Source organism: Odoribacter sp. Z80, from assembly GCF_009935865.1.
GTDB lineage: Bacteria > Bacteroidota > Bacteroidia > Bacteroidales > Marinifilaceae > Odoribacter.
Window position 1 is genome coordinate 1 of the sequence record NZ_QWEL01000007.1, and the last position, 115,343, is coordinate 115,343.

General features: G+C 44.7%; 89 protein-coding genes, 1 other RNA gene and 1 pseudogene (1 of these 91 running past the window's edge). 39 read left to right on the plus strand and 52 right to left on the minus strand.

Annotation, left to right across the window (positions count from 1 at the left end; translation table 11 throughout):
• Positions 1 to 461: 461 nt before the first annotated feature.
• The 20 genes and pseudogenes from D1136_RS07395 to D1136_RS07490 all read right to left on the minus strand — a co-directional run bounded on the left by D1136_RS07395 (position 462) and on the right by D1136_RS07490 (position 30,495).
• Positions 462 to 1,759, minus strand: a pseudogene (locus D1136_RS07395) (arylsulfatase).
• 170 nt (positions 1,760 to 1,929) lie between these two features.
• Entirely contained in the window at positions 1,930 to 4,737 is a 2,808-nt protein-coding gene (locus tag D1136_RS07400) for a pitrilysin family protein (protein WP_237567017.1), read from the minus strand.
• A gap of 15 nt (positions 4,738 to 4,752) precedes the next feature.
• Positions 4,753 to 5,907, minus strand: coding sequence for a TlpA disulfide reductase family protein (locus D1136_RS07405; RefSeq protein WP_161877000.1), 1,155 nt, complete (start codon positions 5,905 to 5,907; stop codon positions 4,753 to 4,755).
• 6 nt (positions 5,908 to 5,913) lie between these two features.
• Positions 5,914 to 7,155, minus strand: a complete 1,242-nt coding sequence (locus D1136_RS07410) for a thioredoxin family protein (RefSeq protein ID WP_161877001.1) — start codon at positions 7,153 to 7,155, stop codon at positions 5,914 to 5,916.
• A 16-nt stretch (positions 7,156 to 7,171) separates the two neighbouring features.
• Positions 7,172 to 8,377 (minus strand): TlpA disulfide reductase family protein, encoded by a 1,206-nt coding sequence (locus tag D1136_RS07415; protein WP_161877002.1) that lies wholly within the window; start codon positions 8,375 to 8,377, stop codon positions 7,172 to 7,174.
• A gap of 21 nt (positions 8,378 to 8,398) precedes the next feature.
• Positions 8,399 to 9,112 (minus strand): fibrobacter succinogenes major paralogous domain-containing protein, encoded by a 714-nt coding sequence (locus D1136_RS07420; RefSeq protein ID WP_161877003.1) that lies wholly within the window; start codon positions 9,110 to 9,112, stop codon positions 8,399 to 8,401.
• A 2-nt stretch (positions 9,113 to 9,114) separates the two neighbouring features.
• Complete coding sequence (locus D1136_RS07425) at positions 9,115 to 10,020, minus strand: hypothetical protein (protein WP_161877004.1); 906 nt, start codon at positions 10,018 to 10,020, stop codon at positions 9,115 to 9,117.
• A 19-nt stretch (positions 10,021 to 10,039) separates the two neighbouring features.
• Positions 10,040 to 11,878, minus strand: a complete 1,839-nt coding sequence (locus D1136_RS07430; RefSeq protein WP_161877005.1) for a RagB/SusD family nutrient uptake outer membrane protein — start codon at positions 11,876 to 11,878, stop codon at positions 10,040 to 10,042.
• A 12-nt stretch (positions 11,879 to 11,890) separates the two neighbouring features.
• Positions 11,891 to 15,535 carry a SusC/RagA family TonB-linked outer membrane protein gene (locus D1136_RS07435; RefSeq protein ID WP_161877006.1) on the minus strand — a complete coding sequence of 1,215 codons (3,645 nt, stop codon included), beginning with the start codon at positions 15,533 to 15,535 and terminating at the stop codon, positions 11,891 to 11,893.
• A 101-nt stretch (positions 15,536 to 15,636) separates the two neighbouring features.
• Positions 15,637 to 16,791: a FecR family protein gene (locus D1136_RS07440; protein WP_161877007.1), complete on the minus strand. Its 1,155-nt coding sequence runs from the start codon at positions 16,789 to 16,791 to the stop codon at positions 15,637 to 15,639.
• 205 nt (positions 16,792 to 16,996) lie between these two features.
• Positions 16,997 to 17,560: an RNA polymerase sigma factor gene (locus tag D1136_RS07445; protein ID WP_161877008.1), complete on the minus strand. Its 564-nt coding sequence runs from the start codon at positions 17,558 to 17,560 to the stop codon at positions 16,997 to 16,999.
• A 10-nt stretch (positions 17,561 to 17,570) separates the two neighbouring features.
• Entirely contained in the window at positions 17,571 to 18,557 is a 987-nt protein-coding gene (fmt, locus tag D1136_RS07450) for a methionyl-tRNA formyltransferase (protein ID WP_161877009.1), read from the minus strand.
• On the minus strand, positions 18,544 to 20,007 hold the full coding sequence (locus tag D1136_RS07455; RefSeq protein WP_161877010.1) for an LptF/LptG family permease: 1,464 nt from the start codon (positions 20,005 to 20,007) through the stop codon (positions 18,544 to 18,546). Before D1136_RS07455 ends, fmt begins: the two co-directional genes overlap by 14 nt.
• Before the next feature lie 87 nt (positions 20,008 to 20,094).
• Positions 20,095 to 20,472, minus strand: coding sequence for an START-like domain-containing protein (locus D1136_RS07460; protein ID WP_161877011.1), 378 nt, complete (start codon positions 20,470 to 20,472; stop codon positions 20,095 to 20,097).
• Positions 20,473 to 20,533: 61 nt separating this feature from the next.
• Entirely contained in the window at positions 20,534 to 21,832 is a 1,299-nt protein-coding gene (locus D1136_RS07465) for a YihY/virulence factor BrkB family protein (RefSeq protein ID WP_161877012.1), read from the minus strand.
• A gap of 136 nt (positions 21,833 to 21,968) precedes the next feature.
• Complete coding sequence (gene nifJ, locus D1136_RS07470) at positions 21,969 to 25,505, minus strand: pyruvate:ferredoxin (flavodoxin) oxidoreductase (RefSeq protein ID WP_161877013.1); 3,537 nt, start codon at positions 25,503 to 25,505, stop codon at positions 21,969 to 21,971.
• Positions 25,506 to 25,607: 102 nt separating this feature from the next.
• Positions 25,608 to 26,786 carry an ATP-binding protein gene (locus D1136_RS07475; protein ID WP_161877014.1) on the minus strand — a complete coding sequence of 393 codons (1,179 nt, stop codon included), beginning with the start codon at positions 26,784 to 26,786 and terminating at the stop codon, positions 25,608 to 25,610.
• A gap of 215 nt (positions 26,787 to 27,001) precedes the next feature.
• Complete coding sequence (locus D1136_RS07480) at positions 27,002 to 27,160, minus strand: hypothetical protein (RefSeq protein ID WP_161877015.1); 159 nt, start codon at positions 27,158 to 27,160, stop codon at positions 27,002 to 27,004.
• A 103-nt stretch (positions 27,161 to 27,263) separates the two neighbouring features.
• On the minus strand, positions 27,264 to 29,156 hold the full coding sequence (rho, locus tag D1136_RS07485; RefSeq protein ID WP_161877016.1) for a transcription termination factor Rho: 1,893 nt from the start codon (positions 29,154 to 29,156) through the stop codon (positions 27,264 to 27,266).
• Between the two features lie 151 nt (positions 29,157 to 29,307).
• A complete protein-coding gene (locus D1136_RS07490; RefSeq protein ID WP_161877090.1) occupies positions 29,308 to 30,495 on the minus strand; it encodes an anaerobic sulfatase maturase in 1,188 nt (395 codons plus the stop codon).
• A gap of 273 nt (positions 30,496 to 30,768) precedes the next feature.
• Between D1136_RS07490 and D1136_RS07495 the strand changes: the two genes are divergently transcribed.
• Together D1136_RS07495 and tatC are read left to right on the plus strand one after the other, a co-directional pair.
• Positions 30,769 to 30,963 carry a twin-arginine translocase TatA/TatE family subunit gene (locus tag D1136_RS07495; RefSeq protein ID WP_202623096.1) on the plus strand — a complete coding sequence of 65 codons (195 nt, stop codon included), beginning with the start codon at positions 30,769 to 30,771 and terminating at the stop codon, positions 30,961 to 30,963.
• Positions 30,964 to 30,975: 12 nt separating this feature from the next.
• On the plus strand, positions 30,976 to 31,764 hold the full coding sequence (gene tatC, locus D1136_RS07500; RefSeq protein WP_161877017.1) for a twin-arginine translocase subunit TatC: 789 nt from the start codon (positions 30,976 to 30,978) through the stop codon (positions 31,762 to 31,764).
• A 24-nt stretch (positions 31,765 to 31,788) separates the two neighbouring features.
• Here the strand turns inward: tatC and D1136_RS07505 are convergent, their stop codons facing one another.
• Genes D1136_RS07505 through D1136_RS07520 form a run of 4 tightly spaced genes read right to left on the minus strand, consistent with a single transcriptional unit; the run spans position 31,789 to position 36,141 of the window.
• Positions 31,789 to 32,973: a sugar MFS transporter gene (locus D1136_RS07505; RefSeq protein WP_161877018.1), complete on the minus strand. Its 1,185-nt coding sequence runs from the start codon at positions 32,971 to 32,973 to the stop codon at positions 31,789 to 31,791.
• A 28-nt stretch (positions 32,974 to 33,001) separates the two neighbouring features.
• The gene (locus D1136_RS07510) at positions 33,002 to 34,453 is read right to left on the minus strand and encodes a glycoside hydrolase family 125 protein (RefSeq protein WP_161877019.1); all 1,452 of its coding nucleotides are present in this window, start codon (positions 34,451 to 34,453) and stop codon (positions 33,002 to 33,004) included.
• 49 nt (positions 34,454 to 34,502) lie between these two features.
• The gene (rsmG, locus tag D1136_RS07515; RefSeq protein WP_161877020.1) at positions 34,503 to 35,132 is read right to left on the minus strand and encodes a 16S rRNA (guanine(527)-N(7))-methyltransferase RsmG; all 630 of its coding nucleotides are present in this window, start codon (positions 35,130 to 35,132) and stop codon (positions 34,503 to 34,505) included.
• Complete coding sequence (locus D1136_RS07520) at positions 35,119 to 36,141, minus strand: lysylphosphatidylglycerol synthase transmembrane domain-containing protein (RefSeq protein ID WP_161877021.1); 1,023 nt, start codon at positions 36,139 to 36,141, stop codon at positions 35,119 to 35,121. Before D1136_RS07520 ends, rsmG begins: the two co-directional genes overlap by 14 nt.
• Before the next feature lie 83 nt (positions 36,142 to 36,224).
• Between D1136_RS07520 and rsmA the strand changes: the two genes are divergently transcribed.
• From rsmA to menA, 4 genes are all read left to right on the plus strand, one after another.
• On the plus strand, positions 36,225 to 37,013 hold the full coding sequence (rsmA, locus tag D1136_RS07525) for a 16S rRNA (adenine(1518)-N(6)/adenine(1519)-N(6))-dimethyltransferase RsmA (RefSeq protein ID WP_161877022.1): 789 nt from the start codon (positions 36,225 to 36,227) through the stop codon (positions 37,011 to 37,013).
• 22 nt (positions 37,014 to 37,035) lie between these two features.
• Positions 37,036 to 38,406: a magnesium transporter gene (mgtE, locus tag D1136_RS07530; protein WP_161877023.1), complete on the plus strand. Its 1,371-nt coding sequence runs from the start codon at positions 37,036 to 37,038 to the stop codon at positions 38,404 to 38,406.
• A gap of 121 nt (positions 38,407 to 38,527) precedes the next feature.
• Positions 38,528 to 39,811: an arginine deiminase family protein gene (locus tag D1136_RS07535; protein ID WP_161877024.1), complete on the plus strand. Its 1,284-nt coding sequence runs from the start codon at positions 38,528 to 38,530 to the stop codon at positions 39,809 to 39,811.
• 2 nt (positions 39,812 to 39,813) lie between these two features.
• Positions 39,814 to 40,713, plus strand: a complete 900-nt coding sequence (gene menA, locus D1136_RS07540; RefSeq protein ID WP_161877025.1) for a 1,4-dihydroxy-2-naphthoate octaprenyltransferase — start codon at positions 39,814 to 39,816, stop codon at positions 40,711 to 40,713.
• Between the two features lie 11 nt (positions 40,714 to 40,724).
• Here the strand turns inward: menA and ubiE are convergent, their stop codons facing one another.
• Entirely contained in the window at positions 40,725 to 41,417 is a 693-nt protein-coding gene (gene ubiE, locus D1136_RS07545) for a bifunctional demethylmenaquinone methyltransferase/2-methoxy-6-polyprenyl-1,4-benzoquinol methylase UbiE (RefSeq protein WP_161877026.1), read from the minus strand.
• A gap of 84 nt (positions 41,418 to 41,501) precedes the next feature.
• Positions 41,502 to 41,798: a DUF3276 family protein gene (locus tag D1136_RS07550; protein ID WP_161877027.1), complete on the minus strand. Its 297-nt coding sequence runs from the start codon at positions 41,796 to 41,798 to the stop codon at positions 41,502 to 41,504.
• Positions 41,799 to 42,020: 222 nt separating this feature from the next.
• On the opposite strand from D1136_RS07550, the gene D1136_RS07555 reads away from it, so the two are divergent.
• Positions 42,021 to 42,227: a hypothetical protein gene (locus D1136_RS07555; RefSeq protein ID WP_161877028.1), complete on the plus strand. Its 207-nt coding sequence runs from the start codon at positions 42,021 to 42,023 to the stop codon at positions 42,225 to 42,227.
• 7 nt (positions 42,228 to 42,234) lie between these two features.
• Here D1136_RS07555 and D1136_RS07560 read toward each other — a convergent pair whose 3' ends face one another.
• The 6 genes from D1136_RS07560 to ruvA all read right to left on the minus strand — a co-directional run bounded on the left by D1136_RS07560 (position 42,235) and on the right by ruvA (position 53,053).
• Entirely contained in the window at positions 42,235 to 42,954 is a 720-nt protein-coding gene (locus D1136_RS07560; protein WP_161877029.1) for a leucine-rich repeat domain-containing protein, read from the minus strand.
• Between the two features lie 287 nt (positions 42,955 to 43,241).
• Positions 43,242 to 43,724 (minus strand): S-ribosylhomocysteine lyase, encoded by a 483-nt coding sequence (locus tag D1136_RS07565; RefSeq protein WP_161877030.1) that lies wholly within the window; start codon positions 43,722 to 43,724, stop codon positions 43,242 to 43,244.
• Positions 43,721 to 44,410, minus strand: coding sequence for a 5'-methylthioadenosine/adenosylhomocysteine nucleosidase (locus tag D1136_RS07570; protein ID WP_161877031.1), 690 nt, complete (start codon positions 44,408 to 44,410; stop codon positions 43,721 to 43,723). The genes D1136_RS07565 and D1136_RS07570 overlap by 4 nt, the downstream gene beginning before the upstream one ends.
• Positions 44,411 to 44,424: 14 nt before the next feature.
• Positions 44,425 to 45,063: an MBL fold metallo-hydrolase gene (locus D1136_RS07575; protein WP_161877032.1), complete on the minus strand. Its 639-nt coding sequence runs from the start codon at positions 45,061 to 45,063 to the stop codon at positions 44,425 to 44,427.
• Positions 45,064 to 45,110: 47 nt separating this feature from the next.
• Positions 45,111 to 52,367, minus strand: a complete 7,257-nt coding sequence (sprA, locus tag D1136_RS07580; RefSeq protein ID WP_161877033.1) for a cell surface protein SprA — start codon at positions 52,365 to 52,367, stop codon at positions 45,111 to 45,113.
• 104 nt (positions 52,368 to 52,471) lie between these two features.
• Positions 52,472 to 53,053 (minus strand): Holliday junction branch migration protein RuvA, encoded by a 582-nt coding sequence (ruvA, locus tag D1136_RS07585; protein WP_161877034.1) that lies wholly within the window; start codon positions 53,051 to 53,053, stop codon positions 52,472 to 52,474.
• Positions 53,054 to 53,396: 343 nt separating this feature from the next.
• Between ruvA and D1136_RS07590 the strand changes: the two genes are divergently transcribed.
• On the plus strand, positions 53,397 to 53,726 hold the full coding sequence (locus tag D1136_RS07590; RefSeq protein WP_161877035.1) for a DUF3276 family protein: 330 nt from the start codon (positions 53,397 to 53,399) through the stop codon (positions 53,724 to 53,726).
• Positions 53,727 to 53,763: 37 nt separating this feature from the next.
• Here the strand turns inward: D1136_RS07590 and D1136_RS07595 are convergent, their stop codons facing one another.
• The 3 genes from D1136_RS07595 to D1136_RS07605 form a co-directional block, all read right to left on the minus strand.
• Entirely contained in the window at positions 53,764 to 54,480 is a 717-nt protein-coding gene (locus D1136_RS07595; RefSeq protein WP_161877036.1) for a ThiF family adenylyltransferase, read from the minus strand.
• Between the two features lie 40 nt (positions 54,481 to 54,520).
• The gene (locus D1136_RS07600) at positions 54,521 to 55,168 is read right to left on the minus strand and encodes a TatD family hydrolase (RefSeq protein WP_161877037.1); all 648 of its coding nucleotides are present in this window, start codon (positions 55,166 to 55,168) and stop codon (positions 54,521 to 54,523) included.
• A gap of 111 nt (positions 55,169 to 55,279) precedes the next feature.
• Positions 55,280 to 56,572 (minus strand): serine dehydratase subunit alpha family protein, encoded by a 1,293-nt coding sequence (locus tag D1136_RS07605; protein WP_161877038.1) that lies wholly within the window; start codon positions 56,570 to 56,572, stop codon positions 55,280 to 55,282.
• A gap of 190 nt (positions 56,573 to 56,762) precedes the next feature.
• On the opposite strand from D1136_RS07605, the gene D1136_RS07610 reads away from it, so the two are divergent.
• On the plus strand, positions 56,763 to 57,281 hold the full coding sequence (locus tag D1136_RS07610) for a hypothetical protein (RefSeq protein ID WP_161877039.1): 519 nt from the start codon (positions 56,763 to 56,765) through the stop codon (positions 57,279 to 57,281).
• Here the strand turns inward: D1136_RS07610 and D1136_RS07615 are convergent.
• Positions 57,278 to 58,225 (minus strand): GSCFA domain-containing protein, encoded by a 948-nt coding sequence (locus D1136_RS07615; protein WP_161877040.1) that lies wholly within the window; start codon positions 58,223 to 58,225, stop codon positions 57,278 to 57,280. The genes D1136_RS07610 and D1136_RS07615 overlap by 4 nt on opposite strands.
• 109 nt (positions 58,226 to 58,334) lie before the next feature.
• Here D1136_RS07615 and D1136_RS07620 point away from each other — a divergent pair, with 109 nt between their 5' ends.
• From D1136_RS07620 to ssrA, 5 genes are all read left to right on the plus strand, one after another.
• Complete coding sequence (locus D1136_RS07620) at positions 58,335 to 58,892, plus strand: manganese efflux pump MntP family protein (protein WP_161877041.1); 558 nt, start codon at positions 58,335 to 58,337, stop codon at positions 58,890 to 58,892.
• 92 nt (positions 58,893 to 58,984) lie between these two features.
• A complete protein-coding gene (locus D1136_RS07625) occupies positions 58,985 to 59,893 on the plus strand; it encodes a DnaJ C-terminal domain-containing protein (protein ID WP_161877042.1) in 909 nt (302 codons plus the stop codon).
• Between the two features lie 17 nt (positions 59,894 to 59,910).
• Positions 59,911 to 60,225: a chaperone modulator CbpM gene (locus D1136_RS07630; RefSeq protein ID WP_161877043.1), complete on the plus strand. Its 315-nt coding sequence runs from the start codon at positions 59,911 to 59,913 to the stop codon at positions 60,223 to 60,225.
• Positions 60,226 to 60,504: 279 nt separating this feature from the next.
• On the plus strand, positions 60,505 to 61,905 hold the full coding sequence (locus D1136_RS07635; RefSeq protein ID WP_161877044.1) for a Gfo/Idh/MocA family protein: 1,401 nt from the start codon (positions 60,505 to 60,507) through the stop codon (positions 61,903 to 61,905).
• A 148-nt stretch (positions 61,906 to 62,053) separates the two neighbouring features.
• Positions 62,054 to 62,451: a transfer-messenger RNA gene (gene ssrA / locus D1136_RS07640) on the plus strand.
• A 223-nt stretch (positions 62,452 to 62,674) separates the two neighbouring features.
• Here the strand turns inward: ssrA and D1136_RS07645 are convergent.
• From D1136_RS07645 to D1136_RS07660, 4 genes are read right to left on the minus strand one after another with little or no spacing between them, the layout of a single operon-like run.
• Positions 62,675 to 64,237 carry a lytic transglycosylase domain-containing protein gene (locus tag D1136_RS07645; protein ID WP_237567019.1) on the minus strand — a complete coding sequence of 521 codons (1,563 nt, stop codon included), beginning with the start codon at positions 64,235 to 64,237 and terminating at the stop codon, positions 62,675 to 62,677.
• Between the two features lie 33 nt (positions 64,238 to 64,270).
• Entirely contained in the window at positions 64,271 to 64,942 is a 672-nt protein-coding gene (locus D1136_RS07650) for a DUF5683 domain-containing protein (RefSeq protein ID WP_161877046.1), read from the minus strand.
• The gene (locus D1136_RS07655) at positions 64,939 to 65,847 is read right to left on the minus strand and encodes a ParB/RepB/Spo0J family partition protein (RefSeq protein WP_161877047.1); all 909 of its coding nucleotides are present in this window, start codon (positions 65,845 to 65,847) and stop codon (positions 64,939 to 64,941) included. The genes D1136_RS07650 and D1136_RS07655 overlap by 4 nt, the downstream gene beginning before the upstream one ends.
• Before the next feature lie 6 nt (positions 65,848 to 65,853).
• Positions 65,854 to 66,624, minus strand: coding sequence for a ParA family protein (locus tag D1136_RS07660; protein WP_161877048.1), 771 nt, complete (start codon positions 66,622 to 66,624; stop codon positions 65,854 to 65,856).
• Positions 66,625 to 66,867: 243 nt separating this feature from the next.
• Here D1136_RS07660 and D1136_RS07665 point away from each other — a divergent pair, with 243 nt between their 5' ends.
• From D1136_RS07665 to gap, 6 genes are all read left to right on the plus strand, one after another.
• Positions 66,868 to 68,904, plus strand: a complete 2,037-nt coding sequence (locus tag D1136_RS07665) for a BatA domain-containing protein (RefSeq protein ID WP_161877049.1) — start codon at positions 66,868 to 66,870, stop codon at positions 68,902 to 68,904.
• A 19-nt stretch (positions 68,905 to 68,923) separates the two neighbouring features.
• On the plus strand, positions 68,924 to 69,646 hold the full coding sequence (locus tag D1136_RS07670; protein WP_161877050.1) for a DNA alkylation repair protein: 723 nt from the start codon (positions 68,924 to 68,926) through the stop codon (positions 69,644 to 69,646).
• 25 nt (positions 69,647 to 69,671) lie between these two features.
• On the plus strand, positions 69,672 to 71,558 hold the full coding sequence (locus D1136_RS07675) for an ABC-F family ATP-binding cassette domain-containing protein (RefSeq protein ID WP_161877051.1): 1,887 nt from the start codon (positions 69,672 to 69,674) through the stop codon (positions 71,556 to 71,558).
• Between the two features lie 15 nt (positions 71,559 to 71,573).
• Entirely contained in the window at positions 71,574 to 72,914 is a 1,341-nt protein-coding gene (gene tilS, locus D1136_RS07680; protein WP_161877052.1) for a tRNA lysidine(34) synthetase TilS, read from the plus strand.
• Between the two features lie 288 nt (positions 72,915 to 73,202).
• Positions 73,203 to 73,334, plus strand: coding sequence for a hypothetical protein (locus D1136_RS10955; RefSeq protein ID WP_255491938.1), 132 nt, complete (start codon positions 73,203 to 73,205; stop codon positions 73,332 to 73,334).
• A gap of 116 nt (positions 73,335 to 73,450) precedes the next feature.
• Positions 73,451 to 74,455: a type I glyceraldehyde-3-phosphate dehydrogenase gene (gene gap, locus D1136_RS07685; RefSeq protein WP_161877053.1), complete on the plus strand. Its 1,005-nt coding sequence runs from the start codon at positions 73,451 to 73,453 to the stop codon at positions 74,453 to 74,455.
• 55 nt (positions 74,456 to 74,510) lie between these two features.
• Here the strand turns inward: gap and D1136_RS07690 are convergent, their stop codons facing one another.
• Complete coding sequence (locus D1136_RS07690) at positions 74,511 to 74,663, minus strand: hypothetical protein (protein WP_161877054.1); 153 nt, start codon at positions 74,661 to 74,663, stop codon at positions 74,511 to 74,513.
• Between the two features lie 166 nt (positions 74,664 to 74,829).
• Here D1136_RS07690 and D1136_RS07695 point away from each other — a divergent pair, with 166 nt between their 5' ends.
• Positions 74,830 to 76,473: an ABC-F family ATP-binding cassette domain-containing protein gene (locus tag D1136_RS07695; protein WP_161877055.1), complete on the plus strand. Its 1,644-nt coding sequence runs from the start codon at positions 74,830 to 74,832 to the stop codon at positions 76,471 to 76,473.
• Between the two features lie 13 nt (positions 76,474 to 76,486).
• Here the strand turns inward: D1136_RS07695 and D1136_RS07700 are convergent, their stop codons facing one another.
• Entirely contained in the window at positions 76,487 to 77,089 is a 603-nt protein-coding gene (locus D1136_RS07700; RefSeq protein WP_161877056.1) for a lysine exporter LysO family protein, read from the minus strand.
• A gap of 13 nt (positions 77,090 to 77,102) precedes the next feature.
• Entirely contained in the window at positions 77,103 to 77,375 is a 273-nt protein-coding gene (locus D1136_RS07705) for a LysO family transporter (protein WP_161877057.1), read from the minus strand.
• A gap of 667 nt (positions 77,376 to 78,042) precedes the next feature.
• Between D1136_RS07705 and D1136_RS11030 the strand changes: the two genes are divergently transcribed.
• Entirely contained in the window at positions 78,043 to 78,579 is a 537-nt protein-coding gene (locus tag D1136_RS11030; RefSeq protein WP_370461324.1) for an NUDIX domain-containing protein, read from the plus strand.
• Positions 78,580 to 78,650: 71 nt separating this feature from the next.
• On the opposite strand, the gene D1136_RS07715 is transcribed toward D1136_RS11030, so the two are convergent.
• Entirely contained in the window at positions 78,651 to 79,100 is a 450-nt protein-coding gene (locus D1136_RS07715) for a GatB/YqeY domain-containing protein (protein WP_161877059.1), read from the minus strand.
• Positions 79,101 to 79,275: 175 nt separating this feature from the next.
• Here D1136_RS07715 and D1136_RS07720 point away from each other — a divergent pair, with 175 nt between their 5' ends.
• Both D1136_RS07720 and D1136_RS07725 read left to right on the plus strand, forming a co-directional pair.
• Entirely contained in the window at positions 79,276 to 80,508 is a 1,233-nt protein-coding gene (locus D1136_RS07720) for a BamA/TamA family outer membrane protein (protein WP_161877060.1), read from the plus strand.
• A 2-nt stretch (positions 80,509 to 80,510) separates the two neighbouring features.
• Positions 80,511 to 81,851, plus strand: coding sequence for an MATE family efflux transporter (locus D1136_RS07725; protein ID WP_161877061.1), 1,341 nt, complete (start codon positions 80,511 to 80,513; stop codon positions 81,849 to 81,851).
• Positions 81,852 to 81,856: 5 nt separating this feature from the next.
• Here the strand turns inward: D1136_RS07725 and D1136_RS07730 are convergent, their stop codons facing one another.
• Positions 81,857 to 83,020 carry a MalY/PatB family protein gene (locus D1136_RS07730; RefSeq protein WP_161877062.1) on the minus strand — a complete coding sequence of 388 codons (1,164 nt, stop codon included), beginning with the start codon at positions 83,018 to 83,020 and terminating at the stop codon, positions 81,857 to 81,859.
• A gap of 71 nt (positions 83,021 to 83,091) precedes the next feature.
• Here D1136_RS07730 and D1136_RS07735 point away from each other — a divergent pair, with 71 nt between their 5' ends.
• Together D1136_RS07735 and D1136_RS07740 are read left to right on the plus strand one after the other, a co-directional pair.
• A complete protein-coding gene (locus D1136_RS07735; protein WP_161877063.1) occupies positions 83,092 to 84,018 on the plus strand; it encodes a lytic transglycosylase domain-containing protein in 927 nt (308 codons plus the stop codon).
• 79 nt (positions 84,019 to 84,097) lie between these two features.
• Positions 84,098 to 85,762: a nucleoside kinase gene (locus D1136_RS07740; RefSeq protein ID WP_161877064.1), complete on the plus strand. Its 1,665-nt coding sequence runs from the start codon at positions 84,098 to 84,100 to the stop codon at positions 85,760 to 85,762.
• 589 nt (positions 85,763 to 86,351) lie between these two features.
• Here D1136_RS07740 and D1136_RS07745 read toward each other — a convergent pair.
• Complete coding sequence (locus D1136_RS07745) at positions 86,352 to 87,893, minus strand: arylsulfatase (RefSeq protein ID WP_161877065.1); 1,542 nt, start codon at positions 87,891 to 87,893, stop codon at positions 86,352 to 86,354.
• Between the two features lie 210 nt (positions 87,894 to 88,103).
• Here D1136_RS07745 and D1136_RS07750 point away from each other — a divergent pair, with 210 nt between their 5' ends.
• Together D1136_RS07750 and mscL are read left to right on the plus strand one after the other, a co-directional pair.
• A complete protein-coding gene (locus D1136_RS07750; protein ID WP_161877066.1) occupies positions 88,104 to 89,141 on the plus strand; it encodes an efflux RND transporter periplasmic adaptor subunit in 1,038 nt (345 codons plus the stop codon).
• Between the two features lie 11 nt (positions 89,142 to 89,152).
• Positions 89,153 to 89,581: a large-conductance mechanosensitive channel protein MscL gene (gene mscL, locus D1136_RS07755; protein ID WP_161877067.1), complete on the plus strand. Its 429-nt coding sequence runs from the start codon at positions 89,153 to 89,155 to the stop codon at positions 89,579 to 89,581.
• A gap of 41 nt (positions 89,582 to 89,622) precedes the next feature.
• On the opposite strand, the gene D1136_RS07760 is transcribed toward mscL, so the two are convergent.
• Positions 89,623 to 90,210: a porin family protein gene (locus D1136_RS07760; protein ID WP_161877068.1), complete on the minus strand. Its 588-nt coding sequence runs from the start codon at positions 90,208 to 90,210 to the stop codon at positions 89,623 to 89,625.
• Between the two features lie 205 nt (positions 90,211 to 90,415).
• Here D1136_RS07760 and era point away from each other — a divergent pair, with 205 nt between their 5' ends.
• From era to D1136_RS07810, 10 genes are all read left to right on the plus strand, one after another.
• Entirely contained in the window at positions 90,416 to 91,297 is an 882-nt protein-coding gene (gene era, locus D1136_RS07765) for a GTPase Era (RefSeq protein WP_161877069.1), read from the plus strand.
• A gap of 2 nt (positions 91,298 to 91,299) precedes the next feature.
• A complete protein-coding gene (gene der / locus D1136_RS07770) occupies positions 91,300 to 92,607 on the plus strand; it encodes a ribosome biogenesis GTPase Der (protein ID WP_161877070.1) in 1,308 nt (435 codons plus the stop codon).
• A 56-nt stretch (positions 92,608 to 92,663) separates the two neighbouring features.
• On the plus strand, positions 92,664 to 93,086 hold the full coding sequence (locus D1136_RS07775) for a SoxR reducing system RseC family protein (RefSeq protein WP_237567020.1): 423 nt from the start codon (positions 92,664 to 92,666) through the stop codon (positions 93,084 to 93,086).
• Positions 93,087 to 93,096: 10 nt separating this feature from the next.
• Entirely contained in the window at positions 93,097 to 94,233 is a 1,137-nt protein-coding gene (locus D1136_RS07780; RefSeq protein ID WP_161877072.1) for a Fe-S cluster domain-containing protein, read from the plus strand.
• A 31-nt stretch (positions 94,234 to 94,264) separates the two neighbouring features.
• Positions 94,265 to 95,596, plus strand: a complete 1,332-nt coding sequence (gene rsxC, locus D1136_RS07785; RefSeq protein WP_161877073.1) for an electron transport complex subunit RsxC — start codon at positions 94,265 to 94,267, stop codon at positions 95,594 to 95,596.
• Positions 95,597 to 95,616: 20 nt separating this feature from the next.
• Positions 95,617 to 96,600, plus strand: coding sequence for an RnfABCDGE type electron transport complex subunit D (locus tag D1136_RS07790; RefSeq protein WP_161877074.1), 984 nt, complete (start codon positions 95,617 to 95,619; stop codon positions 96,598 to 96,600).
• 24 nt (positions 96,601 to 96,624) lie between these two features.
• Positions 96,625 to 97,242 (plus strand): RnfABCDGE type electron transport complex subunit G, encoded by a 618-nt coding sequence (locus D1136_RS07795; protein WP_161877075.1) that lies wholly within the window; start codon positions 96,625 to 96,627, stop codon positions 97,240 to 97,242.
• A gap of 10 nt (positions 97,243 to 97,252) precedes the next feature.
• Positions 97,253 to 97,834, plus strand: coding sequence for an RnfABCDGE type electron transport complex subunit E (locus D1136_RS07800; RefSeq protein ID WP_161877076.1), 582 nt, complete (start codon positions 97,253 to 97,255; stop codon positions 97,832 to 97,834).
• A 29-nt stretch (positions 97,835 to 97,863) separates the two neighbouring features.
• Complete coding sequence (gene rsxA / locus D1136_RS07805) at positions 97,864 to 98,436, plus strand: electron transport complex subunit RsxA (RefSeq protein ID WP_161877077.1); 573 nt, start codon at positions 97,864 to 97,866, stop codon at positions 98,434 to 98,436.
• 130 nt (positions 98,437 to 98,566) lie between these two features.
• A complete protein-coding gene (locus D1136_RS07810; RefSeq protein WP_161877092.1) occupies positions 98,567 to 99,970 on the plus strand; it encodes a CCA tRNA nucleotidyltransferase in 1,404 nt (467 codons plus the stop codon).
• A 108-nt stretch (positions 99,971 to 100,078) separates the two neighbouring features.
• Here the strand turns inward: D1136_RS07810 and D1136_RS07815 are convergent, their stop codons facing one another.
• Both D1136_RS07815 and D1136_RS07820 read right to left on the minus strand, forming a co-directional pair.
• Positions 100,079 to 100,960 carry a diacylglycerol kinase family protein gene (locus D1136_RS07815; protein WP_161877078.1) on the minus strand — a complete coding sequence of 294 codons (882 nt, stop codon included), beginning with the start codon at positions 100,958 to 100,960 and terminating at the stop codon, positions 100,079 to 100,081.
• 24 nt (positions 100,961 to 100,984) lie between these two features.
• Positions 100,985 to 102,298 (minus strand): UDP-glucose/GDP-mannose dehydrogenase family protein, encoded by a 1,314-nt coding sequence (locus D1136_RS07820; RefSeq protein WP_161877079.1) that lies wholly within the window; start codon positions 102,296 to 102,298, stop codon positions 100,985 to 100,987.
• A 118-nt stretch (positions 102,299 to 102,416) separates the two neighbouring features.
• Here D1136_RS07820 and D1136_RS07825 point away from each other — a divergent pair, with 118 nt between their 5' ends.
• Positions 102,417 to 107,846: an alpha-2-macroglobulin gene (locus D1136_RS07825; protein WP_161877080.1), complete on the plus strand. Its 5,430-nt coding sequence runs from the start codon at positions 102,417 to 102,419 to the stop codon at positions 107,844 to 107,846.
• An 87-nt stretch (positions 107,847 to 107,933) separates the two neighbouring features.
• Here the strand turns inward: D1136_RS07825 and D1136_RS07830 are convergent, their stop codons facing one another.
• The 3 genes in view from D1136_RS07830 to D1136_RS07840 are tightly spaced (at most 32 nt apart) and all read right to left on the minus strand, a layout consistent with a single transcriptional unit that may run on beyond the window.
• The gene (locus tag D1136_RS07830; protein WP_161877081.1) at positions 107,934 to 110,849 is read right to left on the minus strand and encodes a M16 family metallopeptidase; all 2,916 of its coding nucleotides are present in this window, start codon (positions 110,847 to 110,849) and stop codon (positions 107,934 to 107,936) included.
• A gap of 32 nt (positions 110,850 to 110,881) precedes the next feature.
• Entirely contained in the window at positions 110,882 to 111,454 is a 573-nt protein-coding gene (locus D1136_RS07835) for a flavin reductase family protein (RefSeq protein ID WP_161877082.1), read from the minus strand.
• Between the two features lie 10 nt (positions 111,455 to 111,464).
• On the minus strand, positions 111,465 to 115,343 hold the 3' portion of the coding sequence (locus D1136_RS07840; RefSeq protein ID WP_370461323.1) for a translocation/assembly module TamB domain-containing protein. The gene runs 696 nt beyond the window's last position; the window shows 3,879 of its 4,575 coding nt (coding positions 697-4,575); the start codon falls outside the window, past its right edge; it ends in the stop codon at positions 111,465 to 111,467.

A 115,343-nucleotide genomic window follows, 5' to 3' on the forward strand; every position in this document is an offset into this window, starting at 1 on the left:
CGGAAGCGAAAGCGGATGCAAAAATAATACTTCATATATATTATCTCCAAATTTTTTCAGAACTTTTTTCTAACTTTCTTTCAATGCAAAAACGTTAAAAGCTTATCCTGAGGTATTTCCAACACACATCAACAATATATGAACAGAACGAAATGCTATGGATAAACCCGCCACTCACACCAACATCACCAGGAGACTGCTTTATATTCCATTAGGAAAGCAACCACACACATCCAAAAGCGGATGCAAAAGTAAACAACTTATAGGTATATACAAATATTTGGGAAGATTTTTTTAGAAAAATATATACTATATCATCTATAAACATTTATTATCAATAGATTGCAAATCGGCAGCAACCCAATACAGGCTCTGGGGCATCGTATCGGGATATGTGGTTGTGTGTATTATGTGAACCGCTTTTTATGTGTGACCAGGAAATACTATGGATCATTTAGTAGTTATTTCCTCGGATAATTAGGTCCATACAACATAGTCTTCTCCCTCACTACTAACTTCCCGTCTTTTACAAAGTCTTCACCGCGTTCGCTTAAATGGCGAATCATTTCATTGCGCATTTCCTCCAATTGCTTTTTATATTTTTTATCATTGACGGCATTATGCAATTCCTGGGGATCTTTGGTTAAATCAAATAACTCTTCAGCGCCGGTGTGGATACGCCATACGTATTTTATTTTGCCATCGGTCAATGCGCACCAATAATTGTCATCACTATAACAGGTAGCATGTTCCAGGTCCAAATATTTGCGCCAGTTCGTTTCCGTACCTTTGGCCAGTGGTAACAAAGAACATCCGTCCATATCAGCAGGGATGGTCACATCAGCCGCATCCAGGAAAGTAGGAAGAATATCACGCAATCCTACAGGAGCATCTATTTTTCCCGGTGCTATATGATCAGCGGCAGGCCATTTCACGATATACGGCACATGAGTGGAACCTTCATACGGATAGGTTTTTCTCCAATGGTAATGATCGCCCATCATATCACCATGGTCGGAAACGAAAACAATCAATGCGTCATCATACATGCCCTTTTTTTTCAGTGTCTGGATGACTCTGCCTATCTGTTCATCAATGAAAGTGATGTTGGCATAATAATGTCGTTTGGAGTTACGTGCATATTCATTACCAAAATTACCGTATGGTGCATTTTTCGCCACTTTTTCAGAATCCAGTTTCTTAGCATATTTGTCACACCATTCACCGATAGCCGGATCTGGAATTTGGGCATCTTTATATATATCCAAATATTTTTGTGGCGGATCATACGGACTATGTGGACGGGCGAACGAAACTTTCAAGAACAAGGGCTTGCCAGCCGGATCGTAGTTGCTAATAAGTTCACAGGCCATTTCCCCTGTCCAATAGGTAGGATGAAGGTTTTCGGGCAATTTATAAATACTTGCCGCACGGTCGTTCCATCCGATACCGGTGACGTCAGGATCCTTTCCGGGGGCTTTTGTTTGAAACCATTGGCGGTAATCACTGGTAAAATTTTCGTCCTCCACGCGTCCGCTCTCATCCAGCAAAGTGCCTTCAAAGCCATGTTTCGCCCGTTGGGGACGCCAATGCATTTTTCCGATTCCAAAAGTATAATAACCGGCATCTTTCAGCATCTGCGGCATTTCGTATTTATATTTGGGAATATGATATGAGGATGTTTTTGCGTGTATGCAAAAGATGAGTATAATCCGGCCGTGACAGCCAATGTACATTTCAGGTTGCTTAGAATATTCATGTTTATAAGTTTTTCACAACATTATTGGTAAAGGTAGAAATTTTGAGTCATAAATGGTCATTAAGTTGAGATACATTAAACTGATGTCTTGTTTCGTACGTCACTGAAACAATAAAAAACGGGAGACCTGCAAACACAGGCCTCCCGCTGCCGGTATAATAAAACCAAAGCTACTTCTTCGGCCGGAAGGTCAAATCCACCACGTCTGCACCTTTAAACAGCGATTTGGCGAATTTTTGAATGTCCTTCGGAGTCAGTTTGTCGAGGATTTCCTCGAAGTTCTTCGGGTCGGCCGGATTGATACCCGTCAGATAATAATCATAGAGGGCATCCATCCAATAACTGTTGTGCGGCTTCGACTGCTCACGGCCTTTGCGCATAGCAGCAACCACTTTATTAAATTCTTCGGTTGTCGAAGCTTCCTGCATTATCTTTTCCGTCTCGGCATAAATCAGACTCTTCAGGTAGTCGGCCCGCTCCGGGTCGCAATCAAATGCCATCACCATAGTATAGCAGGTGTAGGGCTCCCGACTGGAACTGGCATCTATGTTCACCCCATACGTACCGCCTTCTTTCTCCCGGATATTCTCTGTGTAACGGAGATTCAGGATGCCTTTAAGGATAGCATTGCAGAGGTTGTTGCGGACACTGTATTTCATCTCTGTCAGGAAACTCGTGATAACCGTTGCTTTCGGCGTTTCAAAATCCAGTTCGATAACCTTCACCGTTTTGCCTTTCGGACAACGTACGCCATGATCGCGCCAAGTCTCTTTGCGATAGTCCGATTTCAGCGAACCGATGTATTTTTCCACCAACGGTTTCACAGTTTCGGCATTGATGTTGCCGACAATGAAGAAGACAAAGTCGCTGGCATCCTTGATACGTTCCCGGTAGATCCGCTCCATCTGGACAAAGTCCAGACGGTCTATGTAGGCTTCATTGTAAAGCAACGTACGCGGGTGATAGTTGCTCATGATAAGGCTCATCGAATCCTGCATAATCATCTGCGGGCTGTTTCCCATATTATGGAGGGCAGCCCGGCTGCGGTTTCGGATGGACTCGAACATCTCCCGGTCGAAACGGGGCTTTTCAAATCTCAGATAAAGCAGTTGCAGCATGGTTTCGAAATCTCCGGGAGAAGAAAAACCGCTCACAGTTTCCGCTAAGTTACCGATACCGACTTCACATGAGGCCATTTTACCGGTCAAGAGCTTCGCAAGAGCGATGGCATCGAAATCACCGACTCCCATAGCGGAAGCAAAATTGGAGACATTGGTAGCCGAAGGCAGCAGCTCCGTATCGTAAAGCGAGGTTCCGCCCTTGCTGTAGGCATACAACGCTACGTCTTCCTTTTCGTAATCCGCTTTACGGAACACCACTTTCGCACCATTGCCGAGCGTCCACTCCACGGCTTCGAAGTCAGGCAGCGCTTTTTCCGCTACGACCTCCGAACCCGGCAGGTCTTCGCTGATGAGGGAACCTTCAGCCACCTCGTCCTGATAAGGGGCGATGTCCGCCCTGGAAACCTTATCCATAATGGCCAACGCTTCCTCCCGCGTCAGGTGCGCAACGCCTTCCGACGGACCGTTGATGACAATCGTCCGGTTGCGTCCGGTGTTGCCTTCGGCAAATTTGGCGTTTACCTCCTCCACCGTAATGGTCGGAATGAGGCGGGTCACATAACGGTAATAATATTCAAAGTCCACCATCGGTTCCTGTTCCAGAAAATGGGCCTGCATGCTTTGGATAAAACTTTCATGGGGCACGCGGTCTTTCTCTTTGTAGGAAGCTTCCAGTCCTACCAGCATATTGGTTTTTACCCGTTCCAGTTCGGTGGAGGTGAAACCATAACGCCGCACCCGTTCGTTTTCCGTCAGGATGGCTTCCAGCGCCTCCGCTTCACCGTTGGGTTTGGCGCTCACGGAAATCCCGTACGAATCATAACCACGCACCAGGCCGCTGAAACCGATGTTACCGCCAAGGAAAGGAGGGTTCGCCTGCTGCATCAGTTCGCCGATGCGGGCATCTATCATACTGTTACAGAAAGAAACCAGCAGGTTATCTTTCAAATACCGGTGGGTATTTTTCTCCTCCGCTTTCGCGCCCGGCAGGATGGTGGTGATGCTGACGGAAGACTGCTGTACCTCTTTGTCAGTGGCTAAGCAATAGTACATTTCCTCGTGCTCCGGAATTTCGAAGAAAGGACGCGGTTTAGGGTTCTTGACAGCCGGGATGGAAGAGAAAATTTCCTTGATGCGGCGTTCCATCCAGGCCACGTCGAAGTCTCCCACCACGGCAATGGCCTCTAAGTCCGTGCGGTACCATTCGTGATAAAAATCGCGGATGGTCTGGTGCTTGAAATTCTTGATCACGTCCAGGCTCCCGATGACATCGCGCACGGCATATTTCGAGTCCTTGAACAACACCGGCATCGTCTGTGCCAGCAGGCGGAACTGCGGCGTACGACGGGTGCGCCACTCTTCGGATATCACGCCCCGTTCGGCGTCGATTTCGTCGCCGTCGAGTGTCAGGTAGTACGACCAGTCGTGCAGAATCAGCAGGCAGGTGTCCAGCAGCTTCACGTCCGTGGCAGGTACGGCGCTGATGTTATACACCGTTTCGTTCTGGGCGGTGTAGGCATTGATGTTGCCCCCGAAAGTAACCCCGTATTTTTCCAACGTGGTAATGATTCCCTTGCCCGGAAAATTTTTGGTGCCGTTAAAGGACATGTGTTCCAGAAAATGCGCCAGACCGTCCTGGTCGTCGTTTTCGAGCAGTGCGCCGGCATTGCGGATGATATAAAAATCGGCGCGGTTCTTCGGTTCTTCGTTGTGGCGAAGATAGTAAGTTATACCGTTGGGCAGCTTACCCACCACCATGTTCGGGTCCGCAGGCAGCGGAGCCGAGAGGTCCTGCGCATGACTCCCCGAAAAGAGAAAAACGCAGGTCAGAAATAAAAATATCCGTAAGTTCATCATCTTTATAGTATTGAATTATTGTATCGCATCCAATTGTATTTCCAATTCGCCGCTGCCGTGTCCGGAGAAGACAATCTTTCCTTCCGGATTGACAAGCAAGAAAGTAGGCACCCCCCGAAGGTCGTACAATTGCGGGAGGGCTTTATTCAGCGCCGGCGTACTGAGCAATTGCGTCCATGGCAGCTTTTCCTCCCCGACAGCCCGCTGCCAGTCCTCTTTTTTCTGGTCGATGGAGATACTCACGAATCGCACGTCTTTCCCGTAACGTTCGTACATCTCGCGCAGATGGGGAAAGCTGGCGCGGCACGGACCGCACCACGATGCCCAGAAATCGATAATCGTATATCCTTCCGAGCTCAATTGGGCAAGGAGCGACACGTTTTTTCCATTCATATCGGTCAGTTCGCCGTCTTGCAACGGAGCACCTTGAACAAAGCGGACGGCTTCATGCAGGTATTGGCGGAAATCCTTCAATCCGGCACAGGTGTCCTGATACGAGGCAAACAGCTGCTCCATTTCGTCGAGGTAAGCCCGGTTATAGGTAAAAGGGGATTTCTTCACAGTCTCCGCCACATAAAGATTTGCCGCCAGGTTGGAATTGTTCCGGATAAATGCCTTGCCGATTTCGTGGAGTTGTTCCATCATTGCATTGATTTGCCGGTTTTCATCCAACGTGAGATTCTCTTTTCCCCGGAGTTCATATAAGTCGTAACGCAACGGGATGGTCTGCTGCTGGTAGCGGTAATAGGCATCCTGGGCAGGCGACCCTTCCAGTCTGTAATTCTTTTCTTTCCGGATGTCATAACGCCAGAACGCCTGCGGCAGACTGTCGAAGTGAGGAGTGGTAAAGGTCAGTTCACCATTCTCCACAAACAAATCGATGTTGCAGGTACGGCTGGATTCCGGATCTCCCCCGATACTCTTGATATAGTCATAATTGTCCAGATTCAGCCGGCAATGGGTAGGGACATCCAATTTCCCGCGCAATTCGAATTTTTCATCGATAATATAACCGGTAAATTTCTGCATTCCCCGCCCATTCAATGTCTTTAACATGACTTGGGTGCTGTCCATGGCACCGGGCACAATGCCGCGCAGGACAAAGTGGTCGGCCGGTTGCCGCGAACAGGCAACCGCACCGAGCAATAATAAAAAGTAGATTTGTTTCATGGCCTATTATTTATTTTCTTGTTCGACAACCCGCCGTATCCCGTCCAATGTCCGCTTCACACCGGACAATTGTTCGTCGTCGGGCAACACCGGCAATATCTTGTCACCCAACGCAACAAGACGACGGCACCATTCAACGGGCAATTCCCGCCGGAAACAACTCAATGCCCCGAAGTAATTCTCCAAATCCTTTGAAGTGAGTTTCGTACCTTGCCGCTCCATTTTATCCACGGTAAGTCCCGCCAAGCGGTTCCCGCATGCATCGTAATTGTCCGGAACCTCAAAATCATGTCCCCAGGAAATACCTTGAAAAGCGTCCGCATAAAAACGAACGGCCTGTGAATTCACCTCCGGCATTTTTCCGGCAATCCAGTCGGTCAAAGCCTGCACCTCCTGTTCCACCACCCAACCGGCCAATACCCGCATCTCATCCAATTGCGGCAAATGCAAACCTTTTACCTGGGCGCATAAATCCCCAAAAGAGATGCTGTCACGGATTTCAAGCCCTTTTATCCATTTTTCCAGTATTTTACCGTAACGCACGGACAAAAAGCGGTCAACCTCTTCCCGTCCCGTATTGGCACGGATTTCATCAAGGTGGGAAAGCATAAACGCACACATCGGGGAGTTGAACGTGCAATAATTATCCGTGTACAACCGCCAGAATTCTTTCTGCACCCGCTCTTTGTCCGAAAGGCGTCCCCACAATTCCCGGTAAATTTCAGCAGCTTTATCGCTATCGACAGCATCCGCCAGCGCCGCCTGATAAGCCATCAATCTGACATTGCCCATGCCTCCCCGGGCATATTCCTGTTCCAATCCCCAAAGATTGGTGAGGTCATTCAATCCCTCTTCCACACAAGGGATGAGAAAATCCAAATCACCGCCTCCGGCCCGTTTGTGCAGGACTGTCCCATCGGGACGGATAAGGATAAACGTCGGATAGGCGCCAACCCTGAACCGTTTGGCAAGTCCTATATTTTCATCTTTGGTCATGTCATATTTCACGCAAACGAAACGGGGATTAAAATAGTCCCCCGCCTCTTTTTTAGGGAATACCTCTTTCATCATCTTATAACACGGACCACACCAGGGCGTGTAACAATCCATAAAGACCCATTTGTTTTCGGTTTTCGCCTGTTTCAAGGCTTCTTCTAAGGAAATATCCCGGAAAACGACACCCTCCTGGGCCACCGATATTCCTCGGAATAACAGGCCAACGACGAATAACAGCAATATTCTTTTCATTCCACAAGAATTAAAATCAAAAGCCTATTAATTTTTCCACGGCCATCCGCAACGCATCGGCACTATGCCCGCTGAATACGACTTTTCCGTCGGGACTGATAAGCAGCAAGCGGGGAATACCGGAAATGTGGTAAGCATAGCTGACAGCGATAAGCTGATCACGGCTGCCCGCCCACAATTGGGGCCACGGCATTTTTTCTTTTTCCACAGCCTTTTCCCAATCGGCCTTTTCCTGGTCAAGCGACACGCTGACTACCGCCAGACGGTTCCGACCATAACGTTTATAAAGCTGTTCCACCTTAGGAATCGCCCAACGGCAGGGGCCGCACCACGACGCCCAGAAATCGACCAGCGTATAACGGCCGGGCTGTACGTATTTCGACAATTTCACCGTATCGCCCGCAGGTTCAGTCAGTTCCACATCCTTGTAATCCGCTTCCTTGCAAAACGTACGTGCCACCTCCGCTACTTTCAAAAGGTAGGGACGACGTACCGTATCGTTGATTTGCCCGATGACACCGACCAATTCTTCCACTTCTTCCGGAGTCCGCACAAAAGTGGTTTTCAGCAATCCTTCCGCAATGTAAAGCGACAACAACGATTCCGGATGCCGACGGACAAATTCCATTTTAGCGGCATCCATGGCTGCTTCCGCACTCTGTTTCTGTGCATACCATTTATCAAACAGGCGATTGTACTCTTGCGGTGTATAGTAACTTTCCCGCAAACTCATCATCGCCAAAGAATCGTCAGCCTTACGGAGTTCCAAGCACACCGGCAACGAGGCTGTCCGATATTCATAAAAATCCCGTTGCAGGGCACCGCCTTCCACCGGTGTCCTCAGTTGGGAAGTCTCCGCTAAAAATGCAGAGGTAAACTGCATGCTGTCAAGATGGACAGCTCTTACCGTCAACCGGGAATTATCGAGAAACAAGTAGGTGTTGGCCAGTTTTATTTTCTCCGGCAAGGATTCGATGTCCTGATTATGGATTTGCAATTCGCAATACAACGGTGTCCGTACCTTCCCCTGCAATTCGAATCTGCCGTTTTTCACCACTCCGGCAGCTATCGTATCATACTTTTCATTTTCCGCATTACGGATGACAACGGTCATGCCATCCTGCAAACCGGGGAAATTTCCCTGTACTGTAAACCCGTCATGACGGGAACCGCAGGCGCTGCACAAGAGCAGCGCCGCGGCATAGAAGAAAACTTTATTCATAAAACCATTTTCAAATTGATATTACTTCCCGGCATCGCGGCAACAACGCACACGCATCAGGATGTCCAAAGTCTGAGTTCCCCGATAGATACTTTCATTATTTCCGAAAATCTTACGATACCAGACGGTCTGAATATCCAACGAGCTATCGGTGTTTTCCGTAGCTGTCCAGAAATAACCGAACTCTCCGACCTGCAACAAATACAAACCCCGACCATCTTTCCAGGCTCCACCGGACAATTGCATGTTGAATCCCAAACCGTCTTCGCCTTGAGTAAGCAAAGTAAGGAAGTAGTTGCCCCTCCAGCCTTTCTGATTTGCATCGGCCTGTGACATGCCCAATGCCCTTTCCAGATTTTTCCAATCCTCATCCGTCGGCAAACGCCAGCTGTCCGGACAAAGCGTATTGGCCTCTTCCCAGGTGTAAAAATTCCCGTGTTTGTTGTAATCCGCTTCCAAATCGTCATTCCCGTTCTTCGAGGTCACTGACTGAGGCCCATAATATCCAGCAAATGCTCCATCAAATAACCTTTCATAATACGGGTCACCATACTTCAGATTGGAAGTCATCCATTCCAAATCACCGATTCGAATCCATTTGTAAATGTTGCCATCACGCACGTCTGTAAATTCGCCTTGGGCAGACGGACGGACATCCGGTAATTTATCATCGTCGCTGCATGAACAGAAAACAGCCCAGCAGCACATAAACATTGCTATTAATCTATTCTTCATAATCATTTGAATTTTATTCCCAAATCCTCCGCTTCTTTCTCCACCAACGGTTTTATAATCTCATATTTCATCATAATTATCTCATATTGCCCGTATTTTGCCCTGAACTCTTCTTCTGTTTCCAACAACACCGCTTTGATATATGCGCTTACATCCTGCATAGCACTGGGCAAATACATTTCATCCGCATCCTCCAGAAACCCCTTTCTGTACAAATCTTCTAATGTTTCTACCCAAGACCATAATTTGGATTCACCATAATCCCACATATTGACCATCAGGAAATCATACGCTTTACTTCCCTCCCAATAATTCGCCTCATTGACACAGAGACGTGAAAAAATGATAGTACAACACAAATCCTGGACATATACTTCCGGTTTGACATCCTCGGCGAAAAGCCCTTCTATCGCCACCGCCATACATCTCGAATTAATCTCGCATACTTTAGATTCCCAAGTCACTTGTTCCGTCATCCAATCTTCCTTCCTCAATTCGATTTTATTGACAGCAAGGATGGAATAAGGCAGTTTGTTTAAAGAGGATTTCAAATTATTCACCAGAAAATCGTACGCCTTTTGTTGTTGGGCCATACCATCCAAATATTCATACCTCAGGATATAATCGCGTTTTACAGATCCCAAATCCCAATCCATGGCAAGCAATTCCGTGTCGTAATACGGATTCCCGAAAGCATCCACTCCCATGTATTCATGGCGTAAAGTATCGTTGAACAATAGGAAACACCCGGTTTTTTCATAAAATTCCCGTCTCAACTCAGATGTTGCGTCCGTTGCTTCCGGAGCGGGAGCAAACGGGTTACGGACTTTAGCGGGCGTCACATTTTCTTTCCCGCAAGAAAAAAGACTTCCGGCCAAGATTATCCAAATAAAAATATGTAGTCTCATACGTCTTTATTTTTTACTGTTATAACCATTCCAAAGAATCATTCCAACCGTCTTCCACCCCTTCGCACCAAAGGAACCAATCATCCGAATAACTTTCGTAAGGGGCCTGGTCGTACAGGTCGTACAAACTTCCTTCACCCTGTAATTCCCAGCACTGCTCCATTCCAAACTTATAGCCCGCTTTATAAATAGGACTATCTTTCGGATCAGGTTCCACCACCCCTCCCGGAGGCGTTACCCCGGGGAAGACAGGGGGAGTATAGGACATTCCGGGACGTTCCGGACGGAAGTTGTTTGCCAGCGTCGGTTGAAAATCCAGCACCTCTCTCGGCAATGCCAGTGTATAGGCCAAATCGTTTTCCTGCAATGTATACCCTTTCGACTCTACCGGTTTAGCAACACCGAGACCGCCCTGCATTTCATATTTTGTATAGGAATGGGTAATGGTTTTTGAATAGGGGTATTTTTCCCGCACGGAATAACGGCGCAGGTCGAACCAGCGATGCCCCTCGAGACAAAGTTCGCGTTGGCGCTCCAAACGGATCAGGTCCGCCAATTGCTGTCCGCTTTCCGTAATTGCTCCGCTCGCCCGAAGCCGTTTGTCCCGCAGTTTTTTCAATAATGTGCGTGCCGTAGCTTCATCACCGGCAAGGGTAGCAGCTTCCGCTCCGTTCAGGTAAGCTTCCGCCGTACGGAAAAGGAAATTGTCCGAAAAATTCCGGGTAGAAGCATTTTCCCATCCACGGACTTTTCTGAAAATCCAGGCTTCCACGTAAGGCACCTCCAACGTAGAACCGACATAACCGAGCGTGTCTTTACAAATGTAATGACGGGTTCTCAAATCGTTTTCCCCCTCTTCCTCAAAAGCTTGAAGCAAATCCTCGGAAATGATATAATTCGGAAGATTTTTCCATACCTTATCTTTCATACCCCGGATGGGATGAATGCTATACGCCATGACATACCCTCCCATGGAAAAAATCGTTTCAGGCGAAGACTCACCCAGCACTTCGTCTCCGTTGAAAGAGGTTAAATCCAAGAGTTCCTGTTTGTTCTTCAATGTTTTATCGGCGTATTCCAGTGCATTTTTCCAATCCTGCATATACAGAAGCACCCGGCTCTTCAACAGATAGACCGCCGTAATGTCTGCCCGATAAGGGAAGTTTTTTACGGATGTCCGTGCCAAAGAGGTTTCAGCCGTTTCCAAATCTTTAAGAATCTGTTCATACACTTCGCTTACCGTAGCACAGGTATAATCCCTGTCTTCCACCATGACGGACAGTTTAAGCGGAATGGCAGGAACAGCAAGGTTTGCGCTACAATAGGGTTTTCCATACAGATTAACCAACTCAAAATAATACAATGCCCTCAAAAAAGCCGCTTCCCCTTTAACGCGCTCGATTTCCAATGCTTCCCTTTCGTTGGCGGGCGTCAATTTGCCGGCCTCACTCAAGAGCGAATTACAGGCGTTGATAGACTGGTAAGCCTGTTCCCAGTCCTGATTTTCAGCTACATATTTATCTTTATCATACGTCAACCCGACCATCGACTGCCAGGTGTGCCAGCCGAACATGCTCGACTGCAAGCCGGCAACATCGTTTTCATTATGAGGAGTAAATTTGGACAACTCATCCGCCATATAATGGATACATTGGAAACGGGGGTTTTCAATGGCATATCCGTTGTAATTTCCCAAATCCGTCACGGCAGAAAATGGCAGATAAGCTTCGCCTAACAATATCTCATCCAAATCCTCCACGCCCTCTATTTTTGCCAAGTCTTGGGAATATTCCTCCAAAAAACTGGAACACCCCCCTAAAAGCAAGGCAAAGCTCAATATATTCAATATTTTTTTCATATATCAGTCGTTTTAAAATGAAACATTCAAACTCAAAGAGTAAGTAGGACGTTCGCTCAGTTGGATGGTAGCGAAACCACTCTGTGTAGGCGTCTGGCCTTTGAGTTCTTTCGCCGAAATCGTAAACAGATTGGCAGCTGAAAGTGTCAGCGACAAACGTGCAAGTCCCGACTTTTTCAAAATATTCTCCTCAAAATCATAAGTCAGGCTTAAATTGGAACATTTCAAGTAATTACCGCTCACTACCCGGTGGTTTCCGTAATCATACATTTCCCAGGGATTATCGGCAACCCGATTCCCCTTCCAATCTGCTTTTCCGGAACTCCAATGGTCATAGTATTTATAATAAGCATGATTAGAAGGCGTAATGATAGCCGGAATATTGCTCCTACGCTCGTCTCCGGGATGTTGCCAACGTTTCATTAAATCCCTGCTCACGTTGTTTTCCGGATAAATTTCCTGTACTGCCAAAGTCGGATCGGCAGAGTTATACATGCTGAACAAACGGATTTTGTTACCGACACTATAGGCAAATACTCCGCTAAAATGGATATTCCTCCAACGGATACTGGTATTCAAGTTTCCGGAAATCGTCGGCTCACGTCTTCCGGAAGCCTCCAATACCCGCGTGTAAAAATCACGTTTGTTCAAAGTGAGTAGCAAATCCCGCTCGTCCTCGCAATCGTCAAACACGGGACCGCCGTCTACCGGACTTAATCCTAAGAATTTATAAGAATAGAAAGTACCGACCGGCTTCCCTTTAATCAACACGGAGCCATCCAGAAAATTGTCCAGTTCGTATTGTTCCCCGTCGGGATTGGTGTTCAACTTATTAAACACTTGGGAAAAAGAAGTGGATAACGACCAACGGAAATCCCGGTTATTAATCGGAGAAACTGTCAATGAGACACTGTACCCCTGATTATCGATATATCCTCCGTTCATAACATAACTATTTTTACGTACACCGTTCATCGTAGCAATCGTTTTGGTCATAAAAGCGTCTTCCGTATGCTTCCAATACACGGAGGCATCTACCTGCAATTTGGACTGGAACAATGAAAAGTCCATTCCTAAGTTATAAGAGGTTGTCTTCTCCCATTTCAAATCGGGATTGGGATAACGCTCTATGGAAGAGGTATATTCATTGTAATGAGTATTCAAGGTTCCCTTTTTAATGACCATCACAGGCGACTGCCCCTCCAGCATATTCCCTTGATATCCGAAAGAAGCCTTGAGGGACAGAAAATCGAGCCAATCGTTTTTCAACCATTCGTGTTCCGTCAGATTCCAATTGGCAGAAGCCGACCATACAGGCAAAAGTTTGTCATTGCTTTGGTCACCGAATTTGTTTGAACCGTCTATTCGGGCATTCACATTAACCGTAAAATAACTGAAATAACTGTATGCCAATGAAATGTATGCCGATAATAAGTTCGATTTAGAATCCTTCAATACAGGTACATTGGAAGCCATCCACCTTTGATAATCGGGATAAAGCGACAAATCGATGTCGTCTACAAAAGACATGCCCCGGTCTTTATAATATCCCCGCATCTTGGTATCAAATGATTTTATACGCGAAGAATTCAATTCGAAACCTAAATTACCTGATATATTATGCTGCATGTCTATACCCAAATACTTGCTGGCATTTAATTGCAACCGTGCCGTATAGGTGCGGTTGTCCGATTCGGAACGACTTAACTCGCCGCCATAAGGTAGCGTACACATTGTACCTGAACCGGTTTCCGCCAGCACACCCCTTTCCGTTTTCCGGAGACTGGCGGCATACCAACTGTTTTCACCCCACCATCCTTCAATACCTGTATGATTCGTGGAATAGGAAACAATGGCATTCGCATTTAACCAGTCTGTAAACCGGAATTGCAAATTGGCATTTGCCGTTATTCCCGAACCTTCCTGTTCGTAAGAACTATTATCCAGTTCATTCAATATGTTGTAATTGAAAAAAGTATTCAACAACCCATCGTTGGCTTTTTTCTTGTAATAGAAATACTCACCGTTTTCATCAAAAGCGGGAATTGCCCGGCTGGTTTTGTAAGCGTACTGCATCGGAGCCAACTCTTGTTGATAATAGGTCCGACCGGTCGTATTTCCGATTAATCCTACCGAAGCAGTCAACCAAGGTGCCAGGTTGGCATCGAATTTTATGTTGGCCGTATAACGCCGGTTGTTATCGCCTCTAATCACGTCATTGTCCCGGGTATATCCGAACGACGCATAATAACGGACGGTTTCCGAACCTCCGGAGATACTTAACGTATGGTTATGAGAAAAGCTGTCCTTGGTCAGCAAATCGAACCAATCCGTGTTGGTGGTTTCAATTTTAGCAATCTCGGCATCGAATTGTTGCTGTGTAATTTCGCCGGAATATAACTTTGCCAACCAATATTCGTAACCGATCATATTCATATTTTGGGGATATTCGTAATGCAAAGCCGTCAGGTCGCGGGAAAACTGAATGCGCTCTTTGGAATTCATAACATCGACGGAGCGGTCGGTATAACGCGGACGCTGGCGCATGGTAACCGTTGTGTTGTAACTGATAATAGGTTTTCCTACATGTCCTTTTTTGGTGGTTACCACAATGACACCGTTAGCCGCTTTCGTTCCGTAAAGCGCTGTCGCCGCCGCATCTTTCAACACGTCGATACGCTCGATGTCCTGCGGGTTGATACCGGAAATAGCGTTTCCGATACGGTTGATGTAGTCCGGGTCATTCAACTCTTCCGGAGAAATATCCACCGGGTCCTGCATGATGATACCGTCGAGTATCCACAACGGTTCGCGGTTACCAATCAACGTCGAGGTTCCGCGGATACGCAGTTTGGGAACCACTCCAACCTCACCGGAATTCAACGTAAACATCATGTCCGGAATACGCCCCTGCAACATCTGGTCGATAGACGATACACCGGGAATCATAACATCTTCCGCCTTTACGGTGGTCACCGCGCTGGTATTCTTGCGCCGGTCGATGGTCTGGTAACCGGTAATCACCACCTCCTCCATCTGGGTGGATTCCTCCTCCATGACAATGTCGATTTCCTTTTGTCCGGTATACTTCACCTCCTGCGCTTTCATACCGATAAAGGAAAACAACAGCCGGATATCCTGCGAACCGGGCAATTCAATGCTGTAATTTCCCTTCTCGTCGGTCACCACCCCCATCATCGTCCCCTTAATCAACACCGTTACACCGGGAAGGGGATGGCCTTTTTTGTCTTTTACGACGCCCTTCACACGGGCGGGATTCTGAATCTGTTGCTGCGGCAGCTCCTTCACCACGATAATATCTTCTTTCAGCACCCAGGTCAGTCCGGTGGAAGCAAACACCTTGTCCAGCACTTCCGCTACGGTTTCGTTTACGGCATCCACAGACACCCGTCCTACACGTTCCCCCTGCTCTTTGCTCATCATAAACTGCAATTTGGTCTGCTCGCGGATTTGCTCCAGCACCTGCCGCAACGACACTTCCTGCAGTTTCATGTTCACCCGTTCCCGTTGCGCCAACGTGTTAGCGGACAAACTGAAAGAGAACAGGCAAACCAGAATAACACACAATTTCATCATTTTTCCGATTTTTTGCCAGCGATAGTGATAAATACCGAGGCATTCTTGTTTCTTTTTCATAAATTTGTAATGAAAGATTAAACATCACAACCAAACGGACACCAACCGTTTCGTTGCAAACCTATCTTAATACAAGGAAGTGCCCCCACACTTCTCTTATTTCATTCCACCATAATCGTACGCTCACTGATGTGAATAACAATACCCGTAGATTCCGTAATGGCTCCGAGTATTTTCCGGATATTCTCATACCGTTTCAAATGGCCCGAAAACTGGATGTCTTTTTTTCCTGCTGACCGGAAAACAACTTTCACGTCATACCAGCGTCCCAACTCTTCTAAAATCTCTTCGAGCGTATCATCGTTAAAACAAAATTCCCCGTTTTTCCAGGCCACATATTTCCGGACATCCACCTCTTGGAGACTGATTTCCCCGCTACGATGGTCGCAAGAAGCCAACTGCCCCGGACACATCCGCCACTCTCTGTCACTCCCCGCCCTGGAGATACCAATTTCACCCGATACCAACACCGTTTCCATAGCCCGCACACCATGGGTATTCACATTAAAAGCAGTGCCATATACCCGGATATTCACCTCGTCCGTTTCCACATAAAACGGCCGCTCTGCATCCTTTGCCACCTCAAACCAGGCCTCCCCTTTCAAAAAGACCCTTCTTTCGGTTACTGCAAAAGCCACCGGATAACGAAGTTCCGAACCCGCATTCAAGTGCACGGCAGTCCCGTCGGCCAGCAGCAAGCGGTATTCCCCGCCATAGGGCACGGATAATGTATTATAAACCTCCGTCTCCGGTTCAGGCACCGCAGGATTAGAATAAACCACTTTCCCCGAATCTATCCGGATGTTCCCGTTCGTCTCGTACAAATCCAACTGTCCCGCCTCTTCCAAAACAACCCGTTTGCCACTGCTCAATTGCAGGAATGCCCGGCAATTGCCCGGTTTCACCACAAATTGCGTCATTTTTCTTCCCTCCTCCAGTTCACCCTGCTCCGCCAACAACCATACAGTACCCAAAGCCATAAGCAAACTGGCAGCCACAGACAAGCGAACAAGGCTTCTCCTCATCCCCCGTTTCCGCATCTTCCCCCGGAACTTCCGGTACCCCCGTTCGGGCTCCCATCCGGCATACCGCCGGAATTCCGCTGCCAGATACTCATCATTTCCCATCTCCTCATACAACCGCCGCATCCTTTTATCCTCCAGCAAACGTCCTACCTCCACCTGCTCATCGGCCGTAAGACTTCCCCCATAAGATTTTCGCAACAAAGCCACCGTCCTTTCAACACTTTTATCCATTATTTTTCCATTTTTATATTTATTGTGCATAACAAAAGAAAAAGGGTGACAAGAAAAACACTTTTTTACAAAAGTGACAGTTAACAAGAGCTACCGTAGACACCCCACCCCGTCAAATCAGAATGACGAGGGCATAATAAGCATGAATATCCATAACTTTCTTATGGATGAGAAGAGCTTGATGATACAACCAAAAACTAATTTTTCAAGATAAGAAAAATGCCAACCAGAAAATATTGGCATCCCCTTTTATTTTTCCGCGCAACTGTTTAAAGCTGCGTTTTTTATGAGTCTTTACCGTATTGACGGATATGCCCAACTTTTCAGCAATTTCATTCACGGACAATCCTTCCACGCTCATCCGGATAACCTTGCGCTGTTCAGGCGGTAATTCCTCTATATAGAGATACATTTGCCGGAGCAATTCCTCGCGGACGGTTTCAATAAACATCTCATCGAATTCCGGACCATTTTCTTCCATCAACCGGCCCAGATGCTTGGACTTGCACTTCTCACGCCGCAGCCACATCATCGCCCGATTATAAGTTGCCCGGTAAAGATAATTGGTCAGTTCTTCCATCTGGACAAATTTCCGCTCGCTATTCCAGACATACAGGAGAATGTCCTGCACCAAATCCTCGGCAATGACGGATTCCTGCACCAAACGCCCGGCATAAGAACACAAAGCCGCATAATAATAGCCGAAAACTTCCTGCCAAAGCTCCTTATCCTTCTCGTTTACCGCTTTTAATATCCGACCTGCATCCATATTTCCGGCACTATGATTCACTTTGACACCTCAACCGGTAATCCTCCAACCGGAATCCCCTCAGAAAATCCTCCGTCCGCATCCTCTTTTTTCCTGACAACTGCAATTCCTTTACACGGATAAGGCCTCCTTTCACATATACATCAAAAACGGTCTTTCCATCAGTACCGATTTCCCCGGCAGAGCGGTTGTGACTCTGCCATATCTTGACTGCCTTAAATATTTTGAGTGTCAGGACTTCACCATCCGTCCCAACAGCCTGTAATTCCGTCCATGCCCCGGGAAAAGGAGACAATCCCCGGATATGATTATAGATAATTTCCAACTCCCCGTCCCAACGGATTTTCATGTCTTCCTTAAATATCTTCGGAGCATTTATCGCCTCACGTCCTTGAAGCAAACGGCTCTGGTCGGTCAATGGGTAATCGCCCGCCTCCATCGCCCGCACAGTCTTCAACAACAAATCAGCCCCCTTCTCCATCAACTCATCGTGCAATTCTCCGGCAGTCATTTCCTCTCCGATTTCCACCTTCTCTTGGAAAATAATGTTTCCGGTATCTATCTCATGCTTCAAAAGAAAAGTCGTCACCCCGGAACAGGTCTCCCCGTTCATCACAGCCCGGTTAATCGGCGCCGCTCCCCGGTAATCCGGCAATAAAGAAGCATGCAGATTCACCGTTCCCAACGGAGGCATGTTCCATACCACCTCCGGCAGCATCTTAAAAGCAACCACCAATTGCAGGTCCGCTTTTAACGCCGCCAACTCCTTCAGAAATTCCTCCTCCCGGAATCGCTCCGGCTGCAAAATCTTCAATCCGGCTTCCCGGGCATATTTCTTCACCGCCGACTCCTGCAACTGCTGTCCCCGGCCTGCCGGCTTATCGGGATTGGTAACCACACCGACAACCTGAAATCCAGCCTCTACAATTTTTTTCAGAGGCAGGACAGCAAAATCCGGGGTACCCATATAAATTATACGCAATTTATGTCCTGGCATCTTTTTTCTTTCTTATAAAGGCTATCAATTTCTTAAAAATTTTCGTATAAGCTTCCGTATTCATCATTTCGGAATCGGTTACCGACTTATAAGTCAATATAATTCCCAAGGGTAACAAAATAAAGGCAGAAATCCACATGCCGGCAGCCGGAGAAATGACAGCCTCCCGGGCCGACCTTTCTCCCATCATCGATATTATATAATAGATGATAAACAAAAACACGGAAACTACAACAGGCATTCCCAATCCTCCTTTCCGGATAATCGCACCCAACGGTGCACCGATAAAGAAGAAAATAAAACAGGCAAACGAAAGGGAAAACTTCCGGTGCCATTCCAACTGATTTTTAATGACTTTCTCCTGCTGACCTACATAGTACTGCAAATCATCCTGCATCCGTTGTTTTACTTCCCGGGCATACTGCAAAGCATAATCCACAGCCTGTTTCTGGTCGTCAGGCTCAAATGTCAGGAACAAACTGTCTGCATTATTGTATAATCCCCGACTTTCTTGCATCAAGACACTGTCTCTTCGGGGATTGGAATTTTTACTCTTCTGATAATTATTAGCCAAAAGCCGTTTGGTATCTCCCGCTTTCTTCTGACTTAAAAACGCCTGGAGAGAGTCTATCGTATAATTCAGTTGCTTCAGGTTCAACATCATAGAATAGGAACGCATAGTCCCCTCTTCTGACCGTTGCAAATCAGTACCGGGCAAATCAATCAAGACGGTTTGCTTATCAAATTTTAATCGTCTGAAAGGGAATGTCTTACGGGCATTTATATTTTTCAGTCCCTCGTCCGTATAGGTATGCCCATGATACAAAACAAGCTCCAGCGTATTCGTTTTCAGATCACTGAGCATCATACCGGAATCTGCTTTGGTTACCTCATAATTTCCCGTACCATCCTTATGATTGTATATCAGCATATTATACATCATACCGGTATTCTTATCTATTTTGTCTATTTTGATACTATACCCCTCTAAATCGTTGGTGAAAATACCTTCTTTAAAAGACATTTCCGGTTTTTGTCTCCGGATATCACCAATCAGGGTATACATTTTCAGATTAGCCACCGGCAGTATATTATTTGAAAATACAAAAGCCATCACCGTCAGAAAGACTATCAGGAAAATCAGTGGTTTCATGATCCGGTAAAGCGAAATCCCGGCAGACTTCAAAGCAATCAATTCATAGTTTTCCCCCAAACTGCCGAAAGTCATAATGGAAGACAACAAAACAGCCAAAGGCAAAGCCATAGGAACTAAAGTAATCGCCACATAAAACAACAATTCCGCAATAACGGCAAAATCCAATCCTTTCCCTACCAAATCATCAATCATACGCCAAAGGAATTGCATAATCAGAACAAACATGCTAATAAAAAAAGTAGCAACGAACGGCCCGATAAAGCTCTTCAGCATGAATACATATAATTTTTTCATCTTTTCCCATCCTGGTAAACAGGTACAAAAATATCATTAATTTTGATTCAGAGAGATAATAGCCAAGCGAAGAATAACAAAAACAAATCAAGCCCCCAGATTCCGGTGAAGAATATCCATTTGTTTATTCCACAATTCCACAGCATCCTCCACATCGTCTTCATCAGCAAAATCGGTAATATACAAAGAAACGTCACCAGTCAAAGGTTCTACCTGTATACGGAATTCAAAATATTCCTCCTCATTCTCCGCATCGTTCCAGCAAAAACGTACCAGACTATTATTTTTCAGTTCCAGAAGAGTGGCAACATGTTTAGCTCCATTCCAAATAAAATCAAATTGGTCGCCTTTTTGAAAAACATCATCCGCAAACCATTCAGAAAGACCAGCAGGCGTACTTAATCGAGAAAATAAAACTTTAACAGAAGATGAAAAAATATACTCTAACTCTATTTTTTTTCTCATAGCATACTAAAATTTAAGACTAATTTACTCAAAAAATAAATATGGACCAAATATTCCTTTTTTAAACAAAGGTATCCTTGGAAAACTCCCGGTTCATAGCCTCTGTAAAACGTACTTTCCACTCTTCTCCTCCGCCTTCATCCATATAAGCCAGGCGGGTAATGATATCCGCTAAAGAAAGGTGATGAAAATCCACTGCCGGAAAATACGAAACATCATTATCATCCCGCACTTCCACCAAAATTTTTTTATCCACCAATTCCTCCAAAACAATCCGCGCTTTACTGGAACTTAACCGCAATTTTTTACAAATCATGGCTAAAGTGGGTCCACCCTTTGAATGAGTATACTGCTCTGCAATAAATCTCAACATTTTGATCGTAATGTTCACATTGTCCACCCACCGGTTATCAGCCCGGAAAACTCCCGAGTATAAAAAATGCCGGTTACGCATAATATAACACAATTCCGTTCCCCACAGGACGATGCTCCAACTTAGTTGCAACCAGACCAACAACAAAGGCAAGGCAGCAAGTCCGCCATAAATGGCATTATAAGAACTCACCCCCACCTGAAAGCGAATATAAAACCATTGCACTACCTGAAAAATCGTTCCGGCTATTATTCCGGCCACCAAAGCATATTTAAATCTGACAGGAGTGGTCGGCATAAACATATACAAAAAAACAAACAAAAACCACACCAATACATAAGGCAGTATGGTTAATATAGCTTTCAACGCTGCACTGGCATAACTCAATATTCCTTCATCCATAGCATAAGCCTGCAGGCTGGACATCATAAAAACGTTCATACTGCTAATCAAAATCACCAATATAGGAGCAATGAATAAAATAGACATATAATCGGTAAACTTTTTCACCAGAGAACGTCCTTTCTTCACTCCCCAAATGCGGTTCATAGCCAATTCTGTACTGGAAAGCATCTTCACTACCGACCAAATAAGCAAGACAATACCTATTCCGGTAATCACACCGCTTTGAGTAGTGTTATCCAGAGCTTTTCCGGCCACCTGCATCACCCATTCCATCACTTCCGGATTAGTGTATGTCTGTTCTTTCAGCCAGTCTTCCAATGCCCTTGCAGCCCCGAATCCGCGGGCAATAGCCAAAATCAGTGCAACTACAGGAATAAAAGACAATGTAGAATAAAAAGTCAATGCAGATGCGGAAATCGCAGAAGCATCTTTAATAAAACGGTCTACCGACACTACGACAAAGGCCACTATTTTTAACAGAAAATCTGATAAAAAAGTAGATATGCGCCAATCTCTTCTTAATACAGAATAGTAAAAATCTATTACCAGGTATTTTTTTAAACTAAATCTACGCCTTCCCATGGTTATTATTTACTTAAACAAGTCAAAGGTAGAAATAAATTCGGAGGTAACTGAAATGGTTATAAAACGAATTGATAAAAAAAAGAGATCGTCCTGATAAGGACGACCTCTCCTATATGACAAATAAGCATAAAATTTACTTGCCGTATTCCATGGCAGCCAGACGTTTATATCCGCTCAGCTTCCACTTTGCATCGTTCTCAGTTTCCTGGAACAGACGTTCTGCATCCTCCGGAGTCGCTTTCATCAGAGAATTAAAACGAACCTCTCCCATCAGGAATTCACGGAATTTAGAATAATCCGGTTCTTTTGAATCCAATTGGAAAGGATTTTTACCCTCCGTTTCAAGCATGGGATTATAACGGTATAATTGCCAGTAACCGCATTCCACTGCTTTTTTCTCTTCCTGTTGTGATTTACCCATGCTGGCTTTCAAACCATGGTTGATACAGGGAGCATAAGCAATAATCAAAGACGGTCCGGGATAAGCTTCTGCTTCCTTAATGGCTTTCATGTATTGAGCTTGATTAGCACCCATAGCTACCTGAGCCACATAAACATATCCATAAGACATGGCCATCATACCTAAGTCTTTTTTGCGAATCCGCTTCCCACTGGCTGCAAATTTAGCCACAGCACCGGCAGGAGTAGATTTCGAAGACTGTCCCCCTGTATTGGAATATACTTCAGTATCTACTACCAAAATATTGACATCCTTACCGGTGGCAATTACATGGTCCAGACCGCCATAACCAATATCATAGGCCCAACCGTCACCACCGAATATCCATTGTGATTTCTTGGTAAAGTAATTCTTTAAACTCAGGATTTCTTTAGCTACAGGAGCAGTTTCCTTTTCCAGGGCCGCAACCAGAGCGGAACTGGTAGCCAAGGTATTGTCCCCGTCTTCATAAGCTTCAATCCATGCCTGGATAGCTGTCCGGGTCTCAGCAGAGAAAGTGTCCAGATTTTCTTCCGCCAAACGTCTTACCCGTTCACGCAAACGGGCAGCGCCGGCAGCCATACCGAATCCAAATTCAGCATTATCCTCAAACAAAGAGTTAGCCCAGGCCGGACCACGTCCGCTCTTATCATTTACACAGTAGGGAGTGGAAGGAGCCGAAGCACCATAAATGGAAGAACAACCTGTTGCATTGGCTATCATCATTCTTTCGCCGAATAATTGGGTCAATACTTTGATATAAGGCGTTTCCCCACAACCGGCACAAGCTCCGGAGAACTCAAACAGAGGCTGGGCAAACTGTGAATTTTTCACATTATTGGGAGCAACCACTTGTTTGTATCCAACTTTTTTATCCATATATTCCCAGCGTTCAATTTCAGCCGACTGGGTCTCCAAAGGTTTCATAACCAAAGCCTTATCCTTAGCAGGACAAACATCAGCACAGTTGCCGCAACCGGTACAGTCAAGCGGAGTCACCTGCATTTTGAATTTATAACCGGCCAGTTCTTTACCAATAGCAGGTTTAGCCTGAGTACCGGCAGGAGCAGCAGCCAATTCTTCGTCAGTCAACAGGAACGGACGGATAGCAGCATGAGGACAAACATATGCACACTGATTACACTGTATACAATTCTCCATCTGCCACTCCGGAACATTCACAGCAATTCCCCGTTTTTCAAACTTAGCAGTTCCATTGGGGAAAGTTCCGTCTTCATATCCATTGAAAGCACTTACAGGCAGATCATCCCCCTTCTGGGCATTCATCACATCCACAACTTTCCGGACAAATTCAGGACGTCCTTCATCATGACGAATCTCATCATCAGGGAGATTCTTCCATTCTGCCGGAACAGCCACCTTAACCAAGTTTCCTTCTTTCCCTCCTGCATCAACTGCCGCATAATTCATATTTACCACAGCCTCACCCTTCTTACCGTATGATTTTTCAATGGCATGTTTCATTTCGCTCACTGCCAATTCATAAGGGATAACGTTGGTAATCTTAAAGAAAGCACTTTGCATGATGGTATTGGTACGGTTGCCCAATCCCAGCTCCTGTCCAAGCTTCGTCGCATTAATGATGTAGAAGTTAATTTCATTCTCAGCCAGATAACGCTTCATCTGATTAGGCAAATGTTTTTTAGTTTCCTCTTCGTCCCAGATAGAATTCAAAAGGAAAGAACCGCCTTTCTGAAGCCCTTTCAACACGTCATACATATGAATGTATGCCGGAACATGACAAGCTACGAAATCAGGAGTAGTTATCAAATAAGTTGAACGAATCGGACAATCCCCGAAACGCAGGTGAGAAGCTGTAAAACCGCCTGATTTCTTAGAATCGTAAGCAAAATAAGCCTGACAATATTTATTGGTGGCACCTCCAATAATCTTGATAGAGTTCTTATTGGCACCAACCGTACCATCCGAACCCAAACCATAAAATTTAGCTTCATAAGTTCCTGCAGGAGTCATTTTCACATCCTCTTCAGCTGGCAGCGAACGGAAAGTCACATCATCCAGGATACCAATGGTAAACTGGTTTTTGGGTTCGCTCCGTTCCATATTTTTATAAACGGCAATAATCTGGGAAGGAGTAACATCCTTTGAACCCATACCATAGCGTCCGCCGACAATCAACGGAGCATTTTCCCTGCCGTAGAAAATATCTTTTACGTCCAGATACAAAGGATCACCGTTAGCTCCCGGTTCTTTTGTGCGATCCAATACAGTAATCCGTTTTACGGTAGAAGGAACCGCTTCCATGAAATACTTGGCAGAGAAGGGGCGATACAGATGAACAGCAATCATACCCACTTTTTTACCATTCGCATTTTCATAGTCAATAACCTCCCGGATAGTCTCCGTTACAGAGCCCATGGCTATAATGATATTCTCAGCATCGGCAGCTCCGTAATAGTCGAAAGGACGATATTTCCGGCCGGTTATGGCACTGATTTTTTCCATATAATCAGCTACCATATCAGGCACTGCATCGTAAAATTTATTTGAAGCCTCACGTCCCTGGAAATAGATATCCGGATTCTGGGCAGTTCCACGGGTAACCGGATTCTCCGAACTGAGAGCACGGTCACGAAAAGCCTGTAAGGCATCCATATCCACCAGGCCTTTCACATCTTCCATCTGTAACTCCTCGATTTTCTGAATCTCATGAGAAGTCCGGAAACCGTCAAAGAAATTCACAAACGGTATACGGGATTTTATGGCGGTCAGATGAGACACTGCAGAAAGGTCCATCACTTCCTGAACAGACCCAGAAGCCAACATAGCGAAACCGGTCTGACGGGCAGCATATACATCGGCATGGTCTCCGAAAATATTCAAAGCATGAGCAGCCAGGGCACGGGCACTAACATGAAATACACAAGGCAATAATTCTCCGGCAATTTTATACATATTCGGGATCATCAACAACAAACCCTGCGATGCGGTGTAAGTCGTAGTCAAAGCTCCCGCCTGCAAAGAACCGTGAACAGCACCGGCAGCACCGGCTTCAGACTGCATTTCAATTACGCGAACTGTCTCGCCAAACATATTTTTCCTTCCCTTAGCAGCCCATTCGTCAACGTTCTCAGCCATCGGTGAAGACGGAGTGATCGGATAAATACAAGACACCTCGCTGAACATATAAGCAATATGGGCAGCAGCTGCATTACCGTCACAAGTAATAAATTTTTTCTCTTTTGCCATCTCTATAAAATTAAATTTATTTCATTCTGAATTGGAAACAGCTTACCAAACAATTTAAGTCCGTTACTTTTCCTCTCCATTTTTTAATTACTATATTTTTCATCAATAAGTAAATCCCGCCAGCCAAAGCGGAATCACGTTTCCTTTGCCCCGTTCAATCATATCCTCCATAACAATAACGGAAGATTCCAATTTGCGGCCTTTCCCCTCCTGGCATACTGACACTTTGTATTTCTCATCCACCAAGAAATCAGCATGATCAGTGTAATGAATCTGTCCTACCGGACACAATTGGCTCAGGAAAAAAGATTTGCGTAAAACAGCAGGATCAACCTCATCCAAACATACGGCATTCAGTAAATTCGGATTATGAATATATAATTTTTTAGGTTTTTTTCCACTATCGTCATCATTATCCGTATCGTATAACAATGTCAATAAGCGGGCATCTTTCATGTAATTCAGGTAATTCAACACAGTAGCCCGGGAAACACCAATCGCCGAGCTCAATTTACTGATATTCACATTAGAATTCGTATCAATAGCAGCTATATAAAGCAATTGTTTCAGCTTAACCAGATACTTTAACTCTATCTGACGCACATAGGGAATATCAAACTCCAACGTAAGGTTTACATTCTTCAACAAATAATCTATATGCGACTTTTGCTCCAAATAAATAGGATAATACCCATACTCCAGGTAATTGCTGAAAAAAGCCAATGGTCTTACCTTACCCAATATATCTTCTACAATTTCTTCATGATGTCCTATGATGTCCTCGAAAGAATAAACCGAAAATTTTTCTCCTGTCTCTAACTCCAAAAATTCCCGGAAGGACAAACCACTCAGATTATACATATCCACCACTTCTTTCAAATAAGGATTGGATTTGATGCGAACAATGGAAGAAGATGTAAAAATAATCTGTAAATCAGGAAAAGCATCATAGCAGGCTTTTAATTCCTTATCCCATTCCGGGTATTTATGAACCTGGTCGAGCAACAACACTTTTCCACCCAGTTTATAAAAATAAGCTGCAAAATGAAACAGTCCGTCATGGGCTATAAATAAATTATTGATATTGACATACAGACAGGTCGGCTCACCGGAATGGTATTCTCTGTAATAATCCAATAAAAAATTCGTTTTCCCCACTCCCCGGCTTCCTTTTACGGCTATCAGACGGCTCTTTCGATTAATCCGATCCATTAATCCCCGCCGGATTGCAGAACTACGTTCTTTCAAAAGCGTGTGGTGTGTACTGACTAAACTGTTCATTTCTGTATTTTTGCAATACAAAAATAGTAGAAAATAATTAAAAGTGCAATCCAGAGATAGCAAATACAGGATTAAAGTGTAATTTAGACTTATTACAAATTAGGAAATCCTTAAAAAAAATGGAGTCTGTTTTCCACAACCCCATCTCTTTTTTCACCTGAAACTGTTGGGTTTCTTCTCCTCTCCCCAACTCCATAGGAGCCACCCAATATCCTTCATGCACCTTCGGAGGAATACAAATCTCCAAACCCCAAATCATCAGCCAGAATAATAACAATATTCGGTTGTTTAACAGGTTCTTCAGCTTGTAACGCCGGTATTGCGATACACCAACCGGCTATCGGCAACAAATCATTCGCCTTCATCTTATACATCTGCCTATTTTACAAACTTAGTTTTCTGATACAAACTGAAAGGCATAAAAAACAAATCGTCCGAAAGACTCTCTTTCGAACGATCCGTTCCGGTAATTTACCATTATTTATCATTCATGGAAATTAAAAACTCCTCATTGGATTTTGTTTTTTCCAGACGGTCCTTCACAAACTGCATGGCTTCAATAGAATTCATATCTGTCAGATAATTCCGTAAAATCCAAATCCGGTTTAAGGTATATTCTTCCATCAGCAAATCTTCCCGCCGGGTGCTGGAAGCTGTAATATCCACAGCAGGATAAATCCGTTTATTGGACAATTTACGGTCAAGTTGCAATTCCATATTACCCGTACCCTTGAACTCTTCAAAAATCACATCATCCATCTTCGATCCGGTCTCAGTCAAAGCCGTCGCCAAAATCGTCAGCGAACCGCCATCCTCGATATTCCGTGCCGCACCGAAAAAACGCTTAGGCTTATGCAAGGCATTGGCGTCCACACCACCGGACAGAACCTTTCCGGAAGCCGGAGATACGGTATTGTAAGCGCGGGCCAGACGCGTGATAGAATCCAACAAAATGACCACATCATGTCCGCACTCCACCATTCGTTTTGCTTTCTCCAATACAATATTAGCAACCTTCACATGACGTTCGGCCGGTTCGTCAAAAGTAGAAGAAATCACCTCCGCTTTTACACTCCTGGCCATATCCGTTACTTCCTCCGGACGTTCATCAATCAAAAGGATAATCAGATATACCTCCGGATGATTAGCCGCAATGGCATTGGCTATTTCCTTTAACAAAACAGTTTTACCGGTTTTCGGCTGCGCAACAATCAAACCACGCTGACCTTTCCCAATCGGAGCAAAAATATCCACTACCCGGGTAGAAAGAGTCGCTCTGCCATTTCCCGTCAAATTAAATTTCTCATTGGGAAAAAGAGGTGTCAAATGATCAAAAGGAATCCGGTCACGCACAGCATCCGGAGACTTGCCATTGATTTTCTCCACTTTAATTAAAGGAAAATACTTCTCCCCTTCTTTGGGCGGACGAACAGTTCCCTCTACCGTATCACCTGTCTGTAAACCGAAAAGTTTAATCTGACTCTGAGAAACATAAATATCATCCGGAGAATTCAGGTAATTATAATCGGAAGAACGCAGGAAACCATATCCGTCCGGCATAATTTCCAGTACCCCCGAATTCAGGATAATTCCTTCAAATTCATAATATTTATCGCGTTTATCAAAACGCATTTTATTGGTATTAAAGTTCCCGTTTCCATTTTCCCGCCTATTTTCCTCATAACGGTTATTCTCTTCCAGAGAAGTCCCCTCATAATGATGTTCCAACACCTCAGCCACCATGGATTGCTCCTGGGATTCCACCACATATTCATAGGGAGCCTTTTCAAACTCTTCATCTCCGCCCTTTAACTCCAAATCTTTTTCCAGAATATCATCGTGTACCACACGTTGTACCCGTTCTTTGCGATTCTCACCCTGTTGCTGTGCTCTCTCCCTCTTTACGAATTCCTTGCGCTTACCTTGCCATTTATCGTCCCGCTGGTTTTGCCCCTGCCGGAAATCCTCCCGGCGCCGCTCATCCTGACGAGGCTGATTATCCGCTTTATGCCCTTCTGCAACCACCTCTGGCATCGGTTTTACCTCCTCTGCACGCGCTTCTTCTTTTTTTCCCTCTTCACGCCGGGCAAATTTCTGCACCCCTCCTTTGGAATCACCAACCTTCTCCACACCCATACGCATGACCCGCACACGCGGTTTTTTCTCCCGCCTTTCACCTTCCCCTGCCGGCATCTCCGTAGCTGTTTCGGGAACAGATTCCGACTGCGCAGCGACCAAAGCCTGCTGGTCCAATATTTTATATATCAGCTCTTGTTTTTTATAAGACTCAACTCGTTTAATATTTAACTTTTTAGCAATTTGCCGCAAATCTGACAGCAATTTGTCATTTAGTTCCAAAATGTCATACATATAGTAATGGTTGGATTGTTTTGTAGAAAATCGCCTGTGTAGAAACAAGCGGAATTGAAATATGTCACAAAATTAAAAATAAAAAGTTTATAACCAAAATTTTTAAGGAAGATTTGTCCCGGGGAAACATACAGACTATACGTTATTCATGTCAGAATTTCATTTTCATGACATTTGCCGGCGGACGCTGATGTTTCAGTTCATTGGCCATAAATTCAAAGTACTTCCGGGTATGTTCAAAAAACATCCGGAATCCTTGACATAAACAGGAAATAGACTCTCCTTCTGCAGTTTCCGCAATACGATTTTTCGGACAATCCCCGCCGCATGCAGCCAGATAAGCGCAGGACCGGCACCGCGCCGATAAGAAATCTTTTTTATACTGCTCAAAAAATAACTGCCGGTCACTTTTAGCTAACTCACCAATATTATGTTCTGCAATATTCCCTAACTTATATTCCGGAAATACAAAATGATCACAACAATAAGCATCTCCGTTGTGCTCTACAGCCAATGAACACCCGCAATAAGGAGCCATCGAACAAAGGGAAGGAGTCTGACCGACATAAGCTGCCAGCGTATTATCAAACCAATTCACATAACAATACCCCACATCTGTCCTGACCCAACGGTCAAATATACGGCATAAAAAATTACCCCAGTCCACAGCACTGACATTCTCTTCCATCAATGCCGTTTCCTTGTCATAACGCCGGTCTACCACAGAAAGAGCCTCTTTTTCATCCAAAGCAATCCGCTCCACAATCGGAGAAAATTGCATAAACCGGCTTCCCAGTTCTTTCAGAAACTCATACACGGCAACCGGTTCCTTGCTGTTGCTGGCATTCACCACCGACATGGTGTTAAACTCCACTCCATGTTTCCGGAACAAACGAGCACCATTTACCGCTCTTTCCCATGACCCGCGACCATCCGTAAACCGCCGGTGGTTATCATGAAATTTCCGGGGACCATCGATAGACAATCCGCACAAAAACTGATGCCGGGCCAGAAACTCTGCCCATTCGTCCGTAATCAAGGTACCGTTAGTCTGTAAAACATTGGTAATCTGTTTGCCTTCACTGTATTTCTGCTGCAAAACGATAATCTTCCGGAAATAGTCCAATCCCGCCAATGTCGGCTCCCCTCCATGCCATATAAATTCAATCCTTTCCTGAGGTTGCGAACAAATATAATCCCGGATAAACTTTTCCAGCATTTCCTCTTTCATTCTGAATGAAGAAAGATTTAACTTCTTCTCCGGATATAAAGCACTCTTCTCTAAATAATAACAATAGTCACAATCCAAATTGCATACCGGTCCCACCACTTTTACCATCGTTGAAAAACTGCGTTGCAACTTCCCCCGTTCCCGCTCAAAAAGAAACGAAGCCGTCTGCCCGGATTTCTCTGCACTCATAATTCTTTACACTGTTATCTTTAACTTGTCAAAAATAACGGTTTTACCGTTTCTTTGCAACCTCTCCTGCAAAGAATGCCCCCATCTCTATATAAGATTATCATCTCACAGTATAATAACCTAAGCTTTTTATCTTTTGTAGCAAAAATATGGATAGAAATGATTAGATTTGTCTTTTCTAAAATCAAAAAAATGGACAAACTACTTATTTTCGGCCTGGGAGGTCAAGAAATTCTTTTTATTGCCTTGATTGTACTACTTCTTTTCGGAGGGAAAAAAATTCCCGAATTAATGAAAGGGCTTGGAAAAGGAGTAAAAAGCTTCAAAGACGGAATGAACGGTACAGAAGAAGACGCAAAAAACGAGGAAAACAAAGAAAAAGAGTAATTGCAAGACCGCATGGGAGATTCAAACGAAAAAGAAATGACGTTCTGGGAACATCTGGATGAACTCAGAAAAGTTTTTTTCCGCATGGCATTGGCTGTTCTCTCCCTGACTTGTATCGCTTTTATTTTCAAAGATTTTCTATTCAGCATTGTTTTAGCGCCCCAACGGCCGGATTTTATCCTTTACCGTTTTTTCAACAACCTGGCTCAAAAATATGCAATGCCCTCTCTGGAAACAGGCAACTTCCAGGTAGAACTGATTAGCACCCAGCTAACCTCTCAATTCATGACCCACATGAGTGTGGCTTTATATGCGGGTTTGCTATTAGCCTCTCCCTACATCATTTACCTGCTTTTCCAATTTGTCAGCCCTGCCCTGCATAAAGCAGAGCGCAAAATTTGCCTGAAAATCCTCTTCCCGGCTTTCTTTCTCTTCTTTGCGGGTATTACCCTGAACTATTTTATTATTTTCCCGCTGTCTTTCCGTTTTCTGGCAACCTACCAGGTAAGCGAAACGGTTACCAATCTGATTTCTCTGTCTTCCTACATCAGCAGTTTCATCATGTTATCACTGCTGCTGGGAGCTGCCTTTGAAATTCCGGTCATAGCCTGGTTTCTCGCCAAATTGCATCTGGTCAATGCCAATCTGCTTAAAAGATACAGAAAACATTCGTTTGTAGGAATCCTTATCCTTGCAGCTATCATCACTCCCACCTCCGACGTATTCACCCTTTTATTGGTCACCCTTCCCCTATACCTCCTCTACGAATTAAGCATTCAGGTGGTCCGAAGAAACAGTTAACTGTTTTCTGCATCCTTTATAATTTTAAAGGGATGTTTTAACTTTTATCCCGAAAGCGCAATAGGTCAGGTAAAATACACAGGCCATTATGACAAATACTCCTCCGACCATACTATTTTCTGTCGTTACCAATCCGATGACCGGAGTGACAGCCCCACCACCGGCAATTGCCGTAATCATCAGCCCGGAAATTTCATTCGCCTTTTCAGGCCGTGCCTGCATCGCCATAGAATAGATAATGGAAAAAATACAGGAACACAAGAAACCTATTCCGCCAATACAAACCAAATTCAAAACCGCATTGTGTTCTGCCAAAGCCAAAACAACCAGGATGCCTATACATCCTGCAATATTCCACCGGAAATATTTTATTTCAGATATCTTCGTCATAAGAAAAACCCCCAGAAAAGCCCCTACCGTACGACTTAGGAAGTAAACCTGGGGAGCAAATTTAGCCTGGTCGGCAACCCACTGAAAACGGGTAACCATCAACTTTGAACTAATGTAATTGGTAGCTACATCCACTCCAACAACAAAAAAGATACCAAGGAAAAGCAATAATATCGTTCTGTCTTTCAGCAAGGCAAAAGTAGCTCCGAAAGAAGCAACTGCCGTATGATTATCCATTTTCTCGCGGGGTATAGGCGTAACCATCATCCACAATGCGGATAAAAGGGTAATTCCTCCCAATATCGGAAAACAATAATACCACAATTGAGTGTCCCCATGGCCGAAATAATGCACTGCCAACAAAACAATCTCCGGTCCTGCCAGGGAAGACAAAGCCTTTACCACCTGTCCGGCAGTAAGACTGCTCGTAAGCAATTTTTTATCCGTCACCACGTTGGTTAATAAAGGATTCAGAGAAACCTGCAGAATAGCATTTCCGATCCCCAGAAAAGCGTAAGCAATCATACAGGTCACAGCCGTATAAGCAATCAAAGGAAGAACCATTCCAATAACCGTAACCCCCATACTGAGCAACACCGTATTCTTTCTTCCCCACTTGTTCATCCATACTCCCACCGGAATACCCAAAAACAGGAACCAAATAAACACCATAGAAGGAATAAAACCGGTCATGGCGGGAGACCATCCGAAAGCTTTCTGCGCATAGTCGGAAGAAATACCCACAATATCACAAAATCCCATGATAAAAAAACCGAACATCACGGGTAAGATGTACATCCATTTACTCTTTTTTTCCATTTTTATTTTGAATTTAAAGTTCTGTCATTCAAAGATTATTCAAGACCGACAATTTGCCGTTGTCAATCAGATGCACAATCAACTCTCCGAACAAAGTATTCGCCCAGGCAAACCACTTACGGGTATACTTGGACGGGTCGTCTTTATGAAAGGATTCATGCATAAAACCAGTGCCACCATCATTATCTCTCAACATCCGGAGGCACTGACGGATTTCCTCGTCATCCTGAGAAGTGAAAGCCCGCATAATCAGACTCATCGGCCATACCATATCGTAACCGATATGCGGACCGCCTATTCCTTCCCCTGCCTTTCCCCTGAAAAAGAAAGGATTATCCCCGCTCCATACAAAGCGGCGGGTACTCTGATATACCGGATCATCCGCCGGAACGGAATTCAGATAAGGCATAGCCAGTAAACTGGGTACATTAGCATCATCCATTAAGTAGGCACTTCCAAATCCATCCACCTCAAAAGCGTATATTTTCCCATATTTGGGATGCTCTACCGTTGCATATTTGCGGACAGCCTCCTGCACCTCATTTGCCAGACTCCGGCATTCGGACGCCAAAGCCATATTACCGGTCACCTGTTCAGCAATCTCCGCTATTTGCCTCAACGACTGGATGGCAAACAAATTGGATGGCACCAAAAATCCAAAAACAGTAGCATCATCGGACGGACGGAAGCAGGACACAATCATTCCCACCGGATTCACCGGATTATTCCAACCGTCTACATTTAAAGTATCTGAAGCACGGGGGGTATTTCTCTGAAAACGATAAGGTCCCTTACTTTCTTTCCGCTGCTGCTCCCTGAACGTTTGTACCACTAAATTCATCGACTTCTCCCATGCCCCATCAAAAACACTTGTATCGCCGGTGACTTTCCAGTATTTCCAGGCCAGCCGCACCGGATAACACAGGGAATCGATTTCCCATTTCCGTTCATGGATATAAGGCTTCATCTGAGTATAATCCGAAGCCCATTCACTGGAAACCTCCCCATTGGTAAAAGCATTGGCATAGGGGTCCAACTGAATGCACCGGGTTTGGCGGTTAATGACTCCCGCCACCAACAACCGCAACTGCTCATCGTGCTTGCACAAAGGAACGTAAGGCCATACCTGAGCTCCCGAATCTCTCAACCACATCGCATGGATGTCTCCGGTAATCACAAAAGTATCCGGACGCCCCTCTGTCATCTGAAAAGATACTGTAGTATCTAAAGTGTTGGGAAAACAATTTTCAAACATCCATGCTAATTTAGGATCTCTCAATTGTTTTTTGACTTTTGCGATTACTTCTTCAACCGCTTTGGAAGTAAAATGCCGTTCTTCCGGACGGGGACGCAAACACACATATTCCATTCCTCTTTTCACCTTAGGGGCAGCCAACACCGTTTTCAGAGACGACCCACCCAAAGCCAGTCCGGCAATTGCCAAACCGCCTTTTTTCAGAAAATCCCTTCTCGTTACCATTTTTAACTATTGAAATATAATAAACACACTTTAAAAATCATCAGCCTTGCTAAAAAGCCAGGTGTATCACTTTCTTTGTCTCGAAAAATTCTTCCCGGAAAAAATCTGAAACCGCATACAATCTCACCTTCTTTCCATACGGTCTCACTTCTTCCTCAAAATCCCCACCTTTTAAATAAAGTATCCCATTTGCAATTGGCTGATGCAAACCCGGCCGGATTTTATCTTTTACCCAATCCACAAAGGCTGGGAATGCTGTCACTCCCCGGCTGACAATAAAATCCTGTTTTTCTTTCACCTCTTCCACCCGCATCTGTCTGGTCCTTACATTTTTCAGACCCAGAGCATCCCGAACCCCCTCCACCACCTTTATCTTTTTTCCGATGGAATCCACTAAAAAAAAATCAGCTTCCGGAAACAAAATAGCCAGGGGGATTCCCGGAAAACCACCACCGGTTCCCACATCCATAATTTTTGTTCCGGGACAAAACCGGATAACCTGCGCAATAGCCAGGGAATGTAATACGTGGTGTACCCAAAAGGCATCCATATCTTTTCTGGAAATGACATTAATTTTCGCATTCCACTCCCGGTACAAATCTTCCAGACAGGCAAATTGTTCCTTCTGTACCTCTGTCAAATCAGGGAAATAAGAAAAAATCAATTCACTTTTTTCCATAATCACTTTTTTTAAAAAAATCCCGATTGTAAATGGGTAATGCAACCACACAAACAACTCCCACAACAATATACAACAAAGTCATCGAACCATGCGTCAACAAAGCAAAGGCTTTAGATAAGCTGCCTATATCAGGCTGATCGGGTAAATAAATCTTTAAAGCAGCAATCACCATAAAATGCCACGCACCAACCCCTCCCTGCACCGGAGCTACCATTCCGTAACTACTCAAAACAAAAATAGTCAAAGCCACCAGTATTCCCAAATGAGAAGTAAACTGAAAACAAAAAAAACAAACATAAAACATCAGGAAATACATGAACCAAATGAACAAAGAATGAGCCACAAACAACCACTTGTATTCCACCTCTCTCACAGCTAACAGACCGGTTTTCAGCCCACAGACAAAAGAATGTATACGCCCCCGGAATTTGGTTTTCAATCCAGATTTCCACATTAGTACGACAACCGCCCCGATGACAATCAGCACCCCCAGAATCCAGGACGACCGAAACAAGGCAAACAGATTTTCTTTAATTTCCTGATTGGCATTCAAAAAATCCACAATCACCTTAAATTGGGTCACAACAACAACAAAAGTCAGTACCAACAAGATCATCATATCAATCACCCGCTCGGTAACTACCGTCCCCAATAAATATGAAAAAGGCACTTTCTCATATTTACTGACAACCCCACAACGAGTCAATTCTCCCATGCGGGGAATGGCCAAATTGGCAAAATAACCGGTCATGACTCCCATAAAACTATTCCAAAACCGAATTTTATATCCCATAGAAGCCGTCAGCAATTGCCAGCGCATGGCACGGCTTATATGACTGGCCAACCCCAATACACAAGCTATCCCTATCCAGGTATAATCTACATCTTGCCTGAAAACGTCCAATAACACATTCCAGTCCTGGTCACGGTACACCAACCAAAACAGCAACACAGAAACCCCTGAAAACAAAAAAAATTTTATGGTGTTTTTTAACAAAAGACGCATAAGCCTATCACGATATTTGCGCAAATGTACAAAATATTGGTCAGCCCTACATCGTTTTCAGCGAATTTGTCTATTTTTGTATCATGAGTATAGTAAAAGCAAAAAAAAGTTTGGGACAACATTTTTTGCGCGACCAGAACATCGCGCACAAAATTACTGACAGTCTGTTACCCCTCACCCGGGACGTATTGGAAATAGGACCGGGAATGGGAGTATTAACCCGCCATCTTTTTCACAACGCCAATTTCTCAGTACGGGCTATTGACATTGACAAGGAATCCATCGCATACCTTCATCAGGAGTTCCCGGAACACCAGGACCGGATTTTATATGGTGATTTCCTGAAAACCCAACTTGTTGAACTTTATGACCATCCCTTTTCAATCATTGGAAATCTCCCTTACAATATCTCTTCCCAAATTTTTTTCCGGATTATTGAAAACCGGGATTTCATCCCGCAAGTGGTATGTATGATTCAAAAAGAAGTGGCAGAACGGATTTCTGCTAACCACGGCAATAAAACCTATGGTATTTTAAGTGTTTTTCTGCAAACATTTTATAACATCGAATATCTTTTCACGGTAGGTGAAAAAGTATTCGACCCGCCTCCAAAAGTAAAATCAGCAGTCATCCGCCTTACCCGCAATGAAAGACAAACTTTGGGATGTTCCGAAAAACTGTTTTTCAATGTGGTAAAAACCGGTTTCAACCAACGCCGAAAAACTCTGCGTAATGCATTGCGAGGACTTCTCCCGGCGGATTTTGAATCGGAATACCTGAACAAACGTCCGGAGCAGCTAAGCATAGAGGATTTTCTACTTCTTTGCCGGAGCATAGAACAATCCCGCCCCAGTCACACACCGGTAAATTAATATCTTATAGCATCTTGGCCCTATGCAACAATTTGAATTAACTCATGAATTTCTCAGTCAACTGGAAGAGTTGATTGATACCGGAAATAAAACCGAAGTCACCCATCTCGTTGCCGACTTACATCCCGCCGACATTGCAGAAATTCTGGAAGAACTGAACAACGAAAGGGCACAATTTGTCTTTTTGCTCCTGGAAAATGAAAAAGCCAGTGACGTACTGGCCGAAATTGATGAAGAGGAACGGGTACATTTCCTTGAATCTTTTCCGGCAGAAACCATTGCCCGAAGATTTATCGACAATATGGACTCGGACGATGCTGCCGACCTGGTTGCCAGCATGCCCAATGAACAGCAACACGAAATCCTGTCTCACATGGAAGACCTGGAGCAGGCAGGCGATATCGTCGATTTGCTGCATTACGACGAAGATACTGCCGGAGGTCTGATGGCCAAAGAGTTAGTCATGGTCAACGAAAACTGGACAGTCCTTACCTGCCTGCGGGAAGTCAGCCGCCAGGCTGAAAATCTGGATGAAATCTACAACATCTATGTAGTGGACGACGACAACAAGTTAAAAGGAAGGCTGTCTTTAAAGAAGATGATTACTGCTCCGACCTCTGCTAAAATCATAAACCTTTATTATCCGGATATCATCTCAGTAAAAACCGATGAACCGGCAGAATCGGTTGCCCATATCATGCAAAAATACGATTTGGTCGCCGTACCCGTTATCGACCAGGTAGGACGCCTGGCCGGACGTATTACCATCGACGATGTGGTCGATTTTATCAAAGACGAAGCAGACAAAGATTATCAGATGATGTCCGGTATTTCTCAGGACGTCGAATCTTCAGACAGCATCTGGGCACAAACCAAAGCCCGGCTTCCGTGGCTGATCATTGCCTTGTTCGGAGGTATGGTTTCCGCTTGGATGATTTCCCAATATGAAGCGGAAATAGCTCTTTTCCCTGTTACAGCCATGTTTATCCCCGTCATCACCGCTATGGGAGGAAACGTTGGAATACAGTCTTCAGCAATTGTGGTAAAGGGACTTGCCTCCAATTCCCTCAGTCTCAAAAACGGTTTTAGCAATATCATGAAAGATTTGGGGGGAGCCCTCATTAATGCAACCATTTGTTCTTCCATCATTTTTCTGCTGACCTTAGCTTTCGGCATGCCCACCATGGCAATGCCGGTCACCGTAACCATAGCTCTCTTTGTTGTGATTATTTTTGCCTCCATTTTCGGTACCGCTTTCCCGTTACTATTAAACAAAATGAACATCGACCCGGCTTTAGCCACCGGCCCCTTCATCACGTTAACCAACGACATCATCGGTTTAAACATTTATCTGTTTACCGGACGATTTGTACTGGGAAGTCTGGGCATGTAACCGATGTGCATAATTATTTCCCCCTTTTGCATAATTATAAGATGTAATTAAAAGGTTACTAATATTTTAAGTGTTATTTTTGTAACGGTAATCGAAACAAAAACAGAGCTAAATCTTATATATGAATCCAATTGTAGAAGTAAATGTCCAGTCGGAAATCGGAAAACTGAACGGAGTCATCATCCATACTCCCGGTGAAGAAGTAGAAAACATGACTCCCGAAAATGCAGAAAGAGCCCTATATAGTGATATTATCAATCTATCCATTGCACGGGAAGAATACAAGCAGATTTCAGGAGTCCTGTCGAAACTGACCCGAACCTATGAAGTGAAAGATTTACTATGCAATATTCTCCGGGATGAAAACACCAAAGCCGAAGTATTGAACCGGATTGAAAAAATAGAACCGTTCATCGGCGAGGAGTCTCCCAAAGGAAGTCTGAAGGAACAACTAAAGGGCGAAAGTGCAGAAAATCTTTCCCGCCTGCTCATAGAAGGAGTAGAAATGGTCAAAGACAATCTGACAAAATTTCTGAGTAAAGACTGGTATGCATTGCGCCCCATGCATAATTTCTTTTTTACCCGGGATGCTTCAATGAGTATGTACAATGAAGTATTAATCGGACGTATGGCTAACTCCATCCGGGACCGGGAATCAGTCATCATGCAATCTATTTTTGACTTCACTCCCGAATTCAAAACACATACCCTGACCATTCCTCCGATACCGGGATCCAACCAGCGCACCCGCACAATCGAAGGCGGTGATGTTTTAATTGCACGCGAAGACATATTGGTCATCGGCAACGGAGCACGCACCAGCACCCAGGCCATTGATATGCTGATTTCCGAGTTTATGCAACGCAAGAGCGATAAAACCCAACACCTCATTATCCAGCAATTGCCCACGACACCGGAATCCTTTATCCACCTGGATATGGTATTTACTCTCCTGGACCGGGATAAATGTATGGTGTTCGAACCACTAATCCTGAATCCGGGCAATTATCAAACAGTGCACATCAAAATCCAGAATGGCAAACTTCAGAGTATACGTTCAGAAAAGAATCTGCTCAGTGCCCTCAAAAAGCTGGGTATGGATCTGGAACCGGTACTTTGCGGAGGCAGCGACGACTGGAATCAGGAACGCGAACAATGGCATAGCGGAGCCAATTTCTTTGCCGTAGGTCCAGGGCAGGTTTTAGGGTACGCCCGCAACAACTACACCATCGAAGCAATGAACAACGCCGGATTTGAAATCATCCGCGCCAATGATTTCATCACCGGTAAAATAACACCGAACGACCATAGCAAATACGTGATTACTATTGACGGTTCCGAATTGCCCCGGGGCGGTGGCGGTGCCCGTTGTATGACCATGCCTGTCAATCGGAGCAACTTATAAATATGGATAAAATCAGACACTACATAGCGAGTTTCAGGCTACGTACTCTTCCTTTATCCTTATCCGGAATTTTGCTGGGATCTTTATTGGCCCTAAGCAACGGATATTTTCAGACACTGCCTTTTATTCTGGCCGTCACAACAACTCTCTGCCTGCAAATTCTTTCCAACCTGGCCAATGAATGGGGTGACCTGCAAAAAGGTACCGACAACAATGAAAGACTGGGCCCCATACGCAGTATACAATCAGGCGCATTACCCCTGAAAGAGTTTAAACGTACGATTATTGTATTTATCTGTTTATCTGCTATTTCGGGAACAGCCCTTGTATACACAGCATTCTCCGGCTTATTCACCAGGGACAGTCTGCTCATGCTCCTGTTGGGAGCAGCTTCTATCATAGCAGCCATTAAATATACGGTAGGAAAAGGAGCCTACGGTTATCACGGCTTGGGAGATTTGTTTGTATTTCTGTTTTTCGGACTGTTAAGTGTCACCGGTTCCTGGTTTTTAATGACCCGGCAAATCACGGCCGCCTTATTTCTCCCGGCAGCCGCCATAGGATTCCTTTCCATGGGAGTCTTAAACTTAAACAATATGCGGGACATAGAAAACGACACCAAATGCGGAAAACATACTATTCCAGTGCTTATCGGAATTACCAGGGCAAAGATTTATCATTACACACTCGTATGCAGTGCTTTTGTGTGCATGACTATTTATGCTTCACAATATAGCCGGACCTGTTACGGCTTTATCTTTTTGTTTACTTTACCCTTGTTTGTCATCCACCTGGGAAAAGTCTGCCGAAATCAAGGGCAAATGTTGGATTCCCAGTTAAAGACACTCTCCCTGTCTACCCTTGTATTTGCAATTCTTTCAGGCCTCGGTGCACAATTTTAAAACAACCGGGATTATTTTTCACCGACATAAATACTGGCTATTCCACCACTCAGTTTCCGGCGAAATGTATTCCTGAAACCGCATTTTTCCATAATATCCAGAAAAACCTGCCCCTGCGGAAATTTCATGACAGACTCCGGCAAATAAGAATAAGCCCCCCGGTTACCGGAAAGCCAACCTCCAATGACCGGTAATATGCGACGAAAATAAAATTGATACAATTGCTTCATCGGAAAATGTTCCGGCATAGAAAACTCCAGGATAATCACCTTACCTCCGGAACGAAGCACCCTTTGCATTTCTCTCAGCCCTGCCTCCAAATGTTCAAAATTCCGCACCCCGAAAGCCACTGTCACCACATCAAATTCCCCGGTTGCAAATTCCATTTGTTCACTATCCCCGATTCTCAAGTCGACATTCGCTTCCAGCCCCAGTTCTCTTACCTTTTTACGCCCAATTTCTACCATATTGGCAGAAATATCAATACCTGTCACCCGCCCGACTCCCATCCGACAAGCGGCAATTGAAAAATCACCAGTTCCGCATGCTACATCCAGCAAACAGTTTTTTTCCCTCTCCCCGATATATTTCATTGCCTGCCGCCTCCATCTTTTATCTATATTCATGGATAAAAGATGATTCAGCAAATCGTATTTTGGTGCTATATCATTAAAAATACCCCGAACAATTTCTTTTTTTGCCATAATAAGACGGTTACAAAGAAAAGACAAAAAAATAAGAACCAAGGGATTATCCCTCAGTTCTTCCTTTCCGGTTTCCGATTCTCCTTACTCCGGCAATTTTCCTTCCAGAGCATTCTTTACTACTTCCACAGCATCATCAAGTCCTTCAGCAAATTTTTCAAAATCTTCCTTGTACAAGAATATTTTATGCTTCTCATAACTTGAGTTGCCGTCCTTATCAAACTTTTTCTTACTTTCAGTAATCGTTAAATAATAATCATTATTCCGCGTAGCCTTTACATCAAAGAAATAAGTTCTTTTTCCGGCTTTTACTGCTTTTGAATAAACTTCTTCCCGGTCTTCACTCATTTCAAATCCCTCGTTTTTTCCGTATTCTTCCATCATCTTAGTTTTTTATATAAAATGTTTACTGATTCCTTACTTTACCACATCTCTCTTTTTAAAACAGGAACACCACCTGTTTCCTTTTCCGTTTGGAGTTTCAAATGTAGAAAAATCCTAAGAATATAAGCTATAATTTAAGTTTTTTTTTCATTACTCTCTCTCCAGATAAAAAATAATATATCTTATCTTTGCTTTAAACAAAGTTTTATACACAATATCATGCTACTGCCAGTATTTATTTTAGTCGTTATTTTTCTTGGTCTCTGCTTAATCGGTCTAAGCATCAGCATCCTTCTGAAAAAAAACGGAAAATTTCCCAACACCCATATCGGAAAAAGCAAAGCCATGAAAGACAGAGGAATCCATTGTGCCAATACAACAGACCAACTGGAACGCCAGAATTACAAGCCCATAGATCTCGACTGAATTTATTTCAGGATATCACCCACCCCCGGATGTGCAATATATCCAATTTACACTTTTGATCGCCGGGATTCCCTTCCAGCATGATTCCTGCCCTCAATGCACCACGCACCTGGTGCAAGCCGGCAAAACAAATGTTCAGTTCCTGAGCCTGCAACTCATTATACCCGATATCCAGACAATACAACTTTTTGCACATCGAGAAATTGAGTTCCTTTAAATGATTACAGGAACAATACAAATAAGCCAACTGACTTACGGGAGACAACTTCAAAGAGTACAAGGCATTCCGGCTGCAATCCAACCAATGTAAACAATTATTTTTTTCGAGATTCAACTCTTCCAGGTGATTCCCCGAACAATCCAATGTCACCAATTCCGGTAACTGATCCAGCGACAACTCGCGCAACTGGTTCTGACTACATCGTAAATGTTCCAACCAAATACAATTCTCAAAAACAATCTCTTTGAGGTGTATTTTCGACAAATCTAAAGCATGAATAGCAGCACCGACTATTTTTAACGTATAATAACCCGGTTGCTCATAATAATGTTCAAACTGCGTTCCCGATTCTCCATCCCCCCAATCTATAATGAAAGCATCAGCAAAAATACCCAGACATATTTCCGTTTCTTTCTTAATTTCCAACTTCAATCGGACGGCACTTAATAAATCACCGCTTTTTATCTTTACAGAACGACGTCCAAACATTATAGGGAAAGTATTCATAGGCATTAAATTATAGACCTCTCCCCCAAAAAATAAACGTGGGCCGGTCCAATCAGTAACCGGTACCGCCGAGCACCTATGAACATAAATTGAACGGCCAACGTATACCACGTGTGCATTTCAATTTTACTGTTCATATTCAAAATTCGGCGGTTTGGTTACTGTAAAATTAAAATCACGAAATCATATATTTAGAATGCAGCTCTCTGCTTTCCTTCTTCCGCAAAAATAAACATTATTCCCCAAATAAATGTTTATTCGAATTATTATTTACTTGTAAACAATAATTAATCTGTTGGATAAATTAAATTTTTTTCTTGTATCACTTCCAATACCTCTTTCAGATATTTATCTGCCTCATACTTTGCCATAGGCAAATTATGTAACAAATAATTTCCGCAATCCCTGGCCAAAGCTCCAGGCACGTCTCCTTCAAAATCCCGGATAAAACGGAAAGTTTCTTTCATCAATTCAACAATATCTTTCGCTTCCAGATCCCCTTTCATGAGAAAATAGTTTCCCGTGCAACACCCCATAGGCCCCCAGAAAACAATCTGTTCTCCGTAAACAGGATGATTTCTCAGATAAGTAGCAGCCAAATGTTCTATGGTATGCAACTCCCCGTACCCTAAAGCCGGTTCCCGGTTAGGCTCCTTCATCCGGATATCAAAAGTAGTAACTACCTGATCTCCGAGGTAATCTTTCCTCGAAACATAAATTCCACGCAATAAGCGTAAATGATTAATACTAAAACTCGGTATTTTTTTCATATTTTTTCTATCATTTGTTTCAATACTTCAAAAGATTTTTCCGGTGCAATGGTCCAGAAGTTCTGATACTGCAAGGCATGGTTTTTCACAATCCCCGGCGTATCACTGATAATACGGCAACTCAGGAAAGGCACCCCGTAAATGTGACACACCTGTGCAATAGCCCCACTTTCCATATCAACGGCCAATCCCTCCGGGAAATCCCTTTTAATGCCCTCCAGAGCGCTACGCTCGGTAATAAAACGATCGCCACTGCAAATCAGTCCCTCCCATAAAGCCACATCCGTTTTGACATTCCGGACCGCCTGCAACAAATTTTCCGCTCCCGGATAACGGGAAGGCATACCCTGTACCTGCCCTATTTCATTACCCTCCCCACACCACACATCATGATAGGTAACCTCCCGGCCAACTACGATGTCCATCACCCGTAACTTTTCATCTATCCCACCGGCAACTCCCGTATTCAGAATACATTCCGGCCTAAAGCGACCAATCATTTCCACAGCACCGACAGCAGCACAAACCTTCCCGATTCCCGCCTGCATCAATACCACTTCTTTAGAGCCGATTTTCCCTCTGACAAAACGACACGCTCCCGCTTTTTCTTCCTCTTCGGACTCAAACAGAGATTCCACCAACCGAAATTCAGAGCCCATAGCTACTATAATTCCTATCTTGTCCATAAAAATATCTTCAACTAATTAAAAAAAGGATTATGTTTTCTTTCCTCCCCAATAGAGGTCATCGGACCATGTCCCGGGATTACCCTCACCTCATCCGGCAATACAAACAACTTATTCCGGATTCCCTGCAACAGCTGTCGGGTATTGCCCCCCGGCAAATCAGTACGTCCGATACTTCCCGCAAATAACGAATCGCCGGTAAGCAATAAATGGTCTTTCTCACTATAAAAACACAAACCACCGGGAGAATGACCGGGAACAGCCAGTACCTGCAATTCAGAATTTCCAAAAACAATACGGTCACCCTCTTTCAGAAATTTCCCCGCAGCAGGCGGAGGGGTGATTCCTCTTACACCCAGCATAGCGGCATATTCCACCGCATGCTCTATATAAAAATTATCTTCCTCTGCCACCTGGGCCTCCAATCCATACGCTTCTTTCATAAAGTTATTTCCAAAAATATGGTCTATATGCAAATGCGTATTTATTAAAGCAACAGGCTTTAATTTGCTTTGTACAAAAAAATCCCCCAATCTTTTTTCTTCCGCCCGTCCGAAGCAACCGCAGTCAACCACAATAGCCTCCCCGGTATCATCAAACAAAACAACAGTATTCTCCTGCCAGGAATTATTTACAAAAATTTTATACTCCATATCTATCAACAATTAATTGAAGTACAAAAATAATAAAAATCCCTCTTCTATTGCATCAGCGTATAACGCACACTCAACCCAAAATTGGTATTGGTTGTCGGATAAGAAAGTGAAATATAAGGTGTATTCACCACCCGGTCATAAAACAGTCTCAGATTAAGCCTGTTATTAAAGGTATAATCAGCAGAAATTTTTAAGCTCATAACCTTCTGGCCCGCAGTCAACTGGTCCACACTTTCAGTGATGCGCCGGATGATGGTATTATTCCTGCGAACACTGAAATCACACTGAACATTAATATCATTATCCAATTTCTTATCTTTCATAAAAATAGGAATACTACCAAACCGGTATCCCAACCCTACAACCACCTCATTGCTTGAAGTTTCAGCCAGCTGTGCATTCACCAGGCTCAAACTAATGTCCCGTCGCCGATTCATATCGAAATGAGTAGTCAGATTATTTATCCACACCATATCTGCACTGATTAACGGGTTAAACTGCTCATTGATAGAAACCATATTCACATCAAACATCGCCATCCAATTATCCTGAGCATCCCTTACATCTTCCGCATACTTCAGATTAGAAGCATAAGAACCGATATTATATTTACAAGTATAAGTGTGGTTCAAAGAAAAAGACTTGAATACTTTTTTCATAAAAGCAATATCCGTCAAACCGGTATATGCCACCTTCCAATTGGGACGCATTGCCCAGACATTCGGTATCAGACTGGAATGCTTCCCGGCGCCATAGGCTCTGGTAAAAGCACCGATCAACACCTCTTGTGATAACGGTCCATACCCATCATAAAATCCTGTCAACTTTCCTTTAGCATCCCTAAGCGGAATATCTCCTTTATCAAATGCGTGCCCATATCGCTTTTGTGCCAACTCTGCCGCCACTTTTTTCCGGGTTTCCAGAAATTCCTGATAAACCGCAGCAGAAGCTCCCGTACTGTTCCCCACCTGACAAAAAGCAGTCTTCAGCCCGACGATAGACATACTGAAATTACCGGAAACCATCTTATTCATAGAGTTAAATTCCCCATCCTGATAAATCAGGTACTCGCTGCTATTCCGGGAACGACTCCAATTGGAAGTAAAATTAACCCTCAGTTTCTTCACCGGCTCAAACAAAGCACGCACATAAATCGTACGGGAAGCATTCATCAAATACGGATTATTCTGCGAAGAATCCGTAGTAATCCATCCCTTGCGGGCTGCCTCCAAACCAAAACTATCCTTCTGACCACCGAATAAGAATTTGAATCCCGGGGCCGAACCTCCGTTGTAATTTTGTTGTCCCAACCAACGGGCTTCCGGCAAAAATCCGGGTAAAGTCGTACCCTTGTCTTCTGAATAACCAATATTGATACTTTTAAAACCAGTAACTATCCCCACCAAAAAACGGACAATAGAATTTCCTACACCGCTTTGCGGCAATTGGGTTCCGGAAACCAGCAACTTCCCATTTTCCAGATTCTGGTCCGGAATAATCCGGATTTTATTTCGCCCGACAGATTCATACCCCAATTTAATACTTTTCCCATCAGCAGATGTCAGGCGGGCTTTTATATCCCCCGTCTTCAATTTATGCCGTATCACCACATCCCTGCCTTTTCTTAAATTCTTCAACCCAGTTTCAAATTTCACGTTTTTTCCTCTTTGACGGCGCGAAGGGTGATTCATATTCCGAATGAATTTTGATTTATTATACAAAGAGGTCAGGGAAAGGTCGCTGTTTACCTGCAAAGAATTCGCATTCCGTATGACATTTCCCTGATTCGTAGAATCAATCGTTATTGCTGCCGCCTGCCAATCATAACGGGTAGAATAAGCCATCTGAACAGAAGTCCAGTCCAAGAAAGGCAATTTATTGACCGGCAAGGTATATTGCACAGAAAAATCGTGATTATAATTAATCGGACGTCCGCCATCCAGAATATTATGCCAAACAGTATCTTTCCACTGCTGATAACGCTCCGGATCGCGCTGCTTATCCACAATCCCTTCCGGTTCATCAATACGCGCCTGGGCTGTAGCATGAAAGTCCACCACCAGATTACGGGTCAGATTAAACTTAAAAGCATAATCCCGGCTCCACGTAAAATCCTTATCATAAGTAGGAGTAATCAACAATCCCGGATTGTCTAAATTCCGGGATTTAATCTCCCTGTAATTCCGCGTAATATCCGAGGTGATGGAAACCATCGAAGGCATGTAATAAAAATTAAAATCTTTAATCCACCTCAAATACTTTGAATTCAATGATTTAAATTTCTTGAAGGGCTCCACAATAGACGGCATTCCATTGTAAATGTAACTGAGCAATCCCCTGTAGTTTTTCTCCAGATCCCACTCTGTATTTACATTACGGGCAAAAGATTTATTATAAGAATACGTTAGGGCAAGATTGGCCAGAGAAAACAAATGCGGCTTTCCATCCCGGCTTTCAAAACCGATATTAGTAAAGTTAAGACTTTTCCGCATCATATAATCCTCTGCCTGATGCTTGATAGAATCCCGCAAATGCCGGTTTGCAGCATTTTTTAAAGCTACATCCAACGGAATGTCCGTATCCGTGGGATCGTATTCCGGCAAGGTCGACTGGCGGGAATATGCATAATACATCGGTATTCTCAGCTTCCATTTTTCCGGAAAAAATTTACCGAACTCCACACTGGTGGAAAAATCCAGAGAACGAAAGTCTTCTCGCTCAATTTCACTGGCATGTTGCTCTATACTGCCGAATCCAGGGGTCATCCGGCTACCGGCAAAACTCACTGTAGCCACATCTGCCAGTTTAGCCGTTATCCGGGCATTAGCCGCCCATCCCCCCTTATTATCAAAATCAGACAAACGCAATTCATTCACCCATACTTCAACCGAACGCTCCCCTTTCATCCGGTCGCCCCGGGGATTACGAATTCCGATCACCACATTGCGAACATCTCCCAAAGTAGGTTTTCCCTTCACTTTAATCCGATGGCTGGCTCTGGAAGAAGCTGTATTTTCGTCCAACTCACTCACCAGCATTCCGTAAACCTCACTGTAATCTATCTCCCGTCCTGCCGCCCGGATTTCCGTATTCCTTCTTAACTTAAGCTCCTGAAACAACCTCAACGGCACCTCAATACGGTTAGCTTCCGGCCATACGGCTTCCCGTCCTGGCAAATCAGAGCCATAATACCCCGGAGCCGTTAATTTTAAAGGAACCTCATATTCATAATAGTTGTTTACATTATCACTTCCCAAACGAATAAAAGCCGTCAGTTCATCATCTGCAAGCGCCGATTCTTTAAGTGCCTCCGCATGTATATCCATTTTAAGGGTCTTATAGCGCAACAGATTTTTATTAAAATTCTTATAAACAGCCCGGGCATCTCCCTCTTGCAAATCATTAACTTTCAAAGACATTGCCTGCTCATTCAACTCCCTCAACTGGGGATTCGTAGCATCCACAACCCGGTCAACCCCGGGAGGCATGACATAATTGACCGGTGTACGCGAAGCATTTTCTTCCAGACTGACTACCGATACGTCAAAAACCGTCTTTTCGGAAGTAACCAACTGATTGTCCAGAGGCTGGTCATATTTCCGCCAATTATCCCGAACCAGATCCATAGCAGCCATCCTCAATATCACACTGTCCTGGAAGCCCCTCAAAAACATCCGCATAAAACGAATGGATTTAAAATCGGATATTCCTCCATGAGGATTAGGTAAATGGGAAGTTAAAGGTATTTTAATCTGGTACCACTTAATCTCTTCGGTAAAACCATTCGGCAACTCCACCTCTGCCGTAGTGATATTGGTGATAAAATTCTCTCCCACTTTCATCTTTTCCGGCTTTAGCTCCAGATGATAACGGAAAAACGCTTCCGTTTCATTCAGCGTATTGTCTCCGTTAATATCCTCCACATCGGGCAGATTCGTTGCTGCTGTCGGATAAGATTCGGGCGACATATCAGCCGTCGGCGAATTTCCCTCTGTCCCGTTATAATGCTTATACCTTTCCAATATGGGGGTCTCCAATGCATCAAAGTCCGAGCCCCGGAAAAAATGAAAATTATCCCCGGAAGGGTCATTCCAAGCCTCCTGGTATACTTTTGAATCCGCCCCATATTTAGCTTTCAGATCTTCCAGATACTTTGCATAAAACACCCGTTCTTCCTCATCATTCATACCGTCAAGCCCGACATCCTGAAAACGGCGGGCCTGGTCATTATTGTCAAAACCGTTCGTAATAGACTGCACACTGGGCACACGTCCCCAAACCGTAGTATCTATGTTCACCGGTTCCGCACTGGTCGGCAAACCATTTTCAAAAGATTTCCGTCCATCCTTTAAAATATCTTCAGAAATACTTCCCAGGTCAAAATACACGTCACCTCCCTTATGCTGAGGGTCGTACACAAAAGGATCCATCAGCCAGATTTCCAGATACTGGACATTGGCAGCCTCAAAATCACTGGTACTGATGGATCTCATCATTCCTCCCCAACGTTTCTGAGGGTCAGGCAATTTTCCGTTCCGGTCAATCCCCGGATCAAAATTATAAGGACCCCGCTCCGAAGGATAATAAGCCACCGTTAAAGCCGGAATGATATTTACATCCCCCACCGCCAGGTCTTTATTCGGGAAAATTTCCGTCTGCCGGATTTCCCGGACAAAATGATTGGAACGCTGCTCCTTGTCTGCACGGATATGAGAGGGTGTAGCCGAAGACATCCGGTAGAAAATAGGGTCTATCACATACCATGCCAGCTTCGCCCGGTTATATCCGTAATTTAAAGAATCCGAAGTTCCCTCCGGGAAAGTCTCATCCTGAGGAGTAGAAGCCAGCTTCCATTGAGTCACCCCCTTCATATCCAGAGAAATTTTACTCCCTTCAAAATCATCCAAATAAGCATTTCCTCCACTCCCCTTGGCCGTACCCGGCTGAAACTTAGCAAACTCCGTATCAACCGTCAAATGGGATTTTACTTTGGTGTGAATAAAAGGCAATTTATCCACTAAAGTGGTCAGGAATCCGGATTCCGTATGATATGAAGCATTTAATCCCCAGATGGTATTCGATAAAGGCTCCTCCCCCAAGTTGACCTTATGGGTTAAAGGCTTTTCCCCCATATGCATAATCGTAGCCCCGATATTGAACTTATCGTTAAACTTATAATCCAGATGGGTACCCACCAAAGTCTTCGTTTGCATCCCGTATAAAGAACGGTTTTCACTTTTTATTGTAATCGGGGTAGCAGCTTCCAGCAAAGACTGATTAATAATAGTTACGGTACCCATCGTATAATCCACCCGATAATCAATGTTTTCCGTCAATTCAACTCCTCCTGCTATCACCTTCACAGAACCTTGAGGAATATCTCCTCCTCCCAACGAAATTTCGGAAGAAGAAGAAGAAGAAGATTTATAACTCCCCTTCAAATAATACTTGTTTTTCTCAGCATTCTGTTCCGCTTCGCTCTGTGTTTTATCATACAAATCCTGAAAGACATACTGTCTGGCTACGGAGGGATTATTGATTTTCTTCTCCAGCCAAGTCCCGAAAGGTTCCAGCACGGGGAATATAATCCTTCCCTTACCGGAATAAACCGTCACTCCCTCTATATAATCAAACCGTCCGTCCGGAATAGCATCCAGTTGTGAGTTCAAACGGTCCAGATTCATTACGGAAAGCAGAATTTTATTGTTAATATCTCCTGCAGGCAGATAATTCACTTTGGTTCCCGCTTTGTCATTCTGATAAAGAATATCCAGAACAAAATCATCCGAACTCAAGTTATAAGCCCCGATATTATAGACATTCTTCATCATCAAATCCCAGGTAGGCATATTGGGGCTCTGGGTGGTACTCCTCAACATTTTTACAACTAAAGTGGAAGGAGCCGCCAACGCATTGGAAGTCAATTCCCCGACGGTATATATCTCTCCTCTCAGCGTATATTCATAAGCCACAGCAAGTACCTCATCGGTATTCAGAGCCGAATTCAGAGAAATATACCCTAACTTTTCATTCAATATATATTCCGACGGGTCAAGCAAACGGGCATTCTCCAGCTTTTCATAATCCTGTCCCGACTTAAATCCTCCCAATATTCTGGACACTTGATTAATATCCCGTATGCCCTGATACTCTCCCTCTGTCATCTTGGCATAAAGATTATTGGTCTCATTGGAAGGATATACCCCCGTTCCACGAAATTCCGGATTAGAAATGTTCTTCTGGCTCTCTCCCAGGTCTACAAAAGCAACAATATTCCGGGCCCGGTCGAAACGGGAACTTTTATTGGTAACCCACACTTCTATTTTTGTAATGGAAATACCGCTGTTTATGACCGGAAGATTTTGCAATGCAGCTTCATAGGTGTCCCGGAAATAACGAGACAAGAAGAAATGCCGGTTAGCCTCATAATTCTGAGCCGATAATTCAAACTCTTGTTTTTGCGCCCCTTTTTCCAACTGGATGACTTTGGCTTCCCCTTTTTGCTGGGAAAATATACTGGCCATAGACAATTTTCCGAACTGCAAATCAGTCCGAAAGCCCCAAAGATTCTGTCCGCCCGTTATTAAGGTTCCCGCCAACGGCAAAGAAACATTCCCGGCTTCCACTTTCTTGACAATATCATCCTCCTTCCCTTCATAATTCAACTTCAATACATTCTCATAATCAAAGGTCGCCTCGGTATTATAACTCCAATCCAGGTTAATCAGGTCCCCAATATTTCCATTGATATTAAACTGGATTTTTTCATCGAAGTCCAACGTAGTGGTCTTTCGCATATCTATAGGCAAAGTCGGATTGTCGATTTTATTGGTTTTCACTCCCAACATCAATTCAACCGACCCCTGAACATTGATATTCACTTTATTTCTTCCAAAAATCGGACTCAGCAAACGATCCAGAAATTGAATCTCAGAAACCAGATTCTTAAAATCATACTTATTCCCTTCCTGTATCTGTTGCCGGTTATACTCATAGACAGACATCCGGGAACGCTTTTCTATCAATTCCTGCAAAGTCTGGGAATAAGGGCGGTTGTAATGATACCGTCCGCCTATCAGGCTCATTACTACATACCGTTTCGTTTCAGGGTCATATACAACAGTATCTTTTATATTGGAAGGTTGCTTTAAAAATAAAGCAGAAGAAGGTACATCACTCCGGATTTCCCGGTCCCGCCCCTCCCGAATCGGAAATAAAAGGGTATCAGAAGAAATTCCGGTAAGGTCACCGGATAAATATCCTGTTTCCGGAATTTCCCCGAAAACAGTATAACATGACACAATTATAAACGATAATAACCAAAAATACCGCATACACCCCAAAGTCATGGAAAAACAAAGATTGAAAAACCTATCAATTTTTTCAATTTTTATATCTCCCTCATTTATAACTGCTTTAAAGCCTGTTTTATCAACTCTTCCACAGTTGTAATACTACCGTTTGCTATAATTTTATCCAATACCTTTGCTACCTGCCCTTTCACAAATCCCAACATCACCAAAGCAGCCAAAGCTTCTTCCTTAACAGTTGAAGCAACAGCAAAACCCGCTCCTTCCCCGCAACCATCCGCAACGACTTTATCCTTCAACTCAATAATCACCCGCTGAGCAGTCTTCAAACCAATACCTTTCACACTTTTGATGGCTGCAACATTTTCCGTCAGGATAGCCCCTGCAATCTCCTTCACTGTCATGGAACTCAGCATGACACTGGCCGTATTAGCCCCAACACCGGACACCGAAATCAACTGACGGAACAAGGTACGTTCTTCCCTGGAAAAAAAGCCATACAACAACAAAGCATCTTCCCGCACAATCTGATGGGTATACAAACTCACCTCTTTCAGGGAAGAAATCTGAGAATAAGTATTGACTGAAATATTAATATAATAACCGATTCCCCCGCAATCCACCACAGCATAAGTCGGTGCCGTTTCTACCAAAATTCCTTTTATATATTCATACATATCACAACTCCCCTAAAAAAACGTATTTATTGCCGGTTCTATTTTTAAATACTCCTAAAGAAACCCATGAAAAGTTTTCCTCATGAATCTTTGCAAAGATAAGTTTTTATTCATAACCCTTAAAACCTATTCCCAGGTAAATTCAGAATTTAACAGTCTTTCGGGCTCCAGTGTGCCTCCTTTTGGCTGATAAATTAAAAAAATTAAAAAAAATGTTATTCCTCTGAACTTTTTTTTCTACTTTTGAATCGCAAAAGTGGAAGTCTGTGGACTCATTATTTTTGTTATCTGACAAAAGGAACAAAATTAAATTATTAGAGTTATTCAAAACCAAGGTAAAAAAATGGAAGGATACGAAAGAAAAGAAGGAATGGAAAATGATCGGGAAGAGATTTATTCCAAAGCAGTGAGAGCAGGGAAAAGAACCTATTTTTTTGATGTGAAAGCCACTCGTAACAACGATTATTATCTGACTGTCACAGAAAGTAAAAAGAAATTTGACAACGAAGGAAATCAAAATTTCGAAAAGCATAAAATTTTCCTCTATAAAGAAGATTTTGAAAAATTTGCAGAAGGTTTGCAAGAAGTAGTTGCTTACATAAAAGCCGCTTTAAGCGAAGAAGGAGTAACCCCTCAGAAAAACGAATTTGATGTAGATTTCGACCAAATTTAAAAAAATGCCGGTTTTTCAACCGGCATTTTTCATATTCTCATCTATCAATCAAATCCCGAATCACGACCGAAGCCATAAAACAACCAAACAAAGGAGGCATATAAGATATAGTTCCTACATTCGATTTTTTATTGCGGTCCTCTGTCAGAATAATCGCATCCGGAGCAGTAAACTCCGAAGAAAAAACTACTTTCACTCCTTTATACACGCCCAATTTGTGTAAACGCTTGCGCAGCATCCGCGCCAAACTACAATTGTAACTTTTAGAAATATCCGCCACTTCTATCTTCGACGGGTCCATTTTTCCTCCGGACCCCATGGAACTGACTACAGGCAAGTTCAGCCGTAAACTGTGATAAATCAGAAAAATTTTCGGAGCCAAAGTATCAATGGCATCTACTATATAGTCGTATTCTGCATGCTGCAACACCTCTACCATCTGTTCATCCCGGATAAAATCGTTTATAATATGCAACTTTATCTCCGGATTAATATCCCGGAAACGAGCAGCCATCAATTCAGCCTTCGGCTTTCCCAGACTACTGTCCAATGCCGGTAGTTGCCTGTTTTTATTGGTCATCTCCACGACATCCCCGTCAATAATCGTCATTTCCCCAATTCCTGCACGACACAACTGCTCTGCGGCATACGCCCCCACTCCACCCAATCCGGCTACTAACACGTGGGCTCTTTTCAATTTTTCAATTTTCTCCTTTCCCAGTAACAATTCCGTTCGGCTCAACCATTCACACATAAAGTATTTTATTTTATCCGACAATCAATTTCCCCGGCTATTAAATCCGGAATAGTTTTTCAAAATTCAATTGTACATATTGCTGCAATTCCTCAGCTCTTTCATCCCTGCACTCCGCAACCTGCCTGTATACCTCTTCTATGGTATAATCCGAGTTATCCGTTTCCAGCAATAACCGCTCCCTCGGCACCTCAGGCAACAATCTGTAAACAGGCGATTCTCTGTTCATGACGTGCCGGCCTGCCGATATGTAAAATCCATGCCTTAACAATTCCTGCAACAACTCCCGGCGATTATTAAAACCGTGTATAATCCATTTGCCAGGTTCCTTACATTTTTTATATACCATAATCAGCTCCGGAATGGCTTTCACAACATGAATAATCAAAGGCAAATCAAAACGGGCCGCAATAGCCGCTTCCTGCTCAAACAGTTCCATCTGCCTTTCTATGCCGGTCTCTGAATTCCGGTCCAGACCAGCCTCCCCGATGGCAACGATTTTCCTATCTGCCGCAGCAGCTTCTATTTCCTGTATTTTCTTTTCCGCCTCCCCATCAATAAATAAAGGATGTATACCCTTAGAATAGTAAACTTTTCCCTGCTCAGGCACCTGTACCTCTCCCAAACAAGGGTCTACGATATTGATTCCTATTCCCGGTTTATGCGTATGTACATTGATCCAATCCATTGTAACAAAAATACGGCATTCAGACCGGAATAGCAATGAAGCCCTTTTCTTTTTACAACAAATCCCGGCTTTCTTTCAAGAAAAAGCCGGGATTCCTGTATCTGTACCAACTCACTCCATTCTCTGCTTCCTGCACATAATACCCAATATGGTCTTGTCCGTTTGCTCCATCCCGGCCGTTCCAATCAATCCAACATTACGGATTGTCTTTTCAATATCATCCTCAATGATTCCGTCATCATGAGTCTTTATTCCTTTCATCGACAACAAGGCAGCCTGAACAGCAGCAGAGACGCCTGAATATACTTTCAGAGCACACCCTTGCTTTGCCCCGTCACACATCATTCCCGTCAAATTGGAACACATGGTCTTTATGGTATTAACCAGCTGCTCGTAAGACCCTCCCATCAAATAAGTAATGGCAGAAGCCGACCCTGTTCCGGCAATCAGAATCCCGCACAGAGCCGACAAATGACCCATATAATAATGGATATGTGCTGCAATAAGATTACTTAAAGCAAGAGCCCGTATCAACTGTTCCCGGGAACATCCGAACTGCTCGGCTGCCACCACAACAGGCAAATAAACCGTTATCCCCTGATTGCCGCTACCGGAATTCGTCATTACCGGCTTTTCACAACCGTCCATCCGGGCGTCCGAAGCAGCTGTGGCCCGTATCAAGGCATTATTCAGGAAGTCATCTTCCAGCAATCCCTTTTCAATATTTTCCTTTAAAGTTTTTCCAATCTGCAGTCCATACTCACTTTTAAGACCTTCATCCGATATAGCCTTATTCATCTCAGCCCCCTTCAACACAAACTCAATCTTCTGTATCTCAACTTCATGAATGAACTTCCAAATCCGAGCGACACTCAGTTCCGTCCGCCGGTTCTGCTCTGTCACCTCAGGTGTATAATCTTTCCGGTATACTGCCGTACCATTTTTCTCCACCAGCACAATGTTCGTATGCCCATGAACAATGACGGTCTTCACCACGTCCTCCCCCCGGCTGCAAACTGCTTCGGCATACAGTTTGTCCGGAGCATCTTCTTTGAGAAAAATATCTACTGCATGATTTTTCAACAAAGACTTGGCAAGCTCAAGATGATTGGAAACCGATACCTCTTTCAACACCTCCAGTCCATATTGCGTTTTTCCGCATACGGCACCCAAAGCAGCCGCAATAGGTAATCCTGTCATACCGCTGCCGGGAATTCCCACTCCCATTCCATTTTTATATATATTCCCGCTGACATACACTTTTATATGTTCCGGAATACCTCCTAACTCTTCCTGACAACGAGCACAAGCCAACGCACAAGCCACCGGTTCCGTACATCCCAGTGCGGGAACGGTTTCCATGCGCAAAATATCTATAATCTGTTCATCTGTAGCCTGAAGCATAAAATATAGTTTTATTATGATGAAACAAATTTATTCCTTTTTACCATACATTCTTTTTTCCTTCATACTATTAACGCTTTTTTAACGAATGCCAACCGTCTTTATTCTTTTAACGACCATACTTCACTTTTTACATTTTCTGCTCCGCTTTCATTTTTATTTTTTTTATCTTCGCGAAAACAAAAAAGCCATGTACAGACTCCTTATAATATTATTTCTGTTTCCGCTGACACTCTGCGCACAGGAAACAACAGACAGTTTGGTTAGTGTCCCCCAGCTCCGGTATGATATCCTTGAAGAACTTCAAGGAACAAATGCATCGGAAGGAAATATCCTGCTGAATCATACTCCCGCCATTGCAAACTTACTCAAATGGCACATCCACACAAACGAACAACAAAAGACCTTCTCCGGTTTCCGTATTCAGATCCATTCTGTCAATTCTTACGGTTGTAATCTTGAAGAACTGAAAGAAATACGTAACAGATTCGAACAAAATTTCCCGGATATTCCGGCCTATCTAAAATATTTCGATCCGGATTTCAAAATCCGGGTAGGAAATTTCCATTCCCGGCTGGAATGCATCCCGACCCTCCATCGCATCCGCAAACTTTATCCGGCCAGCTATCCGGTAAAAACAGAGATTTCACTCGAAGAACTTAAACGGATTCCCATGCAAGATATTCCTGTTACGGAAGAGCAGAATTAAATACCGAGAAATTCCACACTAAAACCCAATTGTTGCAAAGCCGCTATTGCTTCTTTCTTTTGTAAACCGGAAGCCTCATCCTTTGCATCCAAAGGCCGGTGCAACAGGATTTTATTCAGTTTATCCACCTGTTTCATCATATCCCGTGCCTGCGCCGTCATATACGTTTCCCGAAATCTCTCCCAGATATAGTGTATACCCTGAGCCGAAAGATGCAACATATCCTCGGCGTAAAAACGATAATCTCTCAGCTCATCCATCACAATTTCAAAAGAAGGGAAATAAGACACTTGAGTAAACCGACGGACCAACTCATCAATAGCAAGCAATAAAACTGCCTTACTCACCTGATTGCCGTGTGCACCGTCCTTCCAGTGCCGGACAGGACTGACAGTAAACACCACCTCCAATTCCGGCATCTCTGCAAACAACTCCTGCAATAAATTGACATACAACGAAACAACATCAGAAACTCCGAGACGGTAATGGTCAAAATCCCCCGCAGGGAATTTATGACAATTGGCAACAATCCGACCGCTACTCTTATGCTTATATACCCAGGAAGTACCCCAGGTTATCACCATGACCTTGGTTTTTCTCAGAAAAAGGGAGGAATTTTCCATCCGGCAATTGATTTTCCGTAAACACTCTTTCGCATCCCGATCAGAAAAACATCCGTGGTGATTTAAACTCACCCACTTGCCGGCATTCTGCCACAATTCATCTGCCCTGAATTGTTTTCTGTGTAAAAGAGAATAAATAGTCTCTGCAACAGAAAAAGGATTGTAAACAATCCCACAAGGATTTATATCCACCGGAAAACGGAAATACTTCAACTTTTCACCCATGTTTTCAACAAAACAAGAACCTAACATCATAACAGGAGTTGTATAATCCACCTGAAATGCAGGCCTTTCTAATTTCACGACAGTCTGTAATTCCATTTCCTTTCCAATTTTTCACAAAAATAAAAAACAAAATCATACCCCCTTAACCATTTTCCGTTCCACCCGTCTTTTTTTTGCTATATTTGCATCGTAAATCACGTGCGTCATGAATTTTATTTCTATCCTATTTATTGCCGTCGGGCTTTCTATGGATAGTCTGGCAGTCAGCATCAGCGGTGGGATATGCATGTCCTCTTTCTGCATCCGGAAATCCCTGAAAATCGCATTAATTCTGGGAATTTTTCAAGGTGCCATGACCGGTTTGGGTTGGAGTTTAGGCATCCACTTCAGTTCATACATCACTGAATACGACCATTGGATTGCATTCACCCTGCTCGGATATCTGGGAGGTAAAATGATCTATGAATCCTTAAAAGCAGAGGAGAGCTCCATTATTTCTTTTTCCAATAAAATGCTGGTTATCTTAGGCATTGCCACAAGCATTGACGCCTTAGCCGTAGGGATAAGCTTAGCTTTTCTGAAAACCGACATTTATTTTCCGGCAATCATCATTGCCCTCACCACCTTTTTACTTTCCCTCACAGGCGTTATTTGCGGTTGCCGTTTCGGAAAAATCAAAGGCCTAAACGTCGAACTTATCGGTGGCCTGATTCTTCTTGTCATCGGCACAAAAATTTTGGCCGAACACACTTTATTCAGTTAAAAATTAAGTTTATTTAAGTTTTTTGCCTTTACATTTTCCCATTTCCATCGTAAATCTAAAAGACAATTTTTTAGCTATAAATCAAAATTACTATGGCTTATATAGATTATTATGGTATTTTGGGAGTTAACAAAACAGCTTCTCAAGACGATATCAAAAAAGCCTTTAAAAAACTGGCCAGAAAATACCATCCCGATCTGAACCCCAACGACCCTTCTGCCAAACAAAAATTCCAGGAAATCAATGAAGCCAATGAGGTTTTAGGCGATCCTGAAAAAAGAAAAAAATATGATGCTTACGGCGAAAACTGGAAGCACGCGGATGAGTTTGAAGCACAACAACGCCACCAACAGCAAGGTCGCCAAAGCGGAGGCTATTGGTCTTCCGAGAACGGAGGTTTCAGCGGACATTTTTCCGGTAATGAAGGAGAATTCTCTGATTTTTTTGAATCCCTGTTCGGTTCCCGCCGGGGAAACCACCGAAGCACGACCGGCTTTAAAGGACAGGATTATAATGCAGAACTGCATCTTTCCTTCCGGAGCGCTGCAACAACCCATAAACAAGTGCTCGAAGTGAACGGAAAAAAAATACGCATCACCGTACCGGCCGGCGTGAATGACGGCCAAACCATCAAGCTGAACGGCCAGGGAGGTCCCGGCATCAACGGAGGTCCGGCCGGAGACCTCTACATCACCTTTGTCATTGCAGACGATCCCGAATACAAACGCGACGGGGATAATCTGTATCAAACCGTTCCTGTCGACCTTTATACAGCCATATTAGGAGGAGAAAAAATCATAAACACCCTGAACGGCAAAGTGAAGTTAAAAATCAACCCTGAAACCCAGAACGGTACAAAAGTACGCTTAAAAGGGAAAGGATTCCCCGTATATAAAAAAGAAGGACAATTCGGAGACCTTATCATCACTTACGAAATACAAATCCCCATGAATCTGACCGAAAAACAAAAAGATTTATTTCGGGAACTTCAAAAATCCTAACTTAAAACCGTTGAACCATGGAAACCGATTTCATCATCATTAGTGAATATTGTGAGAAAAGCCATACAGACCCGGTGTTTCTACAATCGCTCGAAGAAAGCGGACTCATTGAGATACACAGGATAAACGGGAAACAATACCTATCAGCCTCACAACTTGGAGAACTCGAAAAATACAGCCATCTTTATTACGATTTATCCATCAACATAGAAGGCATAGACGCCATCCGTCATATACTGCAACGTATAGAAGATCTACAACATGAACTCCGCCAACTCAAACGCCGGACTCTCCGGTTTGAAACCGGAGAGTCTTTTTTTACAGAAGATTAAATATTTTCCCACAACTATTACCTCTATTCTCACAATCTACCCAAAGCCACCGGAATCTGCCCCATCCAACGATTTTATTCATACCATCCCCTATTCCGGAACAATTTTATCCCCTGTTAGTGCTATATATTAAATAAACTCCACTATTTTTTTGCAATGAGGAGAAAATCTTAGAGAAATATTTTACTTTTGTGAAGTATAAAGTGTGCATAGGTGTAAAATAAAACGAAACATTTTTACAAACGATTATAAATTCAACCAACCTAATAGTTTATTTTCATGAAAAAAATCATTTATCTATTTGTAGCTGTCCTGACTATAGCTTTTTGCAGCTGTAATTGTCAGACTCAGGCAAAAAAAACAGACGGTATCATCCGGACTGAAATTCCTCAGCGTGAAGCAGGGCAAACCGATCTTATCGGATTTCGTTGCGATCCTCTTGAAACCGTACGCGTAGGTTTTGTTGGTCTTGGTATGCGCGGTCCCGGTGCTGTTGAGCGTTTTACTCATATTCCGGGAGTAGAAATCAAAGCATTATGCGATCTCTATCCGGAACGGGTTGAAAAAACACAAAAAATCCTGACAAACAAAAACTTACCTGCAGCAGCAGCTTACAGCGGAGAAGAAGGCTGGAAAGAACTCTGCGAACGGGAAGACCTGGATCTGGTATACATCGTAACTCCCTGGTTGCTTCATACCCCTATTGCAGTCTATGCCATGGAACACGGCAAACATGTTGCCATCGAAGTTCCTGCGGCAACCACCCTGGAAGAATGCTGGCAGTTAGTTAATACGGCCGAGAAAACCCGCCGCCATTGTATGATGCTTGAAAACTGTGTATACGACTTTTTCGAACTGACCACTTTAAATATGGCACAACAGAACCTATTCGGAGAAATACTACATGTTGAAGGTTCCTATATCCATAACCTGGAAGATTACTGGTCCTCTTACCAAGGCAACTGGCGATTAGACTTTAACGAAAAATACAAAGGGGACATTTATGCTACCCACGGCCTCGGACCGGCCTGCCAATTGCTGAATATCCACCGTGGAGATAAAATGAACTACCTGGTAGCAATGCAAACTAAAGCAGTAAACGGACCAGCTGTGGTAAAGAAAACGACAGGTAAGGATTCCCCCGACTATCAAAACGGAGACCATTCCCTTACCCTCATCAAAACTGAAAACGGTAAAACCATCCATTTACAACACAATGTGGTGACTCCCCGTCCTTACAGCCGGATGTACCAACTGACCGGAACCGAAGGTTTTGCCAACAAATACCCCTCTTCCAGCTATACTTTCCGTCCGGACAATGTTTCCAATAACGTTCCGGACCATGAAAACCTGAACGCTCATGGTCCTGTTCCGGAAAACGTAAAACAGGCATTGATGGAAAAATACAAACATCCGATCCACAAAGAACTGGAAGAAACAGCAAAAAAAGTCGGAGGCCACGGTGGTATGGACTTTATTATGGATTATCGTATGATTTATTGCCTGCGCAACGGTTTGCCTCTGGACCAAGACGTTTATGATGCAGCAGAATGGTCATGCATGGGCGAATTAACCCGCATTTCTATCGAAAACAACAGTATGCCGGTAGAAGTTCCCGATTTTACCCGGGGAGCCTGGAAAAAATTGAACGGTTATCACCATTATATGAAAGGTGAATAATAAATCATGTATCTATAAGCAACTGGCAACAGAGCCATAAAACAACTTACCCCTGTACCAATGTATGAATCACTTTTCAAAGGTACAGGGGTAAATTGTATATTTTGTATTTATCGGTTTTCTTTATATCTTTGCTTTCACATACCAAGGGGCAGACCTGGATTTGACAGCATGAAGAATAGGTATGTAAGCATGTCGGGAGCAGTGAAACGGCCCGTAAATCCCGGACACAAAATTTTAATTGGCGAAAATAACTACGCTCTTGCTGCCTAATCTTTAGAAGATTACTGGCTTAATCGCTGCTCAAGGAAGCGGCGACGAGACATTCCACCGGTGGTTCCACCTTATTCCGGCCGGCATACGGGGTGCAGTCAATTTAAGGTTAGTCTTAGCCCACCTTTGGCGAAAGGCGAAAATTCAAGAGGATAAGCGATGGCTTGGGTGCTTTTTTCCGGACCATCGTCGAAAACCAACAAAAAGCTAAGCATGTAGAAAGCATATGGATTCCGTGTTTGGACCAGGGTTCGATTCCCTGCTGCTCCACAATCAAAAACTGATTATCAGTATTTTGAAAGAATTACACCCAATTTTACACCCAAATTCATAAAGTTGGGTGTAACTTTTTTTAGGGCTATATACATTCTTACAATATAACCGTTATAAATATATGATTTATTTATAACGGTTATAATTTTCTCATTTCCCCCACATAACCTCTTTTGCTCAGGACATCACTGCATCGTGATGTAAGGGTAAGCTTAGTCAAAAATTAAATCTTAATCTTTAATTTCCGGCCCGGCTTAATATCTTTTACCTGACTTTCAGAAATTCCGTTCCATCTCATAATATCGCGGTTAGACACCCCTGGATATTTCTTGGCAATGGTCCACAGGTTTTCTCCTTTCTTTACAGTATAATATACAAACTCTCCGTCAATGGTTTCCACCTGAGGAGCACTGGCAACATTATTCACCTTTCGGGAATAAGAAGCTTTACTGGCATACTGGGCCGCTTTATTTTCCGGAACATATACCACCAGCTTCTGCCCCGGACGAATAGTCATCCGGCGGTCCAGATTATTCCAATACTTCAAATCCGCCAAACGGACATTGAATTTTAAAGCTATTCCTCCCGGAACATCTCCCGACTTCACAACGTACACCAAACGCACACGGCCTTCCTGACCGATATCCTGGGCATGCACTTTAATCCGGGCTTTCGGGTCAGCCGTCCGGTCCGCATCATTGAAATACTTCGAACGATTACAAGCAAAAATAGAATCCTGGTTATCTATAAAATCATTGACATGATTATACGGCATTTTCAAAGCATAAGATTTGCCGAATCCTGCAGGAATAACATCCACACGATACTGGGGATTCAAATCCCTCAGCTGTTCAACGGAAAGATCCAACTTGGCCGCAATCTGGTCAAAATGAACAGCATCATTCACTACAATGCTGTCACACATCCGGGGTAAACCTGGTTCTATGGGATATATTCCATGTTCCTTGTGATAACCAAAAACATAATTCGCTGCAATAAAAGCCGGCACATATCCACGGGTCTCCTTGGGCAAGTGATAATAAATATCCCAGTAATTTTTCTTCCCTCCCGAGCGGCGAATCGCTTTATTGACATTCCCCGGACCACAATTATAAGCCGCAATCACCAATATCCAGTCCTCGTAAATGCCATACAAATCGTTCAAATAACGGACTGCCGCTTTGGTCGCCAATACAGGGTCCCTTCTTTCATCTACAAAAGAATTGATTTCCAATTTATACATTTTCCCGGTAGAATACATAAACTGCCAAAGGCCGCAAGCTCCGGCACGCGAAAAAGCCCGGGGATTCAGAGCACTTTCAATCACCGGCAAATATTTCAACTCCAAAGGCATACATTCCGCATCCAACGCCTCCTCAAAAATAGGAAAGTAATACTCACTCAATCCCAGCATATTGGCAACCTGAAAACGTTTCTTTACCGTATAAAGCTCAATATAATTCCGCACGATATCATTAAAAGAAAGAGGTATTGCCGATTGCAAAGAGTCCAGCCGGGCCAAATAGACAGAATCACTGCACATCACAACTTTCCGGACACTTTCAGCAATACAGGCAGAATCCACATAATCAATACTATCCTGTTTACTGACAAACCAAGCTGTATAATAATAATCCAGTTTATCTAGAAAAGACCGGGGAATAGAATCTTTCAAAATGTCTTTTTCTTCCACCAGTCCGGCAATTTCAACAAAATCACTACTGATTTTATTACCCCACACCATTTCAACCAGCAATAAAGCCAGTGTCCCAATTACAAAACGCATCATTTTCAAATTACACCTAATTTATTACACATATCAAAAATTCAAAGACAGTGTCAAGCCGACAAACCCGCCCCCCATCGCAGTGTAGGTCGTTGTCGGCTGAATATGAAGACTCAGGTCATCATCTATCTCAAAATTATAAAAATGGGCATATACAGCCGCATCAATGATATTAATAGCGTAAATCGCCGCCATTACAATATAACACAAATCCCGATTTCGCTTAAAAGAAGTCTTCCGGTTATTCAGCGTATTTTTAAACCAATCCTGCCCGGCTTTAGTCTGCAAAAAAGGGTCGGTCTGTACGTCAAATCCTTTCGGTATCTTATCCCAGGCAGGATTTTCAGGATAAGGAGTGTCCGGATTAATTGCTTTCTCCTCCAGGTATCGTACCCATTGGACATAAGCATCCCGATAGTCCTTAAAATGCCTCTGATTCCACGTAATCCCATAAATATCCGCAGCAATCCCCCCGTATAAAATAGGTACCTTCCACCATTGACGGTTATAAATCTGACCGGAACCCGGAAGAATCATTGCCATGATGGTAGCTTTATGCGGAGAATGGGGTTTCCGGAGCACCTTCTTTATCATTTCCATGCTGTCTGCAACGATTTCCACCTGAGCAGAATCCCGTTCCCGGACAGCAGCCTCCCCCCTGTAACAAAATAATATAATTGAAATTATTAAAACAATCTTTCTCATTCAATCTTATCCAACAACTCGATAATCTTTTCCAGTTCAGCATCCGATTTAAAACCGATGATAATCTTTCCTCTCCCTTTCTCGTTTCGTTTCAATTCCACTTTGGTATTAAAACGGCTGGAAAGATGTTTCTGCAATTCTATATAATCTCCGATTTCGTTCTCCTTTCTCGGGCGTTCTTCCGGCACAGCCTCTTCTCCCGGCATCTCTTCCATCTCACGGGGATTTACAATTTCACGCACAATCTCCTCCACCTTACGGACCGAAAAATCGTATTTGAGAATCTGCTCAAAAATCATCAACTGGGTATCAGCATCTTCCACACCCAATATGGCACGCGCATGCCCCATAGATATTTTTTTATCCCGAACAGCCAGTTGAATCTGCGGCGGAAGTTTCAACAAACGAAGATAATTCCCGATGGTTGACCTTTTTTTGCCCACCCGCTCACTCAAAGCATCCTGAGTGAGATTACATTCGTCCATCAACCGCTGATAACTGATAGCCACTTCAATGGCATTCAAATCTTCCCGTTGGATATTTTCTATCAAAGCCAGTTCCAGCAAACTTTCATCCTCCGTTTTCCGGATATAAGCCGGAATAGTCGTCAGTCCTGCCAGCTTAGAAGCCCGGAAGCGCCTTTCTCCGGCTACAATCTCATACTTCCCGTTCTCTATGGTTCGCACGGTAATGGGCTGAACAATCCCGATGGACTTTATGGAAGCTGCCAATTCCTGAAGGGCCTCTTCATCAAACTCCGTACGGGGCTGAAAAGGATTGGGGCGTATATCCGCCAAATTCAACTCCTGCATGGCCGATACAACCACCTCTCTCGTTACAGGCTCATCCACAGCGTCAGCAATAAGAGCTCCCAATCCCCGTCCTAATACATTTTTCTTTGCCATAAATTTTTATTCCTGATTTCTTTTCAACAATTCTTGTGCCAACAACATATAATCCTCCGAACCACGGCTATTGGCGTCATATAAAATAGCAGGCTGTCCGAATCCCGGAGCTTCAGCCAGTTTCGTATTACGATTAATCAAAGTATGAAAAACCATATCCTGAAAATTTTTCCGGACTTCCTCCACCACTTGATTGGATAACCGCAAACGCGCATCATACATCGTCAATACGAATCCCTCAATTTCCAGATTCGTATTTAATCGTTTCTGTATCAATTTAATCGTACTCAACAACTTGCCTAATCCTTCCAAAGCAAAATATTCACACTGGACCGGAATGATAACAGAATCTGCCGCAGTCAGAGAATTTACAGTAATCAATCCCAAAGAAGGAGAACAATCTATCAATATATAATCATATTTCTCCCGCTCTGCATCCAATATCTTTTTCAATATCTTCTCCCGTTCCGGTAAATTCATCATATCCACTTCCGCCCCCACCAAATTGATATTGGAAGGCAAAAGAGACAAACGTTCTATCTCTGTCGGCAGGGTGGCCTTCCCGGCCTCCAGACCGTCTACCAGACATTCATATATAGTCGTATCCCCTAATTTCTGAACATCAAATCCCAAACCAGAGGAAGCATTTCCCTGAGGATCAGCATCTACCAACAAAATTTTTTGATCTAAAACAGCCAAACTGGCAGCTAAATTTACAGAAGTCGTCGTTTTTCCTACACCACCTTTTTGATTAGCAATAGCAATAATCTTAGACATAAATTCCCATTTTATGATATTTGTGGTAAAAATACAACTAAAAAAATTATCTATCGGAATTTTAAACCGCTTTTTAATAACAAAAACGCCTTTTTTACTAACATATGCATTCTCCAGACTGATAATCATACAGATAAAAGAAACCGTTTTCCACCACGAACAAAAAAAGTTTTTCTCACTGTGCAAAAGAAATTATTACTACTTTTATAGCGCCAAAACCAAACATTCCAAATTTACTATTGCATGCTGTTCGTCATTCAGTTTCTGCATCCGGTTTTCCTATACGGATTATTCTTCCTGACTATTCCCGTTTTATTGCATTTCTTTAGTCTGAAGAAATATAAGAAAGTTTACTTCAGCAATTTTAATTTTTTAACCTCTTTGCAGCAACAAAAGAAAAACAGTTCAAAGATAAAGCACTGGTTACTCCTGTTCCTGCGCCTGCTCATCCTTACCTGTATTGTAATAGCGTTCAGCACACCTTACATTGCTCCCGGGCATAAAGCCGGACAAACGGAAAAAAACGGAAATGAAATCATCATCTACGTGGACAATTCCTTTTCCATGACCAATACCGGGACCAACGGCAGCCTGTTCGAAGAAGCAAAAAAGTATCTTTTTGACATTGTCAACACCTATCCTTCAGGTACCCGCTTCAGGCTGCTGACCAACGATCCCCTCTCCGATATGCCTTTCACTAAAGAACAAATGCAGCAAGTATTGGGCAGCATACAAATCAGCCCGCTCAGCAAGCCTTTGTCACAAATCTACAAAGAAGCTGCTGCACTGGCTTCTTCGTCCACCCTGTTTATCGTATCTGATTTTCAAAAGAAAAACTGTGATTTTCCCAATATAAAAACCGACACTACACAAAAATCCGTATTACTTCTGTTACAACCGGAAAATCAAAACAATATTTTCATCCGGGAAGTCAGTTTCAGCCAGGCTTCCCACCAACGGAATCAGCCGGAGAACATCCGCATTTCCCTGGTAAATGCATCCAACCGCGAATACCATCACATTCCCGTCAGTCTGACCATTAACGGAAAAAAGAAAAACATACAGCAAACCCACCTGGCCCCTAACGAAGAAAAAACGATTGACCTCAGCTACCTGAATACAGAAGACGGATTTTATGAAGGGATAGTCGAAATATCGGATTTCCCAGTGGTATTTGACAATAAATTTTATTTCAGCTATCGCCTCAACGGACATGCCCCCGTGTTGTACCTCTGGAAAAGCCAGCCCAATCCCTGTTTCGGCAAATTCTTTTCCGACACCACTCTTTTCCATTTTACCTCCTCACCGGTAGCAAGCCAGGCTAATCGCCATTTTTCGTCTTACAATCTGATTATCCTGGACGGTATTCCGGAATTTTCCCCGGCCCTGGCAAATGCTCTGAAGGAATATGTAGCAAACGGAGGTAACCTTTTTATTTTACCGGCCTCGGACAACCCTGCCGGAATAAACCAATTCCTGGCAAAATTACAGGCCCCCCTGTTGGGAGACGCCGACACCACCACTATGCTGTCAGACATTGAAACCCAATCCGCCCTCTTCAGGGAGGTTTTTGAAAAAGAGGACAAAAAAGCCGTACTCCCGTACATTCATCAGTACTATCCCATATCCTCCAATAAAAAAGCGGAGAAAATCCTGCTTGACAAACGAAAAAATACCCTACTGGCAGCCCAGACAATAGGAAAAGGCAACTTATATCTCTCGGCATTCAGTTTTGCTCCCGATAACAGCGACATGGTCTACCATCCTCTTTTTGTGCCGCTGATGGCCAATATGGCTTGCCGGATGAACCTCTCCCTCAACACGTCTTATTTTTTTAATACGGATAAGCCTATCACAATCAACAGCAAGGAATATACAGAAAATATTCCTATACAGATCAAAAAAGAAGAAAATCACTTCGAATTCCTGCCGGAATTCCGCAAAGATTTCAGCGGAGACCTTCTTTTGACAAATGCTGGCCATATCCGGGAAGCCGGACTATATAAAATCATGCAAAACGAAAAGCTCCTCGATATTTTAGCCTGGAATTATGATCGGAACGAATCGGCATTGGAATTTTGCATTCCGGAAGAATTAGAAAAATACCTTCCGGAAGCACATATCGAAAAAATAAAAACCACCCGGCTAAATCACAACAGCGACTTGGTAAAGGAAATTGTCCTGCAGGACAACAACCGATACCTCACCCGCTGGTTCCTCATTTTTGCCGTGTTCGCTTTATTGCTGGAACAATGGGTATGGAAAAAGAAGCTGAACTAAACCAAGACAACAACTCTCTATGGTAACAACGCAACAAATTATAGATGCCCTGCAAGCGTCAGGGAATCCCGAAAAATCAGCACATCTCTCCCGCTTCTTTAAAACCGCTAAGGGACAATACGGGGAAGGTGACCTTTTTCTGGGTGTCACTGTGCCCGAGCAACGAACCATAGCCCGGCAATTCCGCGACGCAAACTTTCCGGTTATCCGGGAATTAATCGCTTCACCCTGGCATGAAGTGCGCCTGACGGGCCTGCTGATTCTGCTTGAACAATTCACAAAAAATAAACAGGAAGAGTTCCGCCAATCCTGCGTCGACCTTTACCTGGCCTCTCTCCCCTACATCAACAACTGGGATTTGGTGGATTTAACCTGTTACAAACTATTGGGCGTCTGGCTGAACAACAGACAAAGAGACCTGCTCTACCAACTGGCACACTCTTCCAACTTATGGGAACAACGCATATCCATTGTCACCTGCATGCATTTTGTCCGCCAAAGAGATTTCCGGGATTGTCTGGCCATTTCCGGATTATTGCTGGACCATCCCCACGACCTCATACACAAGGCAGTCGGCTGGTTGCTCCGCGAAGTCGGAAAAAAAGACCGTCAAGTACTGACGGATTTTCTGAAACCGAGATATTCCCAAATGCCGCGGACTATGCTACGTTATGCCATTGAACACTTTCCGGAAAACGAACGGAAAAAATATTTGAAAAAAGATAATCAAATTACGAAATAACCCCAAACACCAAATCCATTGTCATATGCTCAGTTATTTACAGGTAGACCATTTAAGCAAACGTTTCGGGGAACAACTCCTTTTTGAAAATATCTCATTCGGTATCGGAAAAGGACAAAAGGTGGCCCTGATTGCCAAAAACGGTATGGGGAAATCCACCCTCCTCCGCATCATTGCCGGAAAAGACACTCCCGAAACCGGAACGGTCATTTTCCGCAATGACATCACTGTCGGAATCTTGGAACAAGAACCTCTTCTCGAAGCGGAAAACACCATTTTTGAAGAAGTTTTCCATACAGAGACACCGGTCCTGCAACTCATCAAGGCCTATGAAAATGCAATAACCCATAACGATACCGTAACACTGGAAAAATTAATCCCGGAAATGGACCTCCATTCTGCATGGGATTATGAAACAGTCATAAAGCAAATACTATCAAAACTCAAGATAGATACCTATGAAAAAAAAATACGGACACTCTCCGGAGGCCAGAAAAAACGGGTCGGATTAGCTAAAATCCTGATCGGCAATCCCGATTTTCTGATTCTGGACGAACCGACCAACCACCTGGACATTGAAATGACGGAATGGCTGGAAGAATATTTAGGAAAATCCAACTCCACCCTATTGATGGTCACCCACGACCGCTATTTTCTGGACCGGGTTTGCAATCAAATTATCGAAATAGACGAATACGGACTTTTCTCTTATGAAGGGAATTATGCTTATTATCTGGAAAAAAGAGCAGAACGCATCGAAAACCGGAATCTGGCCATAGATAAAGCCCGCAATCTGCTGCGGACCGAACAGGAATGGATGCGCCGGATGCCACAAGCCCGCAGCCATAAAGCCCAATACCGGATTGACAACTTTTACAAACTGAAAGAAGCCGCCGCGCAAAATACGGTAGAAAAAAAGCTGGAACTGGATATACAAGGCAAAAGACTGGGTAAAAAAATTCTCGAACTGGAAAATGTCTCCAAAAGCTTTGACGGCCGCTACGTATTGAAAAATTTTTCTTACAAATTTGTCAGGGGAGAAAAAATCGGCATTGTCGGCAAAAACGGAGCAGGAAAATCCACATTCCTCAACATCATTACCCGCAACCTGGAACCGGACTCCGGAACCATCTCTATCGGTGAAACCGTAGTTTACGGATATTACAAACAAGCAGGTATCAGTTTCCGCGAAGACGAACGGGTCATTGATATTGTCAAAAACATTTCAGAACGCATTGACCTTGGAAACGGCAAAGTGATGTCAGCCTCCCAGTTCCTGGAGTATTTCCTGTTTACAGACAAACAGCAATACTCCCTGGTCAGTAAACTCAGCGGAGGAGAACGGCGGCGCCTTTACCTCCTGACCGTACTGATGAGCAATCCCAATTTTCTCATATTGGATGAACCCACCAACGATCTGGATATTATCACCTTAAACGTACTGGAAGACTATCTGAAAAATTTTAAAGGCTGTCTATTGGTGGTATCTCACGACCGTTTTTTTACGGATAAAGTAGTCGACCGGATATTCGCTTTCGAAGGAGAAGGAATTGTCCGGGATTTTCCGGGGAATTACACCATTTACAAAAATAAAAAAGAAGAAGAGAAAGAAGCTAAGGAAAAAACAGATAAAGAAAACAAAAAGAACACGGTTCCTTTCCCGGCTGCCCCAACAGAAGGGAAGACAGCAAAGAAAAAGAAACTCAGCTTCAAAGAACGTCAGGAAATGGAGCAATTGGAAAAAGACATGAATGCTTTGAACCAGGAAAAAACACAAATTGAAAATGCCCTTAATTCCGGAACCCTTTCGCCGGAAGAACTAATGACAAAATCAAACCGAATTGGGGAAATCCTGACCGTTTTAGATGAAAAAGAAATGCGTTGGCTGGAATTGAGCGAAATAGACTCCTAATCTTTAGCATCACACATGATTCAGGAAACGATAAACGATTTTTTAGAACACTACCGGATTTCCCGGGAGTCATCCTTTTTGGTGGCCGTCAGCGGAGGAGCCGATTCCATCTCGCTCCTGCATGCTTTCAAACATCTTGGCCTGAAAATATGGGCACTACACTGCAATTTTTCCCTCCGCAGCAAAGAATCAAACCAGGACGAACAGTTTGTCAAACAATTCTGTGAGCATCACGCCATTCCCCACAGTGAAAAAAAATTCGATACGACCGCCTATGCGCAGGAACACGGCATAAGCATTGAAATGGCTGCACGGGAACTCCGTTACAGTTGGTTCCGGGAAATGAAAACCATAAAAAAAATGGACTATATTGCTGTAGCCCACCACGCCGACGATGTTGCAGAAACCGTGCTCATCAACCTGTGCAGGGGTACCGGAATCAAAGGGCTAACCGGAATCCAACCCATTCAGGGAGATATTATTCGTCCGCTGCTCCGCTGCTCCCGCACGGATATCCTGGCTTACACCCGCCACCATCACCTGGAGTACCGCACCGATTCCAGCAATAACACCCTCGATTATGTCCGCAACAAAATCAGACATACCGTGATTCCGGTATTCAAGGAAATCAATCCCTCTTTCCTGAACACCCTCACTGAGAACTGCAACAACCTGAAAGAAACAGAACAAATTTTTCAATACGGTATTCGTCAGTTGCAGAACCAAATTCTGAGTTCCGAAGGAGACGAACTGTCTGTCGACATCCGGAAAACCTTAGCCGGTCCGGCTCCCTTTACTTTCCTGTATGAAACCTTAAAACCTTTCGGCTTCAACAAAAGCCAAATCCGAAACATACTGAATACCCATTCTTCCGTTTCCGGCAAACAATTTGAATCCGGACAACATATACTGGTGAAAGGACGTTCTGCGTGGCAGCTTTATCCTAAAGCAAGTCTTTCCACTGTCGATATGCGTATAGATGCACCGGGAAAATATACCATCGGCCACCAAACTCTTTCCCTCACTCTTTTCCCTGTACATCCGAAGTTTAAGATTCCTGCAGATTCCCGGATTGCCTGCCTCGATGCGGATAAAATCATTTTTCCCCTGACCCTTCGGAACTGGCAGACCGGCGATTATTTTTACCCGTTGGGAATGAAAAGAAACAAAAAGAAACTAAGCGATTATTTTACGGACCAAAAGTTCGGCACCAAACAAAAACAGGATTGCCTCCTGCTCGTTTCCGAAGGAGAAATTGCCTGGGTTGTTGGCCATCGGCCCGATGAACGTTTTAAAATCACCCCGTTCACCCAAAACATTTTAATGGTAGCCCTGCAAAATAAAGAAGAGGCCTGACGGCCTCTTCCCAACACACTAACAATAAATTTACTACACTTACAAAAGCAATATAGTCTGTATTTCGGAGACAAATATAATCATTTAAAACGTTTGCACAAACTTTTTCCTGTAAAAAATTCCTCTATTTTCTTCCGTTTGGCTATTCTAATATTTTTCCGTACATTTGTAATTAACTTTAATTAAAGTACGTTTTATACAAACGTCCCACGTTTTACGAAAACCTAAATCCGTAACCGGTCACCCACTAAAAAGACTGGTTAGGGGATTTTTAAATTAAGATGATTCATGATGAAAATGAAAAAAGTAATTATCGGCCTCGCTCTCAGTTTGTTTTTGCTGGGGCTTTTATCTTCTTGCGCTATAGACCGCAAATGCCCGGCTTATACAGAAATCACCACTGTCTCCCATCGTGTTTAAATGAAATCGTTTGAGTGTTTTTTTTAACGACTTTTGCTTTCAATTTACGTTAAAGTAATGACTTTATTGTAATTTTGAAGTGAAATAAACAGATTTATAACCTTAAAAATAAAAAAATGGCAAAGATTAAAGTTGGTATCAACGGATTCGGTCGCATCGGCCGGCTGGTATTCCGGGCAGCAATGACTCGCAACGATATTGAAATCGTAGGAATCAATGACCTGATCGATGTAGACTATATGGTATACATGCTGAAATACGACACCATGCACGGTCGTTTTAACGGAACCGCAGAAGCAAAAGATGGTAAATTGGTCGTTAACGGCCAGGCTATCCGCGTAACTGCCGAAAAAGATCCTGCAAACCTGAAATGGAATGAAGTAGGAGCTGAATATGTTGTTGAATCAACAGGTCTTTTCCTGACAAAAGAAAAAGCAGAAGCCCACATCAAAGCCGGAGCAAAACGGGTGGTAATGTCTGCACCTTCCAAAGATGACACTCCGATGTTCGTAATGGGTGTAAACAACAAAGAATACAAAGGTCAAACCATTGTTTCCAACGCATCTTGCACCACAAACTGTCTGGCTCCGCTGACCAAAGTTATCAACGACAAATTCGGGGTTATCGAAGGTTTGATGACGACGGTTCACGCCACCACAGCCACCCAGAAAACCGTAGATGGTCCTTCCATGAAAGACTGGAGAGGCGGACGTGCTGCTGCCGGTAACATTATCCCTTCATCAACAGGTGCCGCTAAAGCTGTAGGTAAAGTTATTCCCGAACTGAACGGCAAACTGACCGGTATGTCTTTCCGCGTTCCGACATTAGATGTATCTGTAGTAGATGTTACCTTCCGTTTGGCTAAGGAAGCATCTTACGACGAAATCAAAGCTGCAATCAAAGAAGCTTCAGAAGGGGATATGAAAGGTATACTGGGATATACCGAAGAAGATGTGGTTTCTTCCGATTTCTTAGGAGATGCCCGCACTTCCATATTCGACGCAAAAGCCGGTATCGCATTGAATAAAAACTTTGTGAAACTTGTTTCCTGGTATGACAATGAATGGGGTTATTCAAATAAAGTTCTGGAATTAATCGTTCACATGAACACGGTAAAATAATCGCCAGATTCTCTAAATACTCAGGGCCACCAATCTGGTGGCCCTGTTTTATTTTTCACTCCTCTTCCGTCTTCCTTTTATAAGACATTACATAATCCTCTTTTGACCGCAACAATTCTTCTCCCTTCTTCGTCAAATCTAACTGTTCTACCGCCTTCAACACCAAATCGGTCTCCGTTAATTTCAAAATCTCAAATACACGAATCATTACCACTCGCTTAGAGTCTCGCTTAACTTCTCTCTTTGAAATCACATATTTTCCATCACAAACTCACTACCGTTTATTTAAAACAAGGATTATTATGGCAGATTAATTCATTTCATATACCTTTGCCGTCGTATTAACCGCAATCTAAATTTAGCACATTCTATTTATGATTTCAGTTGACGGACTTACCGTAGAATTTGGTGACCGAGCTCTATTTAAGGATATCTCCTTCCAAATCAATGAGAAAGACCGGATTGCCCTGATGGGTAAAAACGGAGCAGGCAAATCCACTTTGCTGAAGATTCTGGCCGGAGAACGAAAACCCACCCGGGGGAATGTATCCGCCCCCAAAGATACCGTCATTGCCTATTTGCCCCAGCATTTGATGACAGCAGACGGACGAACGGTATACGAAGAAGCCGCCCAGGCATTCGCCCATCTTTTTGAGATGGAGAAAAAGATTGAATCCTTGAACCAGCAACTCACAGAGCGTACAGACTACGAATCTCCGGAATACTACAAGTTGATTGAAGAAGTATCCGCTTTAAGCGAGAAATTCTATAGCATCGACCTCACCCATTTCGAAGCCGACGTAGAGAAAACCTTGCTCGGACTGGGATTTAAACGGGAAGATTTACACCGTCCGACCAGCGATTTCAGCGGCGGATGGCGAATGCGGATCGAATTGGCTAAAATGCTGCTTAAAAATCCGGATGTCCTGTTGCTGGATGAACCGACCAACCACCTCGACATTGATTCCATCCAATGGCTGGAAGATTTTTTAATCAACAACGGTAAAGCCGTTGTCGTCATCTCGCACGACAAAACATTCATCGACAACATCACCACCCGGACCATTGAGGTCACCATGGGACGGATTTATGATTACAAGGTCAATTACTCCAAATACCTGGAACTCCGGCAAGAAAGACGCATACAACAACAAAAAGCCTTTGACGAACAACAGAAAATGATTGCCGAAACCAAAGAATTCATTGAACGCTTCAAAGGTACTTATTCCAAAACCCTGCAAGTGCAATCCCGTGTGAAGATGCTGGAGAAACTGGAATTACTGGAAGTCGACGAGGAAGACACCTCTGCACTCCGGCTGAAATTCCCGCCTTCTCCCCGTTCCGGCAATTACCCGGTGATTGTCGATGACCTTTCCAAACATTATGGCCACCATGAAGTGTTCAATCATGCCAATTTCACCATTCAGCGCGGAGAAAAAGTGGCCTTCGTCGGCAGAAACGGCGAAGGAAAATCCACACTGGTCAGGTGTCTGATGGGAGAAATCACAGATTATACCGGCCACCTGACTTTAGGCCATAATGTTCAAATCGGTTATTTCGCCCAAAATGCAGCCTCCTTGATGGACGAAGATTTAACCGTGTTTCAGACCATTGACGAAGTGACTCCGCTGGAATTGAAAAGCAACACCAAAAACCTGCTGGGGGCGTTCATGTTCAGTGGCGACGATATTGACAAGAAAGTAAAAGTACTCTCAGGAGGCGAAAGGACCCGCCTATCCATGATAAAACTTTTGTTGCAACCTGTTAATCTGCTGATTCTCGACGAACCGACCAACCATTTGGATCTGAAAACAAAAGACATCCTGAAAAATGCGCTGGCCGATTTCGACGGTACGGTGATTCTCGTCTCCCACGACCGCGACTTCCTGAATGGACTGGTAAGCAAAGTATATGAATTCGGTAACCAGAAAGTAACCGAACATCTGGAAGACATCAACGGATTTTTACGCAAGAAGAAATTGGAGAATCTACGGGAAATAGAACGCAACAAACGATAAAAAGAAAACCTCCCTATATCTTGCAGAAAAACGTAACCAGGAAAGGAACGGAAAAATCTACGACAAATCCGTGGAATACCGAAACGATAACAAATTCTTTTCCGGCATAACGGGTAATCACCGGAAGAGTGGTATCCATTGTCGTCGCACCGCCAGCACTAATCGGAGCCAGTTTGCCAAACCAGCAAACCAACAGAGGAGCTCCCAATAAAGTTATCATCTCACGGATGATATTGGCAGCTAAAGCCACAGTCCCCAATTCCGCTCCTTTGTACTCCGTAATAAATACAGAAGCCAGGGAATAATACCCGAAACCGGCTCCCACGGCCAAACAATCTGTTAAACTACGTCCGGACAACACCACACTCACCAAAGCACTTCCGGCCAAGGTTCCCAGAATAGTAGCCAGAGGCACAAAAAAAATTCTCCAGTTCTGTTCTTTCAATGCCTGCAAAACCTTAAAATCATTGCCAATGCTCATACCCACCAAAAACATCAACACATAAAGTACATACATACTGAAATCATATCTTGTCACTGTGCCAAGTAAGATATGCCCATAAGCCAATAACAAGCCCATGAGAAAAAAACACATGATTATCAGACTGCTTTTCATCGCAAGTTATTTGTCATTTACCCCTATTCTTATAGAAAAAATAATAAACCACACCCGACAACACCACACTCCCCAAAACTGCCCCCGCACTAAGTAGCAGAGCCTGCCAACCAATGATATCCAAATGATTCAAAAGCTCTTCATGACTTCCGACAGCCATTCCCAATGCGAACAATAAAGTCCAGATTGCCACCGTAATAAAACCCGGCAACCATTTTAATTTCCGTTTCCTCAACAAGAAACCGCAGAGCACACCCCCCAACAAAATTCCGACAACTGTAAGCATATCTCAATTTTTATGAACAACACGGCAAACTTCCTGTCCGCGAAAACAAAATTAGTTATTTTAACCTGAATCGGAAAATCATTAAATTTGCCCGTCATTTACAATCTATACCATGCCTCATTTATTAAAAAGTCTGTTTCCCTCACTGTTACTCATTGCAGCCTATTTCATTGCAGATGAATTTTTAGGTCCGGAAAACGGAATCTATGTTGCACTGGGATTAGGCACCATAGAACTCCTCCACACCCGTATCCGGGAAAAAAGGTACGACCCAATGATTGGGTGGACCACTCTATTCTTTTGTTTGCCCGGATTGCTTATACTCCTACCGGAAAACAGCCTTTTTGCCAGGCTACAACCCGCCGTTATAGAAACCGGCTTGTGTCTGCTGACGGGCATATTCGCTTTTTCAAAAGCCGATTTGACAGCCACCCTGCCTGCCTCCTGCCGGAAAGAACTACACCCTTTCCCCCAACAGGTAAAAGAAATGCGCAGATTGCTCCGCTACTTGTTTTTCCTGTTGTCTTCACACACCCTTTTAGTCTATTCGGCTATCCTGTTTTTCCCTCAGCCAACAACCAAGTTCATCACCAGTACATTGCTCTACCTTTTATTGGGCTTCTTTTTTGCCGCACTCTACATCCGCAACCATATCCTATCCTCCAGGATGAAAAAAGAAGAATGGCTTCCCTTAGTTAATGAAAAAGGAGAAGTCATTGGTAAAGCTCCCCGGAGTATATGCCATTCCGGCCGTAAATTACTTCATCCGGTGGTCCATCTGCACATCATTGACAAACAACACCGGCTCTTTTTACAAAAAAGAAGCATGAAAAAAGACCTCCTTCCCGGCATGTGGGACACCGCCGTAGGCGGACACATCGGATGGAACGAAAAGGTGGAAGACGCCCTGAAACGGGAAACCTGCGAGGAACTGGGGATTACAGACTTCGAAGCCCGGTTCCTGGGACATTACATCTGGGAAAGTCCGCGGGAACGTGAACTTGTATTTTCTTTTCTCTGCACCCGCTACAACCAGATCCGCATTGCCAACGACGAAGTAGACGAAGGCCGGTTCTGGACCGAATCCGCACTGGAACAAGGCATCCGTGAAGAAACACTCACACCCAACCTGATTCACGAATACCAATCGCTGATTAAACCCGTCCTGCATCCGTCAAAAGAATCATCTCTCCCCTTCCCATAATTGAAAAGACAAACAAAAATCGTCCAACCGTTTCGGCCTCAGGCACTAAACAATTGAACGACAGGAAAAGATCAGGCAAGTAACTCTTTTACCTTGGCAGAAATAGCCTTACCGTCAGCAAGCCCTGCCAATTTTTTCGTAGCCACTCCCATCACCTTTCCCATTTCCTGAGGAGAAGAAGCACCTACTGAAGCAATGATTTCCTTTAAAGCGGTTGTCAATTCCGCCTCGCTCAATTGCTTGGGTAAAAATTCTTCCAAAACGGCCACTTGTCCCATTTCCTGAGCATAAAGATCCTCGCGCCCCTGTCCTTGATAAATACCGGCAGATTCACGTCCCTGTTTTGCGAGTTTTTGAATCAACTTGATACACTCGCTATCTTCAATGTGATCGCCGGCACCCGGACGCGTTTTCGCTTCCAGAATGACTTTTTTGATATTACGCATCGTTTCCAGCCGTATTTTATCTTGGGCCTTCATGGCATTTTTAATGCCCTCATTCACTTGTTCTTCAATAGTCATAATTGTAATAATTATAAATCAGAGAAATATTTTTACTATACCTTCACAAAATTAATATTAAAATACCGAACACCGCTTATCTCAAAGACGTTATTTAACAAATAATATAAATTAACACCCGTTTTATCTTTTAGTACAATTTTTGAAGTAAATTTGACACACTTTTAAAACAATCATGAAAATACTATTACTTTTCTTTCTTTTTTTCCTGACCTCACCGGTTTTTTCAGAGCAAGATTCGGTCCCCGCCAACATTTCCGGAGACACCCTCAGCCTGAACGAACATCTGAGCGACAGACAGCTAAAACAATTCCAACGCCAAAGGAAGAGAGATTCCATCCGGGCTCATAAAAAAGTCTGGATATCCATATTAGGAGGCCCCTCCTACAATCCGGAAGCCTCTTTAGGAGTGGGAGGAGCCATGCTGATGACCTTCCGGATGAACCAACACGACACCCTCAGCCAACGCTCTTTCATTCCGGTAGGATTCAACATCTCCATCAATGGAACTTTTATAGCCGCCGGAGCCGGTACCCTATTTTTCAATGAAAACAAATTCCGTATTTACATCAAATACGGTTACAGAACCGAACCAGCCAACTACTACGGAATAGGTTACGACCAAATCAAACAAGCCGAGAAGCTGAAAGAACTTTTCGGCAAGGATTCGATTACTTTTCACAAAACCAACCTGCAATTTTTTCCCCGCTTCGTGTGGGAAATCCGCCCCCATCTCTATGCCGGGGCCCTGCTCGACATCAATTATTCCTATTCCAAAGACATGCCGTCCTGGATGGAACACAGCCCGGAAATCCTTGCATACGGCAAAAGATACCACAACATAGGCATTGGAGGTCTTTTCCAATATGATACCCGGGATGACGTCGCCACCCCTTTTCAGGGAATCTTCCTGAGTGCCATGGGAACCCTTTACGGGAAATACCTTGGCGGAAATTTCAACTACGAAATGGTTGAACTCGAATACCGCCATTTCAAACCGGTTTTTCACCGGAGAAGCGTATTGGCCTGGACCGCTAAAACCCAAATAGGCCTGGACCATGTCCCTTACACCGAATTGCCCAATTTTGGAAATCCCTTTGACCTGCGTGGCTATCCCTGGGGCAAATACCGGGACAAATCCATGGCTTACGGAATCGTGGAATACCGCCACATGTTCATGTCACAGGAAGCCTATGAACGAGGGGCCTTCTGGTCGAAATTCGGAGCCGTAGCCTGGGTCGGAACAGGCACACTGGGCAAAACGCCAGCCGACTGGAATCAATGGAAGCTAAACTATGGCGTAGGCCTCCGCATTCAACTGCAACCCCGTAAAAACTTTCGCCTCGACATCGGTAAAGAACCGGGACAAAAATGGGGAATATATATGAACATGACCGAAGCCTTCTAAATATGAAAGTAGGAAAAAGTTCCATCAGCAAGAAAACCATCTGGTTAATCGCCTATCCTATCATATTCGGTAATCTGGCACAAACCCTGATTACCCTGACAGACACTGCCTTTCTGGGAAGAGTCAGCGGCATTGCCCTGGCAGCTTCCATGATGGCTGGAATCTACTACTATGTCTATTCCACCTTAGCCTGGGGCTTTTCAATGGGTATTCAAATTATCGTAGCCAGAAGACTGGGAGAAAACCGGCTGGAACGTATCGGCGTCATCTTTGAACACGGGTTGGTTTTCGTGACCATCCTGTCTTCCGCCCTCTTCCTGATACAACATTTTTTCAACCAGCAAATCCTGGCAAACGTCATCCGATCCGGAAATATCTATCGCTCAGCCCTGGAATACATGGACTACAGACACTACGGCATCATTTTCGTTTGCTTTAATTTCCTGTTCCGGGCACTCTACATCGGCCTGGGCCATACCAAGGTCATCAGCTACTCCACCCTCATTATGGCTGTCGTAAATATCTTTCTGGACTACGCTTTGATCTTCGGTCACTTCGGATTTCCACAAATGGGAGTAGGAGGTGCAGCCTTTGCTTCCGTATGTGCAGAAGTATCAGCCTTTCTCTTCTTTATCATTTATACCCTGTGCGTATTGCCCCTAAAAAGCTACACCCTGTTCTATTTCCACAAATTAGAAGGCTGGCTGATGAAATCCCTTCTCCGGCTGGCCCTTCCCACCATGTTTCAAAAACTGCTTTCTTTCGGAACCTGGTTTATATTTTTTGCCCTTGTAGAACATATGGGAGAAACTCCCATCGCAGTCTCCGGAATTATCAGAAGTGTATACATGCTCGTGATGATTCCCGTTTTCGCTTTCGGAGCCACAGCCAATACCCTCACCAGCCGGCTCATCGGGGAAGGCAAGCAAAAAGAAGTACTTCCCACCGTATTCAAAACCATCCGGCAAGGCCTCATTGCCATACTTCCGGTACTGCTATGCTGTCTGTTGATGCCTCACACTGTACTCTCCATCTACACTCCGGACCTCCCACTGGCAACAGCGTCGATCCCTTCCCTGCTTGTAATTTGCTGTGCTTCACTCGCCATGAGTTTCGGCATTCCTCTGTTTGAAGCCGTTTCCGGGACAGGTAACACCAGTTACGCTCTGATTCTTGAATCCATCGTTCTGGTTGCCTATACTTTCTCCGTCTGGTTCTTTGCTTCCTTCCTGGGTTCACAGGTTGAATGGGTATGGACCAGCGAATTTACTTACGGCGCCCTCATCGGACTAATCTCTTTAGCCTATCTGAAAATAGCCAACTGGCAAAAAAAGAGAATCTGACCGGTTCAGCGGACAGCCCGGCGAATCCGGTCTAACCCGTCCTCCAAAATGCTTCGGGGACATCCGATATTCATCCGGCGGAACCCCCGTCCTTCCGGTCCGAAATCCAAACCGTCATTCAATCCGATTTTCCCCCGACGGAGCAAACGTTCACCCATCTCTTCATGGCTAAAACCCGTATTCCTGAAATCCAGCCACAACAAAAACGAAGCCCCCGGTTTTACAAAACTCACTTCGGGCAACTCCTGCCGGAAGTAGTCCTGGGCCATTTCTACATTTCCTTCCAGATAACAAAGTAACTCATTGAGCCACTCCTCACCATACCGGTAGGCCGCTTTTAAAGTCACATGACCGAAAATATTGCCTAATTCCAGATGCAAAGCCAGCAATTCCCGGTTATATCTCTGCAATATTTCCGGATTGGGAGCCAGAATGACAGAGTTCATCATCCCCGCAATATTGAACGTTTTACTGGGAGCCATCGCCGTCAAGGTCATACCGGCAATCTCTTCAGAAACCGAAGCCATCATTGTATGACGATTTCCGGACAACGTCAGGTCAGCATGGATTTCATCGGAAAGAATCATCACCCCATAACGGCAACACAACTCTCCCATCCGTCGCAATTCTTCCCGGCTCCACACCCGCCCAAGCGGATTATGGGGATTACAGAGAATAAATAACTTCACCCCCCCCTTCAATGCCTGTTCAAAATTTTTCCAATCCACTTCATATTTTCCTTCCTTCAGTTGCAAAGAACTGCAAACCAGCCGGCGGCCGTTATCAGTCACCACAGAATGAAAAGGAGGATACACTGGAGTAAGAATCAGAACCTTATCACCCGGAGCCGTAAAAATCCTCACTGAAAGCGACAAAGCCGTCACAATCCCCGGACTGGAAGACAGCCACTCCTCCCGGACCTCCCACCGATAGCGCCGTTTTACCCATTCCCGGAAAACCTGTTTACTCTCACCGGTACGAAAAGTATAACCGAATACACCATGTTCGCAACATTTTCGGGCTGCTTCCACCACTGCCGGAGGAGCCTGGAAATCCATGTCCGCTACCCACATAGGCAGCAAATCCACACATCCGAAGGCCTCCTGCAAATTATCATATTTCACACAATCCGTCCTCCGACGGTCAATCATAAGGTCAAAATCAAACATACCTGCCAAATAAAGAATTTAAAAATCATTTTTTTCATGTATCTTTGTAAGGTACAAATATAAAGCTAATAATGAAAAATATACACTCTCTCATTTATATCTGCCTGACCGTTTCTGTCTTAAATCTCTTCTTCTTCCTTTTCCATTCCTTCCCAAAAGAAAAAAACACTCTCATCTCCGGCACCGGGACATCCTTTACAGCTATCGAACCCCGGACATCAGACGTATTCGTTCCCCAAAAAATGGATTTTGCCGGAGAAAATGTGCCCCTGCATCAACCAAGCGTAAAGGAAGCCCTCCAGAAAGAATTGATTGTCAACACCTATCTACATTCCCACACGTTACAAATCCTGAAAAAAGCTCCCCGCGTATTCTCTGTCCTGGAACCCCTCTTAAAAAAATACAACATTCCTGACGATTTCAAATACCTTGCCGTTATCGAAAGCCGTCTGGAACCCCTGATTGTTTCGCCGGCAGGAGCCGTCGGTATCTGGCAATTCATGAAAGACACAGGCAAAGACCTCGGACTTGAAATCAACAACGAAGTCGACGAACGCTATCATCTGGAAAAAGCAACAAAAGCAGCAGCAGATTACCTGCAAAAAGCCTACAACAAATTCAATTCATGGACCCTCGCAGCCGCTTCCTACAATGCCGGCACCTCGATGCTTACCAAACAGATGCAATTACAAAAAGAAAGCGATTATTACAACCTGCTGCTGGGAGAAGAAACCGAACGTTATGTATTCCGCATTCTGGCCCTGAAACAGATTATGACCCATCCGGAACTTTATCATTTCGAAATAAACGAAACTTACCCGATAGAAAAGACAGAAGCCATTGAAGTCAAAAAAACGGTCAAAGACTGGGCCGATTTTGCCAGGGAACACGGCATTACGTACAAAACCCTGAAACGTTTTAATCCCTGGTTGCGCAAAAACACCCTCCACAATCCCCACCACAAAACCTACGAAATAAAAATTCCGGTAAAAAAATAAAACCGGTCCGGTTCTTTTGGCCTGCTATTTGTTTATAACCGATTTGTGAGTATATTCGTTAACTCCAAAACAAACAAATATGAAAACCATAACCATCACATGCGACAACACCGGACAGGATTATAACATTGAACTGGGAACCACTTTGCAGGAAGTCAGGAAAATCGTCTTTCCGGAAAACCACGATAACATCCTGGGAGCTCTGGTAAACAACCAACTGCAAGACCTGCAGTTCATAGTCATGGCTCCCTTAGTCGTAAATTTTATAGACGTCACAACCCTCGATGGTTACAGCATTTATTCGCGTACCCTGATTTTTGTACTCTACAAAGCCATATCAGAGCTATTTCCTAAAAAGATACTTCGGGCAGAATACTTTATTTCCAACGGGATCTTCTGCCGGATAGGCAATAAAGACTTGCTGCTGACTCCGGAAGTGATAGAACGGATAAAGATGAAAATGCAGGAAATCATCAACCGGAACATTCCCATTATCCGGGAAGAAATCCCCACCCATAAGGCCGTACAACTTTTTCGCAGGAAGGGACTTAAAGATAAAGCGGAATTGATGGAAACCCGGGGAAAACTGTTCACCTCTCTCTACTATCTGGACGGCCTGCCGGACTACTTTTACGGCACACTGGCACCTTCTACCCGCTGTCTCAAGACTTTTGGCCTCGAACCTTACAAAAAAGGAATGCTCCTGCGACTGCCCAACCGGGCTTGTCCTTCCGAACTTCTGCCGGTACTGCCTCAGGATAATCTGTATCAGGTTTTCAGCGAACATAAACGCTGGGGAAAGATTCTGGAAATAACGGACATCGGACACCTCAACACCATTATTGAGAAAAAATACTCCGGACCCATGATTAAAATCAGCGAAGCCCTCCACGAAAAGAAAATATCCCAAATCGCCGATAAAATCAAAAACCTCCGGAGAAAAGTAAAGGTCATCCTCATTGCCGGCCCTTCCTCCTCCGGAAAAACCACCTTCGGGAAACGCCTGGCCATCCAACTGATGGTAAATGGGATTAAACCGGTCAACCTGTCACTTGACAACTATTTCGTCAACCGCGAACAAACCCCACGGGACGAAAAAGGAGAATATGACTATGAATGCATAGATGCCCTTGATATCAACACCTTCACAGACAACATCCAACGCCTCATGCAGGGTGAAGAAATCGAAATCCCTAAATTCTCCTTCGATACAGGCCAAAGATACTACGACGGAGAAAAACGCAAGCTTACTAAAAATAATGTCATTATCGTAGAAGGCATTCACGGACTGAATCCCAGATTAACCCAACTGCTTCCTCCGGAGTCTTTATTTAAAATCTTTGTTTCAGCCCTTACTTCCATTTCCATAGATAACCACAATCTCATCAACCCGGCAGACAACCGCCTCATCAGGCGCTTAGTCAGAGATTATAGATACCGCAACTATTCAGCCCTCGACACCATCAAACGCTGGGAAAGTGTCCTGACCGGAGAACAAAAACACATCGTACCTTATCAGGAAGAAGCAGATGCAATCTTCAACTCTGCCCTGATTTATGAATTGGGAGCCCTGAAAATCCAGGCAGAACCACTGCTGAGAGAAGTAACCCAACAATATCCTGAACATTCCAAAGCACTCCGGCTTTTAAAATTCTTTTCCTATATCCGGGCAGTGCCCACACGGGAAATACCTCCAACTTCCATTATCCGCGAATTTTTAGGCGGTAGCAGTTTCAAATATTAATCTTCTCTACGGCAATTCTTTGCATGAATATGAATCAGACAAAGAATTGCCGTCCGAACTTACTTTCTCTCCCAAACACACACTCTCTGCCGAGGTTTGCCCATTTTTAAGGAAACATTTTATACAATATTATAGATTAATTTAAAGTTTTTTATCTATATATTTTGTTTATATTTCCAAACATCTATATTTGTATTCTATTAATTTTTATGTTTTTAGGCATATATTATGACAAAGCAAATATTCCGCTCAGATTTACATACCCCATCAAAATCATATTCAAGGAACATCCCGTTGGAAGCCCGGATTGTTCATATTCTCTTCCTGACAGGATTGTTCCAGGCGGTATCTTTTCCAGCAGTTGCACCAGCCTCTCTTCCTGCATTATCTTCCCGAAGGTACAGAAACTTATCTCGCTTCGGGCCTATCGGGACTTTGTCTGCCCCGGACCAAAATAAAGATTGCCGACATCTTACTATTGCTCTTACATTCTGGTCCCTTGTTTCCGGGCTTCCAGGACAGCCCCGATACCCGAAGGGAGGCCCCTTTCCGGCAACTTCGCATGACAGACTCCGTGCTATTGCCTCTCTTATTTTCCTGCCTGTTCGTCAAAGACAGGTAAAGTAACAGAAAAATGAGGATTAGGAACATGTTGGGACTGAATAATCTTTTTCATCTTTTCTATCTTATCCGGATGTTGTTCTGCAACATCGTGATCTTCATGAATATCCGTAGCTAAATGATACAGAAAAGGGGTTCCTTTTTTCACCACCATCTTCCAGTCTCCCATACGGACAGCAATCTGGTCCGTTTCATTAAACTCCCAGTACAAAAATTCATGTTCCTCCTGCCCCTCTTTCCCCAACAAAGTCGGAGCAAAGGAAATTCCGTCAAAATAGTCCACCTTCTTTTTCTTATTGGCATACTTCTTCACATAATTTTTCACTCCTATCAATTCACAAAACGTCGGCATCAAATCATAAAACGCCAACTGATGCCCGTTCACTGTGCCCGCAGGCACTTTCCCGGGCCAACGGACAATAAAAGGAATACGGATTCCTCCTTCATAACACTGACGCTTTAATCCTCTAAGCTGGCCATCCCGTCCGAAAAAGACCGGGTCAGCACCTCCTTCTTCGTGAGGACCGTTATCACTGGTAAAAATCACAATGGTATTCTTCTCCAACCCCTTTTCCTTCAGTTTCTCCATCACCTCCCCCACGTAAGCATCCAATCGGGAAATCATAGCCGCAAACTGTGCATGGGTATGCACGGAAGGATTGTAACGGGAACCGGCAGAACCACCCCAAGTCTTGTCATGAAAGAACTTCTGCTGATAGCGTAATAAAATGGAATCTTCAGGCTGGACCAATTCAGCATGAGGTAAAGTGTAAGTAAAAATACCGAAAAACGGTTGTCTGCCATCCTGACGATCCAGCCATTTCATTGCTTCCTGATGAATCATATCAGCCGAATATTGTGAACGCTTAAAATATTCTTTGCCAAACATCGGGTATCGGATATTTTCCTCCATCACAACCCGCACAACACCCGTATCTCCCAATTGCTTGCTGTAGCGATTCAAGAAGTTAGGATAATGAAGATGAGCCTGAAACTGGCAAATATATCCGTAAAACTCATCTATACCGCGTTTATCAGGAGTAGAAACAGAACCTTCATAACCGCCCGCCCATTTTCCGAACATCCCGGTCGTATAGCCGTTATCTTTCATAATCTCAGGAATAATGACATGATCCGGGTCATAGGGATGCTGTCCGACAACGGAAAAATCTTCATTATTCCCGTACCTCACCATCGGCACCCCATTCCAGTATTCCTTATTGCCGCGTACCTCGCTATGCCCTGAATGCTGTCCGGTCATAAAGGCTGCCCGGGAAGGTGCGCTAACCGGACTACCGGCATAAGCCTGCGTAAAACGCATTCCCTCTTCCGCCATTCGGTCGATATGGGGTGTACTGATATAAGGCTGACCATAACACCCTAAATCTCCATATCCCATATCATCGCACATGATATAAATAATATTCGGTCGGTCCACTTTCTGGGCATATATTCCCGACAAAGGCAAAACCAACCCTCCACCTAAAAGAAAAAGTTTTTTACTAATCATACTGATTCGTTTATATTGACTATATCTATTTTATCCCCAGTCCAAGCACAAACCAAAACCGGTCAGACAAAACTATAAAAAATTAGGTTATATCCATCATTTCATCTGCAAACATCCTCCGCACAGGTTCATCACGGTCTTACATACAGTGAAATGCAACCCCGGGAAAACGATTTCCGTAAAACAGGAAATTCTTTACTCCACTTTATTATGAAACGGATGTATTTATTTCTTGTGTTGACCCACCTACTTGGAATGGCCTGCCAAAAAAAAGAAACCGTTCATCCCGGCCAGCATCCCCGTCCGGTAAAGGTCGTACAAGTAAAAAACCTCGGGACAATCACCCGCCAATACACCGGAGTCGTGGAGGCCAAAGAATTCAGCACACTGGCATTCAAAGTGCCCGGAACCCTGGAAGAACTCCGTTTCAGCACCGGCCAGCAAGTGAGGCAAGGCGAGGTAATCGCCCGCATCAAACCCTTTGATTACAACCAACAATACCGGACCGCAGAAGCCAATTATCAGCTTGCAAAATCCATTTACGAACGGAACAAACGGCTTTTTGCTTCCAACGCCGTGTCCCGGCAAAACCTCGAAATTGCCGAAGCCGATTACGTCAAAGCCGAATCCGCCCTGAATATAGCCCAAAGGACACTCGGTTATACCGTCCTCACTGCCCCTTTCAATGGTTTTGTTGAACAACGGTATGTGGAAAACTACGAAGAAATCACGGCAGGACAAGCCATCCTCCGGCTGGTGAATCCCGACAGCATTGAAGTCCGTTTCACCCTTCCAGAAACCAATATCTCCCTGCTTACCCTTCCTCAAAAAATATTCATTGAATTCGACTCACAAAAAGGGAAACTCTTTGCCTCGGATATAAAAGAATACATCTACTCCTCCGATGGCGGAGGCATACCGGTAACCCTGAACATCACCGACCAGTCGTTCCTTCCCTACCGGCCCTATGTTTTTCCGGGATTTTCCTGTAAAGTAATTTTCGAAATCGACAGTATGGTTTCCGACAAATTTCTGATTCCGGGCAGTGCTCTTTTTCAGGAAAACGACAAATACTATGTATGGATCATCCGTCCGGCAACCTTTTCCGCCCATAAACAGCAAGTAGATGTATCCTTCTACGGCAATCAGGCTTTTGTTTCAAAAGGACTGAGCAAAGACGACCGGATTGTTATTGCAGGAATCTCTGCCCTGCACGAAGGACAAAAAGTCAAACCAATAAACATCTAAATACAAAAATCATGAGCTTTCTAAAAGAATTCAAAACCTTCGCCATGCGGGGAAATGTAGTAGACATGGCAATAGGCATTATCATTGGAGGTGCCTTCGGAAAAATTGTCTCTTCACTGGTCAGCGACATCATTATGCCTCCCGTCGGCCTGCTCATCGGAGGAGTCCGGTTTCAGAATCTTAAAATCATACTCAAACAGGCACAAACAGACCCCGTCAACGGAAACGTGACAGAAGCCGTTAGCATCAATTACGGCAATTTTATCAACACGGCATTGGATTTTCTGATTATAGCCTTTGCCATTTTTCTTTTTGTAAAACTGATAAACAGTATGAAGCGTAAAGAAGAAGCACAACCTATTCCGCCGACAGCACCCGGAAAAGAGGAACAACTGCTGACTGAAATCAGGGATTTACTGAAAGAACAGAAACAACAATAAACGGTCACAAAAAACATCCCGGACACTGTCCGGGATGTTACTTAAAACAAGTTACCGAACCGGTATCCCACAGACAACTGGAATACATGGTTTTTATTATTTCCTCCCCCGAAATCCTTATCAAAAACATTGCTTAAACCGATATTATAACGGGCGGAAAACATAAGTTCATTCCAATTGTAAGAAAGTCCCATCGCAAAATTCACAGCCACCGTATTGGCATCACTGTTCACCCGATAAGTCGTGGTTTTGCCTCCGTCCTTTATCTTGGATTTTGCATTAAGCACAAATCCCAGTTCCGGTCCCAAGTCCACACTCAACTCATCCAATACGTATAACTTAGCCAGTATCGGAATATTCAGATAATTCACCCTCAACCGGGTTTTCACTCCGTTTTCCTTATCGCGTGCCCCCTGCCGGGAATATACCAATTCCGGCTGTACGGCAAAAAAGTCGTTGAATCTCAATTCAGCAAAACCGCCGACATGCACACTAAACTTATTCTTTGCATCCCAATTGGAAATATTGGTCACATTAAATCCAACCTTCGGACCGACCGTAATATCCATTTGTGCCTTTACACTGCCGGCCACCAAAATAGCAACCGCCAATACCAATAATTTTCTCATCTTTTTAGTCTTTTTTTAATTATACTTCATTTTTCAACAAAAACTATGCCTTCACATTACCACTCCATTTAACGCACCCCCGCTTCCAAAAGTTTCCCGGAGAACATCCCGGCATCCCCTTGATTTTAATTTCTCCGGGCACGTAAAAGTATAAAAATTCAGTATAAAACACTATCTTTGCAAATTCAAAATCAAACCAGAAAATATGCATAAAGCCGGATTCGTTAATATTGTAGGAAATCCCAATGTTGGAAAATCAACCCTCATGAATCGTCTGGTGGGTGAAAAAATTTCGATTATCACGTCGAAATCCCAGACCACCCGCCACCGCATAAAAGGCATTGTCAATACAGATGACTATCAAATCGTCTTTTCCGATACGCCGGGAATAGTCAAACCCAGCTATAAAATGCAGGAATACATGCTTGAATTTTCCAAATCGGCACTCACCGATGCCGACATCATCCTTTACGTAACGGACGTTGTGGAAAGCATAGAAAAAAATCTGGATTTTATAGAAAAAGTAAACAAATCCCAAACGCCGGTATTATTGGTTATCAACAAAATAGACCTGACCAACCAGGAAAAGTTGCTGGAATTATTCGATAAATGGAAATCCTTAGTGCCGACAGCTGAAATCTTTCCCTTATCCGCTACGGAAAATTTCAATGTAGACAACCTCTACAAACGAATCATCGGACTCCTCCCGGAAGGCGAACCCTATTTTCCAAAAGATGAACTGACCGACCTGCCCTCCCGCTTTTTTGTCAATGAAATTATACGGGAAAAGATCCTGCAAAATTACGATAAAGAAATCCCCTATTCCGTGGAAGTAAAAGTGGAAGAATTCAAGGAAGACGACAAGCGCATCAATATCATGGCCACCATTTATGTCGAACGTTCTTCCCAAAAAGGAATCCTCATCGGCAGCCAGGGAGAAGCTTTAAAAAAAGTAGGCACTGAAGCCCGGAAAGACATAGAAGCATTTTTCGGGAAAAAGGTATTCCTGAATTTATACGTCAAAGTACTGAAAGACTGGCGGAACAAAGACAATGAATTGAAAAATTTCGGATACGCAAACAAATAATTATGAGCAATATAGTAGCAATAGTCGGAAGACCTAACGTCGGAAAATCAACACTTTTCAACCGCCTCATCGGAACAAGGAAAGCAATCGTCAACGAAGAAAGCGGAGTAACACGCGACCGGAATTACGGCAAATCCCATTGGAACGGAAAAGAATTTTCCGTGATAGACACCGGAGGATATGTCTGCAACAGCGATGATATTTTTGAAGAAGAAATCAATAAACAAGTGCTGTTGGCACTTGATGAAGCCGACGTTATTCTGTTTATGGTTGATGCCGAAATCGGAGTGACCGACCTCGACCAGAACTTTGCCCGCCTGTTGCGCAACATAGAAAAGCCCATTTACTTAGTGGCCAACAAGGTAGACAACCTCGACCGCATGTACGAAGCACAGGAATTCTATCGTCTCGGTATTAAAAGCGATTTATTTTGCATCTCATCGGTCAGCGGTTCCGGAACAGGCGACCTCCTCGACCAGGTAATCTCCCACTTCCGGGAAGAAACGGTGGAGGACACCGACCACCTCCCGCGAATCACTATCGTCGGACGCCCCAACGTGGGAAAATCTTCCACGATTAATGCCCTCGTCGGACAAGAACGGAACATTGTAACCGATATTGCCGGTACTACCCGTGACACCCTGAACACCCGCTACACACAATTCGGTTACGACTTCATCCTGGTAGATACGGCGGGAGTCCGCAAAAAAGCTAAAGTCAGTGAAGACGTCGAGTTCTATTCGGTGATGCGCTCTATCCGGGCCATCGAAGATTCAGATGTCTGTATGCTATTGATTGACGCTACCCGGGGAATGGAAGCTCAGGACCTGAACATTTTCCACCTGATTGAAAGAAACCGGAAAGGAGTAGTCCTTGTTGTCAACAAATGGGACCTGATTGAAAAAGACGGCAAAACAATGATAGAGTATGAAAAAGAACTCCGGAACAAGATAGCCCCTTTCAAAGACGTAGATATCATTTTTGCCTCGGCCCTGACGAAACAACGACTGCTCAAAACGCTCGAAGCAGCCCTCCGCGTATTCAAAAACCGCCAGCAAAAACTGAAAACCTCAGAACTCAACCGCATTATGCTGGAAGCAATAGAAAACTATCCCCCACCCAGTCTGAAAGGGAAGTTCGTCAGGATCAAATACGTCACCCAACTGCCGACACATGCTCCCTCCTTTGCATTTTACTGCAACCTGCCGCAATATGTAAAAGACCCCTACAAACGGTTTCTCGAAAATAAAATCCGGGAAAACTGGAATTTCACCGGAGTTCCGATGCAAATCTTCATGCGAAAGAAATAATTTTTCTTTTCATCTTTTAATATTACCTTTGGGGGTGTTTTTCCAAAGCTATGGCAATGCAAAACAAAATAGAGCATGAAGGTATCATCCGAAGCATATCTTCCGAAACACTGGAAGTTGTGATCAACAGTCACTCTGCCTGCTCCGGATGTCATGCCAAAGGAGTTTGCGGAATGGCTGAAGTGAAACAAAAAATAATCACGATAAGCAAACCGGACGGAAATTTCCAGACAGGAGACAAAGTCATGGTATATGCTTCTACCGGAAATGCGGCATCTGCAGTCATTCTGGCATACGTCGTGCCCTCTGTCCTGATTCTGGCAGCCATTTTTATCCTCCAAAAAACAAGACACAGTGAACTCTATGCCGCTATAACCGGTTTAGGGGTAACAGCCCTTTACTTCCTGCTCCTATATTTCTTCCGGAAAAAAATCGGCAAACGCATAAAATTCAGCGTGACAAAAACAGACTATAATTAAACTTCAAATAATGAGTACAATTGTTATTACAATCATTTCGCTATGTGCTATCGGTATCATATCGGCAGTGATATTATATTTTGTAGCACAAAAATTCAAAGTGGAAGAAGACCCCCGTATAGACATTGTAGAGGGATTGCTTCCGGGCGCAAACTGTGGCGGCTGCGGCTATCCCGGCTGCCGGGGACTGGCCGAGGCTGCCGTAAAAGCAGACAGTCTGGAAGGAATTTTTTGTCCGGTCGGCGGTGCGGAAACGATGTCCAAAGTAGCCGGAGCACTGGGACGGGAAGTAAAAACAGAAGCTCCCAAAATTGCAGTCGTGAAGTGCAACGGCAGCTGTACCAACCGGCCCCGTACAAACTGCTACGACGGAGCCCGTTCCTGTGCCGTAGAACATTCCCTATATATCGGTGAAACAGGTTGTTCCTACGGCTGTTTAGGATGTGGAGACTGTGTGGCCGCTTGCCCCTTTGATGCCATTCACATGTCTCCGGACACCCAATTGCCTGTAGTGGAAGACGACAAATGTGTTGCTTGTGGTGCCTGTGTAAAAGCCTGTCCCCGCAACATCATCGAATTGCGCTACAAGGGACCTAAAAACCGGCGGGTGTTTGTTTCCTGTGTCAACAAAGACAAAGGGGGAATAGCACGCAAAGCCTGCAAAGTAGCTTGTATCGGTTGCGGTAAATGCGCAAAAGAATGTCCGTTCGGAGCCATTACCGTCGAAAACAACCTGGCTTACATAGACTTCACAAAATGTCGCTTATGCCGGAAATGCGTTGCAGTATGTCCGACCGGAGCCATTCATGAAGTCAATTTTCCTCCCCGAAAAACCGAAACCGATGCGGTAAAAGCCAACCCGGCAGCCCAATCGCCTCAACCCACTGCTCCGGCTGAAAACACCGGAACACTGAGCGACCAAACCGCTTTTACGGCCACCCGGGAAAAACCGGAGACATCCCCCGCTTCAGCCACCCAACCGGAAATCACGCAAAGCGATGCTATTCCGGAAGCCATTGGCACTATCCGGGAGAATCCCACCCTGCAAACACGGGAAGCAGTAGAAAAGCCCATGGCCCAAAACGAAATTCCGGCAACCCGGAAAATGCAAGAGGCCAGGAATGAAGAATCAGAAAAACAGAAATAATTCCAGTTCATAAATCTAAAATTTATACGCTGTGTTAAAGACATTCAGAATAGGTGGGGTTCATCCACCAGAGAATAAATTATCGGCAAGCGAAAAAATCCAGACCTTACCGGTTCCCGAACAGGTCACTATCCCGCTCAGCCAGCACATTGGAGCTCCTGCAACCCCTGTAGTTCAAAAGGGTGATACCGTAAAAGCCGGCCAGCTGATTGCCCAGGCAAATGGATTTGTATCGGCAAACATTCACAGCTCCGTCTCCGGAACAGTGGTTGCCATAGACAACATCACCGATGCCGCAGGTCTACCCAAACCGGCCATCACCATCCGGACCGAAGGAGACGAATGGATGCCGGAAATCGACCGCTCCGGAAAAGTGGAACACAACATCACCCTCTCTAAGGAAGAAATCGTAAAAGCAATTGCAGCTGCCGGCATTGTGGGAATGGGCGGCGCCACCTTCCCTACCCAGGTTAAATTGACACCTCCTCCCGGAAACAAAGCAGAATTCTTGATTATCAACGGAGTAGAATGCGAGCCTTACCTGACAGCCGACCACCGGGTGATGCTGGAAAAAGCCGAAGAGATCATCATCGGCGTACAAATCCTGATGAAGGCCATTGATGTAAAACAAGCCATCATCGGTATTGAAAACAACAAACAGGATGCTATTGCTCATCTGCAACAGACTGCCTCCAAAGTACTGGGAATTGAAATCTGTCCCTTGAAAGTAAAATATCCTCAGGGAGGTGAAAAACAACTGATTCAGGCAACAACCGGCCGGGCCGTCCCTTCGGGTGCACTACCGATTGCTGTGGGAGCTGTTGTCCAGAACATCGGCACCGCACTGGCAGTCTACGAAGCAGTCATGAAACACAAACCGCTGATGGAAAGAATAGTCACCGTTACCGGAAAGTCGGTTAAACATCCCGGCAACTACCTGTGCCGTATCGGAACTCCCGTATCGAAACTGATTGAGGCTGCCGGAGGAATTCCCGAAGACACGGGTAAAATCATCGGAGGCGGACCGATGATGGGACGCACGATGGTAAACGTGGATTCCCCTATAATGAAAGGTACCAGCGGCATCCTGCTCCTCAGCAGGAAAGAAGCCCTGCGGGAACCTGTACGCAATTGCATACGCTGCGGAAAATGTGTATCGGCATGTCCCATGGGCCTGGAACCCTATTTATTAGCCAAACTTTCTATGTTCAACCTATTGGAACGGATGGAAGAAGAAAAAATCATGGATTGCATCGAATGCGGATCCTGCAGCTTCACCTGTCCCTCCGCACGCCCCCTGCTGGACTACATCCGCATAGGAAAAAGCCGTACAGGTGCCATGCTCAGAAATAGAAAGAAATAATTGTTTAATACATTGAAATCATGAATTTATTAATATCCCCCTCTCCGCACGTACACAGTGGTGACACCATTGAAAAAAACATGTACGGAGTACTTATTGCCCTGATACCGGCCTTTATATGCTCTGTTTTGTTCTTTGGCATGGGCGCGGTTATTGTCACCCTGACCTCAGTGGCAGCCTGCGTATTCTTTGAATACATCATCCAGAAACTTTTATTAAAACAGCAACCCTCCGTTTTTGACGGTTCAGCGATCCTCACCGGCGTATTGCTGGCCTTCAACGTACCCTCCAATCTCCCGGTGTGGATTATCATCATCGGAGCCTTAGTAGCTATCGGTATCGGCAAAATGAGCTTCGGCGGATTAGGCTGCAACATCTTTAATCCCGCCCTCGTCGGACGGGTATTCCTGTTAATCTCCTTTCCGGTGCAAATGACCACCTGGCCCCTGCCACAAGGCTTTGCCGGTTCATACACCGATGCCCTGACCGGGGCCACACCCCTCGGAATGCTGAAAGAAGCCGTTAAAAGCGGACAATCCCTGACCGAATGGATGGCAGCAGGAACACTACCGGACTACAAAAACATGCTTTTAGGGAATATGGGCGGCAGCCTGGGAGAAGTGGCTGCATTAGCCCTGCTGGCAGGCTTCCTATTTATGCTGTTCCGTAAAATCATCACGTGGCACATACCGGTGACAATCTTCGCCACCATCATCCTGTTCAGCGGCATACTCCACCTCTGCAATCCGGACCATTTTGCTAATCCCCTGTTCCATCTTCTCTCCGGAGGTATGATGTTAGGAGCCATCTTTATGGCTACCGATTACGTCACCTCTCCGATGACCCCGAAAGGAATGATTATTTTCGGTGCAGGCATCGGTATTCTGACAGTGGTCATCCGTATTTTCGGCGCCTATCCCGAAGGAATGTCTTTTGCCATCCTGATTATGAACGCCTTTACTCCCCTAATCAACAGATATTGCAAACCGGCAAGATTTGCCTGAATCCCGAATCTAAAATACATTAAAATGGGAAAGAAATTAGAGTCAAACTTCATGAATATGGTGATAGTGCTGTTCGCTGTCACCTTGATTGCTTCTGCTGCCGTAGGTTATGTCTATACCCTGACCGCAGGCCCCATTGAAGCAGCTAAACAAGCCAAACAGACTAACGCCATCCGCCAAGTTATCCCCGGCGAATTTGACAATGATCCCGGCGCCGATATCTGGAAAATGAAAACACCAGACGGCGGGGAACTGGAATTCTATCCGGCCAAAAAGAATGGCGAAGCCGTGGGCACTGCCGTAAAAACTTATACCAACAACGGATTTGGAGGAACAGTATGGCTCATGGTCGGTTTTAACCCTGACGGCACTATCTCCAACTACTCCGTCCTGGAACACAAGGAAACTCCTGGATTGGGTTCAAAGATGGATTTCTGGTTCACCCGGAACGGAAAAGGAAATGTCATCGGTAAAAAACCAGGAACCCACGGTCTGAAGGTTACCAAAGACGGAGGAGATGTTGACGCAATCACCGCTGCCACCATTTCTTCCAGAGCTTTCTTAGATGCTGTCAACCGCGCAGCTGCCGGATTAGCCGGGACTGCTGATGCAACTTCAGGAGCTACACACCAAAACCAATAACTTCAATATCATGAACAATTTTAAAGTATTAACCAACGGCATATTCCGCGAAAACCCGACTTTCGCTCTGTTGCTGGGCATGTGTCCCACCCTGGGGGTAACCACCTCAGCCATCAACGGCATGGGGATGGGATTGGCTACAGCTTTTGTACTAATCATGTCCAACCTTGTCATTTCCTTAGTAGCCAATATCATTCCGGACAAAATCCGCATCCCGTCATTCATTGTCATCATTGCAGCTTTCGTCACGGTAGTGGATATGTGCATGGCTGCTTACCTGCCCTCCCTGCACGAATCCTTAGGATTATTCATTCCCTTGATTGTTGTAAACTGTATTGTACTGGGACGGGCTGAAGCCTTTGCATCCAAAAATAAAGCTCTTCCCTCTATGCTGGACGGACTGGGCATGGGCCTGGGATTCACCCTGAGCCTGACCCTTCTGGGAACCATCCGGGAACTGTTGGGTAGCGGAAAAGCATTCAATTTCCCTGTTTTCAACGAAAACTGGGGGATGCTCATCTTCGTGTTGGCTCCCGGAGCTTTCATTGCATTAGGCTATCTGATTGCCATTGTAAACCGCATCCGTAAGTAAAGCAAACTAACTAAAAAACTCACATCAACATGGAGTATATACTGATATTCATAGCGGCCGTCTTTGTAAACAACATTGTACTGGCCCAATTTCTGGGAATCTGTCCTTTTCTCGGAGTCTCCAAGAAAGTTTCCACCGCCCTGGGAATGACGGGCGCTGTCACCTTTGTTATGATTCTGGCCACCATCGTCACTTTTATCGTACAGAAAACGGTACTGGATCCGTTCGGCATCGGTTTCATGCAGACCATTACTTTCATCCTTATCATTGCCGCCCTCGTGCAAATGGTGGAAATCATCCTCAAAAAGGTAAGCCCCGCCCTGTACCAGGCCTTAGGAGTATTCCTGCCCCTGATTACAACCAACTGCGCCGTACTCGGTGTTGCCATCATGGTTATTCAAAAAGACTTCAACCTGTTGCAATCCGTAGTCTTTGCCGCTTCCACTGCCATCGGCTTCGGGTTAGCACTGACCATCTTTGCCGGCATCCGCGAACACCTGGAATTGGTTGCTGTACCCAAAGGCATGCAGGGTTCTCCCATTGCTTTGATTACAGCCGGCCTGCTGGCCATGGCTTTTATGGGATTCTCCGGAATCGTATAAACAGAACATGCATAAAAACAAACGGAGGGGTGCCGGATTCCGACATCCCTCCGTCTATTTCGGGCAAGTGTCTTTTATTTTCAACAATATATTTTAATTTTGCTACCTAATCCGAAAAAGAGTGAACGGGATGGAACTACCCTTAAAGCATCCGATTTTTAAGACACTGGCCACCATCGTGGCAGAACAGAACACAGAAGCCTACGTCATCGGCGGATATGTCCGCGATTTGCTGCTGGGCCGGCCTTCCCAGGACATAGATATTGTCGTTCACGGAAGCGGCATCGGACTGGCAGAAGCTGCAGCCCGGCGGCTGGGTAACCTCCCCGTCTCCGTCTTTAAGAATTTCGGAACGGCCATGTTCCGTTATAAAAGCATGGAAATCGAATTCGTAGGGGCCCGGAAAGAATCCTACCGGGCTAACTCCCGCAAACCGATTGTAGAGGAAGGCACCATCGACGACGACCAAAAACGCCGCGATTTCACCATCAACGCCTTAGCCATTTCCCTGAACAAACACGACTACGGCACCCTTATCGATCCGTTCGGCGGCTTGCAACATCTGGAACAACGCATCATCAAAACTCCCTTAGAACCGGGCATCACTTTCTCTGACGACCCGCTCCGGATGATGCGTGCCATCCGGTTTGCCTCACAGCTCAACTTCACCATCGAAAGAAACACCCTCCGGGGAATCAGCGAACAAGCCCGTCGCCTCCCTATTGTATCTCAGGAACGCATCATGGATGAATTCAATAAAATCATGCTTTCTCCCGAACCGTCCCGAGGCATACGCTTGTTGGAAGAAACGGGACTGCTGGAATTGTTTTTTCCCGAGCTGGTTGCCCTGAAAGGAGTGGAAACCGTCAATGGAGTCAGCCACAAAGACAATTTTCACCACACCCTCTCTGTACTGGACACCCTTTCCCTGCATTCCCGGGACCTATGGTTGCGTTGGGCAGCCCTACTTCACGATATTGGAAAGCCTGTAACGAAAAAATACGTCAAGGGACAAGGCTGGACCTTCTACGGCCACAACCACGTGGGCGAACGGATGGTTGCCAAAATCTTCAACCGGCTGAAACTGCCGCAAAACGAAAAAATGAAATACGTGCAGAAACTGGTTAATCTCCACATGCGGCCCATCGTCCTGGCAGAAGAAGCGGTCACCGACTCGGCAGTCCGCCGCCTGCTCTTTGATGCCGGCAACGACATCGATGACCTGATGACTCTTGCGGAGGCCGACATCACTTCTAAAAATGAAGAAAAAGTAAAACGCTTTCTTGCCAACTTCAAGATCGTACGCCGGAAACTGAAAGAAGTGGAAGAAAAAGATTCCATCCGGAACTTCCAACCGCCCGTCAGCGGCGAAGAAATTATCGCTACCTTCCATCTTCCTCCCTGCAAAGCCATCGGCGACATCAAAAATGCCATTAAAGAAGCCATCCTCGACGGCATTATCGGCAACAATCCCGAAGAAGCCCGCGCATATATGTTCAAAGTAGCAAAAGAAATGGGCATTCACACCCCGTAAATTCTTTCGGCAATGAGGTGTCTATAATAAAATAAAAGCCTTGGAAGAAAACGTTTTATCAGCAGAAAATTGAATATACACAGACCTGTGAGCATCCTCCGGTCAAACTTATTCCATTTTCTTCGGGACCACCACTTTCAACACGGATGGATGCATTTTCAAACGGATGGGAAAATCCATAAAATAGGCATCACCGTCCACATGTACGCGGTGAATGTCACCTTCTACCACTGCTTCCCTGCATTGAATTTCCTTATAATAAGACAATTTATAAATCCGGGAATTCATAAAGAAAATCAGGAACCACAGAATCTCAAAAAATGCCGGACGTTTCAGGATGCAGATATCCATCAACCCATCCCGCACGGAAGCATGGGGAGCAATACAGGCATTGTTGCCGTATTGGGAACTGTTGGCAAAGCTCAAAATAAAGCAGCTCACTTTCATTACTTTACCGTCACTGACCATCTTATATTTTTTCTCAGGATAGCGGAACCACAATTTTATGGCGGCATAAATATAAGACACGACACCCCTGATTTTCAAATTATTAAATTCATGGGCCACTTCCGCATCAAAACCCACTCCGCTCACGTTCAAAGAATATTTTCCGTTCATCTCCAGCACATCTATCCACGCATAGCGGTCGGTCAGGACCTGTTTCAAAGCCTTGGTCATAAAAACGGAATACCCCAGATGGCGGGCAAACCCGTTTCCGCTCCCTAAAGAAACAACGGCAAAAGCAATGTCACTGCCACACAACGCCCCTCCGACTTCATTGACAGTACCGTCCCCCCCAACCGCAACAATATGGGTATATTTCCGGGTGGAACGGGCCTCTTCCACCAGAATGCGGCCATGTCCCGCATATTCGGTAAAAACAATATCGTAATCCACCTGCCCGTACTCCGGTATTCTCCTGATTTTCTCCGGCAACTCTTTCCCTAACCCCAATCCGGATATCGGATTGACAATGAATAATATACGCATAAAAATAAAGTTAAAGGCTGCTATCTAACGCCCTATCCCGTAATAAGTATATCCAAACTCCTTCATCTGCTCCGGATTGTATATATTCCGGCCGTCAAAAATCACTTTTTCCTTCAGAGCCTTTTCTATGTAGGTAAACTTGGGAACCTTAAATTCCTGCCATTCCGTTACCACTACCATGGCATCGGCTCCCCGCAATGCATCGTACATATTGGCTGCATACCGGATGCGGTCTCCAATCCTACGGCGGCATTCCTCCATTGCCACCGGATCGAAAACCGTCACTGTAGCCCCAGCCTCCAACAAATGGTGGATGAGCACCAAAGAAGGAGCCTCCCGCATATCATCGGTAGCCGGCTTGAATGCCAGCCCCCACAGTCCGAAATGCCGGCCTTTTAAATCGTAGCGGTAATGCCTGCTAATTTTTTCAAAAAGCACGGTCTTTTGCCTCTCGTTAACCCGTTCCACCGCCTTCAGCACTTCCATGGGATAGCCCCGGTCCTCACCGGTCTTCACCAACGCTTTTACATCCTTGGGAAAACACGACCCCCCATATCCGCAACCGGCATTCAGGAACTTCCTGCCAATTCTCGTATCACTGCCTATTCCCCTTTTGACACATTCCACATCAGCCCCCACCAGTTCGCACAGATTCGCGATATCATTCATAAACGAAATCCGGGCGGCCAACATCGAATTAGCTGCATATTTCGTCATTTCAGCCGAAGGAATATCCATAAAATAAATGGGTATATTGTTTAATATGAAAGCATGATAAAGACGCTCCATGACCTTGGCAGCACGGTCCGACTCAACGCCTATCACCACCCGGTCAGGCTTCATGAAATCATTTACGGCATCCCCTTCCTTCAGGAATTCCGGATTGGAAGCCACGTCAAATTCCACTTTCACACCCCGCTCATCCAAAGCCCGGCGGATGGTCTCTTCCACTTTCCGGTTGGTTCCCACAGGCACTGTCGACTTCGTTACCACCACCATGTAATTTTCCATCAGTCCTCCGATCTCTCTCGCCACCCCCAACACATACCTCAAATCAGCACTGCCATCCTCATCGGGAGGAGTACCCACGGCAATAAAAACCACATCAGCACGCACCAACGCCTCTTTCAGGGAAGTAGTAAAAAACAACCGTTCATCTTTCCGGTTCCGGACAATCAATTCCGTCAAACCCGGTTCGTAAATCGGACATTCTCCCCGGTTCAGCATTTCGATTTTCAATGCGTCCACATCCACACAAGTAACCGTAATTCCGGTTTCAGCCAGGCACGTTCCGGACACCAATCCGACATATCCCGTTCCGACAATAGCTATTTTCATAAAAGGTCCTGAAATGTTTTTACAAGTTCACAAATTTACACCATAAATCGGAGAATACCGACCCAAACTCTATAAATATTCCTTACTTTTGTTTCAGAATCATTCTAAACTGAAAACCATGAAATGCAAGTTTATCTTCTCTGTCTGCATTCTCTTCTGCGTCCTGTTTCAGGGATGTAAAGATAAAAACACCACCGGATTTGACAAATACATCACCGGATATACCAGTGGCGTCATCCATTCGGGCACTCCTGTCCGGATTTACCTGGCACAGGAACCTGAAAATTTCCAGACCGGCAGCGTACTTCCTGCCCATATACTAAATATCGATCCCGCCGTAAAAGGAGAACTCATACTGAAGGAAAACCGGTGTGTGGAATTCATCCCCCAGGAAAGATTCCGCAATGGCACAACCTATCGCATGACCTTTCAATTGGGAAAACTCTGTAAAGTGCCGAAGCCTTTCCGAGAATTCGGTTTTGAGGTGAAAATCATCCCTTTGTCCCTTATCTACGAACCGGGAAATTTTCTGACAGACCCTAATGAAGAAAACGCCCTGCAATACGAAGGCATACTTCAAAGTTCTGATGACATCAACCCGCAGGAAGTCGAACAAAAAATGAAAGCTTCCTATGACGGACAGGACATTACCCCGGAATGGACACACGATGGCAACCGGCACCATTTCAAAATCAGGCCTTTACTCAAAGGTACTGATACTAAAATCCTGAAACTGCAATTTCCTGAAGAAATCAGAAACGGGGAAAAAACCGATATTGAAGTACCCGGTATCAACGACCTCACGGTCCTGGATGTCAAAGCAAACGACAATACCCCACCCGTCATCAGCGCCTATCTGTCGGAAAAACTCGATCCGGACCAGAACCTGCAAGGATTGGTCAGTGTAGACGGAAAAACCGCCGTCAATTACAAAATTTCCGATAATATCATCTACCTCTATCCCACCGCAACGAACGAAGCCGACCACCTGACCGTCACCCTCCATGAAGGCATAAAAAGCCAGAGTGGCAAACGGCTGCAAATCACATATACCACCACTGTCCGTCACAACCCCGCCCAGCCTCAGGTCCGGTTCATCGGAAAAGGCGTCATCGTACCCGACGAAAACCGGGTCATTCTGCCTTTCTCCGCCATTGCGCTAAAAGCAGTAGATGTTGAAATTATAAAAGTATTTAACCAGAACATGAATTTCTTCCTGCAATCCAACCTGTATGACGGCCACTACCAGCTTACCCATACGGCACGGCCCGTTTTCATGAAAAAAATCGACCTGCAAAAAGAATACCCCGACCTTGACCTGAACCACTGGCATGATTTTACGCTGGAACTCGGAAAAATGGTAAAACTGGAAAAAGGCACGGTATACCGGGTCAGGCTGAAATTCAAAAAATCCTATACGACCCTGAGTTGTGCCGATGAGGGGCCTGACTCGGATTACAGCACCGTTAACTGGGACAATCCGGACACTTATTACTACGAAGGAGAATATCCTTCCGGTTATGAATGGAAAAAACGAAACGACCCCTGCCACATTTCCTATTACAACGGCGACCGCTTTGAAGCCCGCAACATCATCAACACTTCTCTCGGACTGATGGCTAAATCAGGCGCTGGAAACCATTATATAGTCAGCGTGAATCAACTGGCCACCACCCAACCGGTTGCCAATTGCAAGGTGGTTTTATACAATCTGCAAAACCAAAAACTGGATTCAGCCTACACCGACAAAAACGGTTTTGCACAACTGAACCCCACAGAAAAAGCTTTTGTCCTGACAGCCCAGGCCGGACAAGACAAAGCCTGGCTAAAACTCAGGGATGGGGATGCGCTATCCCTCAGCAATTTCGATGTCAGTGGCCAACATGTGCAGATGGGAGTAAAAGGCTTCATCTACGGTGAACGGGGAGTTTGGAGGCCCGGAGACGAACTTTACCTGTCCCTCATCCTGGAAGACAAACTAAAAGTACTGCCAGACGGCCACCCCATCGTAGCCCAGCTCATGGACCCCAACGGACATATCGTACAGACCCGGACAGGAGAAACAGGCAACAACAACATTCATTGTTTTACATTCAAAACAGCCGAAGATGCCCAAACAGGCTACTGGCATGCCCTCTTCAAAATAGGCGGTCTCACCTTTAGCAAAACCTTACGAATTGAGGCCATAAAGCCCAACCGCCTGGCTATCAACCTGGAGTTTCCCAATGAGCAGATAATCGGCACCGGTGTTTCAAACGCTCCCGTAGAGGTACACACCCGCTGGCTCAACGGAGCTCCCACATCCCATTTAAAAGCCGACGTCCAGGTACGGTTGTCGGCCAACAAAAGCGGTTTCGCCTCATTTCCGGACTACACTTTCTACGACCGCTCCAAAAACTTCGAAGCCACCACGGTTTCTCTGTTTGAAGGCAATACCAACGGAGAAGGCAGTTTTTCCCTCAATCTGGATAAAATCAAGCCCAACAATGCCCCCGGCACTCTGAATGCTTCTTTCACCACCCGGGTATTCGAAAACGGCGGTGATTTCAGCATCAGCACCCAAACCATCCGCTATTCCCCCTACACCGAATATGTCGGAATCCGGTTACCTCAAAACGACGACAATTGGTATACGACTCAAAAACCGGTACTACTAAGCGGAGTCACCGTCACCCCCACCGGCAAACAAAGCGGTGGCAATTCCGTCATCCACCTGGATGTCTATAAATTAGACTGGCACTGGTGGTGGGACGCAGAAGACGAAAATCTTAGTTCCTACGTAAACCGGGAATACAGTAAAAGCATCCTGACTAAAACCGTAAAAGCCACAGACGGCACCTTTTCCGTCCCATTGGAAATACCTCAATACGGACGTTATTTCATCCGGGCCAGAATTTCTTCCGGGCACACCGCCGGCATCATCGCATACTTTGGCAGTTGGGAAGACAACAATAACCAGGAAATGGCCACCATGCTACGGCTCAGCACAGACAAAAAAAGCTATCAGGCAGGGGAAGACATCCGGGTAACTTTCCCTTCTTCCGCAGGAGCAACAGCTATCGTCAGCCTGGAAAACGGAAAAACCATTCATGACATCCGGCGCGTAGAAACCCAGCAGGGAACGACAACCCTGACTTTCCGGGCAAACAAGGAGATGTGTCCAAACACTTATGTAGCCGTTACATTATTACAACCCTACAACAGTCAGGATAATGACCGCCCTATTCGGATGTACGGTGTCGTCAACGTCAACATCGAAGATCCCGGCCTGCACCTCCATCCGCAGGTGAAAGTCAGTCCGGAACTGCATCCCGCTAAGGATTTTACCATCGAAGTCGGGGAAGAAAACGGCAAAGCCATGAATTACACGATTGCTGTCATCGACGAAGGTTTACTGTCGCTGACTACTTTCCGCACTCCCGAACCTTTCGCCGCATTCTATGCCCGGGAAGCCCTCGGAGTTAAAACATGGGATTTTTACGATTACATTTACGGGGCCTACGGAGCCAGATTAGATAAAGCCTTTGCCGTAGGAGGAGATGAATCTTTAAAGAACCTCCAGGATGAAAAAACAAACCGGTTCAAACCGGTTGTACTCTTCAGCGGTCCTTACAGCTTAAAAGCCAATGAAAAGCAGAAACATACTTTTCGGATGCCCGAATACATCGGTGAAGTCCGCACCATGGTCATTGCTGCGACAAACGGTTGCTACGGCTCCACGGAAGCCAGCAGCACGGTAAGCAATCCCCTGATGGTTTCCGTCGCTTTGCCCCGGCTCTTTACTCCCGGCGACGTGACCGACATTCCGGTAACCGTATTTGCCATGAAAGACCATATCCGGGAGGTAACCGTAAACATGCAGCCAGACTCTAAAATCACCCTGCTGGGAAACACCTCCCAACAAATCCGTTTCAATAAACCCGGGGAACAGGTGGTCTGGTTTAAAGCCCGGATAAATCAGGAAACCGGAGAATCAACCCTCCGGACGGAAGCCATTTCCGGAAACGAAACAGCCAAAGTCACGGAGGACATTACCATACGGGTTCCCAATCCCCGGCTGACCCAAATAGAAGAACAAGAAGCAAAGGCAGGAGAAACGGTATCTTTCAGCACTCCGGTCTCCGGTGACCGCCCTGTCTCTGTCCTGGAAATCTCTTCTATTCCCCCGCTAAACTTAGAACAGCGCCTCGGCTACCTTTTGGATTATCCCCACGGCTGTTCGGAACAAATCACATCGAAGGCCTTTCCGCAATTATCTCTGCCCTGGCTTCTGTCGCTGAATGCCGCACAACAGGCAGAGGCAGAGTCCCATGTACGCGAAGTGATTCTTCGCTTAGGCAGTTACCAAACCCCGGAAGGCGGATTTGCCTACTGGCCGGGCTCACCATATATCTCGGAATGGGTTACTTCTTACGCCACCCAGTTCCTGGTCAGTGCACAACAACAGGGATATTCGATACCGGCCGGCATGCTAACCCATGCCACCAATTACCTGAGAAAAGTAACCAACAGTTGGAACAACACAGAACCCTGGTCACAATTGGAACAGGCTTACCGCCTGTATGTCCTGGCACTCAGCGGGCGGCCAGACCTCGCTGCCATGAACCGCCTGAAAGAATCCCAGCTGCAACGCCCGGTAAGTCAATGGCTGCTGGCCTCTTGCTATGCCCTCTGTAACGAAAAAGACATGGCCCGGAAGATGGTCCGTGACCTTTCGTCGGATGTTGCCGTCTATCGCGAAACCGGAGGCACATTCGGTTCTTCTACCCGGGATAATGCCCTCATCCTGCAATCTATGGTTACCCTGGACCTCCAGCAACCGGCCTACCGGATGCTGGAGAAGATTTCACGTTCGATGGGCTCCAGAGAATGGTTCAGCACCCAGGAAACCGCATTTGCCTTACATGCTGCAGCCCTCTTTGTCCGGAAATACTTAGGTTCCCAACAAGGCATCCATGTACTCGTCACTACTCCCGAAGGGAAACAGGAAATAACCACTGAAAAAACCGTCTGGCAGCTTCCTTTACCCCTCCGGCAAGGGAAAGCTGTAGCTTCGGTCCGGAACAACGGAGAAGGAACCCTCTTTGTCCGGCAAATCAACCGCTACGCTCCATTTGAAGCAGTAAAAGAAAAAATCATGTCCGGACTTCAAATGGAAGTCCGCTACTACAACGACCAAGGAACTCCTTTAGATATCCGCCACTTAAAACAAGGTGAAGATGTCCTTACTGAAATCTCCGTCAGAAATACCGGACTGACCGGTACTTATGAGGAACTGGCACTGAGTTATCTGGTTCCTTCGGGATTTGAAATTATCAACGAACGGCTGACAGCCAACGCCACCTGGCCAGGTGCAGAACACATAGATATCCGGGACGACTGCTTCCATATCTATTTCAGTCTCCGGCAAAACGAAACCAAAATTTTCAAATTTCGCTGCAATGCCGCTTTCCGGGGTGATTACATGCTGCCAGCCGTTCAGTGTTCCGCCATGTACGACAATACCATACAGGCAATATGGCCGGGAGGAAGGATAAACATCGAATAAACCGGCAAACAACTACCACAAAAAATGAGGCTGTATAACCGTCAAAAGTTATTCAGCCTCTCTTTTATTCCGGCAAACCAGACTTCCTTAATATCCGAATATCTCTTCCGTAGTCACTCGGGTCACAGGCCCGTAAGCCGACAATTTCGACATATCCAGGTCTTTTTCATTCCCCAATACACAATAGGTATAAGCACGTCCCTTCACCCATTTTTCCTGAAATTTCTTCACATCCTCCAGAGTCAGTTTACGGACTTCATCGAACAACACTTTCCTGCAATCCATATCCAATCCCAAATCTTTGGCATTCAGATAACTTCCCAATACATCACTTCCACTGATGCGCTCCGTCCGCAAACGCGACAACAGGGCCTCCTTAGCCAAATCCAGGGCAGACTGGGATTCAGGCATATAATTGATAATCTCTTCAAAAGCCGCCAGAGCATCTCCCATCTTATCATTCTGGGTTGCAATAAAAGTCGAATAAACATAAGGCATATCTAAACGGGAAGGCTGTTTTAAACGCGCACCGGCAGTATAAGCCAGACTTCTGGCTTCCCGCATTTCCTGGAAAACAATCGAATTCATACCACCACCAAAATATTCATTATAAAGTGTGGCAACCGGATAAACAGACAAATCAAACTTCTCTCCCCGGTTAGACAAAGCCGACATATACACCTGAGCCGCATCGTAAGGCGCAATCAACACCCGATTCGAAGGCGTTTCCCGGACCTTAAAAATCTCTTTCTTTTCCACTTTGGCTAATTGCTCCGGCACCCGGTGATATTGATTTACCGTAGCGATCACCTTCTCCTTCTTCTCCGGCCCATAATACAACACCGCATGTTCATAACGACCTAACTCCCTCAAATGCGACAACAACTCATCCGGCTTCAATTCCCGTAATTCAGTAGCTGATAAGATATGGGTAGCCGGCGAATCCGGACCGTACAAACCGTAAGCCGTCAGTCTCTTAAAATTACTCTGTTGGTCTAATTTTTCATCAGCACGTCCTTTCAAAATATCCGCTTTCATCATCTCCAGCACTTGAGGCACCGGCTGAGCATCAGCCAGCAACGACTCAAACAACTCCACTGCAGCATCCATATTCTCTGACAGTCCACTGACAGAGATAACAGTCCTGTCACTTCCCGGCTGAATGGCATACTCACAAGCCAAACGGTAAAACTCCTGCTTAAGCTGCTCCGGAGTCTTCCCGGAAGTACCTAAATAATCCAGATACTGTGCCGCCGTAGATAAATAACGGTCTTCATTACTTCCCCTTTCAAAAACGTACATCAACGTAAACAAATCATTGGTCGTATTTTGTTTATAAAGCACCGGAAGCCCTGACTCCGTTGTCCCATGTTCCAAATCCTTACTATAATCAACAAACACAGGCTCAATGGGCTTCACCTGAGCGCATTGAATCTCTTTCAGAAATTCGCTCACCGTGTCCCGGTTCATGTAAATCGGCGTGATAGCCGGCTTAGTCATTTTTTTCAAGCTTGCATCTTTCCCGCTGTGCTTATAAATCACAGCATAGTTATCCCGGAAATAAGCATTGGCAAAATCCACCAACTGCTGCTTGGTCACTTTTCCCATCCGTTCAAAGGCACCCACTTCTTCTTTCCAGTCGGCACCGTTAATAAAAGCCTGCACAAACCAATCCGCCCGGTCTTCATTGCTTTCCAGACTTTTTTGCAAAGACTTTTTCATCTGATTGATGGTTGCAGACAACAGATTATCGTCAAAATCTCCTTCCTTCAATTTCTCCACCTCCGCCAGCAATACATCCCGCACCTCTTCCAAGGATTGTCCTGCCTTAGGATAGCCCTGCATCATAAACATACTGTAATCAGCCAATTGCAAAGGGAAAGCATAGGCACCCAACACCCGTTGCTGCTGATTAATATTCAAGTCAATCAAACCAGCCTGGCGATTAAACAGAATCTGGGCTACCAAATTCAGCAATTCCGCCTCCCGGGTGGCCGCTCCGGGGAAACGCCATCCCAAAGCCACAAAAGCAGCCTCCGGCCCGTTGATTTCTTTCACTACCGGAGTTTCTATCGGCTGCTCCGGGGCAAAAGCCAATTCCGGCAACCCGGCATTAGGCTGCATATCCCCGAAATGCCGTTGGATGACCTCTATCATTTCGTCCGGATCAAAATCCCCGGCCACACAAATAGCCATATTATTCGGTACATACCATTGTTTATAAAAATTCTTAATATGGGTAATAGAAGGATTCTTCAAACTTTCCTGGGTCCCCAACACCGTTTGGGTTCCATAAGGATGGTGGGGAAAAAGGGCAGCCATCATCTGTTCATATACTTTGCGGCCATCCTGGGTTAAAGACATATTTTTCTCTTCGTATACGGTTTCCAGTTCCGTATGGAATCCCCGAATGACCGGATGCTGGAAACGGTCGGCCTGAATTCTGGCCCAATTCTCAATCTCATTTGAAGGAATATCTTCTACAAATACAGTCATATCATTAGCCGTATAAGCATTAGTTCCCACAGCACCAATAGCAGCCATCAATTTATCATATTCATTGGGAATAGCCAGTTTGGAAGCTTCATACGAAATACTGTCGATTTGCCGGTAGATAGCCGCCCGCTCCGTCGCATCAGAAGTCTTGCGGTACACCTCAAACAAACTTTCAATCTGGTCCAGCATGGGTTTCTCCATCTCATAATTCTGAGTACCGAACCTCTCCGTTCCCTTAAACATCAGATGCTCAAAATAATGAGCCAGACCGGTGGTCTCCGCCGGGTCGTTCTTTCCTCCGGCCTTTACGGCTATATAAGTCTGAATTCGGGGCTGTTCCTTGTTCACGGACATATAAACCTTTAAACCATTATCCAGAGTATAAATCCTTGCGTTTAGAGGATCACCGGGCACCGATTCATACTGTAAACAGCTTTTACCACCACAAGCAGCCATCAGAAGCAACAGTACTGGCAGCCACCAAATTTGAATCATTCTATTATTCATTATAATCTGTTTAAATTAAACTTCAGCTTTTCTTATTTCTTCTTTTTCTTTTCCACCGACCACCCGAATTTCCCGAGCTTATTCCCCACTCCAAAATATTCTCCATGCACATACACCAAAGGACGGGCTTGTTCCAGTTCAAATTTCCCCGTTTCCGGATTCAGATATTCATCGTCAGCCTGTACATTCACCACCTCAGCCACAAACATATCATGGGATCCCAAAGGAATAACCTGCCGAACACGGCATTCGATGCACACCGGAGCTTCCTCCACAATCGGTGCCCGCACACTCAAGGCCTTTCCCGGTGTCAACTGCATCTCCTCAAACTTGTTATAATCCTTACCGGAGCGCACCCCACACCAATCCGTAGCAAAAGCCAGCTGTTCCGTCGTCAGGTTAATGACAAATTCACCTACCCGCTGGAGGATAGGATAAGAATGGCGTTCGGGACGCACAGAAATGTAACACATGGGCGGATTAGTACACAACGTACCCGTCCACGACACTGTAAACAAATTGTATTCTTCCGGGGTTTCCCCGCAACTTACCAGTACCGCCGGCAAGGGATAAATCATCGTTCCGGGTTTCCAGTTATGTTTCATATTAAGAATTTTAATTGTTCTTTGTTATATCCTCCGTTACCTTTTTTTTGCCGGACTTACTTTTCTTTTTCGTCAAAAAACCGAAATACTTGTGCAACAACTCGCGGAAAGTATCAAAAGACTCCTGATAGGAAACACCCACTCCCTGAATAGTCTCCGTACTGTTATAAAGAATCTTTTCGTCCGTATGAGAGTATGCTTTCATCTTCAAGGTCCCCTGTTTATTCAGTTTCACCTCAACATCAAAATCTCCCGCTATATTTGTTTTCTTATTTTCTTCTGCCGTTCCTTTATTGCCTCCGACATCCATATTTCCATTGGCAGAAATCGTAATCCGGTCATCCAGCAACTGAGTGGAAACAGCCAGCTCCAGCTCGTCAGAGGTCATTTCTTTTTCCCGGTCCCCCCTGCGGTAAGCGACTCCGATATCCACGTTATTGCTGAACTGCGAAAACCAACGTGACAACTGATTGGACATCATTTCAGTCAAGGTTGTCACACCAGCCACCTGCGCCTGATTCTCATAATCACCCGTATTATCCGTCCGATAGAAACGGTTTAACACCAACAAAGAAAATACCTGCTTATTCAACTCATCCTGACTCAAAAACAAACTTTGAATATAACTCTTGCTCTGCGTCTCCAGAGTCGGAAAATCGATGTCAAATTTAACCACCGGATTTTTCAGATTATCACTCAAATTCAGAATACACTCCACAGGCACTTTACGTCCCGTCTCGGTAGCAATCCTCTCTTCTCCGGTCTCATCCGCCCCACTTCTCTCCTGAGGCAACAATTCCGTTATGGTTGTCCTTAAATTATAAACGGCATTAATGTCCAGCATAGCATCGTAAGGAGAACCACTCCAGACAATAGTCCCTCCCGGAGTCAGCACAAACTTCTTATTGACCAGATTACTCAAAGTAAACAGGTAATCTCCCCGCGAAATCCTGTATTCCCCGAACAGGCTCAGGCTACCTTCCTTATCAAAGGCTATTTTAATATCTCCGTCACCGGTTGTCCGCAAAATATCCCCGACCGTCGGATCAAAAATCACCTGGACATTCAAATGGTCATTTACCTCCAGATTAGCATTCAGATTGATATCGGCAAGGGCGTTTCTCACTTGAAACTTATGCTCCTCCGCACGGTCTGTTGTCGTAAAATGCAGGAAATTATTTGCTTGCTCCGTCATACCCGCAGCAAGGGGCAAATAAAGCTTGGATTCATTTTCGGTACGGGCATTCACCGTCACATTCATCTGACCGCCGGCATTATTCATTTCAGCCAAGCCACTCAAATACATCTGCCCATAAAACAACTCATTATCCACCATACGGGTATTCAACACCTGAAATTCATTGAACCGGGCATTCAAGGAATAGCGTTTTTCCCAAATCCGGTACTCTCCCTCCAAAACAGCCCTCTTCCCTCTCCTGTCCCAAAGACTGAAATCCTTAAGGAACAATTTATTCCGCACCATGAAAATACTGTCATGCACATAAAAATCAGTATTCAGGGCATTCACTTTCAGCCCGACGGAATCCAGGTAAACAAAACCGGAAAAATCAGGCTTCCTCAAAGGACCGGCAATATCTACATTTCCAGACAAATATCCCCGGGTATCCGAAAAATAATCAGAAACATATCTCCCCACACGTTCCAAACCAATCCGGTCCAGTCTTAGATTCACACTTAACGTATCACTGGCCGGCGTATAATATCCCGATATGACCAACGGCACCTCTGTTCCCACCCTGTTCTCTGCACCGACAATCACGCTCTTGCTTTCCATATCCCAATAGGAACGCCAATGTAAAGAACCCAGCGTATCTCGTTTTATTCCCCAATTATCTACAGTAAAATCAGAAATAAGCAAACAATCTTTATAATAATCCTGCACCACCAACGAACCTGTTGCCGTACCGAACACATCGGAACGGGAATTTAAAGCTATCCGGGACAAATTTCTCAGATTAAAAGATTCAAGGTTAATAAACAACTTATCTTCCGGCCGCTCGGATATTTTTCCTCCGACAAACAAAAACTCTTTTCCCCTGCGAACAGAGAAATCCTGAATTTCCACTTCTTTTCCTTTTATCATCACTGAAGACTTGTTCACCCGCCACACACTATCGTCCATCACAATAACACCAGGTTCAATCTGTATATCAGCACGATATCCATTTTTCCCTTCCGGAGTGAACAAGACAGAAGCCGACAGTTCCCCACAGTATGTCTTATCAGTCCAGTTTGACCAGCTCAATCTGTTATCCACCCGGTTATCGGCAAGCCTCAATTCATCACATACGTTATACAACTGATAATCATTTCCGTACCTCACCTGTTCAGCATGGTAGGTTGCCTTCAAGCGTTCCCTGTTTCCTTTCAGGTTCATAACAGAATTGATTAAATGGATATTCTGATAACGAATGGAATCTGACCACAGATTCAGATTCAATTCCTCATCCCCATGCCGGAAACAAGACTCCAGCCGGGTACCGGGGGAAATACTGAACTCCGGACAGAGCACCCGAAGGACCGGATTCAGGTTCTTCACATCCACCGTATATTTAAACTCAAACTGCTCTAATCTGTTCTTCCACAAACGTTGCTTTGTATAATATTTCGTATAGGCAGGCAAATAAGTTTGTAACAACTGAACAACAAAAGGAATGGGACGTATCATCCGGAACTTTCCTTCCATAGCCAAATCCACGATGTCTGATTTCAAAGTTGTAGTATTGTAGTCTCCGTAACGGCTGTCTTCCAAGCTGAGATTCTCCAACTGAAACCCACCTGAAGAATTTTCATAATACAAATCCGATAAAGTCAGATTAATAAACCGCTTCGCCTGCTGTTGCGCCTGTACAAAATCAAAAGTTACCCCCGCTTTCTCTTGCTCCTCCTTCTTCATTCCAATCCCGAAAGCAGCCAAATCATTCAATGCCAGTTGTCCCCGGCAACTGATAAAATCCAGCGAATCATTATCCTCATACCTCACCACAACACCCCCGTTTACCAACTCGTTTTCCACCGCCGCCAGCAAATCGACCTTACTATCCTCCCAAGTCATAGCAATATCCGTCCCCTTCACCACTCCCTGATTGACATTCAATCGCTGGAGTTGGGCATTCATCCGGAAAGAGGGGCCACGGTCCGCCCATGTTCCCGCATAATTCCCGGTCAAGACTCCATTACCTAACCAGGAAAAACCGGTCAATTTCCCGAAATTCACCCGTCTGAGCTTAAAATCTCCTTTCATACCCACACAATCGGACACACCGCCAGCACAAGGTCCATACATGAAGTTCAAGCTCCCGGCCAAAGCCGGGGTGATACTCTTGGCCTTCACCATAAAATCAGCCAGAGTGCCATGAAAACTGATTTGTTCAAAATCCAGATAGGGCAAACGACACAAAAAATGAGGAACAGGAATGTTCATACCGAACCAAGGTAAATATATCCCAGCCAAATCCTTCGGTCCCAAATGTGCCTTATACAATTCTATATCAAAAAAAGTATTCCACACATCCGGCAATCCCTGAGATTTAAAACTCCCCTGAAAAATAGTTCTCTCCCCTAACTCAAAATACAAGTCATGTCCCTCAAGCTGATGTATGGTATTTGATACAATCCCGCTACACTTCACAGTATTGTCTATCCCCCGGAGAATCTCGTTGAAATAAGCCAGATCCACAAAACTGACAGCAGAAGGTCCCAACTCATAATATTGCTGCATACGGGTAGTAAAATGCCTCCAGTCATGCTGTTTCGGGACCCACTTAAATTCCAGTTTCATCAAATCCACCTTACTTCGCTCCAATTCAATACGGCAATCCGTAATCACTAAATTGTCCCCCCCAATGCTCACCCGCCCATTCAAATC

Bases quoted from the DNA above. Each gene is read 5' to 3' on its own strand.
- D1136_RS07775 (WP_237567020.1), top strand. From the start codon at position 92,664: ATGCAAAACAAAATAGAGCATGAAGGTATCATCCGAAGCATATCTTCC.
- mscL (WP_161877067.1), top strand. From the start codon at position 89,153: ATGAGCTTTCTAAAAGAATTCAAAACCTTCGCCATGCGGGGAAATGTA.
- D1136_RS07435 (WP_161877006.1), bottom strand. From the start codon at position 15,535: ATGAAAAAGAAACAAGAATGCCTCGGTATTTATCACTATCGCTGGCAA.
- D1136_RS07605 (WP_161877038.1), bottom strand. From the start codon at position 56,572: ATGCTTCAGGCTACAGATGAACAGATTATAGATATTTTGCGCATGGAA.
- D1136_RS07475 (WP_161877014.1), bottom strand. From the start codon at position 26,786: ATGAACAGTTTAGTCAGTACACACCACACGCTTTTGAAAGAACGTAGT.
- rho (WP_161877016.1), bottom strand. From the start codon at position 29,156: ATGTATGACATTTTGGAACTAAATGACAAATTGCTGTCAGATTTGCGG.
- D1136_RS07615 (WP_161877040.1), bottom strand. From the start codon at position 58,225: ATGGAATTACAGACTGTCGTGAAATTAGAAAGGCCTGCATTTCAGGTG.
- D1136_RS07440 (WP_161877007.1), bottom strand. From the start codon at position 16,791: ATGGATAAAAGTGTTGAAAGGACGGTGGCTTTGTTGCGAAAATCTTAT.
- rsmG (WP_161877020.1), bottom strand. From the start codon at position 35,132: ATGGAAAAAAGTGAATTGATTTTTTCTTATTTCCCTGATTTGACAGAG.
- D1136_RS07660 (WP_161877048.1), bottom strand. From the start codon at position 66,624: ATGTCTAAGATTATTGCTATTGCTAATCAAAAAGGTGGTGTAGGAAAA.
- D1136_RS07620 (WP_161877041.1), top strand. From the start codon at position 58,335: ATGAATTTTATTTCTATCCTATTTATTGCCGTCGGGCTTTCTATGGAT.
- D1136_RS07455 (WP_161877010.1), bottom strand. From the start codon at position 20,007: ATGAAAAAATTATATGTATTCATGCTGAAGAGCTTTATCGGGCCGTTC.
- D1136_RS07830 (WP_161877081.1), bottom strand. From the start codon at position 110,849: ATGAATAATAGAATGATTCAAATTTGGTGGCTGCCAGTACTGTTGCTT.
- ubiE (WP_161877026.1), bottom strand. From the start codon at position 41,417: ATGGCAAAAAAAGAAATTGTTCGGGGTATTTTTAATGATATAGCACCA.
- D1136_RS07715 (WP_161877059.1), bottom strand. From the start codon at position 79,100: ATGACTATTGAAGAACAAGTGAATGAGGGCATTAAAAATGCCATGAAG.
- D1136_RS07645 (WP_237567019.1), bottom strand. From the start codon at position 64,237: ATGCGTTTTGTAATTGGGACACTGGCTTTATTGCTGGTTGAAATGGTG.
- mgtE (WP_161877023.1), top strand. From the start codon at position 37,036: ATGCAACAATTTGAATTAACTCATGAATTTCTCAGTCAACTGGAAGAG.
- D1136_RS07730 (WP_161877062.1), bottom strand. From the start codon at position 83,020: ATGTTTGATTTTGACCTTATGATTGACCGTCGGAGGACGGATTGTGTG.
- D1136_RS07465 (WP_161877012.1), bottom strand. From the start codon at position 21,832: ATGGGAAGGCGTAGATTTAGTTTAAAAAAATACCTGGTAATAGATTTT.
- era (WP_161877069.1), top strand. From the start codon at position 90,416: ATGCATAAAGCCGGATTCGTTAATATTGTAGGAAATCCCAATGTTGGA.
- D1136_RS07575 (WP_161877032.1), bottom strand. From the start codon at position 45,063: ATGGAGTATAAAATTTTTGTAAATAATTCCTGGCAGGAGAATACTGTT.
- D1136_RS07590 (WP_161877035.1), top strand. From the start codon at position 53,397: ATGGAAGGATACGAAAGAAAAGAAGGAATGGAAAATGATCGGGAAGAG.
- D1136_RS07695 (WP_161877055.1), top strand. From the start codon at position 74,830: ATGATTTCAGTTGACGGACTTACCGTAGAATTTGGTGACCGAGCTCTA.
- D1136_RS07675 (WP_161877051.1), top strand. From the start codon at position 69,672: ATGCTCAGTTATTTACAGGTAGACCATTTAAGCAAACGTTTCGGGGAA.
- D1136_RS07795 (WP_161877075.1), top strand. From the start codon at position 96,625: ATGGGAAAGAAATTAGAGTCAAACTTCATGAATATGGTGATAGTGCTG.
- D1136_RS07460 (WP_161877011.1), bottom strand. From the start codon at position 20,472: ATGAGAAAAAAAATAGAGTTAGAGTATATTTTTTCATCTTCTGTTAAA.
- D1136_RS07495 (WP_202623096.1), top strand. From the start codon at position 30,769: ATGGACAAACTACTTATTTTCGGCCTGGGAGGTCAAGAAATTCTTTTT.
- tilS (WP_161877052.1), top strand. From the start codon at position 71,574: ATGATTCAGGAAACGATAAACGATTTTTTAGAACACTACCGGATTTCC.
- D1136_RS07505 (WP_161877018.1), bottom strand. From the start codon at position 32,973: ATGGAAAAAAAGAGTAAATGGATGTACATCTTACCCGTGATGTTCGGT.
- D1136_RS07835 (WP_161877082.1), bottom strand. From the start codon at position 111,454: ATGAAACATAACTGGAAACCCGGAACGATGATTTATCCCTTGCCGGCG.
- D1136_RS07480 (WP_161877015.1), bottom strand. From the start codon at position 27,160: ATGTATAAGATGAAGGCGAATGATTTGTTGCCGATAGCCGGTTGGTGT.
- D1136_RS07405 (WP_161877000.1), bottom strand. From the start codon at position 5,907: ATGAAACAAATCTACTTTTTATTATTGCTCGGTGCGGTTGCCTGTTCG.
- D1136_RS07565 (WP_161877030.1), bottom strand. From the start codon at position 43,724: ATGAAAAAAATACCGAGTTTTAGTATTAATCATTTACGCTTATTGCGT.
- D1136_RS07400 (WP_237567017.1), bottom strand. From the start codon at position 4,737: ATGATGAACTTACGGATATTTTTATTTCTGACCTGCGTTTTTCTCTTT.
- D1136_RS07630 (WP_161877043.1), top strand. From the start codon at position 59,911: ATGGAAACCGATTTCATCATCATTAGTGAATATTGTGAGAAAAGCCAT.
- D1136_RS07445 (WP_161877008.1), bottom strand. From the start codon at position 17,560: ATGGATGCAGGTCGGATATTAAAAGCGGTAAACGAGAAGGATAAGGAG.
- D1136_RS07655 (WP_161877047.1), bottom strand. From the start codon at position 65,847: ATGGCAAAGAAAAATGTATTAGGACGGGGATTGGGAGCTCTTATTGCT.
- D1136_RS07760 (WP_161877068.1), bottom strand. From the start codon at position 90,210: ATGAGAAAATTATTGGTATTGGCGGTTGCTATTTTGGTGGCCGGCAGT.
- gap (WP_161877053.1), top strand. From the start codon at position 73,451: ATGGCAAAGATTAAAGTTGGTATCAACGGATTCGGTCGCATCGGCCGG.
- D1136_RS07425 (WP_161877004.1), bottom strand. From the start codon at position 10,020: ATGAGACTACATATTTTTATTTGGATAATCTTGGCCGGAAGTCTTTTT.
- D1136_RS07825 (WP_161877080.1), top strand. From the start codon at position 102,417: ATGAAATGCAAGTTTATCTTCTCTGTCTGCATTCTCTTCTGCGTCCTG.
- D1136_RS07690 (WP_161877054.1), bottom strand. From the start codon at position 74,663: ATGATTCGTGTATTTGAGATTTTGAAATTAACGGAGACCGATTTGGTG.
- D1136_RS11030 (WP_370461324.1), top strand. From the start codon at position 78,043: ATGAAAAAAGAAGAATGGCTTCCCTTAGTTAATGAAAAAGGAGAAGTC.
- D1136_RS07555 (WP_161877028.1), top strand. From the start codon at position 42,021: ATGCTACTGCCAGTATTTATTTTAGTCGTTATTTTTCTTGGTCTCTGC.
- D1136_RS07665 (WP_161877049.1), top strand. From the start codon at position 66,868: ATGCTGTTCGTCATTCAGTTTCTGCATCCGGTTTTCCTATACGGATTA.
- D1136_RS07420 (WP_161877003.1), bottom strand. From the start codon at position 9,112: ATGAAGAATAGATTAATAGCAATGTTTATGTGCTGCTGGGCTGTTTTC.
- D1136_RS07745 (WP_161877065.1), bottom strand. From the start codon at position 87,893: ATGATTAGTAAAAAACTTTTTCTTTTAGGTGGAGGGTTGGTTTTGCCT.
- der (WP_161877070.1), top strand. From the start codon at position 91,300: ATGAGCAATATAGTAGCAATAGTCGGAAGACCTAACGTCGGAAAATCA.
- D1136_RS07560 (WP_161877029.1), bottom strand. From the start codon at position 42,954: ATGAATACTTTCCCTATAATGTTTGGACGTCGTTCTGTAAAGATAAAA.
- D1136_RS07410 (WP_161877001.1), bottom strand. From the start codon at position 7,155: ATGAAAAGAATATTGCTGTTATTCGTCGTTGGCCTGTTATTCCGAGGA.
- D1136_RS07570 (WP_161877031.1), bottom strand. From the start codon at position 44,410: ATGGACAAGATAGGAATTATAGTAGCTATGGGCTCTGAATTTCGGTTG.
- D1136_RS07720 (WP_161877060.1), top strand. From the start codon at position 79,276: ATGAAAATACTATTACTTTTCTTTCTTTTTTTCCTGACCTCACCGGTT.
- D1136_RS07415 (WP_161877002.1), bottom strand. From the start codon at position 8,377: ATGAATAAAGTTTTCTTCTATGCCGCGGCGCTGCTCTTGTGCAGCGCC.
- D1136_RS07535 (WP_161877024.1), top strand. From the start codon at position 38,528: ATGAATCCAATTGTAGAAGTAAATGTCCAGTCGGAAATCGGAAAACTG.
- ruvA (WP_161877034.1), bottom strand. From the start codon at position 53,053: ATGTATGAATATATAAAAGGAATTTTGGTAGAAACGGCACCGACTTAT.
- D1136_RS07780 (WP_161877072.1), top strand. From the start codon at position 93,097: ATGAGTACAATTGTTATTACAATCATTTCGCTATGTGCTATCGGTATC.
- D1136_RS07705 (WP_161877057.1), bottom strand. From the start codon at position 77,375: ATGCTTACAGTTGTCGGAATTTTGTTGGGGGGTGTGCTCTGCGGTTTC.
- D1136_RS07700 (WP_161877056.1), bottom strand. From the start codon at position 77,089: ATGAAAAGCAGTCTGATAATCATGTGTTTTTTTCTCATGGGCTTGTTA.
- rsxA (WP_161877077.1), top strand. From the start codon at position 97,864: ATGGAGTATATACTGATATTCATAGCGGCCGTCTTTGTAAACAACATT.
- D1136_RS07815 (WP_161877078.1), bottom strand. From the start codon at position 100,960: ATGCGTATATTATTCATTGTCAATCCGATATCCGGATTGGGGTTAGGG.
- D1136_RS07625 (WP_161877042.1), top strand. From the start codon at position 58,985: ATGGCTTATATAGATTATTATGGTATTTTGGGAGTTAACAAAACAGCT.
- D1136_RS07790 (WP_161877074.1), top strand. From the start codon at position 95,617: ATGAATTTATTAATATCCCCCTCTCCGCACGTACACAGTGGTGACACC.
- D1136_RS07800 (WP_161877076.1), top strand. From the start codon at position 97,253: ATGAACAATTTTAAAGTATTAACCAACGGCATATTCCGCGAAAACCCG.
- D1136_RS07430 (WP_161877005.1), bottom strand. From the start codon at position 11,878: ATGAAAAAAATATTGAATATATTGAGCTTTGCCTTGCTTTTAGGGGGG.
- nifJ (WP_161877013.1), bottom strand. From the start codon at position 25,505: ATGGCAAAAGAGAAAAAATTTATTACTTGTGACGGTAATGCAGCTGCT.
- D1136_RS07735 (WP_161877063.1), top strand. From the start codon at position 83,092: ATGAAAAATATACACTCTCTCATTTATATCTGCCTGACCGTTTCTGTC.
- fmt (WP_161877009.1), bottom strand. From the start codon at position 18,557: ATGCCAGGACATAAATTGCGTATAATTTATATGGGTACCCCGGATTTT.
- D1136_RS07820 (WP_161877079.1), bottom strand. From the start codon at position 102,298: ATGAAAATAGCTATTGTCGGAACGGGATATGTCGGATTGGTGTCCGGA.
- tatC (WP_161877017.1), top strand. From the start codon at position 30,976: ATGGGAGATTCAAACGAAAAAGAAATGACGTTCTGGGAACATCTGGAT.
- D1136_RS07725 (WP_161877061.1), top strand. From the start codon at position 80,511: ATGAAAGTAGGAAAAAGTTCCATCAGCAAGAAAACCATCTGGTTAATC.
- D1136_RS07650 (WP_161877046.1), bottom strand. From the start codon at position 64,942: ATGAGAAAGATTGTTTTAATAATTTCAATTATATTATTTTGTTACAGG.
- D1136_RS07810 (WP_161877092.1), top strand. From the start codon at position 98,567: ATGGAACTACCCTTAAAGCATCCGATTTTTAAGACACTGGCCACCATC.
- D1136_RS07610 (WP_161877039.1), top strand. From the start codon at position 56,763: ATGTACAGACTCCTTATAATATTATTTCTGTTTCCGCTGACACTCTGC.
- D1136_RS07740 (WP_161877064.1), top strand. From the start codon at position 84,098: ATGAAAACCATAACCATCACATGCGACAACACCGGACAGGATTATAAC.
- D1136_RS07750 (WP_161877066.1), top strand. From the start codon at position 88,104: ATGAAACGGATGTATTTATTTCTTGTGTTGACCCACCTACTTGGAATG.
- rsmA (WP_161877022.1), top strand. From the start codon at position 36,225: ATGAGTATAGTAAAAGCAAAAAAAAGTTTGGGACAACATTTTTTGCGC.
- D1136_RS07670 (WP_161877050.1), top strand. From the start codon at position 68,924: ATGGTAACAACGCAACAAATTATAGATGCCCTGCAAGCGTCAGGGAAT.
- D1136_RS07550 (WP_161877027.1), bottom strand. From the start codon at position 41,798: ATGGAAGAATACGGAAAAAACGAGGGATTTGAAATGAGTGAAGACCGG.
- D1136_RS07635 (WP_161877044.1), top strand. From the start codon at position 60,505: ATGAAAAAAATCATTTATCTATTTGTAGCTGTCCTGACTATAGCTTTT.
- D1136_RS07490 (WP_161877090.1), bottom strand. From the start codon at position 30,495: ATGGTAAAAGTGGTGGGACCGGTATGCAATTTGGATTGTGACTATTGT.
- D1136_RS07510 (WP_161877019.1), bottom strand. From the start codon at position 34,453: ATGGTAACGAGAAGGGATTTTCTGAAAAAAGGCGGTTTGGCAATTGCC.
- D1136_RS10955 (WP_255491938.1), top strand. From the start codon at position 73,203: ATGATGAAAATGAAAAAAGTAATTATCGGCCTCGCTCTCAGTTTGTTT.
- D1136_RS07600 (WP_161877037.1), bottom strand. From the start codon at position 55,168: ATGGATTGGATCAATGTACATACGCATAAACCGGGAATAGGAATCAAT.
- D1136_RS07595 (WP_161877036.1), bottom strand. From the start codon at position 54,480: ATGTGTGAATGGTTGAGCCGAACGGAATTGTTACTGGGAAAGGAGAAA.
- D1136_RS07520 (WP_161877021.1), bottom strand. From the start codon at position 36,141: ATGCGTCTTTTGTTAAAAAACACCATAAAATTTTTTTTGTTTTCAGGG.
- menA (WP_161877025.1), top strand. From the start codon at position 39,814: ATGGATAAAATCAGACACTACATAGCGAGTTTCAGGCTACGTACTCTT.